General features: G+C 68.8%; 100 protein-coding genes (1 of these 100 running past the window's edge). 53 read left to right on the top strand and 47 right to left on the bottom strand.

The annotated features are described in order from the left end of the window. From CY652_RS01015 to glcC, 7 genes are all read right to left on the bottom strand, one after another. Positions 1 to 245 carry the 5' portion of a phosphopantetheine-binding protein gene (locus CY652_RS01015; RefSeq protein ID WP_102129009.1) on the bottom strand. It extends 55 nt beyond the left edge of the window, so 245 of the gene's 300 nt are visible here — the first part of the coding sequence; its start codon is at positions 243 to 245; the stop codon falls past the left edge of the window. After that, positions 220 to 1011: a lysophospholipid acyltransferase family protein gene (locus CY652_RS01010; protein WP_102128811.1), complete on the bottom strand. Its 792-nt coding sequence runs from the start codon at positions 1009 to 1011 to the stop codon at positions 220 to 222. Before CY652_RS01010 ends, CY652_RS01015 begins: the two co-directional genes overlap by 26 nt. Further along, on the bottom strand, positions 998 to 1726 hold the full coding sequence (locus CY652_RS01005; RefSeq protein WP_102128810.1) for a beta-ketoacyl synthase chain length factor: 729 nt from the start codon (positions 1724 to 1726) through the stop codon (positions 998 to 1000). Before CY652_RS01005 ends, CY652_RS01010 begins: the two co-directional genes overlap by 14 nt. Before the next feature lie 619 nt (positions 1727 to 2345). Next, positions 2346 to 3317: an alpha-E domain-containing protein gene (locus tag CY652_RS01000; protein WP_102128809.1), complete on the bottom strand. Its 972-nt coding sequence runs from the start codon at positions 3315 to 3317 to the stop codon at positions 2346 to 2348. 264 nt (positions 3318 to 3581) lie between these two features. After that, on the bottom strand, positions 3582 to 5030 hold the full coding sequence (locus CY652_RS00995; protein ID WP_102128808.1) for a glycosyltransferase family 2 protein: 1449 nt from the start codon (positions 5028 to 5030) through the stop codon (positions 3582 to 3584). Between the two features lie 60 nt (positions 5031 to 5090). Further along, on the bottom strand, positions 5091 to 5672 hold the full coding sequence (locus CY652_RS00990) for a cytochrome b (protein ID WP_102128807.1): 582 nt from the start codon (positions 5670 to 5672) through the stop codon (positions 5091 to 5093). 223 nt (positions 5673 to 5895) lie between these two features. Further along, positions 5896 to 6660: a transcriptional regulator GlcC gene (gene glcC, locus CY652_RS00985; RefSeq protein WP_102128806.1), complete on the bottom strand. Its 765-nt coding sequence runs from the start codon at positions 6658 to 6660 to the stop codon at positions 5896 to 5898. A gap of 62 nt (positions 6661 to 6722) precedes the next feature. On the opposite strand from glcC, the gene CY652_RS23720 reads away from it, so the two are divergent. From CY652_RS23720 to CY652_RS00960, 6 genes are all read left to right on the top strand, one after another. Then, positions 6723 to 6953, top strand: coding sequence for a hypothetical protein (locus CY652_RS23720; RefSeq protein ID WP_146009995.1), 231 nt, complete (start codon positions 6723 to 6725; stop codon positions 6951 to 6953). Continuing rightward, complete coding sequence (glcD, locus tag CY652_RS00980; protein WP_102128805.1) at positions 6950 to 8449, top strand: glycolate oxidase subunit GlcD; 1500 nt, start codon at positions 6950 to 6952, stop codon at positions 8447 to 8449. The genes CY652_RS23720 and glcD overlap by 4 nt, the downstream gene beginning before the upstream one ends. Next, entirely contained in the window at positions 8449 to 9540 is a 1092-nt protein-coding gene (gene glcE / locus CY652_RS00975) for a glycolate oxidase subunit GlcE (protein WP_102128804.1), read from the top strand. The genes glcD and glcE overlap by 1 nt, the downstream gene beginning before the upstream one ends. 15 nt (positions 9541 to 9555) lie before the next feature. Continuing rightward, positions 9556 to 10785 carry a glycolate oxidase subunit GlcF gene (gene glcF / locus CY652_RS00970; RefSeq protein WP_102128803.1) on the top strand — a complete coding sequence of 410 codons (1230 nt, stop codon included), beginning with the start codon at positions 9556 to 9558 and terminating at the stop codon, positions 10783 to 10785. Positions 10786 to 10818: 33 nt separating this feature from the next. Further along, the gene (locus CY652_RS00965) at positions 10819 to 11220 is read left to right on the top strand and encodes a heme-binding protein (protein WP_102129008.1); all 402 of its coding nucleotides are present in this window, start codon (positions 10819 to 10821) and stop codon (positions 11218 to 11220) included. A 296-nt stretch (positions 11221 to 11516) separates the two neighbouring features. Further along, positions 11517 to 12632, top strand: coding sequence for an alpha/beta fold hydrolase (locus CY652_RS00960; protein ID WP_258002132.1), 1116 nt, complete (start codon positions 11517 to 11519; stop codon positions 12630 to 12632). Between the two features lie 70 nt (positions 12633 to 12702). Here CY652_RS00960 and CY652_RS00955 read toward each other — a convergent pair whose 3' ends face one another. Beyond that, on the bottom strand, positions 12703 to 13353 hold the full coding sequence (locus CY652_RS00955) for a TetR/AcrR family transcriptional regulator (protein WP_102128801.1): 651 nt from the start codon (positions 13351 to 13353) through the stop codon (positions 12703 to 12705). A gap of 258 nt (positions 13354 to 13611) precedes the next feature. Between CY652_RS00955 and CY652_RS00950 the strand changes: the two genes are divergently transcribed. Together CY652_RS00950 and CY652_RS00945 are read left to right on the top strand one after the other, a co-directional pair. Next, positions 13612 to 14760: an AbrB family transcriptional regulator gene (locus CY652_RS00950; RefSeq protein ID WP_102128800.1), complete on the top strand. Its 1149-nt coding sequence runs from the start codon at positions 13612 to 13614 to the stop codon at positions 14758 to 14760. 3 nt (positions 14761 to 14763) lie between these two features. Then, the gene (locus tag CY652_RS00945) at positions 14764 to 15069 is read left to right on the top strand and encodes a hypothetical protein (RefSeq protein WP_102128799.1); all 306 of its coding nucleotides are present in this window, start codon (positions 14764 to 14766) and stop codon (positions 15067 to 15069) included. Positions 15070 to 15180: 111 nt separating this feature from the next. Here the strand turns inward: CY652_RS00945 and CY652_RS00940 are convergent, their stop codons facing one another. Then, entirely contained in the window at positions 15181 to 16491 is a 1311-nt protein-coding gene (locus CY652_RS00940; protein WP_102128798.1) for an MFS transporter, read from the bottom strand. A 497-nt stretch (positions 16492 to 16988) separates the two neighbouring features. On the opposite strand from CY652_RS00940, the gene CY652_RS00935 reads away from it, so the two are divergent. Further along, positions 16989 to 17582 carry a nucleoside 2-deoxyribosyltransferase gene (locus tag CY652_RS00935; RefSeq protein WP_102128797.1) on the top strand — a complete coding sequence of 198 codons (594 nt, stop codon included), beginning with the start codon at positions 16989 to 16991 and terminating at the stop codon, positions 17580 to 17582. Positions 17583 to 17643: 61 nt separating this feature from the next. Here the strand turns inward: CY652_RS00935 and CY652_RS00930 are convergent, their stop codons facing one another. The 4 genes from CY652_RS00930 to CY652_RS24325 form a co-directional block, all read right to left on the bottom strand. After that, on the bottom strand, positions 17644 to 19296 hold the full coding sequence (locus CY652_RS00930) for a S10 family peptidase (RefSeq protein ID WP_258002131.1): 1653 nt from the start codon (positions 19294 to 19296) through the stop codon (positions 17644 to 17646). 157 nt (positions 19297 to 19453) lie between these two features. Then, a complete protein-coding gene (locus CY652_RS00925) occupies positions 19454 to 21103 on the bottom strand; it encodes a S53 family peptidase (protein WP_102128796.1) in 1650 nt (549 codons plus the stop codon). Positions 21104 to 21290: 187 nt separating this feature from the next. Next, on the bottom strand, positions 21291 to 22184 hold the full coding sequence (gene galU / locus CY652_RS00920; protein ID WP_102128795.1) for a UTP--glucose-1-phosphate uridylyltransferase GalU: 894 nt from the start codon (positions 22182 to 22184) through the stop codon (positions 21291 to 21293). Positions 22185 to 22434: 250 nt separating this feature from the next. Next, positions 22435 to 22578 (bottom strand): hypothetical protein, encoded by a 144-nt coding sequence (locus CY652_RS24325; RefSeq protein WP_180970361.1) that lies wholly within the window; start codon positions 22576 to 22578, stop codon positions 22435 to 22437. Between the two features lie 266 nt (positions 22579 to 22844). On the opposite strand from CY652_RS24325, the gene CY652_RS00915 reads away from it, so the two are divergent. Further along, the gene (locus CY652_RS00915) at positions 22845 to 24008 is read left to right on the top strand and encodes an acyltransferase family protein (protein WP_102128794.1); all 1164 of its coding nucleotides are present in this window, start codon (positions 22845 to 22847) and stop codon (positions 24006 to 24008) included. Between the two features lie 249 nt (positions 24009 to 24257). Here the strand turns inward: CY652_RS00915 and CY652_RS00910 are convergent, their stop codons facing one another. Genes CY652_RS00910 through CY652_RS00900 form a run of 3 tightly spaced genes read right to left on the bottom strand, consistent with a single transcriptional unit; the run spans position 24258 to position 30631 of the window. Next, a complete protein-coding gene (locus CY652_RS00910) occupies positions 24258 to 26864 on the bottom strand; it encodes a glycosyltransferase family 4 protein (RefSeq protein ID WP_102128793.1) in 2607 nt (868 codons plus the stop codon). Beyond that, positions 26861 to 28327 carry a flippase gene (locus CY652_RS00905; protein WP_102128792.1) on the bottom strand — a complete coding sequence of 489 codons (1467 nt, stop codon included), beginning with the start codon at positions 28325 to 28327 and terminating at the stop codon, positions 26861 to 26863. Before CY652_RS00905 ends, CY652_RS00910 begins: the two co-directional genes overlap by 4 nt. Before the next feature lie 57 nt (positions 28328 to 28384). Then, positions 28385 to 30631: a hypothetical protein gene (locus tag CY652_RS00900; protein WP_374703619.1), complete on the bottom strand. Its 2247-nt coding sequence runs from the start codon at positions 30629 to 30631 to the stop codon at positions 28385 to 28387. Between the two features lie 455 nt (positions 30632 to 31086). On the opposite strand from CY652_RS00900, the gene CY652_RS00895 reads away from it, so the two are divergent. From CY652_RS00895 to CY652_RS00885, 3 genes are all read left to right on the top strand, one after another. Continuing rightward, on the top strand, positions 31087 to 32178 hold the full coding sequence (locus CY652_RS00895) for an acyltransferase family protein (RefSeq protein WP_102128791.1): 1092 nt from the start codon (positions 31087 to 31089) through the stop codon (positions 32176 to 32178). A gap of 148 nt (positions 32179 to 32326) precedes the next feature. Further along, positions 32327 to 33370: a GDP-mannose 4,6-dehydratase gene (gene gmd, locus CY652_RS00890; RefSeq protein WP_102128790.1), complete on the top strand. Its 1044-nt coding sequence runs from the start codon at positions 32327 to 32329 to the stop codon at positions 33368 to 33370. Beyond that, complete coding sequence (locus CY652_RS00885; RefSeq protein WP_102128789.1) at positions 33357 to 34322, top strand: NAD-dependent epimerase/dehydratase family protein; 966 nt, start codon at positions 33357 to 33359, stop codon at positions 34320 to 34322. Before gmd ends, CY652_RS00885 begins: the two co-directional genes overlap by 14 nt. Before the next feature lie 81 nt (positions 34323 to 34403). On the opposite strand, the gene CY652_RS00880 is transcribed toward CY652_RS00885, so the two are convergent. Further along, positions 34404 to 35525 (bottom strand): NADH:flavin oxidoreductase, encoded by a 1122-nt coding sequence (locus CY652_RS00880; RefSeq protein WP_102128788.1) that lies wholly within the window; start codon positions 35523 to 35525, stop codon positions 34404 to 34406. Between the two features lie 99 nt (positions 35526 to 35624). Here CY652_RS00880 and CY652_RS00875 point away from each other — a divergent pair, with 99 nt between their 5' ends. Beyond that, positions 35625 to 36005 (top strand): winged helix-turn-helix transcriptional regulator, encoded by a 381-nt coding sequence (locus CY652_RS00875; protein WP_258002130.1) that lies wholly within the window; start codon positions 35625 to 35627, stop codon positions 36003 to 36005. A gap of 253 nt (positions 36006 to 36258) precedes the next feature. Here the strand turns inward: CY652_RS00875 and CY652_RS00870 are convergent, their stop codons facing one another. The 10 genes from CY652_RS00870 to CY652_RS00825 all read right to left on the bottom strand — a co-directional run bounded on the left by CY652_RS00870 (position 36259) and on the right by CY652_RS00825 (position 49297). Further along, complete coding sequence (locus CY652_RS00870) at positions 36259 to 37434, bottom strand: glycosyltransferase family 4 protein (protein WP_102128786.1); 1176 nt, start codon at positions 37432 to 37434, stop codon at positions 36259 to 36261. 86 nt (positions 37435 to 37520) lie between these two features. After that, positions 37521 to 38741 (bottom strand): glycosyltransferase family 4 protein, encoded by a 1221-nt coding sequence (locus CY652_RS00865; protein WP_102128785.1) that lies wholly within the window; start codon positions 38739 to 38741, stop codon positions 37521 to 37523. Beyond that, entirely contained in the window at positions 38738 to 40216 is a 1479-nt protein-coding gene (locus CY652_RS00860; protein ID WP_374703618.1) for a glucose-6-phosphate isomerase, read from the bottom strand. Before CY652_RS00860 ends, CY652_RS00865 begins: the two co-directional genes overlap by 4 nt. A gap of 24 nt (positions 40217 to 40240) precedes the next feature. Next, complete coding sequence (locus CY652_RS00855) at positions 40241 to 41383, bottom strand: glycosyltransferase (protein WP_102128784.1); 1143 nt, start codon at positions 41381 to 41383, stop codon at positions 40241 to 40243. Further along, a complete protein-coding gene (locus CY652_RS00850; RefSeq protein ID WP_102128783.1) occupies positions 41380 to 42348 on the bottom strand; it encodes a glycosyltransferase family 2 protein in 969 nt (322 codons plus the stop codon). Before CY652_RS00850 ends, CY652_RS00855 begins: the two co-directional genes overlap by 4 nt. A gap of 78 nt (positions 42349 to 42426) precedes the next feature. Continuing rightward, complete coding sequence (locus CY652_RS00845) at positions 42427 to 44658, bottom strand: polysaccharide biosynthesis tyrosine autokinase (protein ID WP_374703617.1); 2232 nt, start codon at positions 44656 to 44658, stop codon at positions 42427 to 42429. A 71-nt stretch (positions 44659 to 44729) separates the two neighbouring features. Beyond that, on the bottom strand, positions 44730 to 45899 hold the full coding sequence (locus CY652_RS00840) for a polysaccharide biosynthesis/export family protein (protein ID WP_102128782.1): 1170 nt from the start codon (positions 45897 to 45899) through the stop codon (positions 44730 to 44732). Beyond that, a complete protein-coding gene (locus tag CY652_RS00835) occupies positions 45893 to 46339 on the bottom strand; it encodes an arsenate reductase/protein-tyrosine-phosphatase family protein (protein ID WP_102128781.1) in 447 nt (148 codons plus the stop codon). The genes CY652_RS00840 and CY652_RS00835 overlap by 7 nt, the downstream gene beginning before the upstream one ends. Before the next feature lie 87 nt (positions 46340 to 46426). Beyond that, positions 46427 to 47848, bottom strand: coding sequence for a UDP-glucose dehydrogenase family protein (locus CY652_RS00830; RefSeq protein WP_102129003.1), 1422 nt, complete (start codon positions 47846 to 47848; stop codon positions 46427 to 46429). Positions 47849 to 47908: 60 nt separating this feature from the next. Then, complete coding sequence (locus CY652_RS00825; protein WP_102128780.1) at positions 47909 to 49297, bottom strand: undecaprenyl-phosphate glucose phosphotransferase; 1389 nt, start codon at positions 49295 to 49297, stop codon at positions 47909 to 47911. Between the two features lie 517 nt (positions 49298 to 49814). On the opposite strand from CY652_RS00825, the gene CY652_RS00820 reads away from it, so the two are divergent. Then, on the top strand, positions 49815 to 51341 hold the full coding sequence (locus CY652_RS00820; protein WP_102128779.1) for a mannose-1-phosphate guanylyltransferase/mannose-6-phosphate isomerase: 1527 nt from the start codon (positions 49815 to 49817) through the stop codon (positions 51339 to 51341). Between the two features lie 169 nt (positions 51342 to 51510). Here CY652_RS00820 and CY652_RS00815 read toward each other — a convergent pair whose 3' ends face one another. Next, positions 51511 to 52614 carry a transposase gene (locus CY652_RS00815; RefSeq protein ID WP_146009994.1) on the bottom strand — a complete coding sequence of 368 codons (1104 nt, stop codon included), beginning with the start codon at positions 52612 to 52614 and terminating at the stop codon, positions 51511 to 51513. A 686-nt stretch (positions 52615 to 53300) separates the two neighbouring features. On the opposite strand from CY652_RS00815, the gene CY652_RS00810 reads away from it, so the two are divergent. Next, positions 53301 to 53801, top strand: a complete 501-nt coding sequence (locus CY652_RS00810; protein ID WP_102128777.1) for a DUF2501 domain-containing protein — start codon at positions 53301 to 53303, stop codon at positions 53799 to 53801. 323 nt (positions 53802 to 54124) lie between these two features. After that, positions 54125 to 54574 (top strand): hypothetical protein, encoded by a 450-nt coding sequence (locus CY652_RS00805; RefSeq protein ID WP_102128776.1) that lies wholly within the window; start codon positions 54125 to 54127, stop codon positions 54572 to 54574. 53 nt (positions 54575 to 54627) lie between these two features. Here the strand turns inward: CY652_RS00805 and CY652_RS00800 are convergent, their stop codons facing one another. Beyond that, positions 54628 to 55050 carry a PaaI family thioesterase gene (locus CY652_RS00800; protein ID WP_102128775.1) on the bottom strand — a complete coding sequence of 141 codons (423 nt, stop codon included), beginning with the start codon at positions 55048 to 55050 and terminating at the stop codon, positions 54628 to 54630. 162 nt (positions 55051 to 55212) lie between these two features. Here CY652_RS00800 and CY652_RS00795 point away from each other — a divergent pair, with 162 nt between their 5' ends. From CY652_RS00795 to CY652_RS00765, 7 genes are all read left to right on the top strand, one after another. Next, positions 55213 to 55920, top strand: a complete 708-nt coding sequence (locus tag CY652_RS00795) for an HAD family hydrolase (RefSeq protein WP_102128774.1) — start codon at positions 55213 to 55215, stop codon at positions 55918 to 55920. Positions 55921 to 55997: 77 nt separating this feature from the next. After that, the gene (locus CY652_RS00790) at positions 55998 to 56462 is read left to right on the top strand and encodes a MarR family winged helix-turn-helix transcriptional regulator (RefSeq protein WP_102128773.1); all 465 of its coding nucleotides are present in this window, start codon (positions 55998 to 56000) and stop codon (positions 56460 to 56462) included. Between the two features lie 7 nt (positions 56463 to 56469). Continuing rightward, positions 56470 to 58548, top strand: coding sequence for an FUSC family protein (locus tag CY652_RS00785; RefSeq protein ID WP_102128772.1), 2079 nt, complete (start codon positions 56470 to 56472; stop codon positions 58546 to 58548). 52 nt (positions 58549 to 58600) lie between these two features. Beyond that, positions 58601 to 58810: a DUF1656 domain-containing protein gene (locus tag CY652_RS00780; protein WP_102128771.1), complete on the top strand. Its 210-nt coding sequence runs from the start codon at positions 58601 to 58603 to the stop codon at positions 58808 to 58810. Then, on the top strand, positions 58807 to 59844 hold the full coding sequence (locus CY652_RS00775) for an efflux RND transporter periplasmic adaptor subunit (protein ID WP_102128770.1): 1038 nt from the start codon (positions 58807 to 58809) through the stop codon (positions 59842 to 59844). Before CY652_RS00780 ends, CY652_RS00775 begins: the two co-directional genes overlap by 4 nt. After that, positions 59841 to 61385, top strand: coding sequence for an efflux transporter outer membrane subunit (locus tag CY652_RS00770; RefSeq protein ID WP_102128769.1), 1545 nt, complete (start codon positions 59841 to 59843; stop codon positions 61383 to 61385). Before CY652_RS00775 ends, CY652_RS00770 begins: the two co-directional genes overlap by 4 nt. 529 nt (positions 61386 to 61914) lie before the next feature. Beyond that, positions 61915 to 62235 (top strand): hypothetical protein, encoded by a 321-nt coding sequence (locus CY652_RS00765; protein WP_180970357.1) that lies wholly within the window; start codon positions 61915 to 61917, stop codon positions 62233 to 62235. Between the two features lie 12 nt (positions 62236 to 62247). On the opposite strand, the gene CY652_RS00760 is transcribed toward CY652_RS00765, so the two are convergent. The 7 genes from CY652_RS00760 to CY652_RS00730 form a co-directional block, all read right to left on the bottom strand. Further along, positions 62248 to 63324 carry a DMT family transporter gene (locus CY652_RS00760; RefSeq protein WP_102128768.1) on the bottom strand — a complete coding sequence of 359 codons (1077 nt, stop codon included), beginning with the start codon at positions 63322 to 63324 and terminating at the stop codon, positions 62248 to 62250. Positions 63325 to 63421: 97 nt separating this feature from the next. After that, positions 63422 to 64480, bottom strand: a complete 1059-nt coding sequence (locus tag CY652_RS00755) for a HoxN/HupN/NixA family nickel/cobalt transporter (RefSeq protein ID WP_102128767.1) — start codon at positions 64478 to 64480, stop codon at positions 63422 to 63424. A 145-nt stretch (positions 64481 to 64625) separates the two neighbouring features. Next, positions 64626 to 64958 (bottom strand): DUF2322 family protein, encoded by a 333-nt coding sequence (locus CY652_RS00750; protein WP_102128766.1) that lies wholly within the window; start codon positions 64956 to 64958, stop codon positions 64626 to 64628. Positions 64959 to 65088: 130 nt separating this feature from the next. Beyond that, a complete protein-coding gene (locus tag CY652_RS00745; RefSeq protein ID WP_102128765.1) occupies positions 65089 to 65907 on the bottom strand; it encodes a hypothetical protein in 819 nt (272 codons plus the stop codon). A 284-nt stretch (positions 65908 to 66191) separates the two neighbouring features. Further along, on the bottom strand, positions 66192 to 66515 hold the full coding sequence (locus tag CY652_RS00740; RefSeq protein WP_102129002.1) for a DUF4148 domain-containing protein: 324 nt from the start codon (positions 66513 to 66515) through the stop codon (positions 66192 to 66194). Positions 66516 to 66812: 297 nt separating this feature from the next. Beyond that, positions 66813 to 67658: an oxidoreductase gene (locus CY652_RS00735; RefSeq protein WP_102128764.1), complete on the bottom strand. Its 846-nt coding sequence runs from the start codon at positions 67656 to 67658 to the stop codon at positions 66813 to 66815. Positions 67659 to 67822: 164 nt separating this feature from the next. After that, positions 67823 to 68689, bottom strand: a complete 867-nt coding sequence (locus tag CY652_RS00730; RefSeq protein WP_102129001.1) for a LysR substrate-binding domain-containing protein — start codon at positions 68687 to 68689, stop codon at positions 67823 to 67825. A gap of 127 nt (positions 68690 to 68816) precedes the next feature. On the opposite strand from CY652_RS00730, the gene CY652_RS00725 reads away from it, so the two are divergent. From CY652_RS00725 to CY652_RS00695, 7 genes are all read left to right on the top strand, one after another. After that, entirely contained in the window at positions 68817 to 69848 is a 1032-nt protein-coding gene (locus CY652_RS00725) for an ABC transporter ATP-binding protein (protein ID WP_102128763.1), read from the top strand. Beyond that, a complete protein-coding gene (locus CY652_RS00720; protein ID WP_102128762.1) occupies positions 69845 to 71032 on the top strand; it encodes an ABC transporter ATP-binding protein in 1188 nt (395 codons plus the stop codon). Before CY652_RS00725 ends, CY652_RS00720 begins: the two co-directional genes overlap by 4 nt. 51 nt (positions 71033 to 71083) lie before the next feature. Next, positions 71084 to 72589 carry an ABC transporter substrate-binding protein gene (locus CY652_RS00715; protein WP_102128761.1) on the top strand — a complete coding sequence of 502 codons (1506 nt, stop codon included), beginning with the start codon at positions 71084 to 71086 and terminating at the stop codon, positions 72587 to 72589. 10 nt (positions 72590 to 72599) lie between these two features. After that, positions 72600 to 73544 (top strand): ABC transporter permease, encoded by a 945-nt coding sequence (locus CY652_RS00710; protein WP_102128760.1) that lies wholly within the window; start codon positions 72600 to 72602, stop codon positions 73542 to 73544. Then, entirely contained in the window at positions 73544 to 74437 is an 894-nt protein-coding gene (locus CY652_RS00705) for an ABC transporter permease (protein WP_102128759.1), read from the top strand. Before CY652_RS00710 ends, CY652_RS00705 begins: the two co-directional genes overlap by 1 nt. Before the next feature lie 54 nt (positions 74438 to 74491). Beyond that, positions 74492 to 76129 (top strand): gamma-glutamyltransferase family protein, encoded by a 1638-nt coding sequence (locus tag CY652_RS00700; protein WP_102128758.1) that lies wholly within the window; start codon positions 74492 to 74494, stop codon positions 76127 to 76129. Between the two features lie 412 nt (positions 76130 to 76541). Further along, complete coding sequence (locus CY652_RS00695; RefSeq protein WP_180970356.1) at positions 76542 to 78404, top strand: gamma-glutamyl-gamma-aminobutyrate hydrolase family protein; 1863 nt, start codon at positions 76542 to 76544, stop codon at positions 78402 to 78404. A 76-nt stretch (positions 78405 to 78480) separates the two neighbouring features. Here the strand turns inward: CY652_RS00695 and CY652_RS00690 are convergent, their stop codons facing one another. Further along, positions 78481 to 80025 (bottom strand): methyl-accepting chemotaxis protein, encoded by a 1545-nt coding sequence (locus CY652_RS00690; RefSeq protein WP_102128756.1) that lies wholly within the window; start codon positions 80023 to 80025, stop codon positions 78481 to 78483. Positions 80026 to 80554: 529 nt separating this feature from the next. On the opposite strand from CY652_RS00690, the gene CY652_RS00685 reads away from it, so the two are divergent. From CY652_RS00685 to CY652_RS00675, 4 genes are all read left to right on the top strand, one after another. Beyond that, positions 80555 to 81910: a chloride channel protein gene (locus CY652_RS00685; protein ID WP_102128755.1), complete on the top strand. Its 1356-nt coding sequence runs from the start codon at positions 80555 to 80557 to the stop codon at positions 81908 to 81910. A 571-nt stretch (positions 81911 to 82481) separates the two neighbouring features. Continuing rightward, entirely contained in the window at positions 82482 to 83090 is a 609-nt protein-coding gene (locus CY652_RS00680; RefSeq protein WP_102128754.1) for an IMPACT family protein, read from the top strand. 163 nt (positions 83091 to 83253) lie between these two features. After that, complete coding sequence (locus CY652_RS23715) at positions 83254 to 83466, top strand: hypothetical protein (RefSeq protein WP_146009993.1); 213 nt, start codon at positions 83254 to 83256, stop codon at positions 83464 to 83466. 337 nt (positions 83467 to 83803) lie between these two features. Next, positions 83804 to 84208, top strand: a complete 405-nt coding sequence (locus tag CY652_RS00675) for a helix-turn-helix domain-containing protein (protein ID WP_102128753.1) — start codon at positions 83804 to 83806, stop codon at positions 84206 to 84208. An 80-nt stretch (positions 84209 to 84288) separates the two neighbouring features. On the opposite strand, the gene CY652_RS00670 is transcribed toward CY652_RS00675, so the two are convergent. Further along, positions 84289 to 85884, bottom strand: coding sequence for a GGDEF domain-containing protein (locus tag CY652_RS00670; protein WP_102128752.1), 1596 nt, complete (start codon positions 85882 to 85884; stop codon positions 84289 to 84291). Positions 85885 to 86206: 322 nt separating this feature from the next. On the opposite strand from CY652_RS00670, the gene CY652_RS00665 reads away from it, so the two are divergent. Beyond that, positions 86207 to 87796, top strand: a complete 1590-nt coding sequence (locus tag CY652_RS00665; protein ID WP_102128751.1) for an inorganic phosphate transporter — start codon at positions 86207 to 86209, stop codon at positions 87794 to 87796. A 67-nt stretch (positions 87797 to 87863) separates the two neighbouring features. Here the strand turns inward: CY652_RS00665 and ppk2 are convergent, their stop codons facing one another. Beyond that, complete coding sequence (gene ppk2, locus CY652_RS00660; protein WP_102128750.1) at positions 87864 to 88784, bottom strand: polyphosphate kinase 2; 921 nt, start codon at positions 88782 to 88784, stop codon at positions 87864 to 87866. A 128-nt stretch (positions 88785 to 88912) separates the two neighbouring features. Continuing rightward, entirely contained in the window at positions 88913 to 89317 is a 405-nt protein-coding gene (locus CY652_RS00655) for a VOC family protein (RefSeq protein ID WP_102128749.1), read from the bottom strand. 339 nt (positions 89318 to 89656) lie between these two features. Here CY652_RS00655 and CY652_RS00645 point away from each other — a divergent pair, with 339 nt between their 5' ends. From CY652_RS00645 to CY652_RS00620, 6 genes are all read left to right on the top strand, one after another. Next, positions 89657 to 90865 carry a CaiB/BaiF CoA transferase family protein gene (locus tag CY652_RS00645; RefSeq protein WP_102128747.1) on the top strand — a complete coding sequence of 403 codons (1209 nt, stop codon included), beginning with the start codon at positions 89657 to 89659 and terminating at the stop codon, positions 90863 to 90865. Positions 90866 to 91034: 169 nt separating this feature from the next. Then, positions 91035 to 93050, top strand: coding sequence for a VTT domain-containing protein (locus CY652_RS00640; protein ID WP_102128746.1), 2016 nt, complete (start codon positions 91035 to 91037; stop codon positions 93048 to 93050). A 157-nt stretch (positions 93051 to 93207) separates the two neighbouring features. After that, the gene (locus CY652_RS00635) at positions 93208 to 94278 is read left to right on the top strand and encodes a Dyp-type peroxidase (protein WP_102128745.1); all 1071 of its coding nucleotides are present in this window, start codon (positions 93208 to 93210) and stop codon (positions 94276 to 94278) included. Continuing rightward, positions 94271 to 95071: a family 1 encapsulin nanocompartment shell protein gene (locus CY652_RS00630; protein ID WP_102128744.1), complete on the top strand. Its 801-nt coding sequence runs from the start codon at positions 94271 to 94273 to the stop codon at positions 95069 to 95071. Before CY652_RS00635 ends, CY652_RS00630 begins: the two co-directional genes overlap by 8 nt. 203 nt (positions 95072 to 95274) lie before the next feature. After that, positions 95275 to 96576 carry an NCS2 family permease gene (locus tag CY652_RS00625; protein WP_102128743.1) on the top strand — a complete coding sequence of 434 codons (1302 nt, stop codon included), beginning with the start codon at positions 95275 to 95277 and terminating at the stop codon, positions 96574 to 96576. A 156-nt stretch (positions 96577 to 96732) separates the two neighbouring features. Next, entirely contained in the window at positions 96733 to 97293 is a 561-nt protein-coding gene (locus CY652_RS00620; protein WP_258002128.1) for a cytochrome b, read from the top strand. Between the two features lie 89 nt (positions 97294 to 97382). On the opposite strand, the gene CY652_RS00615 is transcribed toward CY652_RS00620, so the two are convergent. Together CY652_RS00615 and CY652_RS00610 are read right to left on the bottom strand one after the other, a co-directional pair. After that, on the bottom strand, positions 97383 to 97703 hold the full coding sequence (locus CY652_RS00615) for a DUF1488 domain-containing protein (RefSeq protein WP_102128741.1): 321 nt from the start codon (positions 97701 to 97703) through the stop codon (positions 97383 to 97385). Positions 97704 to 97951: 248 nt separating this feature from the next. Next, entirely contained in the window at positions 97952 to 98155 is a 204-nt protein-coding gene (locus CY652_RS00610) for a DUF2964 family protein (RefSeq protein WP_180970354.1), read from the bottom strand. A gap of 245 nt (positions 98156 to 98400) precedes the next feature. Here CY652_RS00610 and CY652_RS00605 point away from each other — a divergent pair, with 245 nt between their 5' ends. The 7 genes from CY652_RS00605 (at position 98401) to CY652_RS00580 (ending at position 102888) form a co-directional block, all read left to right on the top strand. Further along, a complete protein-coding gene (locus CY652_RS00605; protein ID WP_102128739.1) occupies positions 98401 to 98712 on the top strand; it encodes a 2Fe-2S iron-sulfur cluster-binding protein in 312 nt (103 codons plus the stop codon). Positions 98713 to 98878: 166 nt separating this feature from the next. Beyond that, on the top strand, positions 98879 to 99148 hold the full coding sequence (locus CY652_RS00600) for a DUF4148 domain-containing protein (RefSeq protein WP_102128738.1): 270 nt from the start codon (positions 98879 to 98881) through the stop codon (positions 99146 to 99148). Between the two features lie 125 nt (positions 99149 to 99273). Beyond that, positions 99274 to 99486, top strand: coding sequence for a hypothetical protein (locus CY652_RS00595; RefSeq protein WP_102128737.1), 213 nt, complete (start codon positions 99274 to 99276; stop codon positions 99484 to 99486). A gap of 355 nt (positions 99487 to 99841) precedes the next feature. Next, positions 99842 to 100207 (top strand): hypothetical protein, encoded by a 366-nt coding sequence (locus tag CY652_RS23710; protein WP_146009992.1) that lies wholly within the window; start codon positions 99842 to 99844, stop codon positions 100205 to 100207. 406 nt (positions 100208 to 100613) lie between these two features. Further along, positions 100614 to 101270 (top strand): NADPH-dependent FMN reductase, encoded by a 657-nt coding sequence (locus CY652_RS00590; protein ID WP_102128736.1) that lies wholly within the window; start codon positions 100614 to 100616, stop codon positions 101268 to 101270. 276 nt (positions 101271 to 101546) lie between these two features. Then, positions 101547 to 101780: a transcriptional regulator gene (locus tag CY652_RS00585; protein ID WP_102128735.1), complete on the top strand. Its 234-nt coding sequence runs from the start codon at positions 101547 to 101549 to the stop codon at positions 101778 to 101780. 325 nt (positions 101781 to 102105) lie between these two features. Beyond that, positions 102106 to 102888: a CDP-diacylglycerol diphosphatase gene (locus CY652_RS00580; protein ID WP_102128734.1), complete on the top strand. Its 783-nt coding sequence runs from the start codon at positions 102106 to 102108 to the stop codon at positions 102886 to 102888. Positions 102889 to 103016: 128 nt separating this feature from the next. On the opposite strand, the gene CY652_RS00575 is transcribed toward CY652_RS00580, so the two are convergent. The 4 genes from CY652_RS00575 to CY652_RS00560 form a co-directional block, all read right to left on the bottom strand. Further along, a complete protein-coding gene (locus CY652_RS00575) occupies positions 103017 to 105026 on the bottom strand; it encodes an acetyl/propionyl/methylcrotonyl-CoA carboxylase subunit alpha (protein ID WP_102128733.1) in 2010 nt (669 codons plus the stop codon). 70 nt (positions 105027 to 105096) lie between these two features. Continuing rightward, positions 105097 to 105900 carry an enoyl-CoA hydratase/isomerase family protein gene (locus tag CY652_RS00570; protein ID WP_102129000.1) on the bottom strand — a complete coding sequence of 268 codons (804 nt, stop codon included), beginning with the start codon at positions 105898 to 105900 and terminating at the stop codon, positions 105097 to 105099. Between the two features lie 52 nt (positions 105901 to 105952). Beyond that, positions 105953 to 107560 (bottom strand): carboxyl transferase domain-containing protein, encoded by a 1608-nt coding sequence (locus CY652_RS00565; RefSeq protein ID WP_102128732.1) that lies wholly within the window; start codon positions 107558 to 107560, stop codon positions 105953 to 105955. 41 nt (positions 107561 to 107601) lie between these two features. After that, on the bottom strand, positions 107602 to 108792 hold the full coding sequence (locus CY652_RS00560; protein ID WP_102128999.1) for an isovaleryl-CoA dehydrogenase: 1191 nt from the start codon (positions 108790 to 108792) through the stop codon (positions 107602 to 107604). Positions 108793 to 108985: 193 nt separating this feature from the next. Here CY652_RS00560 and CY652_RS00555 point away from each other — a divergent pair, with 193 nt between their 5' ends. From CY652_RS00555 to CY652_RS00540, 4 genes are all read left to right on the top strand, one after another. After that, on the top strand, positions 108986 to 109729 hold the full coding sequence (locus CY652_RS00555) for a TetR/AcrR family transcriptional regulator (RefSeq protein WP_102128731.1): 744 nt from the start codon (positions 108986 to 108988) through the stop codon (positions 109727 to 109729). 45 nt (positions 109730 to 109774) lie between these two features. Continuing rightward, complete coding sequence (locus tag CY652_RS00550; RefSeq protein WP_102128730.1) at positions 109775 to 110812, top strand: DUF2891 domain-containing protein; 1038 nt, start codon at positions 109775 to 109777, stop codon at positions 110810 to 110812. Between the two features lie 315 nt (positions 110813 to 111127). Beyond that, positions 111128 to 111481, top strand: a complete 354-nt coding sequence (locus CY652_RS00545) for a hypothetical protein (RefSeq protein ID WP_102128729.1) — start codon at positions 111128 to 111130, stop codon at positions 111479 to 111481. A gap of 23 nt (positions 111482 to 111504) precedes the next feature. Then, positions 111505 to 112020 (top strand): YMGG-like glycine zipper-containing protein, encoded by a 516-nt coding sequence (locus tag CY652_RS00540; protein WP_102128998.1) that lies wholly within the window; start codon positions 111505 to 111507, stop codon positions 112018 to 112020. A gap of 115 nt (positions 112021 to 112135) precedes the next feature. Here the strand turns inward: CY652_RS00540 and CY652_RS00530 are convergent, their stop codons facing one another. Then, positions 112136 to 115327 (bottom strand): transglycosylase domain-containing protein, encoded by a 3192-nt coding sequence (locus CY652_RS00530; protein WP_146009991.1) that lies wholly within the window; start codon positions 115325 to 115327, stop codon positions 112136 to 112138. Positions 115328 to 115343: the final 16 nt, after the last annotated feature.

Raw genomic sequence — 115343 nt, 5'->3', positions numbered from 1 at the left:
GCGACGAAGGCCGCGAGCGTGGCGACGCTGCGGAAATGCTCGCGCGTGTTCTCGTCGTTCGCCGCGATGACGAGCCCGTAGCGCCGGCGCAGCACGATGCCGATTTCGAGCGCGTCGATCGAGTCGAGGCCGATGCCGTCGGTGCCGAACAGCGGCGCGTCGTCGTCGATGTCCTCGGGCGCGAGGTCCTCCAGATCGAGCGACTCGATCAGGCAACGCTTAATTTCCAGTTTTAAAGAATCCATGGTCGAACAGGTGGCGGATCATGTGGGCTTCGATGGCGTTCGTCACGGTGCGGGCGGCCAGCGCGGGCGCGGCCTCGCGCGCGGCGAGCCGCGCGACGCCGATCGGCTCCAGCACCTTGACCCGCATGCGGAATGCCCGCGGCGGCACGTGGTACCAGCGCCGCTGCCGCGTGAAGACGGGCGGGTCGCAATCCATCAGGACCGGCAGGATCGTCGCGTCGGCCTTCAGCGCCATGTGCGCGAAGCCGCGCGAGAACGCGTGCAGCCGGTTCGGCTCCGGGCTGCGCGTGCCTTCCGGAAAGACGATGACGGTATAGCCGCTTTCGAGCCGCCGCGAACCGGCTTCGACGAGTTCGAGCGGATCGGCGTTGCTCACGTACCGGGCCGCGCGCACGATGCCCCAGAAGCACGGGTTGCGCCAGTGCGTGCTTTTCACGACGCAGCACGCCGACGGCGTCAGCGCGAGCAGCACCATGACGTCGAGATAGGTGGGATGGTTCGCGACGACGATGGCCGGCCGCCGCTCGCGCAGCGCGGCCACGCCGCTCGTCTCGAGCGTCATGACGCCGATGGTCTGAAGAATCGCCACGAGCACCCGGAAGAATCCGTGGATGAGCGCCGTGACGGCGCGGCAGCGCGAGGCCTCGTGCGGCCAGCACAGCGCGAACGGAAACACGAACACCGAAAACAGCACGCCGCAAAGGCCGAACGCGGCAAAGCTCAGGCCCGTGGCCACGAAGCGCCAGCCGTAATCAAGCCGCGTCATGCCAGCTCCATTGCCAGACGCCGAGCGCCGAGCGCCAGGCGGACGGCGCGCGCGTGGCGAGGCAGTTCAGCACGGCGGCGCGCTGCGAGGCGAACGTCGCGAACCCGGCCGGCGTCTGCACGCCGCCGGCCGCGCCGACTCCATCGGCTGCATCAACCGCCCCGGTCACGGCGCATTCGAGCGTTCCCGCGGCGCCGCGGGCGCCGATCAGCAGCGCGAGCGCGCCGGGCGCCGCGTCGTCGTCGACCGCGCCGTGCGTCGCCCCGGCGGGTTCGTCCGCATAGACGAGCAATACCGGCGAAGCGCCGTCTTCCTCGTGCTGGGCAAAGGCTTCGAGCAATCCGTAACCGAGTGTTTCGCTACCGGCTGAAAGCGCCTGGGCGCCCGATCTGTCCGCGCGTGCAATACTGAAGATGCCCGACATTGCATTAAGTACCGAAAGACTGAACGCAGTCGGCGAAACAGGTTCGCCTTTATCCATTGCACGGAGAATATCGGTCGTGCGCTTCAATTCGCCGTGACGCGATGCGAATACGAGACGCGTCTCCTGGTGCTTATCGGCGCAGTCGTGCGCAACCTTTAGCGCGATTTTCGATAACGCGCTTAATCGGCGGCGAACCATCGGTTCGATAAAGCCGAGATCCGGCGCAATAGTCGTGCCGTCCGGCCAGGACGACCACCGCGCGACCGGAACGGTCCAGTGCAGGTCGGGCATACGATATCGGCCAGAACGCGGCGATCATGCCGACGCGGCCGCCCTCCCCCTGTTCCGGACAGCCTCCGTCATAATTTTCGCCCGCCTCAAATGATCTATCTCTATTAATAAAAACCGGCGAAATAAGACTCAATCCGCTTCCGGCGATTCTGGGATTCCGGCATTGGGACGCCCGCATTGCCCGACGCACGAGCTTCCTCCCTTCGATAAGCTGGTAATCATACAGAACCTCCGGGCCAAAATCACCCCGAAATTTCCGGTTTTCCCGCGATTCAAAAATACGATTTTCGATTACGCCGCCCGGGCAAACGTTTCCGTAAAACCGCACGGGTTCGAGGCCGCCGATATGGGCGGATCGACGCGAATTACATCGCCTCGGCGACGTCGGTATTTCCGGAAACGCACGACGAAGGCTGGCGAATGAACGCAACGCCCGCATTCAATGAAATCGGCAGTAATGACTGTAATCTCCGCTGAAACCCGGGCCCCGGCGATCTCTCCTACACTGGGCTCGCCTCTGTAGTCCACGAGGACTTCATGTTGTATATCCCCTACTCGGCCCACCCGTACGCGTGGGCCATTTTTTTGCCCGACCTGTCTTGCCGGACCTGGGGCGGGCCTACTGCCCGGCCGTCTGCCCCGTCGGCAGCATCAGATAGGTATGGGCGACCTGGTTGCCGAGCTCGTAGACGCGCGCGAGGAATTGCGTGAGGAACGTGTGCATGCCGATGCCGAAAATCTGCCGGAGATCGGAGTAGAGCAGCTCGGCGCGCAGCTTGCCCGCCGTGCGCTCCACCTCGCGCGAGGCCGGCGTGCGCAGCATCGCGAGATTGGTGCAGACGCCGTCTATGGACGCGAGCAGCGAACGCGGCATCTGCTGGTTCAGGATCAGCAGTTCGACCACGCGCGCCGGCGTCACGACGTCCCGGTAGACCCGACGGTAGATTTCGAGCGCCGAGACCGAACTCAGGATCGACGTCCAGTAGTAGAAGTCTTCCAGTTGCCGCGCGGCCGAGCGCGAATCGGCCCGCGCCTCGACCTCGACGAAACGCACGTCGAGAATCCGCGCGGTGTTGTCGGCGCGTTCGAGAAACGTGCCGAGCTGCGTGAAGAAGAGCGCGTCGTCCTGGAGCGCCGTGCCGAGCGTCACGCCGCGCGACAGATGCGAGCGGAACTTGACCCATTCGAACAGCGTGTCGGGATGCGTCTGCAGCTCGTCGCCGCGCAGCCGCTCGATGAACTGGAGCCACGTGTCGTTGATCGTCTCCCACCACTCGGTCGTAAGCGTGCCGCGCACCGCGCGCGCGTTCTCGCGGGCCGCGTGCAGACACGAGTAGATGCTCGACAGATTGGCCGGGTCCGCGACGAGGAAATGCAGGACGTTCCGGCGCGACATCTCTTCGTGGCGCGCGTCGAACGCGGGCTCGAGCTCGGAGATGCGCAGTATCGCGCGGTGCGCGCGCGTCTCGCTGTCGGCACTGCCCGGCAGCAGCAGCGCCTTCAGATTGATGTCGAGCATGCGGGCGGTGTTCTCCGCGCGCTCCATGTAACGGGCCATCCAGAACAGATGGTCGGCAGTGCGACTCAGCATGGTCGATCCTCTTGTCCCGTCGCTGCCCGGACGGCGATCCGACGCTCAAGGCTCCCGGCAACGAGAAAAAGCAACGGCCATGCCATCATACAACGGAGAAATTAGCCTGGGACGGCGCGGCGCGCGCCTCGACAGAGTGCGGCGAACGGGGCGGCGCGGCTCAAGCGGCGGCCCAGTCAGCTCTGGCGGCCCAATCAACCCAATCAAACCAGGCAGCCTAAAATCGGCCCGGGCGGCGAGCCCAATCCGTTCGAAGCGCGGCGGCTAGATTGGCCCCGTCGCGCCGAGCCCCGTGCGCTGCTGCGTGCCCCATTTGCGCCGGCCCAGCAGAAAATGCAGCCAGCCCAGCGCAGCGCCGCCGTGGCGCATCAACTGGAACGAGAAGGGCTCGAAGACGGCCGCGAGCAGCGCCATGCCGAAGCTCGAGCTCGTGCGGTCGCCGCTCCAGCGCCGGTACAGATGGACCGACCACAGGTGGAACGCCAGATCGACGACGATCTTGCCGACGATCACGCCGAGCACCGGCACGACGATCGTGAACCGGCCGCCGAACAGGAAACCGAGCAGCAGCCCGAACGCGGTGAGCCCGTAGATGGGCTGCACCGTGTCGAACGCCTTGACGGGCAGCATCAGCAGGCCGAGTGTGCCGTAGCGGCGGTTGCCCGTCATGTCGCGATACCAGTATTGCGTCTGCAAAAAACCCGCGAACCAGCGCCGCCGCTGCCGCAGAAAGCTTTTCAGCGTGCCGGGCGCGTCGGTTCGCGCGCGCGCCGCGCCGATCACGCGCACGTCCCATCCGAGCCGCTCGAGCGCCGAATGGCGGCGCAGCCGGTGGATCAGCTCGTAGTCCTCGACGAGGCAATCCGGATCGAAGCCGCCGACCGCCAGCACGGCGTCGCGCCGAAAGCAGGCGAACGCGCCCGAGACGAGCAGCAGGCTGTCCGCGCGCATCCACGCGAAACGCGAGATGAAGTTGCGGATGTACTCGTAGGTCTGGAACCACTCGAAGAAGCGGCCGCTCAGGCTGCGGCCGCAGACCGGCGTCAGCAGACCGGCCGCCGCGACGAGCGCGGGTTCGCGGCCGAACGAGTCGATCATCGCGGCGCAGGCGTCCGGCTCCAGCAGCGTGTCGGCGTCGACGGTCATCACCGCGTCGGTCCGCACGGCCAGCAACGCCGCGTTCAGCGCGCGCGCCTTGCCGCCGTGCGGCAGGCGCAGCCAGCGCAGGTTCGGATGGCGCGGCGAGGGCGCGCTCAACTGGCCCTCGCCGGGGTCCGCGAGGCCGAAGCGGCGGGTCAGCAGTTCGGCCGTGCCGTCGGTCGAGCCGTCGTCGGCGATCACGATCTGCCGCGGCACGCGCGTCTGCGCAAAAAGCGCGTCGAGCGTCGCGGGCAGCACCCCGGCCTCGTCGTAGGCGGCGACGATCACGCCGAGCGTCGGCGTCCCGCTGCCGGAAGCGACCGGTGCACCGGACGGCGGCCGCATCAGCACGCGTGCGTTCCAGGCGACGAACAGCAACAGCAGCGTGTCGTAGACCACGTAGGCGATGCCCGTCGACCAGGCCACGACGCCCTGCAGGAAAAACGCGCGGGCGAACAGGACGAACCAGAGGACGATCACGCCCAGGTGGATCGCGATGCTCGCCACGGGCGTGGGCGGCGGAACGATGCGCGGCGACGTCTTCGCGCGCGCCTGTTCGAGAGAGTTGTCCAAAACGTTCCCGGGAGAGAGCGGGGTAAGCGGCAGGATGAGCGGCGGATCGGACGGCACGGGTCAGGGCATCATCCGCCGCAGCACGGAATGGCGGTCGATCCACTGATGCTTGAGCGCTCCCGCCACGTGCAGCGCGAGCACGCCGTAAAGCGCGTAGCCGCAGGCCGTGTGCAGCGCGCCGAATTGCGTGTGCAACTGGTCCTTGAGCGCGGGATCGAGGTTCATGACGAAGCCGATGCGCGGCCACGGCACGAGCCCGTAGAGATACATCGGGTGGCTCGCCGCGGCGTTCCAGGCGGAATCGTGCAGCCAGCCCGTCAGCGGCAGCGCGAAGATCAGCACGTAGAGCACGACGTGCGCCGCGTGCGCTGCCGCCCGCTCCCAGGCGGCGAACGCGGCCGGCAGCGGCGGCGGCCGGTGGGTGAGCCGCCACAGCACGCGCACGATCGCGAGGCCAAGCACGGTGATGCCGATCGACTTGTGTGTATCGACGACGAGGCGGATCTGCGTGTCCGAAAAGAAGTTGTCGGGCAGCAGCGCGGCGCTCAGGCCGAGCGCCACGTTCACGATGATCAGCAGCGCGATGGCCCAATGCAGCGCGACCGCGACGCGCGTGTACCTGTCGCCGGCGGTGACGGGCACATCGACGGCGGCGGCGGGGCTCGCGGAATCGACGGGAACGGAAGGTTTCACGGGTGCATGCTCCGGGTTCAACGGCGTAAACGCTCACGACGCCCATTCATTCCCGGCTCGTACGTCAAATGCATCGGGCGCATCGAGCCGGCTCGTTCGCAGCTCCCGGCTCGCGCCGGCCTGCGCCGGCTTTCGCCGGGATTCCTTTCTTTCTGCTTTCCGGCTGCCGGGTTCATCGCCAGTTCTCCAGCCGGAGCGTCGCGCGCACGAGCTGCCGCTCGTCCTGCTCGATGTCGCGCAGCTCGTCGGCCACGCTGCGGATGTGCTCGCCCGCGAGCTTGCGCGCCTCGACGGGCTGCCGGCCCGTCACCGCCTGGAAGAGCCGCGCGTGCTGGCGGTCGATCGCGCGCTTTTGCGCTTCGCGGTGGTAAAGATTGTTGACCGAAGCGAACACCGAACTGAGCAGCAGGTCGGTCAGCGAGCGCAGCGTGTGGACGAGCACCGCATTGTGCGACGCCTCGCAGATCGCGAGATGAAACGCGTGATCGAGCCGCGCGTGCGTCGTCGCGCTCGCACCGTCGTGGTGCGCGGCCGTCATTTCGCGGTAGCGGTGCGCGATCAGCGCGAAATCGGCCGGCGTGCCGCGTTCCGCCGCGAGTCCCGCCGATTCGGCCTCGAGCATCTCGCGCACTTCGAACAGATCGTAAAGCGTGCGCGGCTGCGAGCCGAGCAGATGCATGAGCGGCGTGAGCGCCTGGTGCGAATTCAGGCCGGCGACGAACGAGCCCTTGCCGTGCGCGGTCTCGATCACGCCCCGCGCGCGCAGCAGCTTGAGCCCCTCGCGCAGCGCCGTGCGCGAAACGCCGAGCCGCTCGGTCAAGCGCCGCTCCGAAGGCAGCGCCTGACCCGCCTTCAGCACGCCGTCCACGACGAGACGCTCGATGCGCTCCGCCACGCCGTCCGCCACCTGGTGCGCGCCAGCCTGTCCGCCGGCCATATCCCGTCTCCCCGCCTGTGCCTGCTCGTGCCGCGTCGTGTTCGTTCGTACTCGCCACTGGTATGACCACGATCAATGTAGCACGGCTGACGACGGCTTCCACCCCCGTAAAAGCCCTGATCCGCGCGAAAACGGTCCCGCCGCCGCGCGCCGCCGATTCCGCAAACTGGTATGACCAGAGAACATTCCAGTCGACAGTCGCGCGGCCCGGCGCAACAATTCGGCCCTGGACGGTCCGCACGCCGAAAAAGGCGCAGCGCGGGCACGGCATGCGAGGAGGAGACATCCCGTGAGCTATCACTACGACGAAAAAATCGACGGCGAGCTCGTCGCGCACGACAAGGCGGCCATCGTCGCCCAGTTGCGCGCGCGGCTGCCGGACCTCGACCTGCTTCACGAGCAGGAAGACCTCAAACCGTTCGAATGCGACGGACTCGCGGCCTACCGCTGCACGCCGATGCTCGTCGCGCTGCCTTCGACGGTCGAACAGGTCGAGGGGCTGCTGAAGTTCGCGCACGCGCACCGCATTCCCGTCGTGGCGCGCGGCGCGGGCACGGGGCTCTCGGGCGGCGCGCTGCCGCTCGAAAAGGGCATCCTGCTCGTGATGGCGCGCTTCAACCGCATTCTCGAACTCGACCCCGAGGCCGGCATCGCGCGCGTGCAGCCCGGCGTGCGCAATCTCGCCATCTCGCAGGCCGCCGCGCCCCACGGCCTTTATTACGCGCCCGATCCGTCCTCGCAGATCGCCTGCTCGATCGGCGGCAACGTGGCCGAGAACGCGGGCGGCGTGCACTGCCTGAAATACGGGCTGACGGTCCACAACATCCTGAAGCTCGAGATCCTGACCATCGAGGGCGAGCGCCTGACGCTCGGCGCCGACGCGCTCGACGCGCCGGGCTTCGACCTGCTCGCGCTGATGACGGGCTCCGAGGGCCTGCTCGGCGTCGTCGTCGAGGTGACGGTAAAGCTGCTGACGAAGCCGCAGACGGCGAAGGTGCTGCTCGCGAGCTTCGACGACGTCGAGAAGGCGGGCCGCGCGGTCGCGCAGATCATCGGCGCGGGCGTGATTCCGGGCGGCCTCGAAATGATGGACAACCTCGCCATTCGCGCGGCCGAGGACTTCATTCACGCGGGCTATCCGGTGGACGCCGAGGCGATCCTGCTCTGCGAGCTCGACGGCGTGGAGAGCGACGTGCGCGAGGACTGCGAGCGCGTCGACGCGCTGCTGCGCGAAGCCGGCGCGACGGACGTGCGCATCGCCGCCGACGAGGCCGAGCGCCAGCGCTTCTGGGCCGGGCGCAAGAACGCGTTCCCGGCCGTGGGCCGCATCTCGCCCGACTACTACTGCATGGACGGCACGATTCCGCGCCGCGAGCTGCCGCGCGTGCTCAACGGCATCGCCGCGCTCTCGGCCGAATACGGCCTGAAGGTCGCCAACGTGTTCCATGCCGGCGACGGCAACATGCACCCGCTGATCCTGTTCGACGCCAACGAGCCCGGCGAGACCGAACGCGCCGAGGCCGTCGGCGCGCGCATCCTGGCGCTCTGCGTGGAGGTGGGCGGCAGCATCACCGGCGAGCACGGCGTGGGCCGCGAGAAGATCAACCAGATGTGCGTGCAGTTCAATAGCGACGAGCTCACGCTGTTCCATGCGCTGAAGGACGCCTTCGATCCGCGGCGGCTGCTCAACCCCGGCAAGAACGTCCCCACGCTGCACCGCTGCGCCGAGTTCGGCGCCATGCACGTGCACCACGGCGCGTTGCCGTTTCCCGAACTGGAGCGCTTCTGATGCAGGCCGATCCGTTCTCGCGCGACGACAGCGCGCGCCTCGTCGCCGAGGTCGAACGCGCACTGCGCGAGCGCCGGCCGCTGCGCATCCGCGGCGGCGACACCAAGGCGTTTCTCGGCCGCCCGGTGGCCGGCGACGAAATCGACACGCGCACGCATCGCGGCGTGGTGTCCTACGACCCGACCGAACTCGTCGTCACCGCGCGCGCCGGCACGCCGCTCGCGGAACTGACCGCGGTGCTCGAGGCGTCCGGGCAGATGCTGCCCTGCGAGCCGCCCGCGTTCGGCGAGGCGGCCACGGTCGGCGGCATGGTGGCGTCGGGGCTCTCCGGGCCGCGCCGCCCCTGGGCCGGCGCCGTGCGCGACTACGTGCTCGGCTGCCGCGTCGTCACGGGGCACGGCAAGCATCTGCGCTTCGGCGGCGAAGTGATGAAGAACGTCGCCGGCTACGACGTGTCGCGACTGCTCGCCGGCAGCCAGGGCTGCCTCGGGCTCATCACCGAAGTCTCGCTGAAGGTGCTGCCGCAGCCGCGCGCGCGGGAGAGCGTCGTGCTCGAACTCGACGCGGCCGAAGCGCTGCGGCGGCTGTCCGCCTGGCGGCGCGCGGCGCTGCCCGTGAGCGGCGCCTGTCACGTCGACGGCCGGCTGCACGTCCGGCTCGAAGGCGGCGCCGGGTCCGTGACGGCGGCGCTCGCCGGGATCGGCGGCGCGCCGCTCGACGCCGCGTTCTGGGACGATCTGCGCGAACACCGCCTTGCCTTCTTCGCCGATCCGCGCCCCCTGTGGCGGCTCTCGGTGCCGGCCACGGCGCCGCTCGCGCCGCTGCCCGGCGACGCGCTCATCGACTGGGCCGGCGCGCAGCGCTGGCTCAAGAGCGAGGCCGATGCCGGCACGATCCGCGCCCTGGCGACGGCCGCGGGCGGCCACGCCACGCGCTTTCGCGCGGCCGCGCAGGCGAGCGGGTCCAACATCACGGATACCGAAATTTTCACGCCGCTCGCCGCGCCCTTGCTCCGGCTGCACCAGCGCGTGAAGCAGCAGCTCGACCCGCAGCACCTTTTCAACCCCGGGCGACTCTACGCCGAACTCTAAAGAGCGAACGACACGATGCAAACGAGGCTCTGCGAATCCGCCCAGGCGCTGCCGCGCGCCGACGAAGCCGAACAGATTCTGCGTGCCTGCGTGCACTGCGGCTTCTGCAACGCCACCTGCCCGACCTACCAGATACTCGGCAACGAGCTCGACGGGCCGCGCGGCCGCATCTACCTCATCAAGCAGATGCTCGAGGGCGCGCCCGTCACGCGCAAGACCCAGGAGCATCTCGACCGCTGCCTGAGCTGCCGCAACTGCGAAACGACCTGCCCGTCGGGCGTCAACTACCACCGGCTGCTCGACATCGGCCGCGCCGAAGTGGAACGGCGCATCGCGCGGCCCGCGTCGGAGCGCCTGCTGCACGCGGGGTTGCGCCACACGATTCCGCATCCGGCCGTGTTCGACGCGCTGCTGCGCGCGGGCCGCCTGCTGCGCCCGATGCTGCCGCGCGCCCTGAAGCACAAGATTCCCGCGCGCCGCGCCCGCGCGGCCGGGGCGCGGCCGATGCCGCGCCATGCGCGGCTCGTGCTGATGCTCGAAGGCTGCGTGCAACCGACCCTGTCGCCGAACACGAACGCCGCCGCCGCACGCGTGCTCGACCGGCTCGGCATCAGCGTCGTGCACGTCGACGGCGCGGGCTGCTGCGGCGCCAACGACTACCACATGAACGCCCAGCCGGCGGGGCTCGACCGCGCGCGCCGCAACATCGACGCGTGGTGGCCCGCCGTCGAGGCCGGCGCCGAGGCCATCGTCATCACGGCGAGCGGCTGCGGCGCGTTCGTCAAGGAGTACGGCCACCTGCTGGGCGACGACCCGGCCTACGCGGAAAAGGCCCGGCGCGTGAGCGAAATCGCGCGCGACCTCGCCGAGGTACTGGCCGGCGAGCCGCTCGAACCGCTCGCGGCGGCGCCGGACACGACGCCGCGCCGCGTCGCCTTTCATTGCCCCTGCACGCTGCAGCACGCGCAGAAGCTCGGCGGCGCAGTCGAGCAGATCCTCCGGCGCGTCGGCTTCGAGCTCACGGCCGTGCCCGATTCGCACCTGTGCTGCGGCTCCGCGGGCACTTATTCCATCACGCAGCCGGAACTCGCGCGCAAACTGCGCGACAATAAGCTCGACGCGCTCGAAAGCGACCGGCCAGAATTGATCGTCACCGCCAACATCGGCTGCCAGACGCATCTGGATTCGGCCGGCCGCACCGAGGTGCGCCACTGGATCGAACTGGTCGAGGCATCCCTGCCCTGACCCGACGCATCGACAACGAACGAGGACATGACCTTGCAGACCAAACCCGTACTGACCGTAGCCGAAACCACCCGCATCATCGAGGCGGCCCGCGCCCACGCCGAGGCCAACCAGTGGGCCGTGACGATCGCCGTGACCGACGACGGCGGCCACCTGCTCAACCTGCTGCGCCTCGACGGCAACGCGCCGATCGGCGTGCAGATCGCCATCGAGAAAGCCCGTACCGCCGCGCTCGGCCGCCGCGAATCGAGGCTGTACGAGGAAATGATCAACGGCGGACGCAACGCGTTCCTCAGCGCGCCGGTGGCGGGCGCGCTCGAAGGCGGCGTGCCGGTCATCGTCGACGGCCAGGTGGTGGGCGCCGTCGGCGTCTCGGGCGTGCGCGCCGATCAGGACGCGGCCACCGCGAAGGCCGGCGCCGAAGCGCTCAAGTAAGTCGTCAGTCGCGAACGCGAGCCCGCTCGGGCTCGCCCCGCCCGTCCTGCGGACGGCCGCGGATCGACGAATCGACATTCGTCGTTCGTCGTTCGTCGTCGCCGCCGGCGGTCCGCGCGGGCCATCTCGCGCAATTCGCAGCGTCCTCCCCTCCCTTCTCCTTTCACCTGCTTTCGAACGGCAAACGTTCGCACGTCCCTCTGTACGCCGTTCAGCGGTCTCGGGCACAATGCCCGGCGACCATGCGCGCCGATATCGAAGCGCGTCCCGCCGCCACCTTACCGGAGACCCCTATCGTGACGAGTCGTCTGCTGTCCCTGCTGCTGGCCGCCTGCTGCGCGGCCCTGCCCGCCTTCGCCCACGCCGGCGAAGCCGACCCGGCCGCCGTTCCGGGCGATGCCGAACTGCACGTGCAAACGGCGGACTTCATCGCCCACGACTTCCACTTCTCGGACGGCACGACGCTGCCGCAAGTGCGCATCCACTACGCGACGCTCGGCACGCTGCATCGCGACGCACAGGGGCGACCCACCAACGCCGTGCTGCTGCTGCACGGCACGACCGGCACCGGCGCCGCGTTCCTCGCGCCGGACATGCGCCGCGAACTGTTCGCGCCGGGCGCGCCGCTCGATGCGCGGCGCTACTTCGTCGTCATGCCCGACGGCCTCGGCCGCGGCGGCTCGACCAAGCCGAGCGACGGGCTGCGTATGCACTTCCCCCATTACGGCTACACGGACGTCGTCGAGGCGAACCACGAACTGCTCGTGGACGGCCTCAAGATCGACCACCTGCGGCTCGTGCTCGGCACCTCGATGGGCGGCATGCAGACGTGGATGTGGGGCGAACGCTATCCGGACATGGCCGACGCGCTGATGCCGATCGCGAGCCAGCCGATTCCGCTCGCGGGCCGCAACTGGCTGTGGCGGCAGATGGTGGTCGGGGCGATCCGCAACGACCCGGGCTGGCAGAACGGCGACTACGCGACCGAGCCGACCCAGTGGACGCGCGTCTGGCCGATCTTCACGATCATCACCAACAATCCGGCGCGCCTGCAAACCGCGGCGCCCGACCGCGCGTCGGCCACGACGCTCTACGACACGCTCGTCGCGGCCGGCGGCAAGGACGACGCCAACGACGTGCTGTACTGGTTCGAATCGTCGTGGGACTACGATCCGGGGCCGCAGCTCGGCCGGATTCGCGCGCCGCTCTTCGCGGTCAACTTCCAGGACGACCTGATCAACGCGGCCGACCTCGGCGTCATGCAGCGCCTCGTCCCGCGGGTGCCGCACGGCCGCTTCGTCGAAGTGCCCGAAGGTCCGCATTCGTACGGCCATCAGACGCTCGCGCATCCCGAGGTCTGGAAAAAGTACCTCGTCCAGTTGCTCGACGGCACGGCGCCGCACGCCGACTGACCGCACCGCGATTCCCGTCTGCCCGTCTGGACCGTCTGATCTCCGCTCCGGCGGGCAGCCCCGGCGCGCCTCACGCGCCGGGCGCCCTGTCGCCTGACGCCATCCGGACGGACGCGAGGTAGAGCCGCACCAGCTCGCGCACCTCCCCGAGCAGCAGCGCCTGCGCCGCGGGCGCCTCGCCCTCGGTCAGCATCACCCCCTTGAGCAGATGCAGCAGCACGACGGCCGTCGTCTGCGCCTTCGCGGGCGCGAGGCCGCCGTTCATCGCGAGCAGGACGCGCGCGAGGCCGCCGCGCACCGACTCGCGAAAACGCCTGCGCCGCGCGTCGCTGCCGCCGCGCGCATCGACGAGCGACACGGCGAAGCTGCGCTGCGCCTTCAACGCCAGGATGAAATCGACGAGCGCGCCAGCCAGCGCGTCGGCCGACATGCCGGGCACCTGCGTCTCGAGTTCCGCCAGCCCACCCGCCACCTGCTGCGCGTAGCGCACGAGCAGCGCGTCGGCCAGCGCCTCCTTCGACGGAAAGAAGCGGTACATCGAGCCGATCGCCGTGCCCGAGCGCGCGGCGATCTCGGTCATCGTGGCGGCGTCGTAGCCCTTTTCCGTGAACACGTCGACGGCGGTCTGCATGATGGCCGCCACGCGCACGCGACCGCGTTCGCGTTTCGGCGCGGGTAGGGCCGCTTCGAGCAGCAAGGAAACGAAAGCGTTGTCGGTCATCCCGGGAGACTCGCTACGAGAGGATTATTGAATCTATCCTCTCATATTAACACGTGCCGTTCCGGCGCTCTTCCATCATTTGATGGCATTAAAATGGATATGAAATGCCACCTCTTCCGGAGATTGACTTTCCAATCCAATAAATGAGAGGATATCCTCTCATTTTCACAATCCCCTGTCCGGCATGGCTTGTCCCTTTCTCTTGCGCCCCCGCTCCCTGCCCTCGCCGGCCCGAACCGCCGCCCGGCGCACCGTGCCATGACGTCGCCCGCCTCATCTCCACCGCCCGGCTGGCTCGGCGCACGAACGACGCCTACGCAATGGTTCGCGCTCCTCGTGCTCTCCGCCGCGCTCACGGCGCTGCTCACCCTCGCCGGCCTGCCGGCCGCGCTGCTGCTCGGTCCGCTGCTGGCCGGCGTCGCGGTCAGCGCGAGCGGCGCCCGGCTCGGCCTGCCGCGCTGGACGTCCCTCCCCGTGCAGGGCGTCATCGGCTGCCTGATCGCGAAGATGCTGCCCGTCGGCATCGCCGGCCAGATCGGCAGCCACGCGGTGCTGTTCGCCGTGGGCGTGGTGTCGGTCATCGCCCTGAGCAGCCTGCTCGGCTGGCTGCTCACGCGGCTGCGCGTCCTGCCCGGCACGACCGCGCTCTGGGGCATGAGCCCGGGCGCCGCCACCATCATGACGCTGCTGGCCGAGTCGTACGGGGCGGACGCGCGCATGGTCGCCGTCATGCAGTATCTGCGCGTGCTGATGGTCGCGGCCATCGCGTCGGTCGTCGCGCGTTTCGTCGGCGCGGACGGACACCACGCGCTCCAGCAGGCACCCTGGTTCGCGGCCGTGCCGGCGCTGCCGTTCGCGCTCACGCTCGTGCTCGCATTCGGCGGCGCGTTCGTCGGCCGGCTGCTGCGCGTGAGCGTCGGCCCGCTCTTCGTGCCGCTCGTCGCCGGCCTCGTGCTCGAGCATCACGGCTGGCTTACGCTCGAGTTGCCGCGCTGGCTGCTCGCCGTCGCCTACGCGCTGATCGGCTGGCGCATCGGCCTGAGCTTCACGCGCGCGCTGCTGCTCCATGCGGCCCGCGCCCTGCCGCGCATCGTCGCCTGCACGACCGGGCTGATCCTCGCGTGCTGCGCGCTCGCCGCGCTGCTCGTCGTGGCGGCTGGCGTCGACCCGCTCACGGCCTATCTCGCCACGAGCCCCGGCGGCGCGGATTCGGTCGCGATCATCGCGGCGTCCACGCACGTCGACGTGCCGTTCGTCATGGCCATGCAGATGGTGCGGCTCATCGCCGTGCTGCTGATCGGGCCGGCCGTCTCGCGCTTTCTGGCCCGCCACGCCATGCGCCGCGAAAAGTCGGGCGCCGCGGCCCGCGCGGACTCGCCCCACGCTTCCTCCACTCCAGGTGACTGACTCATGCACTACATCGGATTGATCTTCTCGGGCATGTTGCTGTGCAACTGCCTTCCGCACCTCGCCAGCGGGCTGCAGGGCCAGCCGTTCCCCACGCCGTTCGCGAAGCCGCGCGGCGTCGGCGATTCGTCGCCGCTCGTCAACTTCGTGTGGGGCTTCGGCAATCTCGTCGTGGGGCTCGCGCTGCTCGCGCACCATCCGGTGACGATCGGACTCAACGCGGACTGGATCGCCGTGCTCGCGGGCGCCGCAGCGATCGGCCTGCATCTCGCGCTGCATTTCGGCAAGGTGCGCCGCGAGCGGGACTGATTCCGAGAGACGGGAAAAGCGGGCCTTCACGGCAGGCCCCGAAACGAAAGAGCCGGCCGCCCCTCGCGGGGCGGCCGGCTCTTTTTCATGCTCGCTCGCTTCGCGCGCCGCTTAACCGTTCACGAGACGCTTCGGCTGCAGCAGGGCCAGCACGGCACCGATCGCCATCGCCGCGGCCACGAAATACATGCCCGCGTTGGTGCTCTGGGTCACGTCCTTCATCCAGCCGATGATCGACGGGCTCACGAAGCCCGCGAGATTGCCGACGGAATTGATGAGGCCGATCGCGGCGGCGGCCGAGCCGCCCGCGAGGATCGCGCTCGGGTAAGTCCAGAACACCGGCATGGTGGCCAGCATGCCGGCCGTGCCGACCGAGAGCGCCACCATCGCGAGCGGCACGTTCGCGCCGAACACGGTGCTGAAGTAGAGGCCCAGCGCCGCCGCGCCCGAGGCAATGGCGAAGTGCCAGCGGCGCTCGCCGGTGCGGTCCGCGCTGCGCGCGACGGCCAGCATGCTCACGACGGCGCACGCGTACGGCACCGCGGTGAGCAGCCCGACGTTCAGCGCGCTCTGGACCCCGCTCGCCTTGATGAGCGTCGGCAGATAGAAGCTGATGCCGTAGAGGCCCATCATGCAGCAGAAGTAGATCACGCACATGAGCCAGACGCGGCCGTTCGAGAAGACCGAGGCGATCGACGCATGCGTCTTGCCCGCGCCGTCCTGCTCGATGTTGCGCTCGAGCGCGTCCTTTTCGGCCTCGGTGAGCCAGTTCGCGCCGCGAATGCTGTTGGGCAGGTAGAACAGCGTGATCACGCCCAGCACGGCCGACGGAATCGCCTCGATGACGAAGAGCCACTGCCAGCTCGCCCAGCCGGCGAGGCCGTTGAACGAGGCGATGATCCAGCCCGAGAGCGGTCCGCCCAGCACGCCCGCGATCGGAATGCCGATCATGAAGAGCGCGTTCATGCGGCTGCGCCGCGCGGCCGGGAACCAGTAGTTCAGGTAGAGCACGATGCCGGGGAAGAAGCCCGCCTCGGCGACGCCGAGCAGAAAGCGCGCGACGTAGAACATGGTCGGCGTTCTGACGAAGAGCGACGCGGCCGATACGACGGCCCACGTCAGCATGATCCGCGTGATCCAGATGCGCGCACCGACGCGGTGCATCAGGATGTTGCTCGGCACCTCGAAGAAAAAGTAGCCGATGAAGAAGATGCCCGCGCCGAGGCCGTAGACCGTCTCGCTGAAATGCAGGTCACCCAGCATCTGCAGCTTCGCGAAACCGACGTTCACGCGGTCGAGATAGGCCGCGACGTAGCAGAGGAAAAGGAAGGGCAGGAGGCGACGGGTCGCCTTCGAATAGGCCTTCGTTTCAATTGACTGGAGGTCGGCCCGGGTAGCCTGGCTATTGGCGATCGTATTCATGGTCTCCACATGTTTCGTTCTGCGGTTGCTCCGGCAACCGGATGTCGATGATCAATCCCGTCCTTCACGCGCATGGACGGCGCGGCACGAAGCGGTGCGCCGCGTGCGTTCGATTCGGGAGCAGACCGGGACGACGTTGCGCAACCAGGCTGCGGACTTTCGACCCGGACGCGCGACGGAGGAAATCTCGCCGCCGGCCCTTTCGTACGTTTTGTGCGTTTTGTCGTGCGTTCCGTGCGGCCGGCAAACGGAGCCGGGCCTGGGAACGCGACGCGTGGATGACGACGGCCCGGATTCGGGGCCTGCCCGCCGTCGAGCGGCCTGGCCCCCTGACTATACCGGACCTGCCGGGTATCAATGCAAGGATAAAACGGGCGCATACTACTTTGCTGCGGCGATCGTTGTCAATCGACGTAACCGGTCCGTCAGCACGGTGCGGAAGCGGGAAATAGAACGGAAATGGAACGGAAAGGAAGGCGAAAAGGAAAGCGGGAACCATGACGGCAAAACACGGCGAAAATGGACGACGCGGCGAACGGCCCAGCGGAAGACCCGGCGGCCCGCGCCCGCGCATCTATCTGGCCGGCTTCGACGTGTTCCGGCCCGATGCGATCGCACGCGGACGCCAGTTGCAGGCATGGTGCGAGGCGGCCGGATTCGAAGGCGTCTATCCGCTCGACGCGGCCGTGCCCGATGCGCTCGACGGTCCGGGCAAGGCCGCCTGGATCTATCGCGCGAACGTGGAGGCGCTGCGCGCGTCCGACATCGTCATGGCGAACGTCGACGACTTTCGCGGACCCGGCGAGCCCGACTCGGGCACCGCGTTCGAAATCGGCTACGCGGCCGCGCTCGGCAAGGCGCTCTGGGCCTACACGACCGATGCGGGCACGCTGCTCGAACGCGTCCCGTCCGCGCCGCACGCCGGCGGCCGAATCTGCGCGCGCGGTTTTCTCGTCGAGGATTTCGGGTTGTCGAAGAATCTCATGATCGCGTGCTCGGCCCGCATCGTCCGCGGCGATGCCCAAGCCTGCCTCGCGGCGATCGCCGCGGACTGGCGCGACGGAGCATCGCCGGCCCGGGCCGGGCAATGACGGCAACGACGGGCGGTAGCTAAACACGTCGCGTCGCTCCGGTCCGTCTCCCGCTTTCCGGTCAATGCCGCGGCGCAGGCGCCGCCCGCGTCTGCTGCAGCGCGCGGATGCGCGCGAGCGCGTGCCCATCCGCCACCGCCTTGTCGTATAGCGCGGCGAGATCGTGCTTGAGCGCCGTGCGCGAGGCGGCGTCGAGATAGACCATGTGTCCCGACGGATAGAAGCGCGCGCTCAGGTTGTTGCGCACCTTCTGGTCCGCGAGCGGCATTTTCTGCAAGTCGACGATGGTCTGGTAGAACGGCGTCACGAAGTCGTAATAGCCGTTGGCCGAGAGCACGCGCAGGTCGGGATTGAGCGCCATCGCGGCGGCGAGGTCGCCCGCCGTGTAAAGCACCACGTTGCCCTGCGCATCGACGCCCTTCTGCGCGCCGGTCGGATCGATATGGCCGAAATCCCAGTTCTGGAACGCCTGATCGTTCAGGTCGGTGAACGACGACGTCGAGCGAAACTTCAGCCCCTCGTTCAGGTAGCTGTTCCACATCACCGTGTAGGCGCCGCTCACGGCCGTCATCGTCGGGTCGTTGCCGCCGGCGTTCGGATCGATCTGCCCCGCGATGCCCGTGTCAATGGCCGTTACGCGCCCGTCGTAGGCGCCGAGCGCCACGCCCTTGTCCTTCAGCAGCGTCGTGAGGAACAGCGAGTTGCCGCGGCTGTCGTAGGCGGCGACGTCGAGCTTCCAGGCAGTGAGCGTCTGCGCGTCGATGCCCGTGTATTGCGCGAGCGGCGCGAGCGCGGCCGTCACGGTCGGGCTTTGCGCATCGGGAAATTGCGCGAGTGCGGCCGCGTACTGCGTGCGCGAGAACTGCGCGACCGTCTCGACGAACGCGTGCAGGCCGGCGGGCCGCGGCGTCACGCCGACGCGGCCATGATACCAGGCGTCCGCCGCCGCGCTCGGCAGCGCGCCCACGGGGTTGCCGCTTTGCGTGTAGTCCAGAATCGACGATTGCAGCGTGAGGCCGTTCAGGTCCACGCCGTCCTCGTGCAACCGGTACGCAAGCACGCAGCTACGCGCGGTGCCGTACGACTCGCCGTAGAGAAATTTCGGCGAATTCCAGCGGTCGTTCGCGCTCAGGTAGCGCTTGACGAACTGCTTGAGCGAATCCGCGTCCTGATCGACGCCCCAGAAGTCGCGATTGCGATGCGGCGCGATCGCCGCCGAATAGCCCGTGCCGACCGGGTTGACGAACACGAGGTCGCTCCGGTCGAGCAGGCTGTCGGGATTGTCCTCGAGCGTATAGGGCGCGGGCGGGGTGAAACCCGGCATCGCGGTGCGGATGCGCTTCGGCGCGAACGAGCCGAGCAGCACGAACACCGACGAGGAGCCCGGCCCGCCGTTGTAGAAGAACGTGACCGGCCGCAGCGACGCGCGCGCGCCGTCCTTCGTGAACGCGACGTAGAACATCTTCGCGTTCGGCTGCGAGCTCTCCGAATCGACGGTGACGAGATGCCCGGCCGTCGCCGTGTAGTCGATCGTCTCGCCGCCGATGCGCAGGGCGTGATGCGTGATCGCCGCGTTCTCGGACGTGTCGCTGACCGAATCGTCGGGACCGTTGCCGTAGGCGAGCGGATCGGAAAACGGCTGGTCGGCTTCGGCGCCGCGAGGCCCGTGACCGCCATCGGCCCGGCCGTTTGCGGACTGGACATCCTCGTTCATCTGGCCTCCCTGCATCGTGCCGGTGTCGTGTCGACGTCGCGCCGACATGGCGCGCATTCGCTGTCCGATTGCTGCCCGCTTGCCAGCGCCTTCAACCCGACGCCGGGCGTGCGCGCCCACTGCGCCGCGCACGCCCGGCGTCCGGCAACGGGCGAGGCTACCCGCCGCCCAGCGCCGCCGCCACGCGCGCGCCGTCGGGCGAGCCGAGCCCCGTGCAGGCGTCCCAGCCCGGCGCGGCGTCGAAGTCGCCGTTGCTGCCGCTCGTGATGTCGTTGAACGCGCCCTGCTGCTGATACAGCACCGCGTTGACGAAGCCGACCGGCTTGCCGCGCGCCGCGTTGATCCGCGCGATCAGCGCGGCCCAGAGCGGCGCGACCGCGCTCGTGCCGCCGACCACGGTGTCGGTGCCGTCGATGCGCACGGCGTAGCCGCTCGCCGGATCGGCATCGCCGGCCACGTCGGGCACGCCGCGTTTGGTCAGCGGTTGCGTGCCGCCGCCGCTACGCGCGACCGCGAGCCCGTTCTGCCAGGCGGGCAACGCGAACACCGTGCTGACGCCGCCGCCGCTCGCGCCGTCGTCGCCCTCGGCCGCTTCGCCCCAGACGGTCTCGCTCGCGATCCGCCCGCCCGAGGCGCTGAGGTGCGTGCCGCCGCAGCCGAGCGCATAAGGGCTCGACGCCGGGAAATCCACGTGATCGGCGCCGTCGCCGACGCCGTCCGACGAGCCGCTGTCGCCCGACGCCACGCAAACCGTGACGCCGAGCGCGACGGCGGTTTGCAGCGTGTCGTTGAGCGCGTTCAGCGTCTGCTCCGACCACGTCGATTCGGGCGCGCCCCAACTGATCGAGACGACCGAGGGCCGACGCGTCGTATCGTGCAGCGCCGCGCTCAGCGCGTCGACGAACCCGGCCTCGGTGTTGGGCGTGAAATAGACGGCGATCAGCGCGGCCGGCGCGAGCGCGCCGACGATCTCGACGTCGAGCGTCACCTCGCCGTCCGGTCCGCCCGGGTCGCCGCTGGGCGTGTTGGAAGCGCCGTCGACGGAGACGGCCTCGACCCGGGGCTGGGGCACGCCGAGCGACTCGAAATACGCCGCCAGATCCGCGGCCTCGTAGCCGCCGCCGAGTTCGATCAGCCCGATGCACTGGCCCGCGCCGTCGCCGGCCGGAAAGTCGTAGAACGTCGCGACCTGCAGCGGCGTGAACGACGACTCCGCGATGAGGCGCGCGGCGCGAATCGGCGGCCGGATCGCGGCATCGGCGGAAGACGAAGAAGACGCGGGAGCGGAGCGGCTGCCCGGCGACGCGCCGAGGCGAAAGTGCGGCCGCGCTTTCGCGCGGTTGTCGAGCCCGAGCACGGCGACGACGACTTCGTGAACGTCGTCGGGCAGATGGACCGGCCCCGCGGGCTGACGAAAGCGGGACTTGATCGTGCCGGCCTGATGCTCGAAATGCTGCAGATCGACGCCGAACGCCTCGTTGTAGTGCCGGACCGTACCCGACAGCACGACGCGGCGCGCGACCGGATCGGCATGCGAGACGCTCAGGCCGTGCGCCTCGGCGAAGCGGGTCACGCGTTGCACGTCGGCGGCCGAAGCGCCGAAACGCTGCCCGTAGGCTTCGCGCGTCACGGGCGCGACCGCGGCGTCGCCGGCCGCCAGCCTGTCGACCAGATCGCGGAAGTCGGGCTGCGCCTGACGGCGCAGCAACAGCACGACCTCGAAGCGCTCGGACGGATCGCAGGCGCCGACGTGGCGCGCGCCTGCGGGCGCTGAAACTTCACTGCCTCTTACCGGATGTCTCGTCATGACCGGGGCTCCTCGCTGAAACAACGCTGTCCGACGTCCGTCGGACCGATGCGCGTTCGCCGGGTTCCGCCAGCCATGCGATGGATGCGCGAAGCATCTCAAGGCCTGAGCGACCGGTCCACGCGGGAATCGAACCCGCCGCAAAAAACGGGCCTCGCAGGTTGCTCCGGTCGCGCTCAGGTCACATTCAGGCTGCCGCCGCCGTGCTCATCATCGGCAGGTATTCGTGCAGATATTCTTCGAACTCGTCCTTCACTTCCGGATGGCGCAGCGCGAATTCGACGGTCGCCTTCAGGTAGCCGAGCTTGCTGCCGCAGTCGAAACGCGTGCCCATGTAGCGGTACGCGAGCACCTGCTCCTCGCCGAGCATCGACTGCACCGCGTCGGTCAACTGCAACTCGCCGCCCGAGCCCGGCTTGAGCGAGCGCAGGTGGTCGAAGATGGTCGGCATCAGCACGTAGCGGCCGACCACGCCGAGGTTCGACGGCGCGCTCTCGGGCGCGGGCTTCTCGACGATGCCCGAGAGCTTGAACACGTCCTCCTCCCACTCGCGGCCGTCCACGACGCCATACGAGGCGGTATTCTCGCGCCGGATCGTCTCCACGCCGATCACCGAGCTGTGATAGTGGTTGAAGACGTTCACGAGCTGCTTCATCACCGGCGTCGGACTGTAGAGCAGGTCGTCGGCGAGAATCACGGCGAACGGGCTGTCGCCGACCAGCTTCTCGGCGCAGAGCACCGCGTGGCCGAGGCCCAGCGCCTCGGCCTGGCGCACGTAGAAACAGTCGACGTGGCTCGGCTTGATGCCGCGCACGAGCTCGAGCAGCTTGTCCTTGTGGCGCGCCTCCAGCTCGGCCTCGATCTCGTAGGACTTGTCGAAATGGTCTTCGATCGCGCGCTTGCTGCGCCCGGTCACGAAGATCATCTCGGTGATGCCCGCCGCGATCGCCTCTTCCACCGCGTACTGGATCAGCGGCTTGTCGACGATCGGCAGCATCTCCTTCGGGCTCGCCTTGGTGGCGGGAAGGAAGCGCGTGCCGAGCCCGGCTACGGGAAACACGGCCTTGGTTACTTTCAGCATGATTTCAGTCCCAGATCATTGAATTTTCGGCGTCGCGACAAGGCAAGCCGGCGTCCCCAAGACTTCCGGTCCAGTCATTTTTATCTTGAATCGTCCGATATTTCCGGTTTCCCTTAATATCCGCCGGGAAACGAAAATAAATTCGACACGTCCTGCGCGCCATTACTGGAAATTATTGCGTGACCGATACGGCACGCGGAATAAATTTCCGACGGCGAGCACAGGAGTACGGAATATATTGAATCGAAGTCTACTCGAACTCGTCGAGCGGCGGCAACTCGCCGGAGCGCGTGCGGAAACGGTGGATCGGCTCGTTGCGCAGCGCCTCCCGATAAGCCGACACAGCAGCGAGAATTAACAACACGGCAACGCCGGCAAGCAAATGCAGGTTCATCGAATTCCCCCAACAATCGTAAGCGGGCAGCAATCAAACTAGCACAAACAATTAGGCAAATAAATGCGATTCCGGTGCCGGAAATTATTTATCGGCATAAAGTAAAGTACCTTTCATCCAGCAATCAACCTCTGAATATTTTTGTAAAACTTTCGCTTATTTTTCCCCTTTACCGCCCCTATGATCGTTTCATGTGTCGTGGCGTGCATGCACCGCCGACCGCCCCACTCCAACTCTGATCTTCCTGCCCGACTGCCTTTTTCCGCATGAGCGACCCCGTCATCAACGCCGGCCTTCCGGCCGCCCGCCCCGCCGCGCTTGCCCGGCCCCTGGCCGAGGTCACGAGCGATCGACTCGTCGACGCGATGCGCGGCTTCGCGGCGTTGCTCGTCGCCTATTTTCACTGCCGCCAGGTCACCTGGGTCGGCATGGAGGCCTTCCACCGGAGCGTCGGCCTGGCGCTCAACCCGGGCTCGATCGTCGCGTACCTGACCCTACCCATTGCGTGGGGCTCCGCGGGCGTGCCGATCTTTTTCGTCCTGAGCGGCTACTGCATCCACCGCAGCGGCGCGGCACGGCTCATCGCGAATCCCGATTACCGGCTCAATGCGGGCCAGTTCTGGCTGCGCCGCTTCGTGCGGATTTATCCGGTGCTGATCGTCGCGCTGTTCGTCACGCTCGCGCTCGATTCGATCAGTCTCTCGCTGCATCCCGCCAGCCACAAGATTCTCGACATCGGCCCGCAGGCATTCCTCGTCAACCTGTTTTCCCTGCAGGGCGTGGCCGGCAGCCCCTACGGATCGAACGGCGCGCTCTGGACGCTCTCGCTCGAAGTGCAGTTCTACGTGGTCTATCCGCTGCTCTTCGCGCTGCGTCGTCGCTTCGGCCTGTCCGCCGTGCTGGCGGCCGTCGCGCTCGTCAACGTCGTCTCGGCCTTGACGCTGCAACTGCACGAAGTGCTGTTCTTCACCTCGTACTGGTTCTCGTGGATGCTCGGCGCCTGGATCGCCGAAATCCGGCTGCGCGATACGCCGCGCTGGCGCCAGCGCCACGGCTATCTCGCGGCCGCGCTCTTCACGGCGGCCGGCTGCGCGGCCTACCGGTTCGGCCAGTACGGCGCGTTCCAGTTGTGGGCGAGCGGCTTCGCGTGCTACCTCGTCGTGGCGCTGCAGCGGCGCCATACCGTCAACGGGCCGCTCATCCAGCTATTCTCGAAGATCGGCCAGTTCAGCTACTCGCTGTACCTCATCCACCTGCCGATCTTCGTGCTGCTCGCCTCGCTGCTGTTCCGCTCGACGCTGCAGACCTCGATCTGGCCGTCGTTCGGCTTCATGCTGTTCGTGCTGCCCTGGGCGTGGCTGCTCTACCGCTTCGTCGAGCAACCGTCCCAGAATTTCTCCGCACGGCTCAAGCGGCGGCTGGCGTCGTAACGACGGCGCACGGCCCGTGCCCGCGCCGGATGCGGGCAATCTCCGACAGTCGTCAGGCAGTCGGGCGGCCCGCGCCGGAAAACCCCACGGAAAACCGCTGGGAAACCGCCGGAAAGCGATAGAGACGCGGAACGACCGCCGGAAAGAGAACGGACGATTCGGCAAGCCGGTCGAGATACGCCCGGGAAGGTAGACGGCAACGAAGGGTACGCAATGACTTACATCGCGAAGCCCTTCGCTCCCCGCCGTTCACGCCGCCGGCTTGCGCCCCGCCACTTCGCGCAACACCCGCTCGACGCCGTCGACATAGCGTTGCGTGCCGAAGCGCTGCCGCGCCGTTTCGAGGCCGTCGGCGCCGAGCCGCTCGCGCAGCGCGGGGTCGCCGCGCAGCGACGCGAGCGTCGCCGCGAGTTCCGCGGCGTTACCCGGTGCGCAGAGCAGGCCGTTCACGCCGTGCGAGACGATCTCCATGACGCCGCCGTCGCGCGAGGCCACGACAGGCCGCTGCGCGAGCATGCCTTCGACCACGACGCGCCCGAACGGCTCCGGCGTGATCGACGTATGCGCGACCACGTCCACGGCACGCATGCAAGCCGCGATGTCGCGGCGAAAACCGAGAAAATGCACGCGCTCCGCGAGCCCGTTTCCAGCCACGAACGCGCGCAGCCGCGCCTCGTAGGCATCCTCGCCGAACAGCGCCGCGCCGACGAAAACGGCATGCGCCCGCGGCTCGAGCAGCAGCGCCTCCAGCAGCACGTGCTGGCCCTTCCAGTGCGCGAGACGACTGAACGCGCCGACGAGGAACGCGTCGGCGGGCAGACCGATCCGCGCGCGCAATTCGCCCTGCGAGACGTCGCGCAGCGCCGCGAACGGCGCGTCGTCCACGCCGTTGAGCACGACGTCGATGCGCCGCGTGTCGAAGCGGGTCAGTTGCAGGAACGCGTCGGCCGAGGCCTGCGAGTTCGCGATGACGTGCGCGAGACCGAGCTTCGCGCACCACTTGATGATGGCGCGCTGCGCGCGGCCGAAATGCTCGGGGCTCACGATGTCGCGCAGATGCCAGACCACGGGCTTGCCCGCGAGCCTGCCGGCCAGCACGCCGATCACCATGGCGCGCTGCGTATTCGCGTAGACGACGTCCGCGTCAAGCGCGCGCGCGCGCGTGCGGCGCACGAGGCCGGCGGCGGCCGCCAGCGCGCCGGCGGCGAACGCGCCGCTGTCGCGGCGCACGTTGCGCAACGCCTGCGACGTCAGCACGTCCACCTGCACGCCGGCCTCGTCGAGCGCCGCGCGAAACGGCCCGTCGTCGAACAGCACGACCTCGACATGGGCATGCAGCCGCTTGACCACTTCGAGCAGCGAAAGCTCGGCGCCGCCGAGCACGCCGCTCTGGTCCATCGCCAGCACGCGCAGCGTGCCGGCGGCGGGCGACGCGCCCGTCTTTCGCGCCATGCCGGCAGCGCCCGGCAAGGCTCCTGCGCCGGGCGCCGTCGCCGCAAAATCCCCATCGGCCGGCGGCCCGATCACCCAGCCGGCCGGCACGGCCTGCCTGACCTGCGCGAGAAAGCGCTCGCGAAAGCTCGCTACCGAAAAGCGCTCCGCGTTGGCGCGGCAATCCTCGGGGCGAAACCGGCCCGGGTCGCGCTCGAACGCGTCGATGGCCGCGAGCATCGACTCGACGCTCTGCTCGCGGAAGAACAAGCCCGTGGGCCGCGCCTGCGTCTCGTCGCGCACGGTTTCGAGCGCGCCGCCCTTGCCGTAGGCGATAACGGGCGTGCCGCACGCCTGGGCCTCGACCACCGAGATGCCGAAGTCCTCCTCGGCCGCGAACACGAAGGCCTTCGCGCGGCGCATCCGGTCGCGCAGCACGGAGAACGCCTGGTAGCCCATGATCTCGACGTTGGGCGCCGCCTTCGCGCGAACCTTCTCCATGTCGGGCCCGTCGCCGATCACGACGAGCCGGCGCGACGGCGTGCGCGCGAACGCCTCGACGATCAGGTCGATCTTCTTGTACGGCACGAGCCGCGAGGCGGTCAGATAGAAGTCCTCCTTCTGCGTCTGCAGCGCGAACCCGTCGATGTCCACGGGCGGAAACACGATCGCCGCGTCGCGCTGGTAGACCTTGCGGATGCGCCGCGCGATGAAGGCCGAATTGGCGATGAACTGGTCGACCGAATTCGCGGTCCGCACGTCCCAGTTGCGGATGTAATGGAGAATCAGCCGCGCGAGCATGGACTTCGGCCCGTGCGTGAGCTTCGACTCCCTAAGGTACTGGTGCTGGAGGTCCCACGCATAGCGGATCGGCGAATGCACGTAGCTCAGGTGGACCTGGTCCGGGCCCGTCAGCACGCCCTTCGCCACGGCGTGGCTGCTCGAAATCACGATGTCGTAGCCGGACAGGTCGAGCTGCTCGATGGCGAGCGGCATCAGCGGCAGGTAGGCGCGGTAGCGGCGGCGCGCGGCGGGCAGCCGCTGGATGAACGACGTGGTCGCCCGCTTGCCGCGCAGGAACGCGCGGTCCTCGACGAAATCGACGAGCGCGAAAAGGTCCGCGTCGGGAAAGCACGCGATGATCTGCTCGAGCACGCGCTCGGCGCCCGCATAGGTGACGAGCCAGTCGTGCACGACGGCCACGCGCGGCACGCGCAATGCGTGTCCGGCCGGCGCGGCCGGCCCGGCTTGCGCACGCCTGGCCGCCTCGACGTCGTGATCGTCCCGAAGATCGTCCCGAACGTCCTCGGCCGCCGGCTCGCGCGGCGCGCGTTCGCGCCAGGCTTCGGCCAGGTCGGCTGACGCGCCCGGCAAGGCGGTGCGTTCGGCCGGCGCCGCGGCTTCGGGCAGGAGTTCGTGGCTCATGCGTTCTTCCTCGCGTTCAGTCTGAAGAGGAGCGAGCGCGCGAAGCCGCGCAGCGCCGGCGTGGACGCGATCGACCAGGCGGCGTTGGCCGCGGCCAGCACGACGCCCGCGCCGATGGCGTAGAACGGCCCCGCCAGCAGCCACGCGATCGCGAGCGCCGCGCCGAGAAAGGCGAGGTGCGCAAGCATGTCGAGCAGAATCAGCCGGTAATGGATGCGCGAGAGGTAAAGCAGCACGACGTAGTCGAAGAAAGCGCGCAGCAGCACGGCGCTCGCCGCGCCCATCAGGCCGAAATGCCCGATGCCGAACCAGAGCAGCCCCGCGAAAATGGGCAGCTCGATGAGCCCGACGCGCGCCGTCGCGGCCGGGTTGTTCTGCGCCTGGATCAGGATGCGCGTCACGCTCGCCTGGCCGACGAGCCAGACCGAGACGATCAGCAGCCGCCCCACGCCCGCGCCGCGATCGGCGATCTCGGGGCCGACCCACGCGTGCAGGAACGGCCCGAGCACGACGATCGCGCCGATCGCGACGGGCGTGAACGCGCTGTTCAGGAACTGCAGCGACTGCACCGTGATCTCGTCGGCATGCTCGCGCCGCGACGCCGACAGGCGCGGAAACAGCGTGCGCACGAGCGCGTTGGGCACCATGTTCAGGCGCGTCACGAGGTTCTGCGGCACGGTGTAGTAGGTCACGAAACGCGCGCCGAGCCCGGCGCCGAGCATCATGCGGTCGAGCGAATCGGCCACCATGCCGGTGATGCTCGTAATCAGCACCCAGCCGCCGTAACCGAACAGCGCCTTCGTCGTGTCGAGGCGCGGCGCGCGCAGGCCCTCGATGTCGAGCACGCGCAGCGCGGAGCGCGCGAGCAGCACGGCAGCGATGAAGCGCGCCAGCACGGCGGCCGCGAGCACCGTCTGCAAATTCGGCGCGATGGCCCAGGCGGCGCCGAGCGGCAGCAACTGGAACAGGAACGTGCCGATGGTCTGGTTGGTGTTGTAGGCGGCGAAGCGCTCCGCGCCGTTGATCGCGCCCGCGAACACCCACGAGACGTTGGCGATCGGAATGGCGAGCGCGAGCCAGGGCAGCGCACGATACACCTCGAGCCTCAGCTCCGGCGAGACGTGCGTGAAGTACGCCGTGTAATAGGCGCCGCCGAGCCAGATCAGCAGACCGCCCACGGCGCCCGTCGTCAGGTTCAGCCAGAACGCGCTCCAGAACACGCGCGCGCAGGCCTCGCGGTCCTGCGACGCGTGCGCCTTCGAGATGTGGTTCTGCGCGGCCATGCTCATGCCGAGGTCGAGCACGCTGAAATAGCCGATCAGCGTCCACACGAGCGCGATCACGCCGTAGCGTTCGACGCCGAGCAGGCGAATGTACGACGGCACGGTGACGAGCGACACGAAAGTCGGCAGCACGAGGCCGCACAGATTGATCGCGACGTTTCTGATGATGCCCTTGTCCATCGGTCGGTCATCCCGGTTGACGGAACGCGGCGCGGCGCGCGGCGTTCCGGTTGCGGCTCACGCCGGTTTCCAGCGGTACATCAGCACCTTGCCGCGCGCGTCTTCCTCGACGAAGACGAGGTACTCGCCGTCGGCCATCCGGTGCGCGCTGATGCCGAAGGGCACGTCCACCCAGCCCGAGGTGCGTCCCACCTCGGGGCCGGGACCGAACGTGCCGATTTCCTTCCCGCTGTTCTTGTCGTAGACGACCACGGTGCCCGTGGGCTCGACGACGAACAGGTACTGCCCTTCGACCGTCAGCCCCGCGGGCGTGGCGGGCGGCCTGCCGTGCGGGTCCCACGGCAGGCGCACCAGATAGCGCTGCTGCGGCTTGCCCCCCGACCAGTGGTCGTAGCGCACCAGCACGCGGCCCGCCTCCTTCGTGAAGCCGGGGTCGTGCGGCGCGTCGGCCGTGTAGCCCGTCACGTAGAGCGTGTCGGTGTCGGGCTCGTAGATCGCGCGGTGCACCTCGATGAACGGCGCGGGCGCCGGGTACGTCTCGATGGCCGAGTAGTCGTAGATCGGGTTGCCCTTCGCGTCGATCCCGCCGAAGTGGAAGCGCACGATCTCGTCGTTGTGCGCGCGCCAGATGTCGCCGCGCGTGTCGACCCACCAGCCCCAGCCGCCGGCGAGTTTTTCCGGGCCGGGATTCATCGTGAACTCGTCGGCGTCGAGGCGGCCGTTGCCGTTCCCGTCGCGCCAGATCCAGTCGCCGCCCGGCGGCGCGTTCGGCACGTGCGCGACCGGCTCGTCGCGGCCCGCGATGAAGCCCGACGGAATCGCGGTCTCGCCATCATGCTGCGGATCGAAGCGGTAAATCTTCAGATGGTCCGCGTACATGTCGGTCAGGTACAGGAACGTGTGCCCCTGCAATTCGCGCGCGGTCGGCAGGCCCGGCCACTGGTCGGTGTGGAACACCGGGTCGTCCGGATAGCGGAAGCGGTTCGAGAGGAAGCCGGCGTAGGTCCAGTCTTGCCCCGGCGGCTTCGAGAGGTCGATCGTGAAGCGCTTGTTGCCCGTGTAGACGCTGTTGGGCCGCGCCGGGTCCATCCATGCGCCATCGACGAACAGCAGGCCCTGCACCTGCCAGAGCCGCGCACCCGAGGGCGCGTAGCTCTCGAGCGTCGCGCCGAGGCCCGCGCCGATGGTCGCGTGCTTCGGGCCGATGCCGTTGGTCGCCACATAGACGTTGCCGCGCGCATCGCATCCGATGGCGGTCAGGCCGTTGAAGCGGCCGGGACCGGGCCGGCCCTGCTCGTCGGGCGGCCCCGCGAAAATGCCGCCGCGCACGCCGATCGTCCCGCCCGGCGCATAGCGGCCGCCGTGCTTCGCGTAGACGAGAATCTGCTGGCGCGGACCGTTGTCGGCGACGAGCAGGCGGCCCGACGGATCGAGGGCGATGTCGACGGCCACCGTGCCGGCCGGCAGCGCGGGCGCGTCGTCGAGCGGATGGCCGTCGGCCGCGTAGTGCGCGAGCGTCGGCACGGCGCCCGGCGTGCCGTCGGGCGCCGGGTTGCCGTCGTGCGGGCTCAGCGTGTCGCGCAGCGCCCAGAGCGTGCCGTCGGACGCGAGCGCGAGCTTGCCCGGCTCGTGGACGCTCCACTGCGCCTTGCGCTGCATCGACGTCGCGTCATACACCTCGATCCGGTTCATCGTCGTGTTGCTCACGTAGAGCGTCGTATCCGAGGCCGCCAGGCCCTCCACGTCGGCCACCGTGCCGACCGGCACCTCGTTGATCCGCAGGAACGCGCCCGCCAGTTGCGCGTGCGGGTTCAGCGGATCGGGCGGCGGCCGGAACGGCGCGCCGTGCTTCAGGTCGTTGATCGGCCGGCGCGTCACGCCGTACCACTCTTTCCCGCTCGCCGGCCAGATGCCGGGCCCGATCAGATGCCCCTTCTCGTTGCCGACCGCGACGGCCGCATACAGATAGCGCCGATTGACCGCGACCGCGTTGCCGCCGGCCTGGCCCCAGCCGTGCGTGCCGCCCGCGAAGCCGAACACCTTGCCGTTCTGGTAGAGGCTGATCTCGGCGCCGCTTTCGTCCCAGGGCGCATCCGTGAACACCTTGCCGTCCGGCGTGACCGCGACGGCCGTGATGTTGATCTGCGTCCACGTCCCCTGGCCGTTGCCGTAGGTGTTGCCGATCCAGGAGGTCGTCACGTTCAACTGCGGCGCCGCGATGCCCTGCACCGACGACGTGCAGATGACGGCGCACAGCAGCGAAAGGGCCAGCGGGCGGCGCAGGCGATGATCGAAGCTCGGCAGCAGCAAAGGCACCCCCTCCGGAATAGCTCGTTCGATCCCTTGATCATGCCGCACATCGCGGCAAGAAATTCCGCCCCAAAAAACGAAAATAATTCAAAAAAATTCGCTGCTGGACCGATGAAAATGCGACTGAACCGGACGCGGCGATTAATGCCGATTTCGCATACTTTCGCTTACGCTCCGTACCTCATATCGTCATGAAAAACCGGGATAAACGTGCGGTTACGCACGGCACCGGAGCCGACCCGGCACGCGATCCGGGAGAAATAACCGGAACCTTCATTCCGCTTTCCAATTCGCCGGTTTTATATTCCGATTCATTCCGGGCATCGCATTATCTTTCCGTTTTTGTTCATTAAATCTTTTCTAGAATGAGTCGTTCATGGCGGCGTCACGCGCGCCGTCCGTCCGGCAATCTGCAGCGCGCACAGCGTGCCCGAACTTACGGATCACTCATGAACGCGACTGGCTCCACGATCGGCCCCGTCAGAACGCCCGACCACGCCCACCGCATCGCCCAGCTCGACGGCCTGCGCGCGGTCGCCGTGCTCTCGGTATTCGCGCAGCACGCGCTGCGCGCGCCGCTGTGGATGGGCGTCGACCTGTTCTTCGTGCTGAGCGGGTTCCTCATCACCGGCATCCTCATGGAGCGCAAGGCGCGCGGGCAGTCCTACTTCAGCTACTTCTACGCGCGCCGCGTGCGCCGCATCCTGCCGCCGTACCTGCTGCTGCTCGCCGTCTCCTCGCTACTGTTCGGGCTCGGCTGGGCGCACTACTGGCCCTGGTACGCGTTCTTCGCGACCAACATCGGCGACGCGCTCAACCAGAGCGGCCACGACAGCCTCAAGGTGCTGTGGTCGCTCGCGGTGGAAGAGCAGTTCTACATTTTCTGGCCGTTCGTCGTGCTCCTCGTCCCGACGCGCACGCTCGCCTGGGTGGCGGCCGCGCTCGTCCTCGTCACGCCCGTGCTGCGCGCCGTCGCGACGCCGTGGTTCGATTCGTTCTGGCCGATCTACTACCTCACGCCGTTCCGCATGGACCTGCTCGCGGCCGGCGCGCTGCTCGCGGTCGCCCTGCGCCGCGACCGCAACGCGCTCGACCCGTACAAGGGGCTCGCGGCCGTGCTCTTCCTCGCGGCGCTCGTCGTGCTCGCCTGGCTCCATCTGCACAATCCGCGCTTTCGCGCCGAGAACACGCCGCTCTCGAACGCCCTGCTCTACAGCATCTCGCTCGTACTCTGCACCTCGGCCGTCGTCTACGCGCTGCTGTCAAAAGGCATCGTGCGCCGCGTGCTCAGCCATCCGGTGCTCGTCTACCTCGGCACGATCAGCTACACGATCTACCTCATTCACCTGACCGTGCTCTACGCGGTGTGGCCGCTCCACCAGAACCGCTACGTGAGCGCCGCGCTCGCGCTCGCCATCACGATCGCATACGCCAGCGCGAGCTGGTGGCTGTTCGAGAAGCGCCTCACGCGCGGCCCGGGCGTGCGCCGCGCGCAACCGCAAGCCGGCGTCGCCCCCGCATCGTCGGGCACGCGCTCGTGAGACGAGGGGCGGCGGGCTCGCACGCCGCCCGCTCGAGGGGGCCGCGCTCAAGGCCATGCTCGAAGGCCATGCACCCGGCCCTCCGGTCCGGCCGCGCCCGGAGACGCGGCCTGAGCCTCATTCATCCAAAACCCAAAAGGCACATTCCATGAACGAGCAACGCAAGGCAATCATCACGGGCGTATCGGGCCAGGACGGCGCGTACCTGAGCAAACTCCTGCTCGACAAGGGCTACCGCGTGACCGGCACCTACCGGCGCACCAGCTCCGTCAACTTCTGGCGCATGAGCGAGCTCGGCATCCTCCAGCATCCGGCGCTCGACCTCGTCGAGCACGACCTGACCGACGCCGGCTCGACGATACGTCTCGTCGAGCGCGCCGGAGCGCTGGAAATCTACAACCTCGCGGCGCAGAGCTTCGTCGGCGTCTCGTTCGACCAGCCCGTCACGACGGCCGAGGTAACCGGCATCGGCGTGCTGAACCTGCTCGAGGCGATTCGCGTCGTCAATCCGCGCATCCGCTTCTACCAAGCCTCCACCTCCGAGATGTTCGGCAAGGTGCAGGCCGTGCCGCAAGACGAGGAAACGCCGTTCTACCCGCGCAGCCCCTACGGCATCGCCAAGCTGTTCGCGCACTGGAGCACCATCAACTACCGCGAGTCCTACGACATGTTCGCGACGAGCGGCATCCTGTTCAACCACGAGTCGCCGCTGCGCGGCCGCGAATTCGTCACGCGCAAGATCACCGACTCCGCGGCGAAGATCCGCCTCGGCAAGCTGCCCGCGCTCGAGCTCGGCAACCTCGACGCGAAACGCGACTGGGGCTTCGCGCCCGAGTACGTCGAGGGCATGTGGCGCATGCTGCAGGCCGACGAGCCCGACACCTACGTGCTCGCCACGGGCCGCACCGAGACCGTGCGCGACTTCGTGCGCATGGCGTTCACGGCGGCCGGCTATCAGCTCGAATGGTCGGGCCGCGCCGAGCGCGAGACGGGCGTCGACGTCGCGACCGGCAAGGTGCTCGTGCGCGTGAACCCGCGCTACTACCGCCCGGCCGAGGTGGACCTGTTGATCGGCAGCGCGCACAAGGCCCGCACGAAGCTCGGCTGGCAGCCGCAGACCACGCTCGAGCAGCTCTGCCAGATGATGGTCAACGCCGACCTCACGCGCAACGAGCGCCATGACACGTTCTGACGACGACGCGACGACGGCGCCGCGCGCGCTCGTCACCGGCCTGAACGGCTTCACGGGCCGCTACATGGCGGAGCGGCTGCGTGCGCGCGGCTACCGCGTCTGGGGCACGGTGCAGCCGCGCGCCGACGGCGCGGCGGCGCTGCCCGGGGACATCGCCGGCGCGCGCGTCGTCGAGGCCGACCTGCTCGACGCGCGCGCGCTCGCCGAAGCCGCCGCGGCCATCCGGCCCGACGTCGTCGTGCATCTCGCCGGCATCGCCCAGGTGACGAACGGCGACGTCGCGCAGACCTACCTCGTCAACGTTGTCGGTACGCGCCATCTGCTTGCCGCGCTGGCGGCGCTCGACGCGCCGCCGCGCGCGGTGCTGCTCGCGAGCAGCGCGAACGTCTACGGCAACGCGACCGAAGGCGTGATCGACGAGCACGTCGCGCCGCAGCCCGCCAACGACTACGCGGCGAGCAAGCTCGCGATGGAAGCGGCCGCGCGCCTCTGGGCGCGGCGCCTGCCCCTCGTCGTCGCCCGGCCGTTCAACTACACGGGCGTCGGGCAGAGCGCCGACTTCCTGCTGCCGAAGATCGTCGGCCATTACGCGCGCCGCGAAAAAACCATTTCGCTCGGCAACACCGACGTCAGCCGCGACTTCTCCGACGTGCGCGACGTGGTCGACGCCTACGCGCGCCTCGTCGAGGCGGCGCCCGCCGTCGGCGCGACCGTCAATGTCTGCTCGGGCCGCGGCTGGACGCTGCATGGCGTGCTCGACGCGCTCGCGCGCATCGCGGGCTATGCCATCGACGTGCGGACCGACCCGCGCTTCGTGCGGGCGAACGAGGTGCGCCGGCTCGTCGGCTCGGACGCGAAGCTGCGCGGCATCGTCGGCGAACGCCAGCCGATTCCGCTCGAAGACACGCTGCGCTGGATGTACGAGGACGCCTGCCGGCAGGCCGGGCGCTGAGCGCCCGGCCCCTCCTCTCGTCAGGCTCCGCCAACATCGCGTCCATGAGGCTGGAGCCGACGACGGCGGCTCGCTACCCGCTCAGACAAGCGTGCCGAGCGCGGCTGGATCGAAATCCTGCAGACTCTGGTGATCGCCTTCCCGGATCTTCGCGACCCATTGCGGATCGCTGAGAATGGCCCGGCCGACCGCGATCAGATCGAACTCGTCGCGCTCCATCCGTTCGATCAGATTGGCCAGTCCGGCAGGCGTCGAACGCTCGCCGCCGAAGGTGCCGAGAAAGTCTCCCGACAGTCCGACCGAACCCACGCTGATGGTGGCGGCCCCCGTCAACTTCTTCGCCCAACCCGCGAAGTTGAGCCCCCCGTCGCCATCGATCTGCGGAAACTCCGCCTCCCAGAAGCGCCGCTGCGAGCAATGCAGAACGTCGGCGCCCGCCTCGACGAGCGGGACGAGCCACTGCGCCATCTCGTCGGGGGTCTGCGCGAGCCGCGCGGCATAGTCCTGTTGCTTCCACTGGCTCAGGCGCAGGATCACGGGCAGGTCGGGGCCCACGGCGGCGCGCACGGCCTTGACGACCTCCACCGCGAAACGCGAGCGTTCCCGGATCGTGGCGCCGCCGTATCCGTCCTGGCGCAGGTTGGTGGCGGCCCAGAAGAACTGGTCGATCAGATAGCCGTGAGCGCCGTGAATCTCCACCGTATCGAACCCCAGCCGTCGGGCGTCCGCCGCGGCCTTTCCATAGGCTGCGATCGTGTCCGCGATGTCCGCGTCGCTCATCGCGTTGCCCCGCGGTTGACCGGGGGCCGCGAGACCCGAAGGGCTCTCGACGGACGCCGCGGGCGTCCATTCGGTGAAGGGACTGGCAACCGAGCCGACGTGCCAGATCTGCGGCGCCATTTTTCCGCCCGCCTCGTGCACGCTATCGACGACCTTCTTCCAGCCGGCGAGGGCTGCGTCGCCATGGAAGAACGGAATGCCCGGATCATTGCGCGAAGCGGGCCGATCGACGACGGTGCCTTCCGAGACGATCAACCCGACGCCGGCTTCGGCGCGGCGCCGGTAGTACTCGGCGACGTTTTCGCCGGGGATCCCTTCCGGCGAGAAAGAACGCGTCATCGGCGCCATCACGATCCGGTTCTTCAGTTGCAGGTTCTTCAGTTGGAACGGCCTGAACAGGACTTCGACTTGAGCGCGCGTCATTGGCTTGACCTCGTGGTTCGGGGCTTGTCATGGTATATAACGTATACCAGGTGTCAATGAGGCACCGCGATGAAACCAGGTAGCATCGAGGAAACCGCCGTGTCCGAATGCCGGAAAGAAAAGGTGTTGTCCGCAGCCGATTGCCCGAGCCGGTTGCTGCTCGATCAGATAGCGGACAAATGGTCCGTGCTGATCCTCGCGTCGCTGTGCGACGGGCCGCTGCGCTTCAACGCGATCAAGCGCCGCATCGAAGGCGTTACGCAGAAAGCGCTGACGCAAACCCTGCGTCGACTGGAGCGGAACGGGATTCTGGAAAGGCGGGTCATCGCCGAGTCGCCCATTTCGGTCGAGTACGAAATCACGCCGCTTGGGCGAACGCTCAATCGTCCCTGCCAGGCGCTCCACGCGTGGACACAGGCGCACCTTGCCGAAGTCGAGCGGGCACAGGCCCAGTTCGACAAGCGCGCGAAGAGTCGCTGACGCAATCCGGACATCGCGCCGTGGCCGCCCCCGTTCGGGCGACATCGCAAGACGCACCATCGGCGATGACCGGTGCGGGGGCGGCGCGTGGGCGACGCCCATGCGATTTACGCGGCGACCCGGCATTCGCCCTGCCCCTTCCGGGCTCGCCGCCGCCGTCCTCCGCGCCCGTTTCATTGACGGCCGGCGTTATGGCAGCACCAGACCCGATGCAACAGCACGCGGCCGGCGCCTGTCTTTGCGCCGTTCCAGTTCAATGCACGGCGTTCGCCGTCTCGATCGCTTCGCCGTACACCGCCGCGACGCGCCGCGCGATCACTGAATTGTCGAAATGGCTGCGCGCGTAGTCGCGGCACGCGGCGGCGTCGGGCAACCTGAGCCGGCCCGAAAGCGCCGAGCCGATGCCGTCGGCAATGGCCGCCGCGCCCGTCGAGGGCAGCACGAGGTCCGGCGAGAGCCCGGCCACGGCCTCGGGCAATCCGCCCACCGGCGTGACGAGCACCGGCGTGCCGGCCGCGAGCGATTCGGCCGTGATGAGCCCGAAGCCTTCGAGCGCGACGGTCGGCACGACGCTGAGCGTCGCGGCGCGGTACAGCGAGGCCAGTTGCGCGTCGGGCACGAAGCCGAGCAGCTTCACGTTGTCCTCGAGCCCCGCGTCGGCGATGCGCTGCTGCAGTTCGCCTTCGAGCCGCCCGCGCCCCGCGATCAGCAGCAGCACGTCGCCATGCTTCGGCTTGAGCAGCTTCACGGCGTCGATGAGATCCTCGAGCCCCATGCGCCGCACGAGCCGGCGCACCGCCAGCACGATCGGCCGGCCCTGCGGCAGTTGCAGCTTCAGGCGCGCGTCGGCGCGCGTGCCGGGCACGTCGAACTGCGCGACGTCCACGCAGCCGGGCACCACGCGCACGCGCTCGGGGTCGATGCCGTAGCGCCGCGTCAGGATCTGCCCGAACGCCGCCGAGAGCACGATGAGCCGCGAGGAGCGCTCGTACACGGTCTGTTCGAGGTAGTGCTTGAGGCGCTGGCTCAGCGTCGCCGCGCCCTCGACGAGGCTTTCGTCGGCCCACGGCCCCTGGAAATGCGAGACCTGCGGAATGCCGCGCGTCACGTCGAGCCCCGGAAACGTGTAGAGCGCGAAGTGCGACGAGATCACGTCGGGCCGCTGGCGCTCGATCTCGCGCCGCAGCGCATGGCGCGCGGCGATGAGCCGCCACGGCAGCGCACGCGAGGCCGGGCCGAAACCATGGATCGCGCCGCCGCTGTCGCGCGCGACCTGCGGCGAACCGGCCACGACGCCGCGCACCTGCACGCCGGCGCCGGGCAGCGCGCCCACGAGCGAGTAATACATGCGGTCGAGCCCGCCCGCGCGTTCGGGAAACCAGTGCATGCCGATTTGTAGCGACCGGATGGATTGGGTTCGTGTGGTCATCGCGTGTCCTTGGTTTTACGGAAAGCCGGTATGCGTCCCGCGTTGAGAAACGGCCGGCGCGGCGCGCACGGCCGATGCGTGTTCCTTCAGCGCGAATATTCGTCGCCCTCGAGCGCCGCGCCGCCGAACGGCTGCGAAACGGAAGCGGCGTCGCGTTGCGACGCGGCCCGGGGCGCGTCGCGGATCAGTTGCCGGTACAGCGCGAGGTACTGCGCGGCCATGCGCGCCCAGCCGAAACCGGCCGCGACGCGCGACGCCGCCTCGCCCATCGCGCGGCAGCGCTCGCGCGCGCGCGCGAGCTGCGCGATCGCGGCGGCCAGCGCAGCGGCGTCGTCGGGATCGTCGAGCACGATGCCGCACTCGGACGTGATGATCTCCGCGCCGCCCGCCGTGCGCGCGGTCACGACGGGCAGGCCCGACGCGAGCGCCTCGAGCAGCGACAGGCTCATCGCCTCGTAGCGCGACGGAAACACGTAGGCGTCGACCGAGCGCATCAGCACCGGCATCTCGCTCACGAGGCCGAGAAAATGCACGCGCGACTCGATGCCGAGCGCTTTCGCGCGCTCGGGATAGGGGCTGCCGGGCAGATAACCGGCCACGGCGAGGTGCACGCTCGCGGGCAGGCGGCAGAGCGTCTCGAGCACGGTGCCGAGGTTCTTGCGCGGCGTGCGCAGGTCGCCGACGAACAGCAGCATGAACGGCGCCGCGGGCAGATCGAACTTCGCGCGGTCGCCCTGCGCATTCGCGAAGCTTTGCGTATCGACGCCGTTGTAGATCACCTCGAGCCGGCTCGACGCGGGCAGCCCGCCCATGCGGATCTCGTCGGCCACCTTGCCCGAGACGGCCGCGATCACGCGCGAGCGCCGGTAGGCCCAGCCCTCGAGCACCGCGTTGATGCGCGTGTACAGGTACTGGTAGGTCGACCAGAGGCCCTGGCGCAGCCCGAACGGGTAGTACGGGCTCCTCGCCCAGCCGCCGTGCACGAAATGCGCCGTGTTGACGTCGGCACGCGCCCAGGTGATGAAGCCGTTCACGTGCAGCAGGTCGTATTCGCGCCGGTGCAGGCGCAGCCAGAGCGCGCTGCGCAGCGCGAACACCTGCTGGCGCACGAGGTTGGTCGGCCACCAGCGGCCCGGCTTCACGCGCACCCACTTCGCGAGCGGATGCGCGAGCAGGTCCGGCGAAACGAACGACGCCACGAGCGTGACCTCGATGCCCTCGGCGAGCGCCGCGCGCGCGATCTCGTAGTTGACGCGGCCCTGGCCGTCGTTATGGCGCACCACATGGGTGACGATGGCGACTCTCAATCGATGACCTCCGCGGCTTGCACGACCTTATGGCGCATCAGCTTGCGCCAGTGGCTCGCGCTCAGGATGGAAAACAGGCTCGAAAAAAGCAGCAGGCCGCCCGTGCCGACGAGCGAGTTGGTGAAGACGAGCATCGCGAAGATCGAGACCGCGATGCTGACGCAGGCCGAGACGTAGCGGTCGTCGGCCAGCCGGAACGACGCGCGCAGCGCGCGCGCGAACAGCCACAGCGTGCCGCTCAGGTAGAGCAGCGTGCCGGGCCAGCCGAGCACGAACGGAATGTTCATGACGCCGCTGTCGAAGCTGCCGTATTGGCCGAGCTGACCGTTGTTGCTGCTCGAGAGCTTCGTCGAGGCGCCCGTCGCGCCGAGCCCTTCGCCCTGCACGTCGGTGAAGGCCTTCTTCGCGAACTCCGCGTAGAACTGGTGGCGGGCCTCGTAACTCTGGTCGTCGGAGAGGTTGGTAAGCGAATCGAGCCGCGCCTGCATGCGCTCGGCCACGGGGCCGATGGCGAGCAGCGGCACGCACAGGCCGGCCAGCACCAGCGCGCTGACGATGATGCGGATGCGCACGCGGTTGCTCGACTTGAGTAGCTGGAGCAGCATGGCGATGACCCAGCCGCCCCAGGTCGAGCGCACGAGCGAAAGCGCGAACGAGAAGAAGCCGAACGCGGCCGCGACCCAGCGCACGCGGTGCTTCGCCGCCATCACGAACACCATCGCGGCCATCATCGCGAACGCGAACGGTCCCGACGAGTTCATCGTGCTGAACACGCGCACGCCGAACGGCACCGGGTCGCCCTGCGAGTCCATGTCCGAGCCCACCATCCACATCGCGTCCCAGGGCGGCATGATGAAAAACTGCACGAGCCCGTAGGCGCCCATCACGAGCATCCCGTAGATGAACGTGTTGACGGTCGTCTCGCGGTACTGCGGGTAGTCGCGCGTGTGGGCCATGATGTGAAAGCCGATCAGGATCGGATAGGCCCAGTTCGCGAGATCGTAGATGGCCGGCAGCGGCCCGCTCGACATCACGCCGATCGCGAACCCGTAGGCGAGGCCCGAGAGCGCGAGCAGCACCGGCAGGCCGCGCCGCTGCGCGAGCAGCGGCGCGTAGCGCACGAGCGAGAACCCGCTGACCATCGTCACCGCGAGCGGCGCGATTTCGATCAGGCTCGTCGGCGTGAACGCGCCCTTGCCGTAGTCGGCGAGGCGCCGCACCTCGGGCGCGAGGAACCAGAGCCACCAGACGAAGCCGACGTAGCGCGCCGGGTTGACGAAGTAGAGCCACACGCCCGTCGCGAGCGAGAGCACCGGAAACGCGAGCGTGAGCACCGAGCCCTGATGGGCGGCCACGAGCAGCGCCGTGAGGAACCACAGCGCGAGCGGCGGCAGCGTATCGCGCGAGAGCGTGCTGCGCAGGCGGTCGCGCGTGCGGGGGGCCGGCGACGGCGCCGGGGCGGGAGACGCGGGCAACATCGGAGAGGGCGCGCGCATCGCTCAGGCCTCGCCGGGTACGCGTCGGGACGGCTGGTTCGGGTCGAAACCCGCCGTCTCGGCGCCGCGCCGCTGCAGCATCTCGCGCGTGAGTTGCACATGCTGGTAGGCGAAATGCTGCGTGGTGAGCTCGCGCGCGCGCAACTGGTCGAGCGCGGCGGCGGCCTGGCGCTGCGCGCGCGAAGGCGCGGCCGCGAGCGTATTGGCGGCCTCGCGCAATTGCTGCGGATCGAACGGTGGCACGTAGAAGGCCGCCTCGTCGTCGAAGTAGTCTTCGAGCGCGCCCACGCGCGTGACGATCATCGGCTTGCCGAGCGCCGCCGCCTCCAGCATCACGGTGATGCCGGACGCGTGCGTATTCGGCCGCAGCGGCACGACGACGAGATCGGCCCAGTCGTAGAGCGCGCGCTGCGCGGCGAGGCCCGAGACGCGCACGACCTCAACGTTCGGCGCGCGCGCGGCGGCCGGCACGCGGCGGCGCGTCGCGATGCGTACCGCGTAGCGCGAATCGTGGCCGAGCGCGGCGACGAGCGTGGTCCAGTCGCGGTCGCGGTCGTTGCCGATCGCGGCGACGCGCAGCGGCGCGTGCGGCGCCCATGGTTCGGGCGGCTGCAACGGAAAGTCGTCGGTGTTCAAGCCGTAATAGACGTGGCGCGCCTCGCGGCCGAAGTAGCGGCGGCACAGCGTGGCGTTCTCGCTCGCAAGCGTCGTGAGCAGGTCCGCGCGCGCGAGCAGCCGGCCGTACAGCGCGCGGCGCAGCGCCCCGTAGCCGGGCCAGCGGTCGAGCAGCCAGACGCTCTGCGCAAGCAGCAGCGGCGCGTGGCCGCCGCGCCGCGCCGCGAGCAACAGCAGCAGCGCGACGGCCAGATGCTCCTGCTCCGTGTGAGTCCACACCACGTCGGCGGCCAGGATGGCGCGACGGTTGCGCCAGGCGTGGATGAAGTCGAAGCCGAGCGCGGCCTTCAGCGCGCGGCGCACGAGGCGCACCGGCTGGCTCTCGCGCGCGTCCTCGGCGTAGTCGAGCGCGAACTCGTCCGATTCCGCGTGGTGATAGCCGTACAGGCAGCCGATCTGCTCGCCCTTGCGGTAGTGGCGCGGATCGGCGCCGTAAAACAGATGGACGTGGACTCGCGTGGCGTTGTTCATTCGGCCCGCTCCGTCAGTTTGGCCGCCACGGGGCGGCGCGAGGCGCTGCGCCGCGCCTCGACGGCGCCGCTGCGCACCGCGCGCCAGCGCGCGAGCGTGTCGCCCGCGGTGCGCGGGTTGCTCAGCATGGCGAACCCCACGTGGGCGAGGCCCGGATAGAGGCGCGTGCCGATCAGCGTGTACCACCACCAGACCGTCGTGCGACGCAGCAGCGGCAGATGCTCGCTGAGAATCAGGTGCAGGTTGTAGGCGGCGTTGCTGATGGAGGCCAGCGTCAGCGCATCGCGCGGCTCTTCGCCGAAGCGCGGCGCGGGATAGTGATCGACGGCGATGGCGGGGTCGTAGACGACCTTCCAGCCCGCGTGCTTCACGCCCATGCTGAACCCCATGTCGTTGTGCACCTGCGCGCCCGTGCCGCGCAACCGGCGGTCGAAGTTCAGATGGCGAACCGCCTCGCACCGGTAGCTCATGTTCACGCCCTTGAGCAGATCGACCTCGCGCGCCTCGCCCACGCCGAGATGATGATTGCCGACGATCCGGCCCGAGAGCAGCACCTTGCCGACGAGCTCGCGCTCGCCGTCGAGCACCTGGCCGCGCTCGTGCACCCAGTCGCGTCCGCCGAGCGCGCCGAGCCGCGGGTCGGACGAGAACGCCGCCTCGATCCGCTCGACCCAGTCGGCATGCGGCGCCGCGTCGTCGTCGGTAATCGCGACGATGTCGCCCGTCACGACTTCGATGCCGCGATTCAGCGCGGCGACGAGCCCGCGCTCGTCGACGACGACGACCTCGACCGGCAGCGCGCGCCTCGCCGGATGGCTGTCGAGGCAGGCGTGGGTGGGAACGTCGTCCGCGCGGGTCACGACCACCACCTGATCGGGCAGGCGCCACTGGCGCATCAGCGCCGACAGGCAGCGTGACAGGTCGTCCGGCCGGCGATAGGTCGGCACGAGTACGGATACTTTCATCGCGGGTCCTCGGGTACGGGTCGGGTGGATCGGTGACGGAAAGCGGGCGGCCTCGCGCCCGCCCGGCGCCCCGGATGCTCAGGTGCTCAGGTATTCCTGCACGGCGGTGTAGCCGTAGCCGTAACTGCCGCGCGCGCGCTGCGGCACGCCGTTGAAGATGCCGCCCTGCACGTTCACGCCGGCGCTCCGCAGGCGCTTGAGCGCGTCGCTGATCTCGCCTTCCGAGTGCATGCCCGAGCGCATCACGAGGAAAGTCGAGCCCGCGTGCGCGCCGATGATCGCGGCGTCGGTCACGGCCAGCACCGGCGGCGTGTCGATGAGCAGCACGTCGTAGCGCTTCGAGAGTCCGTCGAGATACTGCTCGAGACGCGGCGACATCAGGAGCTCGGACGGATTGGGCGGACGGCGGCCGCACGAGATGAACTGGAGGTTGTCGACGCCGGTCGGGCGGATGGCCTCGTCGAGCGCGATCTGGCCGGACAGCAGCTCCGAAAGGCCGTTTTCCTGCGTGCCGCCGAGGTAGCGTTCGAGCACGCCGCGCCGCATGTCGCCGTCGACGAGCAGGACGCGCTTGCCCGAATGCGCGAGCAGCACGGCGAGATTCGCGCTCATGAAGCTCTTGCCGACGCCCGGCACCGAGCCCGTCATGACGACGACGTGGTTGCGCGCGTCCATCACGCTGAACTGCAGCGACGTGCGCAGGCTGCGCAGGCTCTCGACGGTCAGGTCGTGCGGGCGCGTATTGGCGAGCACCTCGCGCAGGCGCATGCCGTCGCGCGACGGGATGCGCTTCTCGAGCTGCGCCTGCTCGCTCGAGAGCGGGATGAGCCCGTACACCGGCAGGTGGAACACGCGCTCGATCTGGTCGGCGTCCACGATGCCCTTGAAGAGGTTGCGCCGCAGCAGCACGAAGCCGGTGCCGAGAATGAGGCCGAGAATCACGGCGGCCGAGACGATCAGCACGGACTTCGGCTTGGTCGGCTGCCCCGGACGCATGGCCTCGTCGACGAGGTGGACGTTGCCGCCCGAGCCGGCGCGCTGCACCGCGAGCTCCTGGATGCGGTTGAGCAGCAGCTCGTAGGTGTCCTCGCTCACCTTCGCGTCGCGCTGGAGCTGCACGGCCTTCACTTCGGTGGCCGGCAGGTTGCGGAAGCGCGTGTCGAACTTGTCGCGCTCGGCCTGCAGCTCCGCGAGCTGCTGCCGCGCCGAGATGAGCGCGGGGTGATCCGCGCCGAAACGCTGTTCGAGCGAGGAGATCTGCAGTTCCTGCGACGAAATCTGCTGCTCGTAGTCGATGCTGCCCTGGAGGTAGATCTTCGACTCGTCGTCCGCGTCGATCGAGCCCGACTTGCTCTGGTAGATGGCCAGGGCCTCCTCGGATCGCTCGAGGTTGTTCTTCAGCTTCGGCTCCTCGCTGTTCAGGAAGTTGAGCATCTTGGTCGCGTCTTCCTGCTTGCTCGCCACGTGCTCGCCCAGGTACGACTGCACCACGGCGTTGGCGATGTCGGCCGCGCGCTGCGGGTTCGTGTCCTGGAGCGAGACCTGGATCACGCCGGTCTGCTTGCCCTGCTCCTCGACGTCGATGGCCGACTGGAACGACGTGATCGCGTCGAGGTCGTTCATGCGCACGACGCGAAAGCGCGTGCCGGGCCGCGCCACGAGCCTGTTCACGAGCATCGTGACGCCGGCGCCCTGGGCCTCCTCGCCCACCGTGCCGCGCAGCAGCGGCTCGCCGTGCGGACCCGTCAGCGCGTACTGGTTGCCCGGCAGCGCGGTCATCGTGAGCTTCTTGCCCTCGAGATCGGGCGAGACCTGGATCGAATCGACGTCGGCGACTTCGCCGCCCCAGGCGAACGAGCTCAGGCCGAGCCACGGCTTCGCGGGCTGGCCGGGCGTCGCCAGCCGGCTCGCGAGATTGCCGAGCACCGGCATCGTGACCGGCGAGACGGAGAAGTTCAGCCTGAACTGCTGGACGACCGGCTCGAGCACCGCGCGGCTCTTGATGATCGCGATCTCGGCGTCGGTCGGCAGCGCGGTCGACGAGCCGTCGCTGATCTGCGCGCCCGTCTGCGTCTCGGTCAGCGCCTGCGAGGTGTTGTCGGACTGCTCGACGCGCACCTGGGCATCGGCCGAATAGACCGGCTTCGCGACGTAGCAGTAGAAGACCGCGATGGCCACGACCGCAGCCGCGATGGCAAGGAGCCAGCCGATGTCGTCGATGATGACGCGCAGTAGCTGACCGAGGACCACGTCCTCTTCTTCGGTGGGGGCCGCGGGGGCCGCCTGTCGGATAACTTGCGTATTCACGATTCGGTTCCGTTGTCCTGGTGAAGGTTGCTCGAGCCTGACCGTTTCCAGACGATCGACGCCGATCCCGCGTGCTACTGCGTGATCTGCTTGGTGTAGAAAATGGTCTCGATGGTCGGCAACACCTCCTGCAGCATGCGGTTGAAAGTCGTCGAAGAGGCCGTGCCCACGTACACCACGTCCATCGGTCTGAGCTGGAACTGGGACGAGAGCATGATCGCGTCGGGCTGGGTCATGTCGAGCCGGTAGATTTCGGGCTTCGACGGGTCGTTCTGCACGTCGCGCATCACGAAGATCTGCCGCGGGTTCGCGTCGGTGTCGAGAATCCCGCCGGCCTGCGTGAGCGCGTCGGCGATGGTCAGACGGCCGCGGATCATGTTTTCCTCGATCGGCGTCTTCACTTCGCCGATCACGAACACGCGGCTGTCGGAACGGTCCGGGATGTTGATGATGTCGCCGTTCTGCAGCAGCACGTCCTGGCTCATGTCGCCGTGGTCGAGCAGGCGGTCCGCGTTGAGCACGTAGAGCTTGTTGTCGCGCGTGAGCCGCACGCGCTCGTAGTCGGCGTTCGCCGTGGTGCCGCCCGAGCGCGTGATGGCGTCGACGAGCGTGAGCGGCACGTCGCTGATGGCGAGCGGCCCCGGCGTCGTCACGTCGCCCGTCACCTGCACGCGCTGGCCGCGGAAGGCGAGCACGCGCACGTTGACCTGCGGATCGTGGATGTAGTTGACGAGCCCGGCCGCGATCTCGGCGCGCAGTTGCTCCGGCGTCTTGCCCGCGGCCAGGATGCGGCCGATGAACGGGAAATAGATCGTGCCGTCGGTCGAGACCGTGAGGCCGAACGGATCGGACTGGCCCGGCAGCGCGGTGGCGTAGGGCTGCGTGAGGGCCTGCCCGACCGTCTGCGTGGTGTTGCCGCCCGCCGAGAACGTCGTGCCCGCCGGCGTGGAAATTTCGGGGTGGTCGTACACGGTCACGCCGATGATGTCGGCCGGCGCGATCCGATAGCTGTAGTTCGCGAGGTCGCCGATGGGCGGCAGCGCCTGGGTTTGCGCGACGGCCTCGGCTTCCTGTGCCTGCTTCATCACGAGTTGCGCATCGATCAGATGCACGGGATAGGTGACGTCGGGCGTCGGCGTATTGTCCTCGAGCCGCGACGTGGAAAGATAATTGCCCGGCGCCGTGGAGCAGGCGGACACGAACGCGCTCAGCGCGAGTATCACGGTCAGCTTTTTTGTCAGCATATTCGGCTCAACCATTCCTTTACCAGACGTTCCATCAATTCGAGGCTCTCGAGATAGGCCGCTTCATCCAGCCCGTGCGGATCGGCCACGTCGGAGCTCTCCCACTTGCCGAGCGTGTAGACCTTGCCGCGCGCGGTCGGCTCGACCTTCTCGACCCCGGAAACCTGGCGCTGCTCGGTGACGAGCACGAGGTCCGCCGCGCGCACGAGGTCGCGCGTGAGACGCCGCGACCGGTGCTCGCCCACCTCCACGCCGCGCTCGGCGAGCAGGCGCTGCATGACGGGGTCCATGTCGGCCCCGTCGATCGCGCACAGCCCCGCCGAGTGAAACGACGGCGCGTGTGTCGCCGCGCTTTCGCGCTGTCTCGCGCGAAACAGTTGCTCCGCCGCCGGCGAACGACAGACGTTCGCGTGGCAGACGATCAGGACGTCGTTGAACATGGCGGCATACTCCTTCGTCTCCAGTCATTCCAGTCATTCATGCCGGCATCCTCCCGGTGGTGACCCGTGTTCTCGCGACGGCGCGGCTCAGGCGCGCGCCGCGGCCTCGGCGCGCTGGCGCCCGGCGCTCACCGCGCTCGCGCTGGCGCGGCCGACGGCGTGATACTCGATGCCGAGCTCGCGCAGCGCGAGCGGGTCGTACAGATTGCGTCCGTCGAACACGACGGCGCTTTTGAGCGCGTCCTTGAGCGCGCCGAAGTCCGGCATCTTGAACGCGCGCCATTCGGTCAGGACGACGAGCGCGTCCGCGCCGTCGGCCGCGGCCATCTCGTCGACGGCGAAATCGAGCCGCGCGCGCTCCTCGGGCATGGCGGCCAGATCGAGCGCGAGCACGCGCTTCGCCTCCTTGATCGCCACCGGGTCGTAGGCGCGCACCGAGGCGCCGCGCGCGAGCAGCTCGGCGATCAGCGCGCGGCTCGGCGCCTCGCGCATGTCGTCGGTGTTGGGCTTGAACGCCAGTCCCCAGACGCCGAAGCGCCGGCCCGTGAGATCGGCGCCGAAGCGCGTGACGATCTTCTGCGCGAGCACCTTCTTCTGCGCTTCGTTGACAGCTTCCACGGCGCTCAGGATCTGCAGGCTCTCGCCGTACTCCTCGGCCGTGCGCACGAGCGCCTTCACGTCCTTCGGGAAGCACGAACCGCCGTAGCCGCAGCCCGCGTAGAGAAAGTCGTAGCCGATGCGCGGGTCCGAACCGATGCCGCGCCGCACCGATTCGATGTCCGCGCCGACGCGGTCGGCCAGGTTCGCAAGCTCGTTCATGAACGAGATGCGCGTGGCGAGCATCGCGTTGGCCGCGTACTTCGTGAACTCGGCGGACGGCACGTCCATGTAGAGCGTGCGCTCGTGATTGCGGTTGAACGGCGCGTAAAGGCGCTTCATCAGCTCGCGCGCGCGCTCGCCGGGCACGTCGTCGTCGCAGCCGAGCACGATGCGGTCGGGCCGCGCGAAGTCCTCGACGGCCGCGCCCTCCTTGAGGAACTCGGGGTTCGAGACGACCGAGAACATCGGCTGCATCGGCTGGATTTCGCGCCGGCGCAATTCGGTCGCGATGGCGTCGCGCACGAACGCCGCCGTGCCGACGGGCACCGTGGACTTGTCGACGACCACCTTGAAACCGTCCATGTGCCGGCCGATGCTGCGCGCCGCCCCGAGCACGTACTGCAGGTCGGCCGAGCCGTCCTCGTCGGGCGGCGTACCGACCGCGATGAACAGGATCTCGCCGTGCGCCACGGCGGCGGCCACGTCGGTCGAGAACGACAGGCGCCGCGCGCGGCGGTTGCGCTCGATGATCTCCGGGAGACCCGGTTCGTGAATCGGCACGACGCCCTCGTTGAGCAGGTCGATCTTGCGCGCGTCGACGTCGAGACAGATCACGTCGTTGCCGATGTCGGCGAGGCAGGCGCCGGTGACGAGCCCCACATAGCCGCTGCCAATGATCGTCAGATTCATGCACACCTCGAAAGTGAACGATGTTTTCCCGGGCATCGCGACGATGCGCCGGCCGCGGATTCAGTACGCGTTGTGGCCGACGAAGCCTTTCCACAACGTGAGCACCACGATCTTCAGGTCGAGCCCGAAACTCCAGTTCTGCATGTAGTGCAGATCGAAGCGCACGCGGTCGCGCATCTTCTCGATGCGGTCGGTTTCGCCGCGAAAGCCGTTGATCTGCGCCCAGCCCGTGATGCCGGGCTTGATGCGGTAGCGGTGCATGTAGCCGCGCACGAGATCCTTGTAGATGTCGTCGTGTTCGAGCGCGTGCGGGCGCGGCCCGACGACCGACATCTCGCCCTTGAGCACGTTGATGAACTGCGGCAGCTCGTCGAGGCTCGTGCGGCGCAGGAACGCCCCGACGCGCGTGATGCGCGGGTCGCCGCGCCGCGCCTGCGTGACGGTGCCGGGCGCGTCGGCATGCTGCTTCATCGAGCGGAACTTGTAGATCTCGAACTCGTTGCCGTCGAGCCCCTTGCGGCGCTGGCGGAAAAACACCGGGCCCGGCGACGAGAGCTTCACGGCGACGGCGATCACGGCGAAGACCGGCGCGAGCGCGATCAGCACGCCCAGCGCGAAAAGCCGGTCGAACACGCGCTTGGGCCAGACGCGCAGGTCCGTGATCGGCGAGGCCGCGAGGTTGATCGCCGGCACGCCGAGCAGATCGACGACGGGCTGGCTGAAGAGCGAGAGGCTGCGCACGTCGGGAATGAAGCGGATGTTGACGAAGTCGTTGCGCAGCTCCGTCACGATCCGGTGAATCGTACGCTCCTTCGACATCGGCAGCGCCAGCCAAAGCTCGCGCACCGCGCGGCGGCGCACGAACTCGATCATCGACTGCACGTCGCGCTCCACCGGCACGCCGTCGACGAGCGCGTCGCCGCGCGCGTCGTCCGCCCGGGCGTCCTCGTCGAACAGCAGCACGGGCATGAATCCCGCCTCGGGACGGCTGTGCATCTGGCCGATCAGAAAGTGCCCGAACGGCGCGCCGCCCGCCACCGCGACGGCCTTCAGGTTGTAGCCCTCGCGCCGGATGCCCTTGAGCACCGTGTAGACGAGCGCCTTGGCCGCGACGAGCAGCACGACGGCCGAGGCGGCCCAGTAGGCGAGCCAGAGCCGCGAGAGCGAATCGGCACGGTGCACGCTGAAGCTGAGCAGGATGCCGGTGCCCTCCACGGCGAGCCACGCCACGGCGACGCGCGCGAACAGGTCGTAGAGCGGCTTGCCGCGCCACGACTGGTAAATGCCGAACGCCGGGAACATCCAGACGGCCAGCACGCAACTGAACGCTAGCGCCAGCGTTTCCATGTCGCTCAGCGGCACGAGCCCTCCCCGGTGCAGGGCGGCCGCGACGAGCGCGGCGGCCGCAACCGCTGCGATGTCGATGATTCTGGCAAGCACGCTCAACATGTGACCGCCCCCTCGGGTTAGCCGTCGAAATAGCCGTCAGGCGACGAGCGCAGGTCCGTCGTTGCGGGTCCGGCATATTTCGACGAATCGGAAAAGACGCGTCGTTCCGGCCGACTGCGGGCCGATAAACGCATCCGAACAAACCCTAATAAAGCGTTATAAAAATACATTCGCAAGCGCCAAAAGTATCTCCAAATGTATCGGTAAGAACGGCATATTTTTTATTCTGTTTTTTGTGAAAAATTTACCGAATTCCGGTCTCTATTACAGATCATTTCGACGAATTGCACGCCCTTTTCCCACGGTCTTTCCGCATTGCGATAAATCGGACAAACGAGAATCCCGGAACAAATCTATTTTTATCGAATATTTTTCCGTTTTTTATCGTCCACGCCGGACATAAAAACATCATCCTTTCAATCTCCATTTATTTTCAAGTTTCTTCTTTGAATTGATTTAATTGTCGATTTTAAGCGTGCTACAAATCGCTCAAACGAACCCGAATCAGGAGAGCGAAATGACGGATACGGTTTCCGCCGCAGTCACCGCGGGCGACGCGCCCGCCCATGTCCCGCAGCCGGTCGCGCTGCACGTTCATCCCGTGGTGCTCGCCGGCGGCGCGGGCTCGCGGCTATGGCCGCTCTCGCGCGAGCAGCATCCCAAGCAGATGATCAGCCTCGTCGGCGACCAGACCCTGCTCGGCGACACGGCCGGCCGGCTCGACGGGCTCGACGCCGGCTATCCGGTCGCCGAACGGCTCGTCGTCGTCTGCAACGAGGAGCACCGCTTCACGACGGCCGAACAGTTGCGCGTGCGCGGCAAGGAGGCCCAGCTACTGCTCGAGCCCGTCGCGCGCGACACCGCGCCCGCGCTGACCATCGCCGCGCTGTCGGTCGCCGGCGCGCAGCAGGACGGCATCCTCGTCGTGATGCCGGCCGACCACGCACTCACCGATCTCGAGGCGTTCCACGCGGCCGTCGCCAACGGCGTGCGCCACGCCGCCGCCGGCCACATCGTGACGATGGGCATCGTGCCGACGCGCGCCGAGGTCGGCTACGGCTACATCCACGTCGGCGAGCCGCTCGGCGGCCCCGAGGCGGACGGCGCGCGCCAGTTGAGCGGCTTCGTCGAGAAGCCCTATTTCGAGCTCGCGCAGCAGTACGTGGCCTCGGGCCGCTACTGGTGGAACAGCGGCATCTTCATCGTGCGCGCCTCCACCTGGCTCGCCGCGATCCGCCGCTTCGAGCCCGCCATCTACGAGGCCTGCGAAGCCGCCTGCGCGCGCGGCCAGGCCGACGGCGACTTTTTCCGCGTGGAGAAGGAGGCGTTCGGCCGTTCGCCCGCCAACTCGATCGACTACGCGGTCATGGAGCCGCTGCCCGGCGACCCGTCGGTGGCGCGCGGCGTGGTCGTGCCGCTCGTGGCGGGCTGGACCGACCTCGGCTCGTGGGACACCGTCTGGCAGGTGCTGCCGAAGGACGATGCCGGCAACGTGGCGCGCGGGCGCGTGATGTTCGAGGGCGCCCAGGGCACGCTCGCGCACTCGGACGGGCGGCTCATCGCGTGCATCGGCACGCAGGATCTCGTCGTCGTCGAAACGGCCGACGCCGTGCTCGTGGCGGACCGCGCCCACGCGCAGGAGGTCAAGAAGGTCGTGAAGCGCATCCGCGACGCGAGCGGCAGCGAGGCCATCGTCCACCGCAAGGTGCACCGCCCGTGGGGCCATTACGACTGCGTCGACGGCGGCGAGCGCTTCCAGGTGAAACGGATCGTGGTCGAACCCGGCGCGCGGCTGTCGCTGCAGATGCACCACCACCGGGCCGAGCACTGGGTCGTCGTGCGCGGCACCGCGCTCGTCACGCGCGGCGAGGAACGCTTCATCGTCTCGGAGAACGAGTCCGCTTACATTCCGCTCGGCGTCGCGCACCGGCTCGAAAACCCCGGCAAGATGCCGCTCGAGATCATCGAGGTGCAGTCGGGCTCGTACCTCGGCGAGGACGACATCGTGCGCCTCGACGATCAGTACGGGCGGCAGTGTCAGTGAGGCGGAAGCGAGGACGGGAAAACAGGCCGGGTCGCCCGCATTGCGGTGGCCCGGCCTGGCGCCGGAGGAAAGAAGGCGTGAGCGAGACGTGAAGCGGAGAGCCTGGGAGGCGACGACGGACGGATGGCGTTACCGACTACCGGCGGGGGCTTCCGGCGGACTACCGGCGCTACCCGCCGACGTGACTGCCCACGACGGGATGGCGCGGTTCGGCGGTGCTGCTTTCCCGGCCGTCCGCCGCCAGCGGCGGCAAGGAGCCCGGCGTATAGCGATGCACCGGCGCAATCCAGCGCCCGTCGCCCGGCGGCATCGAGCGGGTGACGACGCCGCCCGTCGCGGCCGCTCTCGCCGCCGTCGACGCGTCGGAAATCATGGCCGGCACCTCGCCGCGGCATTCGTGCTCGACCCATTTGCGCGCCCAGTCGAACGCGAACTGCTTGGCCGACTCCCGATCCGCGAACGGCGGACCGACGAGGCCCGAGCGCTCGAGGCGCTGGCCGTCGCGAAGAATCTCGACGGCCGAGCGGAACATGCGGTTGCGCACGGGCTGCACCACGAGCTTCATCAGGTAGCCGCGCCACTCGGCCACCTGCACGGACTGCGCGGCGGCGCCCGACCAGAGCGGACGAGCGGCCGTCACGACGTCGACGGCCGGCGACGGCACCGCAACGGGCGACGGCAACGCGACGGCCCCCGCGCGCGCGGCCGGGTTCAACACGTCCCGCGCCGCCGGATCGGCGGACGGGTTCGCGGCGGGCCGCCCGTCGTCCGGGTCCTGCAGGTTCGACAACTGGCGCGTCATGCTGACGATCGCGTCCGCGACCGGCCAGTCGCGCTCGCCCGTTTCCTGCTCCTCGGGCGCGTCGGCCGTCGGAGCCTGCCAGGCTTGCGGGCTCTTCCAGAAAACGGTCGGCAAGCCGTCGTCGTCGGCTGTCGCGCCGGCGCTGGCCTCGGCGGAATGCGTTTCGGGCGGCGGCGCCTCCGGAACGTAGACGAACGCGCGGCCGCGCGTCGAGAGCAGTTGGACCAGTTCGGCGAGCGTACCGTTGAGGTGCCACTCGTCGAAGCGACGGCGGCAGGTGGGTCCGGACGGATAGCGGGCGGGCAGACGCGACCACGACTCGCCGGTCGTCAGGATCCAGAGCACTGCGTTGGTAACGACGCGCGGTTCCGCGCGCGGACGACCGCGACGATTGAGACGAATGGGAGGCTCGTCGGACACGAGCGAAGCCACCTGCATCCACTCTTCATCGCTCAGTTCTTCGAAATTCATGCTGTTCTCCACGCAGCCGGACCGGGGCTGCAGTGTCGGAGTACTGGCAGAGCGGCGCAGAAAGACGCCATGCCGGCACTCTCGGTTGCACCATATGCTTATACGTTGGGGTCGTTCGCCGCGACGGTCGCACTCAACTTGTGCGGGCGTTCACGGGTTTGACGCAGGGAACGTGGTCTCACTCGTGCAAAGGAGAATTTGTGCACGAAGCATACCATCTGATAAACCGCCCGATAGGGGCGGAAATAAGTGTTACGGTTAGAAACAAACTCGTCCGTACGATTGGAAACGAACCCCGTCCATCGCGCGAACCGGCACCTGCCGAAAACCCGCCTGAATCCGGGGGAATCCAGTCCGGGCTCCCGGTCCCGAAGCGATTCCGGCCGGCGTCGTATGCCGCGACGCACGAACCGTTGCAGTTGCAACGCCGCGCGCCCCCGCTGGCCGGCCGTGCCCTCTAGCCGCTATACCTACGCGCGTGCAATGACATCCATATTACGGCGTCGCAGCAAATCCGTCGCGAAAAATCGCATTCCGCGAACGGCGTCCTGCGTCATACGAATCGCGCCCGCGCCGCCGGCCTCGCCCGATGGGCCCGGGGGGCGCCGGCCACATTGCGAAGGTCTCCGGACGAATCTGTTTATAGTACGCGTGCCCTACAACCAGACGACAACGGAGAATCACAGATGCACACATCCCTGACGCGCGTCGCGGCCGGCGCGCTCCTCGCCGCGCTGTGGCTGTCGCCCGGGCTCGCGAACGCGCAGCTCGGCAACCTGCTGAACCAGGGCGGCTCGTCCGGCGGCGCCTCTCGCGGCCTCAGCGGAATCGGCAGCAGCCTGGGCGGCGGTGGCGGCAGCGGCGGTCTGCCGGGCCAGTCGATGGGTTCCATGAGTTCGATGGGATCGATGAGCTCGGGCAGCACGGGCAACGTCGCGGGCCTGCTGCAGTTCTGCATCAAGAACAACTACCTGAGCCCGGCCAGCGCGGGCGGCATCCAGAACTCGCTGCTCGGCAAGCTGCCGGGCGGCGCGCACACCACCGATAGCGGCTACGCGAGCGGCAGCAACGGCATTCTCACGGGCAGCAACGGTTCCCAGCTCGACCTGAACGGCGGCGGGCTGAAGGCCGACGCCACGAAGCAGGTCTGCAATCAGGTGCTCTCGCAAGGCAAGTCGATGCTGTGACGACACGCGGGCGGCGCCCGACGGCACGGCCGCCAGGACCCGGGCCGTCGTCGCGTCACCCCGGCCGACGCGCCCGGCGCGCCCTGCCGTCGGACCCGCCGACTCGCACTTGAACCCGCCGCCTGAACCTGCGCCCGAACCTGCGCCCGAACCTGCGCCCGAACCTGCGCTTCGAACCGCGCCGGCATCCGGCCGCGGCGCTATCGCCCCCCTGCCCCGGTCCGCCACATTTCCGCCACGAAGCCGTGCCAGCATCCGTCACTTGAACGTTGCGCCGCGTTGCCGGTCGAACGTTTCCTGTCGGGTGCCCGGTTGCCACTGCCATGACGAAGCGCCGTACTCATGCCGTTACCCTGCTCGCCGGTCTCGCGGCCGCGCTCGGCGCATGCGGCGCCCATGCGGACGGCCATGACGAGCAGTTCGACTGCACGTCGAACCCCCATGCGTTCATCACGTCGCTGATCGACGAAAAGTCGATCGATCCGCAACCCACGCGCGTCGAGCCCGATTCGGTCAACGCGTTCCGGCCCGTGCAGGGCGCCCGGCTGAAGGCGTTCGGCTTTCCCATCTACACCGTGATCGGCTACGAGCAGAACGACGCCCTGTTCCGGGCCGGCACCGGCAAGACCGTCGACGGCCCGGTGTACGGCGTGGTGGTGTCGGCGCCGGCCGAACGGGTGCAGGCGCGCTTGCGCGCCGCCAACAACAACGCGATCGTGCAGTCCGTCATCCCGCTGCTCCTGACCGCCATCGTCTGCGACGAGAACGGGTGAGCGAAACGCGCCCGCGCAGCGCGCAGCAGCCGGGCGAATGCGAAAAGACGCAATCAGCCGGCCACGGCCGGCCTCGCCGGCCCGGAATACTTGAAAGTGCCCTGCGCGCTCGCGATCAGAAGGCGGCCGTCCACCCAGGCTTCGGCGCGCGAGAAAAAGATCGACCGTCCCTGCCGCTCCAGAAACCCCTTCGCGCTCACGCGCTCGCCGAGCCCCTTGTCGAGATAATTCGTCGTGAGCGAGAGCGTGAACGCGTGCAGCGGCGGCTCGCCCGGCGCCGAGAAGAGCCCGGCGTAGCCGGCCGCGGCGTCGAGCATCGTCGCGATCGCCCCGCCCTGCAGCACGCCCTGCCGGTTCAGCTTCGACGCGTCGATCGGCATGACGAGCTCGGCATAGCCCGCGCGCCACGCCACGAGCCGCACGCCGAGCGTCTCCAGAAACGGGTTGTCGAGGGCGTATTCGGGCTGGGCGGACATGGGCGGGGCTCCGGGAGGCTGACGGAAAGCGGCGGCGCAAGGCGCGCCGGCGCGGGAAAGATCGCGGGCCATTATAGGATCGGGCGCCCCCGGGCGCAGCGCCGCCCCGAGCCCGGCGCCGCCGGGTATCATCGGCGGCTTTCAACCTCGCCCCGCGCGCCGATGGCCTCCTTTCCCTTCGATGCCGTGCTGTTCGACTGCGACGGCGTCCTCGTCGATTCGGAACGCATCACCCACACGGTGCTCGTCGACATGCTCGGCGCACTCGGCTGGACGCTCACGCTCGACGAAGCCATGCGCATTTTCGTCGGCAAGGCGGTCCGGGACGAAGCCGCGCTGATCGAGGCGCGCACGGGGTTCGCGCTGACCGACGCGTGGATCGCCGCGTTCCGCGCGCGGCGCAACGCGGCGCTCGAGCGCGACCTCGCCGGCATCCCCGGCGCGCCGGCGGCCGTGGCGGCGCTGCACCGGCGGCTCGGCGGGCGCATCGCCGTCGCCTCGGGCTCCGACCGGCTCAAGCTCGAACTGCAACTGGCGAAGGTCGGCCTGCTCGCTGCCTTCGAGGGCCGTCTTTTCAGCGGCCACGAGACGGCGCGCAGCAAGCCCTGGCCCGACGTCTACCTGGCCGCCGCCGCAGCGCTTCGCGTCGCGCCCGGGCGCTGCGCCGTGATCGAGGACACCGTCACCGGCGTGACGGCCGGCGTGGCCGCCGGCGCGACGGTGTTCGGCTACCGCCCCGACGCGCCCGGCCACGGCCACAGCCGCGCCGACGCGCTGCGCGAGGCCGGCGCCGTGTGCGTGTTCCGGGACATGGCGGCGCTGCCCGAACTGCTCGCCGGCTGGGAGAATCCAGCGCGTCCCCCGGCCTGAACGCCGAACTTTCGACGCCCGGCGAGGCCCGGCAAAAAAGATAGTTTGCTATCGAATTCCAGGCTATCATCGCGCCGATGCCGAATCTCCACTCGTTACGTCTGTCCGTGAGCAGCACGCTCGTCCTGGCCGCCCGCCGGTGGCGGCGCACGAGCAACGCCGCCCTGACCGCCTACAACGTCTCGGAAGCCTGCGCCACGCCGCTCCTCATCGCGGGCCGGCTCGGCGAGGCCGTGCGCCAGGTGGCGCTGGCCGAGCAGGTCGGCATCGAGGGGCCGTCGCTCGTGCGCCTGCTCGACCAGCTCTGCGCGGCCGGACTCGTGCGCCGCAACGAAGACCCCGACGACCGGCGCGCCAAGACGATCTCGCTCACCGACGCGGGCCGCGCCGTCACGGCGAAGATGGAGGACGACCTGCGCCTCTTGCGCGGCCGCATCCTCAAGGGCGTGAGCCGCGCCGACCTGGAGGCGACGCTGCGCGTGCTGAACGCCTTCAACGCCCTGGAAACGGCCGGCGCCGCCGGACGCCACGCCGACGACTAGACGCGCCATGGTCTACCCCTCCGTCCGCGACTGGCTCTTCTCGGTCAAGACCTTCGCCGCATCGATCCTCGCGCTCTACCTCGGCCTCATCTTCCAGTTGCCGCGCCCGTACTGGGCCATGGCGACCGTCTACATCGTCTCGAACCCGTTCGTCGGCGCGACGCGCTCCAAGGCGCTCTACCGCGCGCTCGGCACCGCGCTCGGCGCGGTCGGGGCGATCGCCCTCGTGCCGCCGTTCGTCGAGACGCCCTGGCTCTTCAGCCTCGTCGTCGCGCTCTGGACCGGCGTGCTGCTCTACCTCGCCATCTCGGACCGCACCGCGCGCAGCTACGTGTTCATGCTCGCGGGCTACACCATGCCGCTCATCGCGCTGCCGGCCGTGACCGATCCGGGCGCCGTGTTCGACCTCGCGATCGCCCGCACCGAGGAGATCACGCTCGGCATCGTCTGCGCGAGCGTCGTCGGCAGCGCCGTGCTGCCGAGCCGCCTCGCGCCGACGCTGATCGAGCGCACCGACGCCTGGTTCCGCGACGCCGCGTTCTACGGCCGCGAAACGCTTTCGGGGCGCATCGCCGGCACGCAGATCTCGGCCTGCCGGCAGCGGCTCGCCACCACGGCCAACGGCCTCGAGTTCCTGCTGAGCCAGCTCAGCTACGACAACGCGCATCCGCAGGCCATCACGCGCGCGCAGACGTTGCGCGGCCGCATGCAGATCTTCATGCCCATCATCTCCGCGCTCGGCGACCCGCTCGCCGCGCTGCTCGCCGACATGCGCACGCTGCCCGAGGGACTCGAGGCGCTGCTCGCCGACGCGGCGCGCTGGTTCGACGCGCCGCTCGCCAACGCCGCGCGCGACGACGGCGCGGACCCGGCCGCCGACGCGCTGCGCCGGCAGATCGCGGCGCTGCAGCCCTCCGCCGGCGCGCTCGCGGGCTGGGACGGCGCGCTGCTCTCCAACGCGCTGTGGCGGCTGCGCCAGCTCGTCGACGTCTGGCAGGACTGCCGCTCGCTGCGCGCGGCGATCGCGCACGAGCGCAGCGTGTGGCGCCCGCGCTTTCGCCACTGGCGGCTCGGCGGCACCGAGCGCTATTACGACCGCGGCATGATGCTGTTCTCGACGGCCTCGGCCGTCGGCGCCATCGTGGTCGCCTGCGGCCTGTGGATCAGCTCCGGCTGGAACGACGGCGCGAGCGGCGTAACGCTCGCGGCCGTGGCCTGCTGCTTCTTCGCCGCGCTCGACGAGCCGGCCCCGCAGGTGTTCCGCTTCTTCTTCGCGACCTGCATCGCCGTGGTGCTCGCGGGCCTCTATCTCTTCGTCGTGCTGCCGCACGTGCACGACTTTCCGATGCTCGCGCTCATGTTCGCCGGGCCGTTCATCCTCGTCGGCACGCTGATTCCGCGCCCCCAGTTCAACCTCGTGACGATGCTCGTCGCCGTCAACACGGCCACCTTCATCAGCATCCAGAGCGCCTACGACACGGACGTCCTCGTGTTCCTGAACAGCAACCTCTCGGGCGTCGCGGGGCTGCTCTACGCGTTCGTCTGGACCCGCGCGACGCGCCCGTTCGGCGCCGAGCTGGCCGCGCGGCGCCTGCTCGTCTCGAGCTGGAGCGACGTCGCGCTGACCGCCTCGACCGAGCCGATCGACGACCAGCGCAACCTCTACTCGCGCATGCTCGACCGCCTGATGCAACTGATCCCGCGCCTCGCCGCGTCCGACGACCACCGCCATCCGTCCATCGAGAGCTTTCGCGACCTGCGCGTCGCGCTCAACGCGCTCGACCTGCGCCGTACGCGCCGGCGGCTGACGGGCGACGTGCTCGCCTGCGTCGACGGCGTGATGGCCGACGTGAACGCCTATTTCGCCGAATGCGCGAAGCGGCGCGCGCGCCAGCCGGTGCCGCCCGCGCTGCTCGGCGCGATCGACGCGGCGCTCGACCGCGTCGCCGCGCACGGCGCCGACGACGTCTCGCAAATGCTCCGGCACCGCCTGCGCGACACGCTGCACGCGCTCGTAGGCCTGCGCCTGTCGCTCTTCCCGGCGGCGACCGCGGCGGGCCCCATCGCCGGCGAGGGGGCCGCATGACGCGCGCGCTTTCCGTTTCCCGCCGCATCGGCATCGGGCAGGGCCCCAGACCATGATCGGCGAAATCGACATCATCGGCGTATTCGTGCCGTCCGTGCTCGTCCTGATGCTGGTCGCGTACCTGTTCAATCTCGTCATTCGCAACGTTCTCACGCGAATCGGCTTTTATCGTTTCGTCTGGCACCAGTCCATTTTCGACCTCGGCATCTACGTGCTGGTGCTCGGCGCCATCGTCGTCGTCTCCCGTCATCTGGTAACGTGAAAAGAACCTGGCTCTCCGCAGGTCAGATCCTGCTGACCCTCATCGTCGTCGTCGTGGCCGCGCTCGTGCTCTGGCGCCTCGTGCAGTACTACATGTTCTCGCCGTGGACGCGCGACGGCCACGTGCACGCCGACGTCATCCAGGTGGCGCCCGACGTGTCCGGGCTCGTCACGGGCGTCGACGTGATCGACAACCAGCAGGTCCGGCGCGGCCAGGTGCTGTTCGTGATCGACCAGGCGCGCTACACGCTCGCCGAGCGCGAGGCCGAGGCCACGCTGGCGCAGCGGCGCGCGGCGCTCGACGAGGCGAAGCGCGAATACGCGCGCAACGTCACGCTCGGCAACCTCGTCGCGGCCGAGGTGCTCGAGGAAAGCCACGCGCGCATGGACCAGGACGACGCGGCCTACGCCGAGGCACAGGTCGCGCTCGACACCGCGCGCCTGAACCTGCAGCGCACCACCATCGTGAGCCCCGTCGACGGCTACCTGAACGACCGCGCGCCGCGCGTGGGCGAATACGTCTTCGCGGGACGCGCGGTCGTCTCGGTCGTCGACATGCACTCGTTCCGCGTGGACGGCTACTTCGAGGAAACCCGGCTGCACGGCATCCGCATCGGCCAGCCCGTGGACATCAAGATCATGGGCGAGCCGGACGTGCTGCACGGACACGTGCAGAGCATCGTCGCCGCCATCGAGGACCGCGACAGCACGCAGAGCCCGAACCTGCTGCCCAACGTGAACCCGGCGTTCAGTTGGGTGCGGCTCGCGCAGCGTATTCCGGTACGCGTCGCGCTCAACGAGGTGCCGACCGATTTCCGCCTGATCGCCGGCCGCACCGCGACCGTCTCGGTCCACACCGAGACGCCGAAGCAGCGGCACGAGGAACTGGCCGCCAACCGGGCCGCGGCGGCCGGCATGTCGCCGGCGAGCGCCGCGAACGGGGCGAGCGCGGGTGTCGGCGCAAACAGCGCAAGCGGCACAGGCGACGCAAGCGGCGCGCACACGCAACCCGCGGCGTCGGGAGCCGCGCCATGACACGGCGTCTTTCGCGCCGGCCGGTGCGCGGCGCGCTCGCGCTCGCCGCCGCGCTCGCGCTCGCCGCCTGCACCGTCGGCCCCAACTATGCGCTGCCGGGGCGCGCGCTCGTCAACGCGCCGCTCGCGCACGGACCGATCGCGGGCGCGAACGACGCCCCCGTCGCGCAGACGAGCGTGCCGCCGATGTGGTGGCGGCTCTACGACGACCCGGTGCTCGACGAACTCGTCGAAGACGCGCTCAAGTCCAACACCGACCTGCGCGTGGCGGCCGCCAATCTTTCGCGCGCACGGGCCGTGCTCGACGTCGCCCGTGCGCAGGGCGGCTTCTCGGGCGGCGCGTCGGCCGCGTTCAAGCACGCCCAGGAGGCCGGCGAGCAATACCTCATCTTCAGCAAGGTGCCCGTCGCGGACGAGGGCGACATCGGCCTGAACGTCTCCTACGAGTTCGACCTGTTCGGCAAGCTGCGGCGCGGCGTCGAGGCGGCTCGGGCCGACACCGAGGCCACGGCCGCGGCCAGCGACCTCGCGCGGGTCACGGTCGCGGCCGCCGTCGTGCGCGCCTACGTTCAATCGTGCTCGGCAGCCGAGGAGCTGGCCGTCGCGCAACAGTCGCTCGCCCTGCAGAAACAGCGCGTGGAACTTACGCGCCGGCTGCGCGACGCGGGACGCGGCAACGAGCCCGACGTGACGAGCGGACAGACGCAGACCGAGACGCTCGCGGCCCAGATTCCGGGCCTCGTCGGCCAGCGCCGCGTCGCGCAATACCAGTTGGCGATGCTGCTCGCGCGCGCGCCCGACGACCTGCCGCCGGCCGCGCTCGCCTGCGACCGGTTGCCGACGCTGAGCCAGCCGCTGCCCGTCGGCGACGGCGCCGCGCTGCTGCGGCGGCGCCCCGACGTGCGCGAGGCCGAGCGGCAACTGGCCGCCGCCACCGCGCGCATCGGCGTGGCGGTCGGCGCGCTCTATCCGACCATCAGCTTCGGCGCCTCGACGGGCCTGACCGGCGTGCTCGGCGACCTCGGCAACCAGGCCACGACGCGCTGGGCCTTCGGTCCGACGATCAACTGGGAATTCCCGGCCAACGGCCAGCGCGCGCGCGTGCGCGAAGCCGAGGCCGAAACGGGCGGCGCGCTGGCCCGCTTCGACGGCGTCGTGCTGAACGCGCTGCGCGAGGTGCAGAGCAACCTCGCCACCTATGCGGCCGACTACCAGCGCGCCGACGCGCTGCGCGCCGCGCTGCAGTCTGCCCAGGTCTCGGCGGACCAGACGCACCAGCTCTACGTCGCCGGGCGCGAATCGTTCCTCGCCGACCTCGACGCGACGCGCGCGCTGACCTCGGCGCGCGGCGCGCTCGCGGCCGCCGAAGGTCAGGTCGCGGCGGACCAGGTACAGCTCTTCCTCTCGCTCGGCGGCGGGTGGGAAACGGCGGACGACGGCCAGGGCGCTGCCGATCAGCCTCCGCCGGCCGCAACCGACGAAACGGCGACGACCGATGCCGGCTCGAAGGCGGTCGTCACCACGCCGGTCCCGCCACCTTGACGCTCCCCTGACGCCGTCTCGCGCCGCGCGGCCGACGCCGCTTCCGTAACGAACCGCGCCAGCGGACGCGCAGGCTCGGCACGGCCGCGCCGCCGCGCGCCGATCCGATGTCGAGCGTCGCGCCGGGATGCCTCGCGCGCTGCACAGCCCGGCCCAACCGCCATCGCCGTCTCCGTCAATACGGTTGCCGTCCGCGGCGGGATCGAAGCCCATGCCGTCGTCCAGAACCACGAGCACCCGGCCGCCGGCATCCTGCCGCAACCAGACGTCGACCTTCGCTCGCGCGGCCGTGCCCGGGTTCGCCGCGGCGAAAGGCCGGGTCGGCCAGGCCCCGGGCTTCGCATAACTGGGCACCGCCCGCCCCGCGATTACCAGATTCCAGGGATTGCGCGCGCGGCCGGGGCCGGGATCAAATGGCGCTACGCATCCGGGCCGCGCCGCAACCGCCCGTGCGCAAGACGAGAAACGCCACACGACGACGGAGAGACGGCCGGCCCGGGCCACCGCGACCGTCAAGCGGAACGAGACCATGAACAACGTCCGGAAACTGCGCTGCACGGCTTCCGTGCGCGCCTCGTGCGAGCGCGCATACAGCCTCGAGCTGGCGCGCGGCAGCTCGCACATCGCCAGCACGCTCACGCCGCTGAGCCTGGCCGATGCCGTCGACGAAGTACGCAACGCCTTCGTGGCGGCCTATGGCGAGGACGATCTCGCCGCTTTCCTCGAGCTGCTGGCCGAGCGGCTCGACAAGCGCACCGCCCGCGAGGCCGCGACGGCCGTCCGGCGGGCCGCCGCGCCCGAACGCCGGCGCGCGCCGCGCCTGCCGCTGACGCTGCGGGATTCGCCGTAACGAAAACTCGCTTTACGACGGCCCCTGGTGCGAATGACGGTGGTGAATGTCCGGGTAATGCGCGTGCGAATGCGTCATCGGCAGATGAACGTGGGGATGCGCGTGCGGCTCGTCCCCGTCGTAGGGGAAATCGTGCGCATGCTGATGATGCGCGTCGTGGCGATGCCGGTGCGTGTGTTCGAGCCGTTCATGCGTGTGCGCGTGCTCGTGTCGTTCGCGCACGTGCAGCCACACGCCGAGCGCCATCAGCGCAGCCGCGATCCAGAAGCTCGCGCCCGGCAGCGCGGGCCAGACGAGCAGCGAAAGCGCCACGCCGAATAGCGGCGCGACGGAAAAATACGCGCCGGTCCGGGCCGTGCCGAGATGGCGAAGCGCGACGACGAACAGGACGAGGCTCACCCCGTAGCCGGCCAGCCCCGTCGCCATCGCGGCCGCGACGGCCGGGGCGCCCGGCAGCGACGCGCCTGTCGCGAAGGCGACGACGAGATTCGTCGGGCCGGCGACGAGCCCTTTCAGGCAGGCGATCACGGCCGCGTCGTTCGCGGAGACCTTGCGCGTCAGGTTGTTGTCGATGGCCCAACACAGGCAGGCGCCGACGATCAGCAGCGCGCCGGAGGAAACCCCGCCCGCCCCGTGCCACGAAAGCATGACGCCCGCAGCGACGATGGCCGCCATGCCGAACAACACCTGCCAGTCCACGTTCTCGCGGAAGACGCTCCACGCGATGACGGCCGTCAGCACGCCTTCGAGATTGAGCAGCAGCGAGCTGGTCGCGGCCGGCGTGCTCGCGAGGCCGAGCATGAGCAGCGCCGGGCCGGCCACGCCGCCGGCCGCGATGGCGCCGATCAGCCAGGGCAGTTCGCCCGCGCGGATGCGCGAGCCCTGGTCGTCGGGCCGCTTTTCCGCGTGCGGGCGAAGCCGGCGAACGACGATCCAGAGGCCGAGCCCGATGCCGCTGCCGAGATAGAACAGGCCCGCCACCATGAACGCCGACATCGTGCCGAGCAGGACTTTCGCGAGCGGCGTGGCGGCGCCGAACAGCGCGGCGGCGGCGAGTGCGGTGAAAACGGCGTTGAATCTCGAGTGCATGGTCGGGGAACAGGACGCGGGGGGCGTGGGGCCGTGACCGCGGCGAGCCCGCCGGCCGCCTCGCGCGAGGACGACCCCGACCCGATGCGGGAAAGCGCTATTTTCCGGCCGGGCTCGCCGGCAGATCGTCGTAACCCTTGATCCGGTAGATGACGAACGAAGCCGCCCAGGCGAAGACGAACACGCCGATGATGATGAAGCCGAGATCGCTGAAGTTGTCGTTGAGCATGTCGATGAACGCCCAGAACCCGCCCTTCAGCCCGAGCGGGTCGGCAACGAGGCCCAGCGCCTCGATGCCGCCGACCAGCACGGCCACGATCACCGACACCAGCGTGATCGTCAGGTTGTAGTAGAGCTTGCGGATCGGGCGCACGAACGCCCAGTCGTAGGCGCCCAGCATCAGGATGCCGTCGGTCGTGTCGACGAGCGACATGCCCGCCGCGAACAGCACGGGGAACACGAGCACGACGCCCATCGACACCCCGTTCGCGGCCTGGCTCGCCGAGATGCCGAGCAGGCTCACTTCCGTCGCCGTATCGAAGCCGAGACCGAACAGGAAGCCGAGCGGCAGCATCCAGATCGACTTCGAGACGAACCGGAACAGCGGCCGGAACAGCCGCGCGAGCAGGCCGCGGTTGTTGAGCAGCAGATCGAGGTCGTCGCTGTCGTACGTCTCGCCGCGCCGCACCCGGTTGAACGAGCGCCAGACGCCGCGCAGGATGATGACGTTCATTGCCGCGATCACGAACAGGAACAGCGCCGAGATGCCGGTAGAAAGGATGCCGAACGGGCCTCGCAAAGCCTCGACGCGGCTCTCGAGCGCCGCCGCCGTCGCGGCGACCGCGGCCGCCACGATCAGCACGACGGCGGAGTGGCCGAGCGCGAAGAAGAAGCCGACGGTGACGGGACGCTGGCCGTCCTGCATCAGCTTGCGCGTGACGTTGTCGATGGCGGCGATGTGGTCGGCGTCGACCGCGTGGCGCAGGCCGAAACCGTAGGCGAGCAGACCGGCGCCGAGCAGCAGCGGATGCGCATGGAAGGCAACGAACGCCCAGACCCAGGCGCCGACGTTGAAGAGGGCGAGCACGAAATAGATGCCGGCGACGCGGCGGGGCAGGCTCCCCTGCGGCAAGGCCGAGGGCGAAACGATAGACATGGGATGGATCCTGGGGTCGGGCTGTCCTTGCTGCATGCGGTCGCCGGAGCGCGCGGCCGACCCGTCGGGACACCCCGCCCGGCGTCGCTACGCGGACCTCGGCCGATGCCAGGTCTCCTCGCGCGCGGATAAAGTCGCGGCGCGCTCAGGTCGCGGCAACGACCTCGATGCGCAGCGCCGGCGCGCCGGCCGCGATCTCGAACAGACGATCGACGTTCGGGTGGGCGCCCGGACGATTGCGCGCGTCGGCCGTGTGCTCGGCGAACACGGCGAGGCCGTGTTCGGCCGCCTTCGCGTCCAGCGTGCCGAACGTCTGCCGCAAGTATCGATACACCGCGAGCGAGCCCTGCTTGCCGGGCTGGTTCTCGATGCGTGCCACGACGGTCCCGTTGCCGTCGAGCAGATCGATGCGCTCGATGCCGTCGATGGCCGGCAGGCGCGCGAGATTGTCCTTGAATACGTTGCCCGGCTGAATCACCTGAATCGCTCCGCAGTGCTGGAAAGAGCCGCATCTTATCCGATTCGGGGGCAGGGCATGGCGGCACGCGTGGCGCAACGGACGGTCGAATCGATCGAGCCCGCCCGACTCCGCAAAAAACGCGCTCGCCTCACACCGACTTGTCGTCCACCGCCTTGTCGAGCCGGGTCGGCGTCTTTTGCCCGTCCTTCTCGAATTCGCCGTAATTCCACTCGAGCTTCGCCGTCGAGGTCGCAAACGAACGGCTGAGCGCAATGCCGTACTCGGTCAGGTACGTATGAAGGCCCTTGTTCTGGACGATGCCGTCCCGGGTCTCTTCGCAGTCGAGATCGATAGCCTTACCGGTCAGCGCCGGATTGATCTGCGACGCCAGATAGTAGTGGCCGGCATGGCAGGTTTCCACCATCGAGGAAAAATTGGCGATCTGGACGGTCGTCCCGATCCTGAAGCGGGTCGTGTAGGTTTCGTCTTCCTTCGGCACGTCGAATGCGAACTGATCGTTGTCGACGCCATGCACCATAAATGGAATGAAGGCGATCGACTGCGCATACGCCGCCGTTTCTGCTTTCAGCTCGTATATGTTGAGATAGGAAATGTTGAACGACACATTGCTCGGTATTCCGTTTGCCGAGACTTCGAGCACCTCCTGCACGAGGCCCGTATCCCCGGCATTGATGAACGTCGCCTTGAAATCGCTGTCGATCCGGGCCGTATTGGTGTGGCCCGTCAACGTGCCCGACGCGATCAATTGCCGGAACGGCAGCGGATGGGCGCCGGCTGCCGGCAGCCTGCTCCGGACCGAGGCCGGCAGCGCATCAACGCCGAAATTCGCGGCAAGATAACCGGGCTCGTCTTTCGCGATATCCTTGACCGATACGAATTGAATACACCCCGACAACAACGTAAGCATCGCCAGCATTGCCCCTGTCAGCGCGCGGTTTTTTTTCATCTACAGGCTCTCCGTCTTCTACTGAATTTCTATTGAATTATTATCGCTGCCCGATGGGCCCGACCCGGGTTCGCAGCAAAAAATCGCCCCGCGTATTAAACACCACCTTTTTATTTATTTCCTTATCGGCAAGAGCCGTCGATTCCTGAACGGACGGACGCAAAAACAACCCCCCCGGGGCTGGCGCATGACACGCCAACCCCGGGGGGGTTTTGTTTCTATATGCCAGTAGATAACGGCAAGGCGGTAGCGGGCCTCAAGCCGACCACCGCCCGCGCATCCCCTCAATGCCCGAAATAAACGGGAATCGGCGGGGTATAGACGGCGCTCCCGCCGCCGGACGCCGACGAGCCGTTCGTGGACGGCCCATAACCGCTGCCGGCGCCGGCCGTGCCGTTCTGGGCCGCGACCCGTGCTTCGGCCGACTGGATGTCCGCCGGATAGTGGGCATCGTTGGCGCCGGGGTCATACCCGGCCTGCTCGAGTTGCGCCAGCTCGCCCGTCACCTGGGCGCGCGTCAGCGGGCCGTTGGACTGGGACTGCGCGAACGAAACCGCGGGAACCGCAATGACTGCAGCAACGACAAGTGACTTCAGGATCGTTTTCATCTTCACACCTCCGACTTTTGCAGGGCGGCAGACCGATCTGTCCTCAGCCCTTAATACACAGTCTAGGAAGTGCGCGCGCGAGAACAAATGCGCGGATCGGAAATCACTATTGACGCCGGCGGCGGCAGGCGGCACGGCCGTTGCGTCGCGCCGCCGGTACTGCGTCGCAACGGCGCCCGGACCGGGCAGCGCGCGACGCCGCGCCGGAAAACGCGAACGGACGTTGTGCGTCACGGCAAACGCAAACCCGACGCGAACCCGGCGCAAACTCGCGTGCCCGTTTTCGATGCCCTTTCCTTACGCCGGGAAATCGGTCGCGATGCCCACGTCGCGCCAGGCCTCGATGTCCGCGAGCGCCGCGCGCAGCCGCTGCGCGACCGCGTCCACGCCGAACGCGCCGAGCACCAGGTGGCGCGGCGGCGCGTCGAGTTCGGTGATGCGGATCATCGCCTGCGCCGCGCGGGCCGGATCGCCGACCTGCTTGCCGCTCAGTTGCGCGGTGCGCTGCATCCGCGCGGCCGCGGTCTCCACGTAGTCCGCGATGCGGCTCGGCGTCTGCCTGAGCGAGCGACCCGCCCAGTCGGTCCGGAACGGCCCCGGCTCGACGCAGGTCACCTTGATGCCGAGCGGACCGGCCTCGGCCAGCAGCGAATCGGAAAAGCCTTCGACGGCGTGCTTGCTCGCCGAGTAATAGCCCGAGCCGGGAAAGCCCACGAGGCCGGCCACCGACGTCACGTTCAGCACGTGGCCGCGCCGCTGCACGCGCATGACCGGCAGCACGGCGCGCGTCATCGCGAACAGGCCGAAGACGTTCGCGTCGAACTGCGCGCGAATCTCCTCCTCCACGCCCTCTTCGAGCGAACTCTGGTAGCCGTAGCCCGCGTTGTTGACGAGGACGTCGATCGTGCCGAAGTGCGCTTGCGCCGCCTCGACCGCCATCGCGATCTGGCGGTTGTCGGTCACGTCGAGCGCCACGCGCAGCAGGCGGTCGCCCGCCGACGGCGCGAGATCGTCGAGCGAGGCCTTCTCGCGGGCGCTCGCCACGCAGCGCCAGCCGCGCGCGATCACGGCTTCCGCCAGTTCGCGGCCGAAGCCGGTGGAGCAGCCGGTGATGAACCAGACAGGCGTCGTAGTCGAACTCATGAAAGCTCCTTGAGAGAAAGGAAAGCGGGAAGAAAGGGCACGAGCCGCATGCCGCCGCGGACCCGCGAAGCGGGACGCGGAGCGCGGCCGGGAACCGCGTGGGTCGTTCGATGATAGCGAGCACAGCCCGGGCCTGCAGCCGGCCCGGCACCGCCGCGAACCGCTCAGGCCTCGTGCAGCGTGTCGATGATGGCCCGCGTGATGCCGGGCCGGTCGTAGGAGACGCGCTGGATCATCCCCACCGTGCGCACCACGGGCGGGTCCGCGATCGGCAGCACGCGCAGCGTGGGGTCGTTGCGCCAGTTGCCGCCGTGCAGCAGCGGCAGCACCGCGACGCCCACGTTTTCGCGCACCAGCGCGACGATCGTTTCGATCGAATTGAGTTCGAGGTATTCGTTGACGGCGAGGCCGGCCGCGTCGAGCGCCTGCTGCACGACGAGGCCCGTGCGCACGCGCCGGTCGAAGCGCAGGAAGCCGTGGTTGCGCAGGATGCGCCGCGCGTCCGGCTCGACGAGCTCGCGGTTCGCGACGAGCACCATCGGCTCGGCGTAGAGCATGCTCCAGCGCAGCGTGTCGGGCAGCATGGCGTCGGGCTGCGCGACCACGGCCGCGATGTCCACCTCGCCTGCCTCGACCATGCCGGCCAGCTCGTCCGAGCGCGCCGCGAGCAGCCGCACGTCCAGTTGCGGATGCACCGTCTTCAGGCGCGCGACGACGAGCGACAGCGCGCCGATCACCGAGACCACGGCGCCGATCGTCACCGGCCCCGTCATCGAGTCGGGCCGCGCCGAGCCGAGCGCGTCGAGCAATTCGAGAATCTGCTCGACCTTCGGCTGGATTTCGCGTCCCGCGCGGCTCAGCACGACCTGGCGCGCGTCGCGGTTGAAAAGCTGCCGGCCGAGCGCCTGTTCGAGCCCGCGCATCTGCAGGCTGACGGCCGCCTGGGTCAGCGCCACCTTCTCTGCCGCCGTCGCGAACGACCCCGTTCGCGCCACGGCCTGGAAGGTCTTCAGCATCCGCAGGGTCGGCACCGTCATGTTCAAGAAAAATTTAAGCGTGAAAAAGAAATATTAATATTTCCTCGTCGTTCGCGCACCACATAATGGCTCCGACGCCCCGACCGAAAAGGATGCCGAGTCCGATGTGGAGCCTGTGCGAATGACCGATGCCGTGCGCCGTCCCGTTCTCGCCGTCGAGGGTTTTTCGTTGAAGTTTTCGCGCGCCGCCGACATGCCGAATCTCGTCGACGACGTGTCGTTCTCGGTCGAGGCCGGCAAGACGCTGTGCATCGTCGGCGAGTCGGGCTGCGGCAAGAGCGTCACCTCGCTTGCGCTGATGGGCCTGCTGCCGAGCCCGCCGGCCGTGCGCGTGGCCGGCACCGCCCGCTTCGAGGGCCGCGACCTCTTCACGCTCGCCGAACGCGAGCTCGCCGACCTGCGCGGCAACCGGCTCTCGATGATCTTCCAGGAGCCGATGACCTCGCTGAATCCGGCGTTCACGATCGGCGAGCAGATTGCCGAAAGCATCCGCCGCCATCGCGGCGCCTCGCGCCAGGCGGCGCGCGAAGCCGCGCTCGAAATGCTCGAGCGCGTGCGCATTCCCGCGCCGCGCGCGCGGCTCGACGCGTGGCCGCACGAGCTCTCGGGCGGCATGCGCCAGCGCGTGATGATCGCGATGGCGCTCGCCAACGCGCCGCGTCTCCTGATCGCCGACGAACCCACCACGGCGCTCGACGTGACGATCCAGGCCCAGGTGCTCGCGCTCGTGCGCAACCTGCAGGCCGAAACGGGCACGGCGATGATCCTCATCACGCACGACCTCGGCGTCGTGGCCGAGGTGGCCGACCACGTGGCCGTCATGTACGCGGGGCGCATCGTCGAATACGGCACGGCGCGCGAGTTGTTCGACGACCCCCAGCATCCCTACACGATCGGGCTGATGGGCGCGATTCCCTCGACCGGCAGGCGCGAGGGCGCGCTCGCGACGATCGACGGCTCGGTGCCCTCGCCCGAGCGGATGCCGCCCGGCTGCCGCTTCGCGCCGCGCTGTCCGTTCGCGGCGGAGCGCTGCGTCGAGGCCGCGCCGCCGCGGCGAGCCGTGAGCGCCGCGCCCGGCGACCACGAGGTTGCGTGCTGGTTCGCGCCCGTCGAGCAGTTCGCGGCACCGCCCCTGCAACAGGCCCACGCATGAGCACGCTTCCCAAGGGCCCGCCCGAGCGGCAACGGCCGCCCGCGCCCGCGCATCCGGCGCCCCCCGTCATCGAGGCACGCGCGCTGACGAAGCAGTTCGGCGGCACGCGCCATCTCTTCACGCGCGCGCCGACGGTGCATGCCGTGCACGACGTCTCGCTCGCGGTCCGCGAGGGCGAGACCTTCGCGATCGTCGGCGAATCGGGCTGCGGCAAGTCCACGCTCGGCCGGCTGCTGCTGCGCCTCATCGATTCGACCGAGGGCCGCGTGCTCTACCGGGGCAAGGACATCACGCATCTCTCGGGCGCGCCGCTGCGCCGGCTGCGCCGCCACATGCAGCTCATCTTCCAGGACCCGTTCGCCTCGCTGAACCCCGGCATGACCGTCGAGCAGATCGTCGGCGAGCCGATCGCGCTGCACGGCCTCGCGCGCGGCGCGGCGCAGCGCGAGCGCGTCGCGCAACTGCTGCAGACGGTCGGCCTGCAACCGGCGTGGGGCGAGCGCTATCCGCACGAATTCTCCGGCGGCCAGCGTCAGCGCATCGGCATCGCGCGCGCGCTCGCCGGCGAGCCGGGGCTCATCGTCGGCGACGAGCCCGTGTCCGCGCTCGACGTCTCGGTGCAGGCGCAGGTCATCAATCTGCTCGAGCAGCTCAAGGCGCAGTTCGGCCTCACGCTCGTGATGATCTCGCACGACCTCGCCGTCATCCGCCACATGAGCGACCGCGTCGCCGTGATGTATCTCGGCGAGATCGTCGAGCAGGCGCGCGTCGACGATCTGTTCGACGCGCCGCTGCATCCGTACACGCAGGCGCTGCTCGGCGCGATTCCGGCCCGCCGGCCCGGCGAGGCGCGCGCCCGGCCGCTCGCCTCGGGCGACCTGCCGAGCCCGACCGCGCCGCCGCCGGGCTGCCGTTTCCATCCGCGCTGCCCGCACGCGAAGCCGCTCTGTGCCGAAGCGAAACCGCCGGCGCAGACGCTGCCCGGCGGACGCCAGATCGCCTGTCATTTCTGGCAGGAGATCCAGCAGGCGGGCGCCGGCGCGCCGCTCGTCGCGAGCGCGAGCCCGAAGCTCGCGGAGCGGCTCGCGCTCTACCGCGACCGCCAGCGCCGCCGCGACGACGCCGGAACCGATCCGGCATCCCATCCCGCATCTAATCCGACACGCAACCCCGCGCCGGCCTGACGGCCCTCCGGCCTGGCCGACCTGAAAAAAACGGAAAGAGGAACCCCACGCATGCGAAAACTCCTGATTGCCGCCGCCCTGGCCGTGAGCGCCACGAGCGCGCTGGCCCAGCAGACCGGCCCGACCCTGCGCATCGGCATGCAGGACGACGTCGGCTCGCTCGACCCCGCGCGCAGCGTGCAGGTGGCCGACCGCATCGTGTTCAGCTCGCTGTGCAACTCGCTCGTCGACATCGGCCCGAACCTGAAGATCGTGCCGATGCTCGCGACCTCGTGGACCACGAGCGCCGACGGCAAGACGCTCACGTTCAAGCTGCGCCAGGGCGTCAAGTTCCAGGACGGCGAGCCGTTCAACGCGGCGGCCGTGAAGGCGAACCTCGACCGCTATCGCACGCTGCCGACGAGCAACCGCAAGAGCGAGCTCGCGTCGGTCGATCACGTCGTCGTCGTCGATCCGTACACGGTCTCTATCGTGCTCAAGGCCCCGGACGCCGCGCTGCTCGCCACGCTCACCGACCGCGCCGGCATGATGCTCGCGCCCGACACGCTCGCGAACGCCGACGGCGTCGCCACGCATCCGGTCTGCTCGGGTCCGTACAAGTTCGTGCAGCGCGTGCAGAACGACCGCATCGTGCTCGAGAAATTCGACGGCTACTGGGACGCGAGCCACTACCCAATCCAGCGCGTGATCTTCCTGCCGATTCCCGACGCCACCGTGCGGCTCGCGAACCTGCGCTCGGGCTCGCTCGACATGGTCGAGCGTCTCGCGCCGTCCGACGTCGCCACCGTGAAGAGCGACCCGAACCTGCAGTTCGTGCCCGTGAGCGGCCTCGGCTTCTACAACGTCACGTTCAACATCGCCAACGGTCCGCGCAGCAACACGCCGCTGCGCGACAAGCGCGTGCGCGAGGCGTTCGAACTCGCCATCGACCGCGACGCCCTCAACAAGGTGATCGGCGCGGGTCTCTTCGCGCCCGCCAACCAGGGGCTGCCGCCCTCGAGCCCGTACTTCGACGCGGCGCTGCCGATGACGCACCGCGACGTCGCGAAGGCGAAGGCGCTCCTGCAGGCCGCCGGCCACCCGCACCTCGACGTCGAACTCACGTTCGGCAACAACACGGTGGCGAGCCAGGTCGCGCAGATGCTCCAGGCGATGCTCGCCGAGGCCGGCATCAACCTCAGGCTGCGGCCGACCGACTACGCCGCCGCGCTCAACGCCGCGCACAACGGCGACTTCGAGGCGCTCTACACGGGCTGGTCGGGCCGCGTCGATCCGGACGGCAATCTGCACCAGTTCAACACCTGCAGCGGCAACCTGAACTACGGGCACTACTGCAACCCGGCGGTCGACAACCTGCTCGACGCCGCGCGCACGAAGACCGACCCGGCGCAGCGCAAGGCGCTCTACGACCAGGCCGCGAAGATCCTCGCCGACGAGGACCCGATCGTCTACCTCTACGTGCAGCCCTGGCCGTTCGCGCTCTCGAAGAAGGTGCAGGGCTTCGTGCCCTACCCGGACGGGCTGATCCGGCTGCGCGGCGTCAGCCTCAAGGGGTAGGGAGCTCGCCATGCTGCGCGTCGTCGCCAACCGCCTGATCGTCGCCGTGCCGACGCTGATCCTCGTGTCGATGCTGATTTTCGGCCTGCAGAAGCTGCTGCCCGGCGACCCGGTCATGGCGATGGCGGGCGAGGACCAGGACCCGCAGTTGATCGCCACGCTGCGCGTGAAGTACCACCTCGACCGGCCCGTGCCCGTGCAGTATGCGTACTGGGTCCGCGACATCGCGCACGGCAACCTCGGCACGTCGCTGCGCACCGACGAGCCGGTCACGACGCTGATCGCGCAGAAGCTGCCCGTCACGCTGCAGCTCGCGGCCATGGCGATGGTCTTCGCGATCGGCATCGGCATTCCGGCCGGCGTCCTCTCGGCCGCGAACCGCGGCAGCCCGCTCGACTACGGCGCGAACGTCCTCGCGCTCTCGGGCATGTCGATCCCGAACTTCTGGCTCGGCATCATGCTGATCTTCCTCGTCTCGGTGCGCTGGCACCTGCTGCCCTCGTCGGGCTACGTGCCGCCCACCGAGGATTTCTGGCTCAGCATCAAGACCATGCTGATGCCCGCGTTCGTGCTCGGCGCGGCGCTCGGCGCGCAACTAATGCGCCACACGCGCAGCGCGATGCTCACGGTGCTGCGCACCGACTACATCCGCACGGCCCGCGCCAAGGGCCTGCTGCGCGGCACCGTGGTCGTGCGGCACGCGCTGCGCAACGCGCTCGTGCCCGTCGTCACGGTGCTCGCGCTGCTGTTCGGCGAACTGCTCGCGGGCGCGGTGCTGACCGAGCAGGTGTTCACGATCCCCGGCTTCGGCAAGCTCGTCGTGGACGCCGTGTTCAACCGCGACTATGCCGTCGTGCAGGGCGTGGTGCTCGTCACCGCGCTCGGCTTCATCGTCGTGAACCTCTGCGCCGACGTGCTCTACATCCTGCTCACCCCGCGACTCAGGCATAGCTGATGGCCACGACGCCCGCCTCTCCCCTCGACCCGGACGCGCGCGCGGCCGCCGTGGCGCCGCGCCGGCGCTGGCGCCGCCTCGCGCGCTTCGTGCGCAACCGCGCGGCCGTGGCCGGCGCGCTCATCGTGCTCGTGACGATCGCGGTCGCGCTCCTCGCACCGTGGATCTCGCCCGCCGATCCGCTGCAGACGAGCTTCATGGACGTGCGCGAGGCGCCGTCGGCCGCGCACTGGTTCGGCACCGACGAGCTGGGCCGCGACGTGCTGAGCCGGCTGATCTGGGGCGCGCGCGCCTCGCTGCTCGCGGGCGTGGTGTCGGTCGGCATCGCGGTGATCGTGGGCGTGCCGCTCGGGCTCATGGCCGGCTACTTCGGCCGGCTCGTCGACGGCGTGATCTCGCGGCTCGCGGACGCGCTGCTGTCGATCCCGTTCCTGATCCTCGCCATCGCGCTCGCCGCGTTCCTCGGCCCGAGCCTCGCGAACGCGATGGCCGCCATCGGCATTTCGGCGATGCCGCGCTTCGTGCGGCTCGCGCGCGGCCAGGCCATCGCCGTGAAGGCCGAGGATTACGTGGAGGGCGCGCGCGCCATCGGCCTGGGACATTTCCCGATCATCGTGCGCTACATCTTGCCGAACGTGCTCCCACCGATTATCGTGCAGGCAAGCCTGACCGTCGCCATGGCGATCATCGCCGAGGCCAGCCTGTCGTTTCTCGGCCTCGGCCAGTTGCCGCCGGCGCCCTCGTGGGGCTCGATGCTCAACACCGCCAAGGACTTCGTCAGCCAGGCGCCGTGGATGTCGATTTTCCCGGGCATCGCGATCTTCCTCGCGGTGCTCGGCTTCAATCTGCTCGGCGACGGGCTGCGCGACGCGCTCGATCCGCGCGAAACCTGACGGCGGCCCCGGGCGCGACGGTCTCGCCCCTCACCCTTTTCACGCGAGCTTTTCATGACCCGCTTCGACTGGCAAAACCCGTATCCGACCACGCGCCTGCCCGTGTTCGCGCGCAACATCGTCTCGACTTCGCAGCCGCTCGCCGCGCAGGCCGGCCTGCGCATGCTCTGGAAAGGCGGCAACGCCATCGACGCCGCGATTGCCGCCGCCGCCGCGCTCACCGTCGTCGAGCCGGTGTCGTGCGGCCTCGGCGGCGACGCGTTCGCGCTCGTCTGGGACGGCACGAAGCTGCACGGGCTCAACGCCTCGGGCGTCGCGCCCGCTGCCTGGAACGTCGACTACTTCCGCCGCCGCTACGGCGAGGCGAACGGCCTCGCGAAGAAGCCGACGCGCGGCTGGGATGCGGCCACCGTGCCCGGCGTGATCGCCGGCTGGGAAGCGCTGCACGGCAAGTTCGGCTCGCTGCCGTTCGCCGACCTGCTCGAACCGGCCATCGAGCTCGCCGAGCGCGGCCACGCGGTGGCATCCGTCGTCGCCCACAAATGGGCCGCCGCGGTTCCCGACCTGCGCAACCAGCCCGGCTTCGCCGCGGCCTTCATGCCGAACGGCCGCGCGCCCGACGTGAGCGAACTCGTGCGCCTGCCGGGCCACGCGAAGACACTGCGCCTGCTCGCCGAACAGGGCCCGCGCGCGTTCTACGAAGGCGAGATCGCCGAGCGCATCGCCGCGTTCGCGCGCGAAGGCGACGGCGCGATGACCGTCGCGGACCTGCGCAACTACCGCGCGGACTGGGTCGAGCCGATTGCGAAGGATTATCGCGGCTACACCGTCCACGAGATTCCGCCCAACGGTCAGGGCATCGCCGCGCTGATCGCGCTCGGCATCCTCGAACAGTTCGATCTCGGCGCGCTGCCGCTCGACGGCATCGAATCGCAGCATCTGCAGATCGAGGCGATGAAGCTCGCCTTCGCCGACGTGTACCGCTACGTCGCCGACCCGCGCGCGATGGAAGTCACGCCGCGGGAAATGCTCGACCCGGCCTATCTTGCGCAACGCGCGAAGCTGATCGACCCGCGCCGCGCGACGCAGTTCACGTTCGGCATGCCGAAGGCCGGCGGCACGATCTACCTGTCGGCGGCCGACGAGCGCGGCATGATGGTGAGCTTCATCCAGTCGAACTACATGGGCTTCGGCTCGGGCGTCGTCGTGCCCGACCTGGGCATCTCGCTGCAGAACCGCGGTTACGGCTTCTCGACGGACCCGCGCTCGCCGAACGTCGTGGAAGGCGGCAAGCGTCCGTTCCACACGATCATCCCCGCGTTCCTGACGCAGCGCGTCGACGGCCGCGACGAGGCCGTCATGAGCTTCGGCGTGATGGGCGGCGACATGCAGCCGCAAGGCCATCTGCAGTCGGTCGTGCGGATGCTCGACTACGGCCAGCAGCCGCAGGCCGCCTGCGACGCGCCGCGCTGGAAGGTGAACCGCGACTTCACGATCGACATCGAATCGACGCTCGACGCCGGCTGCGCGCGCGCGCTCGCCGAGCGCGGCCACGTCATCAAGTCGATCGACGATCCGTACATGGACTTCGGCTCGGGCCAGTACATCTGGCGCCTCGACCGCAACGAACCCGAGCGCGGCTACGTGGCCGCGAGCGACAGCCGCCGCGACGGGCTGGCCGCGGGGTTCTGACGCCGCAAGTCGGGCCGGACGCACGATCGCGTCCGGCCCGTTCCTGTTCCCGCACCCATCCGCGCCGCCCGGCAACCCCTACCCGATCAAAACCTCACGCCGGCATGGCACCCGCCGAGAAAGGCGCCATTCGCCGCCGCGGCCCCGCAGCCAAACAATCCGCAACCGGACAGCATCGTCGCGGCCACGATGAGCAGTACGACAAGAAAACATCGTTTCGTATGCAATGACGGCATGACTTCTCCTGTTCGTCCGCGTTATCTCTTTCTCCCGTTTGATTCGGAAAAAAAATTCGTAGACGGAACCGTGCCGAATTTTTAGCATGCTTCGTCGTGGCAGGCCCTGTGCTTCCTCAGCGGCGCTGCACGACGAACGCATCGACTACTCGCTACCCAACCGGTCAGGCCGCGCGATGAAGATTGACCTGAAGGCCGCAGCCCCGAAGACCGAAAATCCGCCCGATCGTCCCGATACTCTAGCCGGCACGCCACCGTCCACGCGCACCGCGACGACACGCTCGACGGTGCCCGGACTTTTCGCATTGCCGCCCCGCACGGTCCCCGCGAAGCGGCGACATTCGACCGGACCGGAAGACGGAGCACGCCCCGCCCCGCCGGAACGCGAGGGAAAACCCGACGAAATTTCCCCTCGCGAACTCAAACGCCTGCTCGACGGCGAAACCGGGGGCCCGCGCACGGCAGACGGCCGGCTCGATCTCGCCGCGGCGCTGGAACAGGCCGGCTACGAGAAACGGCTTACGGGCGGTGCGTTCGACGGCAACGGCGGGCTCTCGCTCTCGAAAGCCAGCGTGAAGGACGTCGAGTTCGAGCGCTGCACGTTCAATTGGGACGCGCTCGCCGACGCCGACTTTTCGGATTGCCGATGGAAACATTGCAAGTTCGACCATGCCTCGTTCGGCGAGGCCCGGCTGGACAGGTGCACGTTCGAGAACAGCAGCCTGCGCAACACGATGTTCGTCGGAGCGAAACTGGCCGACGTCGACTTTCGCGAATGTCGGGAAATCGTCGACGGCAGCTTCGAAGACGCGACCATCGCCGACTCGACGTTCGACGGCTGCACGCTGCGCGGCACACACTTCCTGAACAGTTCGATCTCGAATTCGCGGATCGTCCGCAGCAACGTAAAGAACGCGTTTCTCGACGGCGCCGCCGGCCGCTTCGACCTCGACGGCGAGACGGCGAACACCGCCGGCACGACGAAGCCGGCCGTCGCAACGCTCGTCTCTCCGGGCAGCCGCGGCGTCAGCGTGCCGAGAGTCGGCGCCAAGCTACAGGACGTCGCTGACGTCCTGACGCTGCGCGTCGCCATGCAATCGCCGGCGCAGTCGAAGGACGCGCTGAACGCCGAAGTCGAGCGGTTGCTCGGCCAGGTGCGCCGCGACGACGCGTCCGGCAAGTCGATCGCCCAGCAGTTGCTGACGCTCGCAGACGAGGCCGCCGAGCGCAACGGCGACGAGAATCCGGCCATCAACGCGATCGTCGCCAAGGCCCGGACGCTCGTCGGGCAAAGCGACGCCGTCGTGCTGCCCGGCGGCGAGGACGTGCCGCCGGAGCTATACGGTGAACCGGAAGGCGAGCACACGAACTGGGGCGGCGACTACCGGCGCTCGATCATGGAGCTGGCGCTCATCCGCGAATCGCTCAAGAAGGGTGTGCCGTTGATGGCGATTTGCCGGGGCTTCCAGATGACGAGCGTCTACTTCGGCGCGACGCTGCTTCAGCACATCGGCGACGACCAGAAAGGCGTGAGACGTCTGCCGGCGACAGGCCGGCGCGACGGCATCGAGGGGCTCTACCGCGGCGCGCTGAAGAACCTGCAAACCGCCGTCTATCACCACCAGGCCGTTCCCGAACACCAGGAACGCCTTCGGTACATCGAGCCGGCCATCATCCGCAACGACTGGATCATGGCCGTCGAGCCCATCTACTCGGGCGCGGCACCCATCATCGGCGTGCAGTTCCATCCCGAGTTCCTCGACAGCGCGAACGCGACCGGCACCGAGTTGAGCGACGCGAAGCTGGCGCAGCTTTCGCAGTCAGCCCGCACGCCGGGAGACCACGACCCCGGCTTGAGAAATCCTGCGGACATCGTCGAAAGCGGCATCATCCGCTACATGTCGCCGAACAACGACGAGCTCTGGAAAATCCTTTCGACGGCGGCCGACACCTACCGCAAGAAGAAGGCCGTGATCGGGGCGCTAAGCCGGCGCCATCATCCGGCACCGGCCGAAACGGCATCCACGCACGAGGCCTGACGTGCGCCCCGTACGCTCCTGACGCGGCGACGAAGCCGGCCGCGCCACGGAAGTGCAGAAGGGAGTCGCGCGCCGCCTACAACCGGAACGCGGCCACGACCGTCTTGAGGTCGCCCGCCTGAGAATCGAGCGAATGCGCCGCGGCGGTCGCCTGCTCGACGAGCGCGGAGTTCTGCTGGGTCACGGCATCCATGTGGCCGATCGCCTGGTGCACCTGCTCGACGCCGAGGCTCTGCTCCCGCGAGGCCGCCGAGATTTCGGTCATCAGCGCGCTGACGCGATGCACGGCGCGCGTCACCTCCTCCATGGTCGTGCCGGCCTCCTGAACGAACCCGGAACCCTGCTCGACGCGCGACGCCGCCTCCTCGATCAGCGCCTTGATCTCGCGCGCCGCCGTCGCCGAGCGCTGCGCGAGGCTGCGGACCTCGGAAGCCACGACGGCGAAGCCGCGTCCCTGCTCGCCGGCCCGCGCCGCCTCGACGGCCGCGTTCAGCGCGAGGATGTTGGTCTGGAACGCGATGCCGTCGATCATGTCGACGATCCCGGCGATGCGGTCGGAGCTGGCCCTGATGCCCTCCATGGTCTGCACCACGCGCCCCACCACCTCGCCGCCCTGCTCGGCCACCTTTAACGTTTGCGCGGCAACGTCAGTCGCCTGCTGGGCATTTTCCGTATTGCGCCCCACGGCCGTGCTGAGCTCTTCCATGCTGGCCGCCGTCTGTTCCAGCGAGGCGGCCTGCTCCTCGGTGCGATGCGCGAGATCCTGGTTGCCGGCCGCGATCTGGCTGCTGGCCGTGGCGATCGACTCGGCGGACGTCTTGATCGTGCCGATCGCGGAGACGAGCTGGGCCCGCATGCGTTTCATCGCGCTCAACAGGCTGCTGTCGTCGCCGGGGCGGACGTCCACGTCGAGCGACAGATTGTTGTCGGCGATCTGATTGACGATCTCGGCCGCGTATTCGGGCTCGCCGCCGAGCGCGCGGCGCAGGCCGCGATTCACGTAGGCCGCCGTCGCCGCGAGCAGGACGCCCGCGACGACCAGCACGGCCAGCAGTTGATAGAGCGAATGCCAGAAGGCGGTCTGGATGTCGTCGATGTAGAGGCCCGTCAGCAGAATCCAGCCCCAGGGCTTGTATTCGGCCACGTAGCCGAGCTTGGGCGCGAGCGTCGTCGAACCGGGTTTCGGCCAGATGTAGGTGAGAAAGCCGCTGCCGTGATCCTCGGCGATCTTCACGAGGTCCGCCCACATGTAGACGCCGTTGGGATCGTGCAGATTCCTCGCGTTGGTGCCCTCGAGCTTCGGCAGGAACGCGTGCATCAGGATATTCACGTTGGTGTCGGCCACGGCGAAATAGCCCGTGTCGCCGAAACGCATGACGCGGACCCTGGCGAGCGCGTCCTTCTGCGCGTCCGCGAGGCTCATCGTGCCGGCCGAGACTCTCGCCGCATCGGCCTCGACGATGCCGATCGCGCTTTGCGTGACTTCCTCGAGCGCGGCCTTGCGCTCGTCGAGGCGCACCTCGCGCAGCTCGTAGGCGTAGATGACCGAAACGACCGCCAGACACAGGAGGCTGACGATCACCGGAATCCAGAGGCGTTTCGAGAAGGGGATTTTAAGCATGCCGTTTCTTTCTGTTTGAATGCGACCGATCGACGGACGGGATTAATCAGCTAACGGCGCTCGAATAAAAATCTTTAATTTCCGCGGCAAACCGGATGCCGCGATTCGCCGGATGGCATGGACGGCACGGTCGGTACGATCCGGCATTGAGGGAGAAAATCGGCCGGACGCCCGCCGCTGGCCAAAGCCGCCGGATGTCAAACCAGCGGCGCCATTACGCGCCCCGCTCCCTTGAAATCGTCTCCGGTATTTCCGCTTTCAGCGGTTGCCATGCAAGCGCCCCGCACATCGCCATTCGGCGATAATCGATTTCAATGCCGGGATCTGTCTTGCTAATTCCCCGGCGAATGACTCGCGAATATCATCGAGCTCGCAGGGGAACCCCGCAGCGCGTAGCCCCTTGCATGGAACCCCGTCATGAGTATAGATCATTGATATAAACCAATAATTCATCTATATCATATTGCAATAAAGGTAAGATGCGTGTAAGTCATCAACCCCGATCCATTACTCATTGCCCTGGCATGCCATGAACGCCGCCCCGACGCCTTCCGCTCCGACGCCCGAACCGCGCAGCTCGCTCGTCGTCCTGTCCGTCGTCACGTTGCTGACCGGCCTCGGCGCCGGCCTCGGCGGCATGCTGCTCGCGCTGCTGCTGCACGCCATCCAGCACCTCTCCTACGGCTACAGCCTCGACCACGTCATCAGCGACGAGAGTTTCCTGAGCGGCGTGAGCGCGGCCGCGCCGCTGCGCCGCGTCGCCGTCTTCGTGCTGTGCGGGCTTATCGCCGGCTTCGGCTGGTGGGCGGTCTACCGCTTCGGCCGCCCGCTCGTGAGCATCAAGAAGGCGGTCGGTTCGAAAGATCCGCGCATGCCGATCGTCAGCACGACTGCCCACGCCCTACTGCAGATCATCACGGTCGCGATGGGCTCGCCGCTCGGCCGCGAGGTCGCCCCGCGCGAGATCGGCGCGGTCTGGGCCGGCTGGCTCGCGCACCGCGCCGGGCTCAGCAGCGCCGACTGCCGCATCATGGTCGCCTGCGGCGCCGGCGCCGGTCTGGCCGCGGTCTACAACGTTCCGCTCGGCGGCGCGCTGTTCGTGCTCGAAGTCCTGCTCGGCACGTTCGAATGGTCGGCGCTCGTGCCCGCCGTCGTCACCTCCGCGCTGGCCGCCATCGTGGCCTGGATCGGACTCGGCAACGATCATCAATATGCCGTGCCGGCGCTCGCGCTGAGCGAACCGCTCGTCGTCTGGTCCGCGCTGTTCGGCCCAGTGTTTGGCCTCGCCGCGTGGTACTTCGTGCGCATCACGACGAGCGCCCGCGCGAACGCGCCGAAGGACGCGCGCCTGATCCTCCTCTCGGTGCTCAACTTCGCGGTAATCGGCCTGCTCGCCATCTACTTCCCGCAACTGGCCGGCAACGGCAAGGGGCCGGCCGGCCTCTCGTTCGACGGCGACCTCGCCATCGGCCTCGCCGCCGTCCTGCTGCTTCTCAAGGTCGCCATCGAAGCCGGCAGCCTGCGCGCGGGCGCCGAGGGCGGCCTGCTCACGCCGGGCCTGACCAACGGCGCGCTGCTCGCCATCGTGCTGGGCGGAGCGTGGAGCCTCGCGTGGCCCGGCGCGACGACGGGCGCGTTCGCGATCGTGGGCGCCGCGGCATTCCTCGGGGCATCCATGCAGATGCCGCTGACCGCCATCGTGCTGATGTTCGAATTCACGCGTGTCGGCCACGACTTCCTGATTCCGATGGCGTTCTGTACGGCCGGATCGGTCTCGACCTTCAAGCTGCTGCAAACCCGCGCCGCCCGTCCGCGTCCGGCCGCCGTGCCGCGGATGGCGGCATCGGACCCGCAACCGGCCGGCACGACGAACCGCTCGCGATAAACGCCGTCCGCCTTCCCCGCCTGCCTTGCGCTTTCTTTCGCGCGCGCCGAATAACGGTTGCGCGGCGCAGGGTAGGCTGCCCTTAATCCTCAGTCATCCGAATCATAAGCGGCGCAAGACAAGGAAGCTACACGAACCGGTGCCGCCGCCACATCGCTGTCCGATGTTGCGAAACACGAGGCAACCGTTCATTCCGTTCACGTTGCGTTGAAAGCGTCGCGTAACCGCGCGCGAAAACGCCTTGCCGTCGCAAGCTTCGTAAACCAGGGAGAAAAGAAAAACAGCGGAAGAAGAGGGGAAGAGCATGACGGATCACCGGATTGAGGAGATCCGGCGTCGCCCCAGCCGGAGGCTAGACCCGTCACGCTTCGCATTATCCCGTTTCGTCCCCGCGCCGTCACGCTCATGGTGCGCAACGGTCCATTACCGAAATTGACAATATTAATCGCGACGATTGATTGCGACGAAGCCTGCCCCCGCCGGTCAGTATGCCAACAGCGTTAACATACGGGGCTCATGCGCCCCGCTCGCGGACGCGTCCGCCTGAATCCGAACGACCCACGCTGCCGCCTTGCCGACCTACACGCTTGCCGCCCCCGTCACCGCGGAGATCGAGATCCGCAAAAGCCGCTTTATTGCCGAGGCCCTGCCGGTCGCCGATCGCGACGCAGCCATGGCCGAGCTGGGACGGCTGCGCGAACAGCATCCGGGTGCCACGCACGTCTGCTGGGCCCTGCTCGCGGGCGGGCAATCGGGCATGTCCGACGACGGCGAACCGTCCGGCACCGCGGGCCGCCCGATTCTCGAAGTGCTGAGGCATCACGACCTCGACGGCGTGCTCGCCGCCGTCGTGCGTTATTACGGTGGCATCAAGCTCGGTGCGGGCGGGCTCGTACGCGCCTATACGGACGCCATCGCCACGGCCTTGCAGCAGGCCTCGCGCGTCGAGCGCATCGCGCAGACGGTGCTGACGGTCGAACTCGACTACCCCGACGAAGCGCGCGTACGCCACTGGATCGAACTCGGGCAGTACGCGCTCGCCGGCGCCCGCTACGATCTGCGCGTGCAACTGTCGATCCGCCTGCCGGCCGTGGCCGAGGATGCCGTTCGCGTCGCGCTGCGCGACCTGACCCAGGGACGCGCGCGCTTTCCCGAAACGATGCCGACGACGGACGATTGAGCGGCGCGCGACGGCGCCGGAAAAACCCGGGCAAAAAAATGCCGCCAGCAAGCCGGCGGCAAACAGGGGACGTGATGCTGAGGGGAACCTTGATGATGAAACTGAAGCCGGAACGTTATCCGGCTGAACTCATCCTGACCGACGAAAATTAAACGGACCTTAAATGGCCCAAAGAAACGTCCGGTCCCTCAAGAACCGCAGCGCGTCCATCGCTCCCCTCATCGCACCGGCCGACCCCGCGCGTCCGCGTTCGCAACAGGCGGCCGTCGCATTCCGTCTCACGCCCGAATCATCCGGCACGGATTTGTCACATTCTGTTCAGACAAAATCGTTTTTATCGACCGGCATCCGCGCGCATTTCAACGAGGCGGAATAAGGACAAACCCGGTGTCGCGCAATTCGATAACCCATATCCCAAGGCGGCCGGCCGCACCGGTCCATTCGTCCGAATGACGCAATAGCCGGCCGTATTGCCCGCCCATACGAAAAACCGATTCCGCCATTAGTCCACGATAATCGACAAGTCAAGGAAACTATTTTTCGCCGGGTTATACACAATCCCGACAAAACCATTTATTAATATCCGTTGAGTACTGAAAGGAAGCAGTAGTCCGATGCCTGTCCCGGCATCGGGCGGGACACCGGAAAAGGCTTATTGGCGCGGTGCGCATGCGCACCGCATGGATCGGAATCTTTCGTCGACGAGTCATCCCATGCTTACCCGAACGGAAAACCTGCCCAGCGTGGCGCGAAGAATCGCCGCCGGCCAGATGCTCATCGAAGGCGCCTCGGTCAACACGGTCGCGGATTCGCTGCATCTGTCCGCCCAGACGGTGCGGCGCTACAAGTCGATCGTCGAAGGCGGCGGCATCGACGCGCTCAAGCAGATGAGCGTCGGCGGCCGGCCTTCCGTGCTGAACCAGGCCGCGCTCTCGTGGATCGCGAGCGCGCTCCTCGGCTCCGCGCGCGAGCACGGCTTTCCGAGCGACACGTGGACCAACGGCCGGGTACGCGAACTCATCAGCCGGCAGTTCGGCGTCCACTATTCGCGCGTCTACACCTGGCAGATCGTTTCCAACCTCGGGCTCGGACACCGGCTGTCGAAGTCCGCGCGCTAGGGCTGCTTCACGCCGATAACCGGCTTGCGCCGGCCGCCCCGGCAAGAAGACCGTGCAGGCGGCAGCGTGCGCCGCGCGCGTCACCCCACTTCCCGCTGCCCGGCGAGCGGCGGCGCCTCCGGCTCGTCGGCGCCCATGATCTCCGTCGCCCTGACCTGATTGCGGCCCGCCTCCTTGGCGACGTAGAGCTGAGCGTCGGCCGCGGCCACGAGTTTCGCCGGGCTGCCGCCCTCGGGCGGATGGCAGGTCGCGCATCCCACGCTGATCGTCACGCGGCCGTACGCGGTCTCCCGGTTCGCGAGATTGGCGGCCTCGACCCGCCTGCGCAGCTTCTCGGCCACGCGCCACGCGCTGGCGGCCGGCGCGCCCGGCAACACCACCGCGAATTCCTCGCCGCCGTAGCGCGCCACCATGTCGGGCAGACGTCGCACCCCCGAGACGATGCGCTGGGCCACCACGGTCAGCACCTCGTCGCCGGCCGCGTGGCCGTAGGTGTCGTTGAAGCGCTTGAAGTGGTCGATATCGACGAACAGCACCGAAAGCGGCACGCAATCTCGCACCGCGCGCTGCCACTCCTCGGCCAGCCGCACATCGAGCGCGCGGCGGTTCGCGAGGCCCGTCAGCGGATCGGTCACGGCCAGCCGCAGCAGCCTGGCCTCGGCGACGAGCTTGTCGCGCAGCGCGAACGCCAGCAGCCAGGACACGGCCACGTAGGCCCCGCCGATCACCGTCGTCATCACGATGGCCAACAGGCTGCGCCGGCGCCAGCCGGCCAGCACGTCGTCGACGGCCGGCGCCACGCAGACGATCAACCGCGTGTCGCCGACGCGTGCATAGGTGAACATCCGCTCGACACCGTCGATCGACGAGCGCGCCGTGAAGGTGCCCGACGCGTGGCTCGCCATGATCGCGAAGTTGCGCGAGCCCGAATAGTCAGCGCCGACGCGGCCGGGGATGGCCGGCTTGTCCGCGAGCATGACGCCGTCGTCGAGCATGATGAAGACGCGGCCGTGCGCGCCGGCGTTCACCTGGTCGAGCAGCCGCTGGAAATATTCGATGCGGATGCCGAGCAGCGCCACGCCGTCGAACGTGCCGTCCGGCGCGTTGATGCGCCGCGTCAGCCCCACCGTCTGCACGCCGTTGCGCAGCCGCGAGCGATAGGGATGCGAAATGTAGAGCCCCACCGACGGATCGCGCTGCTGGGCAATGAAATAGTCCCGGTCGGCCAGCGAGACGGCGGCATCGACGCGCCCGGTCTGCGAGGCCTTGACGCGCCCCTGCGCGTCCACCACGTAGGCGCCGCCGAGATACGACGCGACCGTCGCGCGGTCGAACAGCACCCGCTGCCGCAGCGGCGCGGGCAGCGTCCACGTCCCGGCGTTTTCGGCGCCCGAGACCACGGCCTGGAGCGACAGGTCGTAGAGCTCGAAATTGCGTTCGAGATCGTCGTCGACGATCGTGACGATATTGCTCGAATTCCCGGCCGCATACCGGAACTCGTCGGCGCGCGCGGCATAGATCGCGTGGAAAGTGAGCGCCGCCATCACCGTGGCGACGGCCGTGCCCGAGAGGCCGCCGAAGACGGGGCGGTTGCCGATGAACTGCGCGGCGAACGCGCCGCGCGCCGCCACCCATCTGCGCAGGCGCTGACGTTGCGACAAAACCCGTATCGACACGTGCCCCGCTCCTTGTCGTGACCGGTCCGTCCATCGTCCCGCGATGCCAGGCGGACGGCTCGTCACCCTGAATGTGTCCCCGGCGTGCCGGGGTCGACGCCCGGCACGCCGCGCCCGGCCGGCGCCGCTTTTCTCCGCTTTCCCCAAGCCCCGCCCGCTATTGCTTCTTACTGCAAAACGCCTGCGAATCGTCGCCTTGCCGCCCCCGATTCAGGGCCACATGCTACACAAATGCGTCATCAGACCGACACGGGAGAACGTCAGGATCGTGCAAGGCGTCATTCATATTCGAGAGTCGAGAATCGAGAGGAGCGAGCGGACCATGCCGGATCTTTCCTATTCCTCACCACCGGATGCCGCGGCGATACGCAGCCGCAACGCCGGTCTGTTCATCTTCGTCGCAATTCTGGCGGCCGGCGCCGTCTACATCGGCACGCACGTCGCCAGCGATCTGTCGCCGGTGCGGGAAACCTCGGCGATGCCGTGGCTGCTGCTCGGCATCGCGCTGCTGATCGCACTCGGCTTCGAATTCGTCAACGGCTTCCACGATACCGCGAATGCGGTCGCGACGGTCATCTACACGCACTCGCTCTCGCCCAACCTGGCCGTCGTCTGGTCGGGCGCCTGGAATTTCGCCGGCGTGTTGACCTCGACCGGCGCGGTCGCGTTCGGCATCCTGCAGTTGCTGCCCGTCGAACTGATCCTGCAGGTCGGCAGCAGCGCGGGCTTCGCGATGGTGTTCGCGCTCCTGATCGCCGCGATCATCTGGAATCTCGGCACCTGGTATTTCGGACTGCCGTCGTCGAGCTCGCACACGCTGGTCGGCTCGATCCTCGGCGTGGGTCTCATGAACCAGTTGCTGCACGGGCCGTCCGGCACGAGCGGCGTGGACTGGGGCCAGGCCGTCGGCGTCGGCAAGGCGCTGCTGTTCTCGCCCATCGTCGGCTTCCTCCTCGCGGGGCTGCTGCTGCTCGTGCTGAGGGCGCTCGTGCACGTGCCGGCGCTCTATGCCCAGCCGAAGGGCAACGAGCCGCCGCCGTTCTGGATCCGCTCGCTGCTCGTGCTGACCTGCACCGGCGTCTCGTTCGCGCACGGCTCCAACGACGGCCAGAAGGGCATGGGCCTCATCATGCTGATCCTGATCGGCACCGTGCCCACGGCCTACGCGCTCAACAAGGCCGTCACGCCGGCCGAGACGCAGACCTTCATCGCCGTCTCGCAGCGTGCGGCGCAGACGCTCGGCAAATACACCGGCGGCGTCGCGCCGCCCGCGAACGCGCGCGCCGAGATCGAGCGCTACATCGACACGCGCACGCTTACGCCGGCCACGCTGCCCGCGCTGCAACAGCTTTCCCTGCAGTTGGGCGACCAGGTGAGCCGCGTGCACACGATCGCCGACGTGCCGATGTCGAACGTCGACAACGTGCGCAACAACATGTACGTGACGTCCGAGGCCATCCAACTGCTCGAGAAGTCGACGCAACCGGCGCTCGCCCCGGCCGATCGCGGCGCGATCGAGAACTTCCGCCAGCAGATCGACCACGCAACGAAGTTCATCCCCACCTGGGTCAAGGTCGCCGTCGCGCTCGCGCTCGGACTCGGCACGATGGTCGGCTGGAAGCGCATCGTCGTCACGGTCGGCGAGAAGATCGGCAAGCAGCACCTGAGCTACGGCCAGGGCGCCTGCGCCGAGCTCGTGACGATGGCGACGATCGGCGCGGCCGACGTGTACGGCCTGCCGGTATCGACGACCCACGTGCTCTCCTCGGGCGTGGCCGGCGCGATGGCCGCGAGCGGCTCGGGCCTGCAATGGAGCACCGTGCGCAGCCTCGTGCTCGCGTGGGTGCTGACGCTGCCCGCCTCCATCGCGCTCGCGGGCGGGCTCTACTGGCTGTTCCGCCAGGTGTTCTGACGCGGGAAAGCGCGGGGACGCCAGCCGGCGTCTCCGCGCGCCCCACGTGACGGCACGGCCTGCCTCGTCAATAGATTTCCGGCACGATCATGTTCGCCGGCACCGGCTGGCGGATGTAGTCCGGGTTATGCACGCGCGCCGGCAGCTCGACGACCGGATGCTCGACCTCGTGGTAGGGCACCTGGCTCAGCAGATGGTGGATGCAGTTCAGGCGCGCGCGCTTCTTGTCGACGCCCTGCACGACCCACCACGGCGCCTCGGGAATGTGCGAGCGCTGCAGCATCACTTCCTTCGCGTGCGTGTAGCCCTCCCAGCGGCGCCGGCTCTCGAGGTCCATCGGGCTCAGCTTCCACTGCTTGAGCGGGTCCTCGATGCGGCTCTGAAAGCGGATTTCCTGCTCGTCGTCCGTGATCGAGAACCAGTACTTGACGATCTGGATGCCGCTTCTCACGAGCATCTTTTCGAACTCGGGCACCGACCGGAAGAACTCTTCGTATTCGTCGTCGGTGCAGAAATTCATCACGCGCTCGACGCCCGCGCGGTTGTACCAGCTCCGGTCGAACAGCACCATCTCGCCGCCGGCCGGCAGATGCGCCGCGTAGCGCTGGAAGTACCACTGCGTGCGCTCGCGGTTGTTCGGCGCGGGCAGTGCCGCGACCCGGCACATGCGCGGATTCAGGCGCTGTGTGATGCGCTTGATGACGCCGCCCTTGCCCGCCGCGTCGCGTCCCTCGAAGATCACGACGAGCCGGTGGCCGGTGCTGACGATCCAGTCCTGCAGCTTTACCAGCTCGCCCTGCAAACGGATGAGCTCGCGAAAATACAGGCGGCGCAGCTCGCGCGACTCTTCGCTGAGCGTGGCGATGCCGCCGTCCTGGAAGCGGTCGTCCACTTCCATTTCGAGTTCTTCGTCATAGGCGTCGATCAGCTCTTCGTCGAGACGCCGCTGCCTTTCGGCGGCAGCCAGATTCCGGTCCGACTCGTTCATTGCAGCTCTCCTGTGTTTCGGCTCGTTTTCTGCCTTGCGTTGGGTCTGGTGCCGCCTTGTATTCGCTCCGGGTTCCGCCCGGCGCGGAAGTCACTATCGGCGCGGCCGGTGTCAGCCGTATTAACGTATTAATCCTCCGCCAGCGGCCTCGCGAAGCTCAGCTCGTGGCCGTCCGGGTCGAGCAGGTGAAAGTAACGCTCGCCCCAGGGCGCGTCGGCCGGCGCGAACGACGGCGCGAAGCCGGCCCCGAGCGCCTGCCGGTAGAACGCATCCACGTCCGACACGTGGAAAATCACGCGGCCCCAACCGCCGGCCGGGCCGCCCGGGGCCGCCGGCGGCCCCGCCATCAGGTTCAGGAACGACGGTTTCGCGTCGTTCTCCCCGCCCAGCGCGAACGATGCGAAACCGTCGCTCGCGCCGCCGGATTTGCGCTCGAAACCGAGCGCCTCGTAAAAACGTACCGAACGCGCCAATTCGCTGACGGTCAGCGTGATGGCACTCAACGACTCGATCCGCGCGCGGCCCTGTTCCATGATGCCCGTCTCCTCCGTTCTCGTGTCGCCGACTTTAGCAGCGGCGCGCGCCGCTGTCGCCGGGCGCCGCCGCAAAAAGCCGCCACGGAAAGACCTCGAAAGGGCAGTGGAATCGCTAAAAGATCGCTAAAAGATCGCTACGAAATCGCTACGAAATCGCCATGAAACGGCGACGAAAAGCCCGCGAGCCCGCCGCCGGCGCCCGGCTCCGTCCCGTCGCGCCGCGTCCGGCCGTGCCGAAAGCGCGTAAACTGCGCGCTTTCGGCCGCGCGGCGGCCACGGCGCCGGCCTGAAACGAACGCCGCCGCGCCCGTCCCAACGATCGACGGAGTACTCCCGATGCCAACCCCCACCAGCGGATTGCCGCTTGCCGGCGTGCGCGTGCTCGACCTTTCGCGCGTGCTCGCCGGCCCCATGAGCGCGATGGTGCTCGGCGACCTCGGCGCGGACGTCATCAAGGTCGAGCACCCCGGGCGCGGCGACGACACGCGCGACTGGGGCCTGCGCGTCGGCCGGACCGAAACCGCGTATTTCAACAGCGTGAACCGCAACAAACGCTCGGTGACGCTCGACCTGCAATCGCCCGACGGCCAGCAGATCGCGCGCGAACTCGCCCGCGGCTGCGACGTCGTCATCCAGAACTTCAAGTTCGGCGGCGCCGAAAAGCTCGGGCTCGGCTACGGGCAGTTGAGCAAAGCGCGGCCGGACCTCGTCTACTGTTCGATTTCGGGCTACGACCGCACCGGCGCCGAGGCCGTGCGGCCCGGCTACGATCTCGTCGTGCAGGGCGAGGCGGGGCTCATGGCGCTGAACGGCGAGGCCGGCCAGCCACCACTGAAGTTCGGCGTCGCCGCCGTCGATCTCTTCACCGGCATGTACGCGGCCCAGGCGATCCTCGCCGCCCTCTTCGAGCGGCAACGCACGGGGCGCGGCCGCCACGTCGAGATGGCGCTGTTCGACTGCGGCCTGATGATCACCGCCTATTGCGGGCTCGAGGCGCTGATCCGCGGCGGCGACCCGCCGCGCTACGGCAACGGCCATCCGTCCATCGTGCCGTACGGCGTGTTCGACGCCGAGGACGGCCCGCTCGTCATCACGGTCGGCAACAACAACCAGTTCGAGCGCTTCTGCCGCGAGGTGATCGGGCGCCCCGACCTCGCCGCCGACCCACGCTTCGCGACCAACCCCGGACGCTCGGCCCATCGCGCCGAGCTGCTGCCGATCCTCGACGCCGAATTGCGCCGCAGCAAGCGCCGCGATCTGCTCGAGCGGCTCGCGCGGGCCGGCATTCCGTGCGGCGAGGTGGCCGGCCTGCACGAGGCGCTGACCTCGAAGCGCGCCGTGGACGGCGGCCTCGTCACGATGCAGCCGCACCCGCAGGCGGGCAGCACGCCCGTGCTCGCGCCGCCGTGGCGCATCGACGGCGCGCGCATGCCGGTGCGCCGCGCGCCGCCGTCGCTCGGCGAGGACACGAACGACGTGCTGCACGCGATGCTCGGCCTGAGCGACGAGCGGCTCGCGCAACTGAAGGCGCAGGGCGTCATCTGAAGGCCGCGCCGCCCCGGCCGCCGGAGCCGCGCCCGGCCGGCAGCACGGAACCGGGCACGCAATCCCCGTCGCCCGGGCCAGCGCGGTTATAGTGCGCAAGGCATGCGCGAGCGCCGGCGCGCGCAGCCAAACCGTTCATCCCCGCCGCCCGGCAAAGCAGCCCCGGTCCATGGAGCACGCTTACACCCAGCTCTTGCATCTGCTCTCCGCCCATCGCGACTGGGCGCTCGCGTTCGTCTTCGCGGCCTCGTTTCTCGAATCGCTCGCGATCATCGGGACGTTCGTGCCCGGCAGCGTGGCCATGTTCGTCGCCGGCGCGCTGGCCGGCACCGGCACGCTAAACCTCGGCTGGCTCTTCGTCTGGGCCATCGCGGGCGCCGTGGCCGGCGACGGCCTCAGCTACGGGCTCGGCCGCCGCTACCGCGAGGCGCTCGTCGGGCTCTGGCCGTTTAGCCGCCACCCCGGCATTCTCACCGCGGCCCATCGCTATTTCGAGCGGCACGGCGCGCGCAGCGTCGTGTTCGCCCGCTTCGTCGCGCCGCTGCGCGCGCTGGTGCCCGTCGTCGCCGGCATGGCGGGCATGACGCCGCTGCGCTTCTTTGCCGTCAACGTGCTCTCGGCCCTCGTCTGGGCGCCCGCCCACATCCTGCCCGGCGCCGCATTCGGCGCTTCGCTGGAGCTGGCCGGCGCGGTGTCGTTCCGGCTCGTCGCGATCATCGCGATCCTCGCGGCGGCCGGCTGGCTCGTCTTTCACCTGACCCGCGTCGTGCTGCTGCACGCCTCGGCCTGGGCCGACGCCTCGCGCGACCGCGTGGCGCGCTGGGCGGCCACGCACAGGGGACCACTCGCGCGCGCGTTCGCCCGCCTCATCGACCCGGGCCAGCCCGGCGGCGCCCTCGCCGCCTTCGCGTCCGGGTTCGTGCCGCTTTGCGCGACGCTCTTCACCTACGTGCTCGACAACGTACTGCGCGCCCGCTCGCTCGTGCAGCTCGACCGCTCCGTCCTGCTGTTCCTGCGCTCGATCCGTACGCCTTGGGCCGACGACGCGCTCGCGCGGATCGCGACGCTCGGCAGCCTGCCGACGCTCGCCGCCGTCGTCGCGACCGTCGCCGTCTGGATGGCCTGGGAGCGCCGCTGGCGCACGGTCGTCTACTGGCTCGTCGCGGCGGCCGGCTCGCAGTTGCTGATCCTCGCGCTGCGCCTGCAGATCCGCCACGCGCCGCCCGACGACGTGAACCTCGACGCGTGGCTCTTCCCGAGCGACACCGTCGCGGCCATGGTCACGGTCTACGGCTTCGCGATGTTCCTGCTGGTGCGCCGGGTCGGCATGGTGCAGGCGGTCGTGGTCGGCACGGCCGGCAACGCGATCGTCGTGGCCGTCGCGTTCGCGGGGCTGTACTTCGGGCACTTCCTGTTCTCCGATGCGCTCGGCGGCGCGGCGTTCGCCTCGATCTGGGTCGCGCTCGTCGCGCTGACCGCGATGTGGCGCTACCCCGGGGAACCGAAGCGGCACCGGTTCATGCCGGCCGTGATGCTGGCCGTGCTGTGCGCCGCCGTCGTGCTGCAGGCGGACCGCGTGCCGGCCTGGACGCAGCGCGCGACGCGCGTGGCCGCGCCCGTCGTCGCGACGCGCGAGCAATGGACGACCGCGCTATGGACGGGCCTGCCCTGCTACCGCGCCGACATGCGGGGCGCGAGCCGCGAGGCCTTCGCACTGCAATGGGCCGGCCGCGCCGACCCGATCCGGGCGGCGCTGCTCGCCGCAGGCTGGACCGAGGGCGCGCCGCTCTCGATGCACAGCGCGCTGTCGCTCGTCTCGCCCAACGCGAACGCGATGATGCTGCCGGTACTGCCCACGCTGAACAACGGCGTGCCCTCGGCGATGCGCTTCGCGCGCAGCCGCGACGGCGGCGAGGGACGCGACGTGCTGCGCTTCTGGCCGACCCGCTACGTGCTGACACCCGGCGACGACGGAGCGGCCGTGCCGATCTGGCTCGGCTCGTTCTCGCACGAGCGGCTGCGCCGGCCCTCCTGGCCGTTCAACGTGCTCGCGCCCGGCACCGACGACGACGAGACGCGCCGCTTCGCGGCCGACCCGCCCGCCGGCTGGCATGCGCTCGCACGCTCGGACCCGCTGCGCTGCGACGGCCGGCCCATCACGCTGCTCGAACCCGATGCGCCCTGATCGCCGGCCGGCGCCGGCCGCGCGACGGAGCCCGACGTTCGTGCCCGAGCCGATCCGATGCCAACCCCGGTTGTCCGACCCCATGCGGGCCACATTGGTTAATATATCGATCGCATTGGCCCGCGGGCCTCATCCACGCCGAGCAAGGCACGACACCATGACATCGCCCCCCGCCGCTCCCGAGTCCCAATCCGTCTCGACCGCCGTCACGCGCAGCGCCATCTTCCTCGTCGCCACGATCGGAGACGACGCGCCGAGCCGCGCCGTCGTGCGGGCCTGGTGCGCCGACGTCGCGGCGCTCGTGCGCTCGGTCGGCACGCGGGTGCCGGGCGGCAACCTTTCGTGCGTGTGCGGCTTCGGCGCCGACGCCTGGGACGTCCTCTTCGGCGCCCCGTGCCCCGCGCAACTGCATCCGTTCCGCGAATTCGGCTCGGGCGAGCGCGTCGCCGTCGCGACGCCGGGCGACCTGCTGCTGCACATCCGCGCCGACCAGATGGACCTGTGCTTCGAGCTCGCGACCCAACTGATGGGCCGGCTCGGCGACGCGGTCGCGACCGTCGACGAGGTGCACGGTTTCCGCTTCTTCGACATGCGCAGCATCGTCGGCTTCGTCGACGGCACCGAGAACCCGCGCGGCAACGAAGCGGTGTCCTTCACCGTGATCGGCGACGAGGACGCGGATTTCGCGGGCGGCAGCTATGTGCTCGTGCAGAAGTACCTGCACGACATGGCCGCCTGGAACACGCTGTCCGTCGAGGCGCAGGAGCGCATCATCGGTCGCACCAAACTCTCGGACATCGAGCTCGACGAATCGGTCAAGCCGACCTGGTCGCACAGCGCGCTCACGACGCTCGAGGAAAACGGCGAGGAAGTGAAGATCCTGCGCGACAACATGCCGTTCGGCCGGCCCGGCTCGGCCGAGTTCGGCACCTACTTCATCGGCTACGCGCGCTCGCCGCGGCCGATCGAGCAGATGCTCGAGAACATGTTCGTCGGCCGCCCGCCGGGCAACTACGACCGGCTGCTCGACTACAGCCGCGCCGTGACGGGCGGCCTCTTCTTCGTGCCGTCGCAGCCGCTGCTCGAGGCGCTGGCCGAACGCGCGCCGGCCGCGGACGAACCCGCGCCGGCGGCACCGCCCGACATCCCGTCCGCCGAGCCGGCGCTTGCCGGCGACGACGGCTCGCTGAACATCGGTTCCCTCAAAGGAGCACCCCGGTATGAATAACCTGCATCGCGAACTGGCGCCCCTCTCCAGCGCGGCCTGGTCGCAGATCGAAGAAGAAGTTTCGCGCACGTTCAGGCGCCTCGTCGCGGGCCGCCGCGTGGTCGACCTGAAGGGGCCGGCCGGCGCCGATCTCGCCGGCGTCGGCACGGGGCACCAGACCGGCATCGCCGCGCCGCACGAAGGCATCCGCGCGCGCCAGCGCGAGGTCCGGCCGCTCGTCGAGCTGCGCGTGCCGTTCGAGCTCTCGCGCGAGGCCATCGACGACGTCGAGCACGGCGCGAACGACTCCGACTGGCAGCCCGCCAAGGACGCCGCGAAGCAGCTCGCCTACGCCGAAGACCGCGCCATCTTCGACGGCTACGCGGCCGCGAAGATCGTCGGCCTCCGTGAAGGCTCGTCGAACCCGGCGCTCGCGCTGCCGGCCAATATCCGCGAGTACCCGACCGTCATCGCGAAGGCGCTCACGCAACTGCGCCTCGAAGGCGTGGACGGCCCCTACGCGGTGCTGCTCGGCGCCGACGCCTATACGGCCGTGAGCGAGGCGAGCGACCAGGGCTACCCGATCCTCGAGCACATCCGCCGGCTCGTGAACGGCGAGATCATCTGGGCGCCGGCCATCGAAGGCGGCTGCATCCTGTCCACGCGCGGCGGCGACTTCGACCTGCACCTCGGCCAGGACCTCTCGATCGGCTACCTCGGCCACACCGACACGACCGTGCGCCTGTACCTGCAGGAAACCTTCACGTTCCTGCTCCTCACGACCGAAGCCTCGGTGACCGTGAAGCCGGAGTGACGAAACGCGGCGCGGGCGGGTCGATCGGGCACACGCCCGGCGGACCCGCCCGCGCCCGCGTGCCGGCCGGTGTCGCCGGCTGCCGGCGCCCACCGCCGATTGCCCACCGCCGATTGCCCCTGCGCGCGTAGCCGGCGCAAGCGTCACGCGCCGCCGCCCGTTCAGGCCGCAATCGCCGTCTCTCTGTCAGGAACCCCGCTCTCATGGACGCCATCCAGCGATATTTCGGTTTCGAGGAAGCCGGAACGAACCTGCGCACCGAGCTGCTTGCCGGTCTGACGACGTTCCTGACGATGGCCTACATCGTCTTCGTGAACCCGGCCATTCTCGGCGACGCGGGCATGCCGAAGGACGCGGTGTTCGTCGCGACCTGCCTCGTCGCGGCGCTCGCCTCCGGCGTGATGGGCCTCTACGCGAACTATCCGATCGCGCTCGCGCCGGGCATGGGCCTGAACGCCTATTTCGCCTACACGGTCGTCAAGGGCATGGGCTTCACCTGGCAGGCCGCGCTCGGCGCCGTGTTCGTCTCCGGCTGTCTCTTTCTCGCCGTCACGCTGCTGCGCGTGCGCGAAGCGATCGTCGCCGGCATCCCGTCTTCGATCCGCGCGGCCATCACGGCCGGCATCGGGCTCTTTCTCGCGATCATCTCGCTCAGCACCGCCGGCATCATCGCCGGCAGTCCGGCCACGCTCGTCACGCTCGGCAATCTGCACGATCCGCACGCGATCCTCGCGATCGCCGGCTTCTTCGCCATCGTCGCGCTCGATGCGCTGCGCGTGCGCGGCGCGATCCTGATCGGCATCGTCGGCGTCACGGTGCTGAGCTTTTTCTTCGGCGGCAACGCGTTTCACGGCGTCTTCGCCGCGCCGCCCCCGCTCGCGCCGACGTTCCTGAAGCTCGACGTCCGCGCGGCGCTCTCGGGCGGCGTGCTCAACGTGATTCTCGTGTTCTTCCTCGTCGAACTCTTCGACGCGACCGGCACGCTGATGGGCGTCGCCGGCCGCGCCGGGCTGCTCGCGCACGGCCGGATGCACCGGCTGAACCGCGCCCTGCTGGCCGACAGCACGGCCATCGTGGCCGGCGCGCTGCTCGGCACGTCGTCGACCACGGCCTACATCGAAAGCGCGGCGGGCGTGCAGACGGGCGGCCGCACGGGGCTGACCGCGCTCACCGTGGCGGCGCTCTTTCTCGCCTGCCTCTTCATCGCGCCGCTCGCCGGCGTCGTGCCGGGCTACGCCACGGCGCCCGCGCTGCTCTACGTGTCGTGCCTGATGCTGCGCGACCTCGTCGAGCTGCCGTGGGACGACGCGACCGAAACCGTGCCGGCCGTCCTCACGGCGCTCGCGATGCCGTTCACCTATTCGATCGCCAACGGCGTCGCGTTCGGCTTCATTTCCTATGCCGTCCTGAAGCTGCTTACCGGGCGCGGGCGCGAGGTCAAGCCGGTGGTGTGGATCATCGCGGCGGTCTTCCTGTTCCGCTTCTGCTATCTCGGCTCGGGATAGGAATAGGCTACGACCGCGCCGACGGCCCGGTTCAGGTCGGGAAAATGCCTGGGAGGCCTTGCGGCCGCGGGTTCCCTTCGGCGGGCACATCCTTTATGCTGCGCGGCAGGAATCTCCCTCATCCGCTTCATCCGCTCATCGCCGGAGTCCGCCGCCGTGCCTTCCCCTACCGGGCAATACTCGAAACCTGCCGTTTTCTTTCACTGGGCGATGTTCCTGCTGGTCGCGCTGGCCTGGCTTGCCATCGAAGTCCGCGGCCCCGCCGGCGCGCCCGGCCGCCTGTTCTGGACCAACGTGCATTTCTGGGCAGGCTCGCTCGTGTTCACGCTCGCGGTGCCGAGGCTGCTGTGGCGGCTCTGGCACGGCGCGCCGACGGAAATCGACGCGCCGCGGCTGCTCGCGTTCCTCTCGCGCCTCGTCCACCTCGCGCTCTATCTCTTCATCTTCGTGCAGCCGCTGCTCGGCATCCTGATGGTCAATACGGGCGGCCATCCCGTCGTGCTGGCCGGGCTCGGCCTGCATATCCAGCTCATCGCCCCCGACCCGATCGCGCGGCGCGTACTGAAAAGCGCGCACGTCCTGATCGGCAACGCCTTCTACTGGATAGTCGGTCTGCACGCGCTGGCCGCCATCGGGCATCACCTCGTGCTGCGCGACAATACGCTGCGCCGCATGAGCTGGGCGGCGCGAGGGGGCCGCCATTCGTCCCGCGGCTGACGCGCCGGGCGGGTCGGTCCGTCAGAACGCCGGTGCGCCGCGCTCGCGTGGAACCCGGAGCGCGGCAATCGGGCGGAACCAGGCAGAAATCAGGCGGAACCGGAGACGAAACCCGACACGGTCCCGGTAGCGTGCAGGTGAACGAACCGCACGTAGCCGCTGCGCAGCACGAGGCACTGCGCCCGCGTTTCCGACAGCAGCCGGCGCGCGACGGCCTCGATCCGGTCGCGATGCGCGTCGAACGCGCCGAGCATGTCTTCGGCCCGCGGCGAGGCCGCGCCGAAGTGGTCTTCCAGCGCTGCGGCGGTAATCGTGCACTCCACCCGTTCGCCGTCGATCATGACCGGAAATGCCAGCGTCAACTCCGGCCCCGAATAGGCGGGGGCTTCTTTCGGAAAAATGATCTGCATGGGCATCGCCTTCGGTTGACGAATGAAACGACCCGCGCCGGTCGCCGCGGACCGGACACGGACTGTGTCGTGCAGGGGAAGAATCGGCCGGCGCCTGACGATACGTTTGCGACGGCTGATGGGATTCACTTTAGACGACTGGCGGCGCACCGCAAGGTCGACATGAGCGCAAACCGAAAAGGACAGGCGTCCTCTTCCGGCGGCGGTCGCGAAACGCGCCGCGCGAGCAGCGCCTACGCCGCGCGTTGTCAGGGACCGTGGCGCCGCGTCTCGTCCGGGAACCGATTCAGCATGACGACGAACAGGGCGATGCCGAGCCCCGTCGACGCCGCCCCGGTCAGCGCGACCCGATGGTCGTCGTACACCATCCCGTGGATCGAAACCGCCATGCCCATGAGCGCGGCGAATATCGCCAGCGCCGCCAGCACGACCTGCCATTCGCTTCGCACCATGACGACCTCCCGACGAGACGGAGCCGGCGGCGGCATGCCGCCGCCGGCCGGACGCGGCACGAAGAGCGCGTCCCTCTCTTTTCATCCTGGCACTTGCGCGCGCGAACGCAAGCCAGGGAGAGCACCGGTTAAGCTTGACGCAGATACGCTGTCGTAGATAAGGCTGCGGCGCGCGCCACGGCGCGTTCCCGGCTCGCCATTCGCCATTCACCTCCGCCCATTCATTCCGTCATCACGTCCGCCGCATGAGCCCCGAAGATCGTTCCGCCCCGACCGCCCCTCTGGTACGCGTCGAACCGCTCGGCCAGACGTTCGAGGCGCCCGCCGGACTCACGCTGCTCGAAGCCGCCGGACTCGCGAGAATCCGCCTGCCGCGCTCGTGCCGCAACGGAACCTGCCGGACCTGCCTCGCCCGCCTCGTCAGCGGCACGATCCGCTATACGGTCGAATGGCCGGGGCTCATGCCGGAGGAAAAAGCGGAAGGGCTGATCCTGCCGTGCGTGGCGGTCGCCGAAACCGATCTCGTGATAGAAGCGCCCGGCGCCGTCTCGACGTGACGCCGGGTTCCGTGCCGGCGGCGGCTCGCACGGCTCGCACTATTGCCGTCCGGCAAATAATGAATTCGCCGGACCGGGCGTTCACCCCGGGTCTCCGACCGCCTACAGTGGAGCCATCGGCCGGCCTGCCGCCCGGCAGTGCCGCGCCGTGTCGGAGAAATCAATCATGAAGTCGCTTCTCAAGGCCCTGACGCTGACCGCCGCGGCCGCCGTAGTCGCCGCCGGACCCGCCGTTTCGTTCGCCCAGTCCCAGCCGCCGCTCACGCGCGCCGAGGTCGAAGCGGATCTCGCTCAACTCGAAAAGGCCGGCTACAACCCGCACGACTGGATTCACTACCCAGACAACATTCAGGCCGCCGAAGCGCGCGTGGCCGCCGAAAAAGCCGCGGCCAGCGCCGCGGCAGGCCCGGGCGGTTCGGCGCAATCGGGCCAGTAAACACACGGCTTCGGACCGGGACGGACAGCCTTGCCGGCAGCCGCTCCGAACCCCCTCTTCTCTTTGTCTGGCCGGGCGTTTTTTGTCGTGCGATAAAAGACGCTTCGCCTTGTCGGAGCAACTCGATGGCCACGCTAGAAGCACTCCGTGCCGTCCTCGACGACCAGCGTACGCCGGAAATCATCCGCAACTACGTCGTCGATTCCCTGCAATACGCGCTGCGCAATCACGGCCAGATATTCGCGTCGAAAGAAGTGGAATGGCTGGCGACCTGGGACGACGCGCGCATCCCGATCGCCGCGACCCAGGAACTCCGCAAGCGCAACGCGCCGCGCTGATTCCGATCGACGTCCGCCCGCCGCCCACGCCCACGCGGCCCGCCATGCTGTTCTCCTTTTCCGGCAGCAATCCCTCCGCTCTCACCGCATACGGCCGATCCCGTCAAACACGCATGGCGCGCCCTTCCGGCCGGCATGGTGGAATCCCGGCGCCCGGACAGCCGCGTCCGGCGTTTGCACGATGAGCTGTATGAATGTACAGTGTGCGAAGACCGGACACGCGGCAAACGACATTCGATGACGCTGCGCGTTGGAACGACTTCGCCGCGACAGCGAACGCCGCAGCGCGAACGCGAAAGCGGGCGTATATTTCCGACACTTCCGGCCGGCCGGTTCATCAATACGGAGAATTGACGTGCGATTCATCATGGCGGGGGCCTTGCTGTGCGCCCTCGCATCCACCGCGTTTGCCGAGGAACACTACGCCGAAGTCTGGAATCCGCCCGAGGTACGCCAACCGGTCCATCGGGCCCACGTCGGCAGCCGGAGAAGCCTTGCCCGGCACGCAAGGCGCAAGCTGGCCCCGAATGCTGGCGGACATTCCGCGCCGCATCGGGTAACCGGGTCCGCCATGCAGGCGTCGGCGCCCTGGCGTCACGCCGCGGCCCCGCGCCGCCATCCCGGCCTCACGCCGCAAATCGGTCCGAACGGTCATCCGCTGCAAGTCGGCTACCACGTGGCCGCCGGCGGCCGGCCGGTCCGCACGCCCCTGGCCCTGTAGGGCGAACGGGCGGAGTCGCCCGGCATGCATCGCCCCATGCGGGAACCCGTCGACGATAAAAAAAAGACCCCGCTACCGGTGACGGTACGGGGCCCAATCCCATGTCAAGGAGATGTCATGGAGGAGACGGGTCCATCATAAGCAGCCCCGCCGCCGCGACCAACCAATGCTTTCGCATATGGATATGGCCGCCGACCGGCGATCAAACCGCGAAGGAACGACGGTGCCGGCCCAGCCGTCGCGCGATACGCAGCAGTAACCCGACCCGCTCATATCGTTAGAACGAAAAGTCGCTTCGTCCGGCGCGAACCGCTCACTAAGATGGCGGTTCGGGCTTCGTTCGTCAGGTGACAAGCGTTCGATCGCAGCGTCCATCCCCTGCCGCCCGTCACCGGAGGAGCATTCGTTGAGTACATCCCATTCCCCCCGCCTGCCGCTCGTCGTCGGCATCGGCGGGACGACGCGCGCTGCATCGTCGACCGAGCGCGCGCTCGGCTTCGCGCTGCGCGGCGCCGAACACGCGGGCGCACGCACGCAACTGTTCGGCGGCACCTTTCTGCACAGCCTCCCGCACTACGCGCCCGAAAGCGCGCAGCGCACCGACGCCCAGCTCGAACTGATCGAGGCGGTCCGCGCGGCCGATGCCGTCATCATCGCGACGCCCGGGTATCACGGCGGCGTATCGGGCCTCGTAAAGAACGCGCTCGACACGCTCGAGGAACTGCGCAACGACAGCCGCCCCTATCTGGACGGACGCGCGGTCGGCTGCATCGTCACGGCCTACGGCTGGCAGGCCGCCGGCTCGGTGCTCACTTCGCTGCGCTCGATCGTCCATGCGCTGCGCGGCTGGCCGACGCCGTTCGGCGCCGGCATCAACACGCTCGAAACGCGCTTCGAGAGCGCCCATCAGTGCTCGGACCCGAAGGTCGTGGACCAGCTCTCGACCGTCGGCACCCAGGCCGCGCAGTTCGCGCTGGCATTCAATACGCATCGCGCCGCGTCACAAACGGGTGCAGCGTCCGAAGAAACGTCCCCGGCAAGTCTGCTGAGCCTCGCCGTCTGAAGCATCCGGTTCGCCGCCGATACGAACGGCGGGACGGTGCGGAGCGCCCGGCACGCATCGCCGCGCGGGGGCGGTTCCGCATCGTCCGCCATGCCGCCCCGGTCGCCGTGGCGCACCGTTATTCCCGCCGCGCGAGCGCTTCCCGTCGTCACGGCGAAAACCGTTGCAGGCCGCCCGTCATTTGCTTGCGAATAAAGATTGGTTTCCGTCGCGCGCCGCGTGCCCTATCGTGTGTCCTACTCGCAACGCAACGTCACTCAAGCGGATAGCCACGCCATGAATCAATCCATTCGCTACAAAGGCTACGAAGTCGCCCTGACGGCACAGCCGCTGCCCAACGGCCTGTTCGCCGCCGGCCTCACCATCGAAACGTCGTCGGTCCACATGGGCAGGGCCTGGTCGTTCGACGCGCTCGACTATTTCTTCGACGAAGAGCATGCGCTTGCCTATGCCTCGCGCTGGGCCCGCATGTGGATCGACGATCACCGCGGCGTGCGCGCCTGCGCGTAACGCCGCCCTACCGCGGCAAGGCCCCCCGCCTGCCGCCGAAAACCCTCCATTTCGATCTCGCCGGCGGCTCGCACCCAACCGCGCCCCGCCGTGACGGCCCGACCGGCCGCCGCTCCTCCTTTTCCATCGTCCGGCCCGCGCCGGCCGCGCATCATCCTGGTCGTCGTCATCTTCCTGTGCCCCGTCCCGTGGCAACATGCGGGCTGCTGCATCGCTCCGCGCGCGAGCCGCCCCATCCGCAGAAGTCCCGCCGGCCAGCCCGGCAAACGGCGCCAGGCCGGCCGCGCGTTTTTCCATCCCGTTGCCTACGCCGAGCCTCGCCGACATGACCAAGCGTATCGTCCACCTCCTCCAGACCGTCCGTTTCGCCGCCCTCGCAACCGGACTCGCCGCCCTGCTCGCCGCCACCGGCGGCTGCACCCATCTCGCCTCGGCCGATTCGGACGCCCTATGGAAGATCGTGGGCGGCCAGTGCGTGCCCGAGGCGAGCAACGGCGAGCATCCCGGCCCCTGCACCGAGGTCGATCTGCAACACCGCTATGCAGTCCTCAAGGACATCAACGGCCATACGCAATATCTGCTGATCCCGACCGATCGCGTGCCGGGTATCGAGAGCCCCGAGATCCTCTACGCCGGCTCGCCGGAATACTGGGCCGCTGCCTGGAAGGCCGGCCACTACGTTCAGGAGCGGGCCGGCGTGCCGCTCGCGGCCGACCAGCTCGGCCTCGAAATCAACGCATCGACGCGCCGCTCGCAGAACCAGTTGCACATCCACGTCGATTGCATGCGCACCGACATCACCGCCGCGCTCGCCGCCCATCGCAACGACCCGCCCGACGCCTGGCAGTGGGATACGCTCGACGGCAAGCGCTATCGCATCATGCGCGTCGCGAGCCTCGTCGATCGCGACAACCCGTTCCGCGTGGTCAACCGCGACCTCGACGCGCAACAGGGCATGGCCTCGCAGACGATACTCGTCACCGGCGCAGGACAGGACGCGAGCCACGACGGCTGGCTGATCGTGAACAGCAGTTCCCGACTGAAGGGCGGCACGGGCACGGCCGAAGGCCTGCTCGATCACACCTGCCGCCTGGCCCACGGTTCGTGAGCCGATAGCGGACGAATCGCGCGCGCCGGGCCCTAGTCTCCCGGCGCAGCCATCCCGCTCAATCCCGCCGATCCGCCGAATCCGGCCGCGCACGAGGAGGTGCCGGCCGGCCTTTCCGGCCATCTCCGTTACGGCGCTTCGAGAATCAGCAACTGCGCACCGTCGGCCACCTGGTCGCCAACCGCATAGAGCACGTCCTTTACCCTGCCCGCCGTCGGCGCGCCAATGGTGTGCTCCATTTTCATCGCCTCCATCACGAGCAGCGGCGCGCCTTTCTCGACCACCGCGCCCGCCTCGACCAGGACGGCGATCACCTTGCCCGGCATCGGCGCGGTCAGACGCCCCTCGTCCTCCCCAGCATCGGTCGAATGAGCCAGCGGATTCCGCCACCCGAACGCCATCGACGTACCGCGGCAAAACACGTGAAAAACCTCGCCGTCGACGAATACGCGGCCGCTCGCGCGCGCATCGCCGAGCGACACCTCGTACTCGTGCTGCCGCTCGCCCTGCCGCCATGCCCAGGCATCGGACCGGCCCTCGAAGCCGAGTGTCCGCGTTCGGCCGTCGTCGGCAAGGACAACTTCCCGCGTCGTCTGCGAACCGGTATCGGTGTCGAGTTCGCGCCATACGAGCGAACGCATGTAGCCGCCGTTCAACCGCCAGCACGAAAGGCGTGCCCACGGCGAGACATCGCCGGCCGGCCCGCGCTCGCGGGCGAGCAGTGCGGCACAGGCCAGCGCCAATGCTTCGCGTCGTGGCCCCGATCGCGCTGCGAACAGCGTGTCGCGATGACGCTCGATCAGCCCCGTATCGAGATCGGCGGTCGCAAACGGCTCGCTCGCCACGAGGCGCCGCAAAAACTCGACGTTCGTGTGCGGGCCGACCACCTCGCATCGTTCGAGCGCGCGCCGCATGCGGGCGAGCGCCTCGTCGCGCGTGGCGCCGTGCACGATGAGCTTGGCGATCATCGGATCGTAGAACGGCGTGATCTCGTCGCCTTCGCGCACGCCGCTGTCGATGCGCACGCTGTTGTCACGCACCTCGAACTCGACGGCCTCCGGCATCCGCAGATACCTGAGCGTCCCCGTGGACGGCAGGAAACCGCGCGCCGGATGCTCCGCGTAGAGTCTCGCCTCCAGCGCGTGCCCGCGGCACGCGAGCTGCGATTGCGCGAGCGGCAGCGGCTCGCCGGCCGCCACGCGCAGTTGCCATTCCACAAGGTCGAGTCCCGTCACCATCTCGGTCACGGGATGCTCGACCTGCAACCGCGTGTTCATCTCCATGAAGTAGAAGTCGGCGCCCGTCATGATGAACTCGACGGTGCCAGCGCCGACGTAACCGACCGCGCGCGCGGCGGCAACGGCCGCTTCGCCCATCGCGCGCCGCACATGTGCGTCGAGCCCCGGCGCGGGCGCCTCCTCCAGCACCTTCTGGTGACGGCGCTGCACCGAGCAGTCCCGGTCGAACAGATACACCGCGCCGCCGTGGCGGTCGGCAAACACCTGCACCTCGACATGCCGGGGTCGCGTCAGGTACTTCTCGATCAGCACGCGGTCGTCGCCGAAACTGCTCGCGGCCTCGCGGCGGCACGACGCGAGCGCCGCCGCGAAATCCGCGCCGCGCTCTACCACGCGCATGCCCTTGCCGCCGCCGCCCGCGCTGGCCTTGAGCAGCACCGGGTAGCCGATCCGGTCCGCCTCGCGCCGCAACCGTTCCGGGTTCCGATCCTCGCCGTGATAGCCGGGCACGAGCGGCACCGGGGCCATCTCCATCAGCGCCTTGGCCGCCGCCTTCGAACCCATCGCGGCAATCGCGCCGACGGGCGGCCCGACGAACACGAGGCCGGCGGCCTCGCAGGCGCGCGCGAACGCTTCGTTCTCGGAAAGAAAGCCGTAGCCGGGATGAACGGCCTGCGCGCCGCTCGCGCGCGCGGCCTCGATCAGCCGCTCGATGCGCAGATAGCTCTGCGGCGCGCTCGCCTCGCCGATGCGCACGGCTTCGTCGCAGACGGCGACGTGTCTTGCCCGCGCATCGGCATCCGAATAGACGGCCACGCTCGCGATGCCGAGCCGGCGACACGTGGCCGCGACGCGGCAGGCGATTTCGCCGCGGTTGGCGATCAGGATCCTGTCGAACATGAGTGGTCTCGCAATACGCCGGCGGCTTTCGCCGCGACGCGTTTTCGCCAATCGGCGGCAAAGGCCCGCGTTAGCGTGAGTTCGCCTCTTCGCCACGCCAGCGCGGCGCGCGCTTTTCGAGGAACGCGGCGATGCCCTCGCGCCCTTCGTCGCTCGCGCGGATGCGGGCGATGCGCAGCGCCGTGTCCTCGATCAGCGCCTCGTCGATGGTCCGGCCCGCCACGTCCCGCACGAGCGCCCGGCATTCGCGCACCGCGTCCGGACCGTTGGCGCGCAACGCGCCGACGATCCGCGCCACGGCCGCGTCTAGCCGGTCCGCCGCGACCGCCTCGCCGACGAGACCCAGCCGCAGCGCCGTCGCGCAGTCGAACGTCTCGGCGGTCGCGAAGTAGCGGCGCGACGCCTGCTCGCCGAGCGCGCGGATCACGTACGGCGCGATGGTAGCCGGCATCAGGCCGAGCCGCGCTTCGGACAGGCAAAAGCGCGCCGTGTCCACCGCCACGACGACGTCGGCCGCGCAGACGAGCCCGAGCCCGCCCGCGTAGGCGTCGCCGTTGACGCGCGCCACGACCGGCTTCGCGCAGCGATAGACGGCGTCGAGCATCCGCGCGAGCCGCCGCGCGTCGGCGCGGTTTTCCGCGTCGGAATAGCCCGCCATCCTCTTCATCCAGTTCAGGTCGGCCCCGGCGCAGAACGCCTTGCCGTTCGCCGCAAGCACAATCGCGCGCACGTCGTCGCGCGCGCCGAGCGCCTCGAACGCGCGCGTCAGCTCGGCGATCATCGTTTCGTCGAACGCGTTGCGCACCTCGGGCCGATTCAGCACGACCGTCCCGACCTCGTTCGCTACCCCGACCGTCAGCGTTCCGTATTGCATCGTTGCGTCTCCTTTCGCCGCGCCGGGCATCCGGTGCCCTGGGGCCGTTGCGTCACATCCGGAACACGCCGAAGCGCGTCGGCTCGATGGGCGCGTTCATCGCCGCGGCCAGCCCAAGGCCCAGCACGTCGCGCGTCCGGGCCGGGTCGATCACGCCGTCGTCCCAGAGCCGCGCGCTCGCGTAGTACGGGTGCCCCTCGCGCTCGTACTGGTCGAGAACCGGCTGTTTGAACGCGGCTTCCTCGTCGGCGGACCATGTGCCGCCCTTCGCCTCGATGCCGTCGCGGCGCACCGTCGCGAGCACCGAGGCGGCCTGCTCGCCGCCCATCACGGAGATGCGCGCGTTCGGCCACATCCAGAGGAAGCGCGGCGAGTACGCGCGTCCGCCCATGCCGTAGTTGCCGGCGCCGAACGAGCCGCCGATGATGACCGTGAACTTCGGCACCTTCGCGGTGGCGACGGCCATCACCATCTTCGCGCCGTGGCGCGCGATGCCCTCGTTCTCGTATTTTCGGCCGACCATGAACCCGGTGATGTTCTGCAGGAACACGAGCGGAATGCCGCGCTGGCAGCACAGCTCGATGAAGTGGGCACCCTTCACCGCCGACTCGGAGAACAGGATGCCATTGTTCGCGACGATGCCGACCGGATATCCCCAGAGATGGGCGAAGCCCGTGACGAGCGTGGCGCCGTAGCGCGCCTTGAATTCGTCGAATGCCGAATCGTCGACGAGGCGCGCGATCACCTCGCGCACGTCGAAGGGCTTTTTCGTATCGACGGGAATCACGCCGTAGAGGCTCTTCGCGTCGTAGCGCGGCGGCAGCGGCTCGCGCAGCGCGACGCGCGCCTCGCGCGTGCGGTTCAGCCGGCCGACGATGCCGCGCGCGATCGCGAGCGCATGCGCATCGTCGTGCGCGAGATGATCGGCCACGCCCGAAAGCCGCGTGTGCACGTCGCCGCCGCCGAGGTCCTCGGCACTCACCTCTTCGCCGGTCGCCGCCTTCACGAGCGGCGGCCCGCCGAGAAAAATCGTCCCCTGGTTTCCGACGATGACCGACTCGTCGCTCATCGCCGGCACGTAGGCTCCGCCCGCCGTGCACGAGCCCATCACGACCGCGATCTGCGCGATGCCGTCGGCCGACAGATTCGCCTGGTTGTAGAAGATTCGGCCGAAGTGGTCGCGATCCGGAAACACCTCGTCCTGGTTCGGCAGGTTCGCGCCGCCCGAATCGACGAGATACACGCAGGGCAGGCGGTTCTGCGCGGCGATCTCCTGCGCGCGCAGGTGCTTCTTCACCGTCATCGGGTAATAGGTGCCACCCTTCACGGTCGCGTCGTTGCAGACGATCACGCATTCCTGTCCGGCGATGCGGCCGATGCCGGTGATGAGCCCCGCGCCCGGCGCGGCGCCGTCGTACATGCCGTAGGCGGCGAACTGGGACAGTTCGAGAAACGGTGTGCCTGGGTCGAGCAGTTGCTCGACCCGCTCGCGGGGCAGCAGCTTGCCGCGCGCGACGTGCTTCGCACGCGCGGCCTCGCCGCCGCCCCGCGCGATCTGCGCGACCTTCTCGCGCAAATCTGCGACCAGCGCCTCGAGCGCGGCGGCATTGGCCCGGAACGCGTCCGAACGCGGGTCGAGCTTCGTTTCGATGATCGGCATGGCGCGCTTCCCTGCGTAGCGAAACCGGACGGGCGCGGCCGTCAGGCCGTCTCGGCGAAAAGCTCGCGGCCGATCAGCATGCGGCGAATCTCGCTCGTGCCCGCGCCGATCTCGTAGAGCTTCGCGTCGCGCCACAGGCGACCGACCGGATAGTCGTTGACGTAGCCGTTGCCGCCCAGAATCTGGATCGCCTCACCGGCCATCCAGGTCGCCTTCTCGGCCGTGTAGAGAATCACGCCGGCGCAGTCCTTGCGAAGCGGGCGCACGTGCTCGCTGCCGGGCGTGTCGAGGGCATCGAGTTGCTGGCCGACGGCGTACAGATACGCGCGGCACGCCTGGAACGTCGTGTAGAGGTCGGCCACCTTGCCCTGGATGAGCTGGAATTCGCCGATCGCCTGACCGAACTGCTTGCGCTCGTGAATGTACGGCACGACCGCGTCCATCACGGCGGCCATGATGCCGGCCGGACCGCCCGCGAGCACGGCGCGTTCGTAGTCGAGGCCGCTCATCAACACCTTCACGCCGCCGTTCAACTGGCCGAGGACGTTCTCCTCCGGCACCTCGACGTCCCGAAACACGAGCTCGCCCGTGTGCGAGCCGCGCATGCCGAGCTTGTCGAGCTTCTGCGCCACCGAGAAGCCCTTCATCCCCTTCTCGACGATGAACGCCGTGATGCCGCGCGGCCCGGCCGCGAGATCGGTTTTCGCGTAGACGACCAGCGTGTCGCAATCGGGGCCGTTGGTGATCCACATCTTCGTGCCGTTCAGCACGTAGCGGCTGCCTTTCCGGTCCGCGCGCAGCTTCATGCCGACGACGTCCGAGCCGGCGTCGGGCTCGCTCATCGCCAGCGCGCCCACGTGCTCGCCGGAGACGAGCTTCGGCAGATAGCGGCGCTTCTGCGCCTCGGTGCCGTTGCGATGGATCTGGTTCACGCAGAGGTTCGAATGCGCGCCGTAGGAAAGCCCGACCGAGGCCGACGCGCGCGAAATCTCCTCCATCGCGACCATGTGCGCGGTGTAGCCCATGTTCGCGCCGCCGTACTCCCCGGCCACGGTCATGCCGAGCACGCCCAGCTCGCCGAACTTGCGCCAAAGGTCCATCGGGAACTGGTCGGTGCGGTCGATCGCGCCGGCGCGCGGCGCGATCTCCCTCGCGGCAAAACCCGCCACGCTGTCGCGCAGCATCGCGATTTCCTCGCCGAGCGGGAACGCCAATCCGGGCACGGTGCTCATCGTCGTCTCCTCCATACCGGCGCGGACATTCGATGGATGCCCGCATGCCGGTGCCCATTTCACTCCGCGTCGGTGCGGGCGTCAATAGGTATTTTGAGCAACACTCACAATTTATATGCGAACCTTTCTCTTGTTTATCCGGATTTTAAATCCGATAATCCGCGACATCCGCCATTAATTGACTTCCACTCAAATGTCTGTCGCGTCGAAAACCCCGGAATCCGCGTCGCGCCGCCAGCCGGCGGGCCGCAAGTCGCAGCAACGCGTGCAGGACATCCTCCGGGCCGGACGCGAGGTGTTCTCGGAGAAGGGGTACGAGCGCGCGACGACGGCCGGGATCGCGCAGCGCCTCGGCGTCTCGGAAGCCACGGTGTTCAGCTACTTTCGCGGCAAGCGCGAGCTCTGCGTGCGGGTCATCGGCGACTGGTACGACGAAATCATCGGCGCCATCGAGGCGGGCCTGCCCGTCGACGGCACCGTGCGCCAGCAGTTCGCGTTCATCGTCCGCGCGCATCTGCGGCTGATGCTCGAGAACGGCTCGGGCCTGTGCGCCCTCGTCCTCTCGGAAGGGCGCACGCGCCACCACGACCTCGGCGAAGCGCTGACCGAAATGCAGCGCCGCTACACGGCGCCGCTCATGCGCGTGCTCGCGCGCGGCCAGGAAGACGGGCAGATTCGCCGCGACATGCCGCTGCGGCTGCTGCGTTCGCTGGTGTTCGGTCCGATGGAACACGTGCTCTGGGACGCGACGCTCGCGAACCGCCGCGTCGACATCGAGGCGACCGCCCAGCGGCTCGTCGACGTGCTCTGGTCCGCGCTCCAGCCGCCGGACCTCGACGCGGCCGCGCTCGCGCGATTCGGCGAGGAAGTCGGCGAGGCGATGCGGCGGCTCGAGAAGCACCGCGGCCGCACGCGCTCACGGAACCCGGCGAGCTGATTCTGCGGTACGCTGGCGAGCCCGCTCCGCGCTTCCCTGACCACCATGACGACGACCGGGCTCACCGCCTCGACCGCCTCCCGTTTCGCGGCGATAGCCCTTGCCCATCTGACGCGCGAATATCCGAACAAGCTCACGCATTCGCTCGCCGGCCCGCAGGACGTGCTCGGGCCGCGCGCGCTGCATCCGGTGTTCTACGGCAGCTACGACTGGCACTCGTGCGTGCACGGCTACTGGCTGGTCGCGCATCTGCTGCAACGCTATCCGGACCTGCCCGAGGCCGGCGCGATCGTCGCGACGATCGACGCGCATTTCACCGCCGCGAAGATGGCCGGCGAGCGCGCCTATCTCGACCTGCCGCACAACCGCGGGTTCGAGCGGCCCTACGGCTGGGCGTGGCTGCTCGCGCTCGCCGCGCAGTTGCACGGCATGGCGGGCGCCGCAGCGGGCGATGCGGCGGACAACCCGGCGGCGCGCTGGTCGCATGCGCTCGAACCGCTGACCGACGCCTTCGTCGAGCGCTTCGAGTCGTTCCTGCCGAAGGCGACCTATCCGCTGCGCGTCGGCACGCACTTCAACACCGCGTTCGCGCTGACGCTCGCGCTCGACTTCGCGCGGCAAACCGGGCGCGAGGCGCTCGCGGCCCTGATCGACGAGACGGCGCGGCGCTGGTATCTGCGCGATGCGGGCTGTCAGGCGTGGGAGCCTTCGGGCGACGAATTCCTCTCGCCCGCGCTGATGGAAGCCGTGCTGATGAGCCGCGTATTGCCGGGTCCGGAATTCGACGCATGGTTCACGGCCTTTCTGCCCGGGCTCGCCGCGCGCGAACCCGCCACGCTGTTCGTCCCCGCCGCCGTAACGGACCGCAGCGACGGCAAGATCGCCCATCTCGACGGGCTCAACCTGAGCCGCGCATGGTGTCAGCGCACGCTCGCCCGGGCGCTGCCGGCCGGCGATGCGCGGGCCGCCCTGCTGCGCGCGGCGGCCGGGACGCACCTCGAAAACGCGCTGCCCCACGTGGCCGGCGACTACATGGGCGAGCACTGGCTCGCCACGTTCGCGACGCTGGCGCTCGAGGCATGAGGCGAGGCCGTCTGGCACCCCGCATCGATGGATTTGCGCCTTTCCAGTGTCCCGAATATTACTTACAGGTACATTTCGTCGTCGTCGCCGCCCCGGGTACGAATCGATTCCGGACTGCCCGGCCCCATATTCCGGGCAGTCCGGGCCAATCTGCCCGAATGCGGCGTCGCACAGCGGGTCGAACCGACATCCTGCTGTAACAACTGGAAAAAACGCTGCCAGAATGCGTAATTGCAATGCTTTATGCAATGCCGTAGCTTTCAGGAAGTCACTCGCGGGTCAAGTGAGTCCGGTAATCCCAATCTGGAGATCGTTGTGAGAAGGTCAACTCTATTCGTGTGCGCCGCGGCCGTCGCCGTCGTGTGTGCGAGCGGCGCGGCCGAGGCGGCGCGGGTCGGCGTGTTCATCGGCGGGCCCTACTACCCCGTCGCGCCGGTGCCGTATTATTACGGGCCTCCGCCCGTCGTGGCCGTCCCGGTTCCGGTCCCGACGCAGCCGCCGACCTACGTCGAGCAGGGCCAGGTTGACGGCCAGCAGGCCGACCCCGACCAGGGCGACGACTCGTCGAGCTGGTACTACTGCGACGCGTCGAAGACCTACTACCCGTACGTGAAGCAATGCGCGTCGGGCTGGCGTCCCGTTCCGGCGCAGCCCGCCCCGGCCAACTAAATTTTTTGATGGAATCGATGCACATGAAATATACGCATCTCGCACTGCTCGCCTCTCTCGGCGTTCTGGGCGCCTGCGCGGTCGTTCCCACCGGACCGAGCGTGATGGCCCTGCCGGGCTCCGGCAAAACCTTCGACCAGTTCCGGGTCGACGACGCCACGTGCCGCCAGTTCGCATTCCAGCAGGTAGGCGGCGTGTCGACGAACCAGGCCGCCACCAACAGCGCGGTGGGCAGCGCCGTGGTCGGCACGGCGCTCGGCGCCGCGGCCGGTGCGGCGTTCGGCGGCGGCAACGGTGCGGCGGTCGGCGCCGGCGCCGGCCTGCTCGCCGGCAGCCTGTTCGGCGCCAACTCGGCGCAGGGTTCCGCCTACGACGTGCAACGTCGCTACGACTATGCCTACATGCAGTGTATGTATGCGAAGGGCAACCGCATCCCGGTCGCCGGCGGCATGAGTTCCGCGCCGCCGCCGCAACAGCGCTACATGCCGCCTCCGCCCCCGGGCTCGATGCCGCCGCCCCCGCCGCCGGGCGCTTATTGAACCGCGTTCCCGTACCCGGCCCGCGCGCGCAGAACGCGTAGCCTGTGCGCGCATTGCTCCGCGGTTCCGGTCTCGATGCCTGGCTGGGGCGCCCTGCGCCCCAGCCAGGCATTCGTCATTTCAGCGCGCCGTAGTCCGGAACCGCTCCGCCGCCGGAGCCGGGTTGCCAGCCCGTCCGCCGCAGGCTGCCGACAACCGCACCATCGTCCCCCGCGCGCCGGCCGTCCGCCCGAACGCCCGCCTCATTGCCCGCCGCCGGCCCCGCATCGTCCGAAGGACGCTCGTCCAGCAGCGGCTGCAACTCGGGCGCAAGCGACTTGAGCAACTGCACCGTCATCGCGCTCGTGAACACGTAGCGCGCCGCATACGGCTCGTGCGCCCAGGCGGTCAGCGTCCCGTAGAAGCGATTGCCGATCACGAAGACGAACGTCGCGCTGCGATTCACCTTGCGCGACTCGATCAGACGCGCGCCGGGCGCATAGACGTTGAAGCGCTGGTCGCCGGTGCCGGTCTTGCCGTAGACCTGCAACGTGCGGCCATCGGGGAACGTCATGCCGCCGGCGAGACGGCCCGCGGTCCCGCCCTGCACGACGTCGGTCATCAATTCGCGCGCCACGGCCGCGATGTCGGGCGACACCAACTGCCGCGGCACCACGTCGCCGTGGACGAAACACGTCTCGTAAGGCGTGCCGCGCGCGAATTCGAGCGACTCGATGCTGTGGGTCGGCACTTGCTCGCCGTCGTTCGCCACGAGGCCGATCAGTTGCGCGAGCGCGGCAGGCCGATCGCCCGAGGCGCCGATCGCCGCGCCGTACGACGGCGTGAGCGACGCGAACGGATAGCCGAGAGCGCGCCACGACTTGCCGATCGCCGCGTAGGCGCGCAACTCGATCATGTGACGGATACGCCGGTTCTGCGTGACGCGATAGCGCGTCTTGAAGAGCCACGAGTACGTGTAGAGCCGCACGTCGCGGCTCGCCTGCTGCACCTCGTCGAGCGTCGCGGTGGGATGCGCGCGCAGATAGTTGACGAGCCACAGTTCGAGTGGATGGACGCGCGCGATGTAGCCGCGATCGTTCAGGTTGAAGCGCTCGACGCTGTATTTCGCATAGAGGTCCGCGAGCGTCGCGTCGTCGATCCACTGGAACTGCGTCCCCTTGAGCGCCGCGCGCATCTGCGCGTCAAACCACGCCGGCGAGCCGTCGGGCGCGACGCTGCGCAGCACCGTCGCGATTCTCGGCGGCGTGCGGTACACGTGTTGCAGCAGCAGCGCGAGGGCCTCGTCGGGGCTCCTGCCCCGATAGCGGAGATAGAAGCGCTTCATGTACACGCGGCTTTCGCCGTCGGCGAAGCGCACGAGATAGCGGCGACGCGCGGCCGGGTCGTCGAGCCATTCCGGGGGCGGCCCCGAGGTCTGGATCATCTCGTAGTGGACGATGTCGCGCATCAGCCGCACGAACACGAGATTCACCGAGTGCTGGAACGCCGTGCTCACGGTCATGATCTGCGCGTTGTCGCTCGACTCGAAGTTGGTAAAAGTCTGCGCGCCGCCGCCCGTGTAGAAGACCTCGCCGGGATTGGCCGAATACTTGCGCTCGACCGCGGCTTCGAGCATCGGGCGCAACGAGCGGTCCGGCGCGTGCGCGAGGTAGTCGAGCGCCCAGATCGTCAGCGCGTCGGACGGGTCCGGCTCGACGGCCGCCCGCTGCGCGGCGTCGAGCGGCGCATAGCGGTCGTGCAGGTCGCTCACGATCTGCAGATAGGTGATCAGCGTGCGCAGCTTCGCGGTCGAACCGAGATTGAGGCGCGCGCCCTGATTGATGTCGAACGGCTCGTTCACGCTGTCGGTCTGCACGCGCACGAGGTTTTCGCCGCCGCGCCGCTCGAACAGCGTGAAGCTGTAGGCGATCTTCGACGGATCGTCCTGCGGGCGCAGCATCTCCTGCCCGACGAGCCCCGCCGCGCGCGCGCCGTCCTTCGTCATCGCCTCGGCCAGCCGGTCACTCACGGCCTGCTGCACGCCGTTGTCGAGCGTCGAGCTGGCCGTCAGGTCGAGCCGGTCGAGATCGTAGAGCGTCGGCACGCCGAGCGCGCCCATCAGTTGCGTGCGCACCGAAGTGACGGCCTTGCGGCTGACGTAGGAAGCCGGTTCGTCGGCCGGAGCCGCGGCGACGGGCTGCAAATGCGTGGCCAGCGCGGCGTCGCGCAACTCGGGCGAAATGACGCCGCCGCTCGCGAGCAGACGCAGATAGCTGTCGGTCAGCTTCGCCAGATCGCCCTCGTCGCGCTGAAGGAACCACGACGGCGCGCGCTGCGCGACGAGCAGCGAAAGCACCTGGCGAAACGCGAGCGCCTGCTCGTCGAGCGTCGCGGCCGACACCGGCTCGCGCAGGATGCGGTTCACGTCGTCGAAATCTCGTCCGTACCACGCGGCAAGGCCGTCGCCGATGCCGCTCACCTCGCCGATGCCGGGCCGCGCCGCGAGCGGCACCGAGTTCAGGTAATGCACGAGGATCTGCTGACGCGCGGGCAGCGTCTGCGGGCCGTTCAGGTAGGCGCGCACCGACGCGGACGCGATCTGCCGGAGCTTCTCCGGCGGCGTCGCCGTGCGGCCGCCCGGCGAGTGGCGGAACTTCTCGATCTGCGTCGCGAGCGTGCTGCCGCCCGGCGCGGACTGATGCCGGTCGACGAGCCGCACGCCCTGGTCGGCGAGCGCGCGGCCGAAGCGCCCCCAGTCGATCGCCGGGTTGCGGTCGGGTTGATCGGCATCAAGAAGATAGCGGTCTTCGATGAAGAGCAGCGAATCGCGCACGAGCGGCGGCACGGCGTCGAAGCGCTCGTAGACGCGCCGCGGGTATCGCGCGTCGAACAGTACCGTGCCGCCCGCGTCGCGCAGCATGAGGCCGGCCTGGTCCTTCTCGGCGTAGGGCAAAAAGAGGCCGTCGTCGGCAAGCGCCAGCAGGCGCGCCGAATCGCGCGCCTGGCCGGCGACGACGAAACCGTGCGCGCGCAGCCGCGCCTCGAACGAAGGCAGCCCGGCATAACCGAGGCGAACGTCGTAGGGACCGCGACTGGAAGGAAAACGAATGCGGTCGCTCGGACCCGGCGCGACGGCGAAGCCGACATCGCGCGTCAATGCGGAGAGGTAATGCGCCTGCAGGCGCGACGTTTCGATTTCGACCTGGACGATGCGCGCCGCGAGCACGGCGGCCAGCAAAAAGGCCACGACGAATCCCCACCCGACCCACCGCCAGGGTGAGCTGGGACCGGCGACGCGAAGCGGAAAGCGGACCGACGGGCGATTCATGGGGAATTCTCCCGAC

The organism is Burkholderia sp. WAC0059 (assembly GCF_002870125.1).
Lineage (GTDB): Bacteria > Pseudomonadota > Gammaproteobacteria > Burkholderiales > Burkholderiaceae > Paraburkholderia.
The sequence above is the reverse complement of the archived record's forward strand: the minus strand, read 5'-3'. Positions and strand labels throughout refer to the sequence as shown.

Bases quoted from the DNA above. Each gene is read 5' to 3' on its own strand.
- CY652_RS01010 (WP_102128811.1), bottom strand. From the start codon at position 1,011: ATGACGCGGCTTGATTACGGCTGGCGCTTCGTGGCCACGGGCCTGAGC.
- CY652_RS01005 (WP_102128810.1), bottom strand. From the start codon at position 1,726: ATGCCCGACCTGCACTGGACCGTTCCGGTCGCGCGGTGGTCGTCCTGG.
- CY652_RS01000 (WP_102128809.1), bottom strand. From the start codon at position 3,317: ATGCTGAGTCGCACTGCCGACCATCTGTTCTGGATGGCCCGTTACATG.
- glcC (WP_102128806.1), bottom strand. From the start codon at position 6,660: ATGGCCGGCGGACAGGCTGGCGCGCACCAGGTGGCGGACGGCGTGGCG.
- CY652_RS23720 (WP_146009995.1), top strand. From the start codon at position 6,723: ATGACCACGATCAATGTAGCACGGCTGACGACGGCTTCCACCCCCGTA.
- glcE (WP_102128804.1), top strand. From the start codon at position 8,449: ATGCAGGCCGATCCGTTCTCGCGCGACGACAGCGCGCGCCTCGTCGCC.
- glcF (WP_102128803.1), top strand. From the start codon at position 9,556: ATGCAAACGAGGCTCTGCGAATCCGCCCAGGCGCTGCCGCGCGCCGAC.
- CY652_RS00955 (WP_102128801.1), bottom strand. From the start codon at position 13,353: ATGACCGACAACGCTTTCGTTTCCTTGCTGCTCGAAGCGGCCCTACCC.
- CY652_RS00950 (WP_102128800.1), top strand. From the start codon at position 13,612: ATGACGTCGCCCGCCTCATCTCCACCGCCCGGCTGGCTCGGCGCACGA.
- CY652_RS00945 (WP_102128799.1), top strand. From the start codon at position 14,764: ATGCACTACATCGGATTGATCTTCTCGGGCATGTTGCTGTGCAACTGC.
- CY652_RS00940 (WP_102128798.1), bottom strand. From the start codon at position 16,491: ATGAATACGATCGCCAATAGCCAGGCTACCCGGGCCGACCTCCAGTCA.
- CY652_RS00935 (WP_102128797.1), top strand. From the start codon at position 16,989: ATGACGGCAAAACACGGCGAAAATGGACGACGCGGCGAACGGCCCAGC.
- CY652_RS00930 (WP_258002131.1), bottom strand. From the start codon at position 19,296: ATGAACGAGGATGTCCAGTCCGCAAACGGCCGGGCCGATGGCGGTCAC.
- CY652_RS00925 (WP_102128796.1), bottom strand. From the start codon at position 21,103: ATGACGAGACATCCGGTAAGAGGCAGTGAAGTTTCAGCGCCCGCAGGC.
- galU (WP_102128795.1), bottom strand. From the start codon at position 22,184: ATGCTGAAAGTAACCAAGGCCGTGTTTCCCGTAGCCGGGCTCGGCACG.
- CY652_RS24325 (WP_180970361.1), bottom strand. From the start codon at position 22,578: ATGAACCTGCATTTGCTTGCCGGCGTTGCCGTGTTGTTAATTCTCGCT.
- CY652_RS00915 (WP_102128794.1), top strand. From the start codon at position 22,845: ATGAGCGACCCCGTCATCAACGCCGGCCTTCCGGCCGCCCGCCCCGCC.
- CY652_RS00910 (WP_102128793.1), bottom strand. From the start codon at position 26,864: ATGAGCCACGAACTCCTGCCCGAAGCCGCGGCGCCGGCCGAACGCACC.
- CY652_RS00905 (WP_102128792.1), bottom strand. From the start codon at position 28,327: ATGGACAAGGGCATCATCAGAAACGTCGCGATCAATCTGTGCGGCCTC.
- CY652_RS00895 (WP_102128791.1), top strand. From the start codon at position 31,087: ATGAACGCGACTGGCTCCACGATCGGCCCCGTCAGAACGCCCGACCAC.
- gmd (WP_102128790.1), top strand. From the start codon at position 32,327: ATGAACGAGCAACGCAAGGCAATCATCACGGGCGTATCGGGCCAGGAC.
- CY652_RS00885 (WP_102128789.1), top strand. From the start codon at position 33,357: ATGACACGTTCTGACGACGACGCGACGACGGCGCCGCGCGCGCTCGTC.
- CY652_RS00880 (WP_102128788.1), bottom strand. From the start codon at position 35,525: ATGACGCGCGCTCAAGTCGAAGTCCTGTTCAGGCCGTTCCAACTGAAG.
- CY652_RS00870 (WP_102128786.1), bottom strand. From the start codon at position 37,434: ATGACCACACGAACCCAATCCATCCGGTCGCTACAAATCGGCATGCAC.
- CY652_RS00855 (WP_102128784.1), bottom strand. From the start codon at position 41,383: ATGAACAACGCCACGCGAGTCCACGTCCATCTGTTTTACGGCGCCGAT.
- CY652_RS00850 (WP_102128783.1), bottom strand. From the start codon at position 42,348: ATGAAAGTATCCGTACTCGTGCCGACCTATCGCCGGCCGGACGACCTG.
- CY652_RS00840 (WP_102128782.1), bottom strand. From the start codon at position 45,899: ATGCTGACAAAAAAGCTGACCGTGATACTCGCGCTGAGCGCGTTCGTG.
- CY652_RS00835 (WP_102128781.1), bottom strand. From the start codon at position 46,339: ATGTTCAACGACGTCCTGATCGTCTGCCACGCGAACGTCTGTCGTTCG.
- CY652_RS00830 (WP_102129003.1), bottom strand. From the start codon at position 47,848: ATGAATCTGACGATCATTGGCAGCGGCTATGTGGGGCTCGTCACCGGC.
- CY652_RS00825 (WP_102128780.1), bottom strand. From the start codon at position 49,297: ATGTTGAGCGTGCTTGCCAGAATCATCGACATCGCAGCGGTTGCGGCC.
- CY652_RS00820 (WP_102128779.1), top strand. From the start codon at position 49,815: ATGACGGATACGGTTTCCGCCGCAGTCACCGCGGGCGACGCGCCCGCC.
- CY652_RS00815 (WP_146009994.1), bottom strand. From the start codon at position 52,614: ATGAATTTCGAAGAACTGAGCGATGAAGAGTGGATGCAGGTGGCTTCG.
- CY652_RS00810 (WP_102128777.1), top strand. From the start codon at position 53,301: ATGCACACATCCCTGACGCGCGTCGCGGCCGGCGCGCTCCTCGCCGCG.
- CY652_RS00805 (WP_102128776.1), top strand. From the start codon at position 54,125: ATGACGAAGCGCCGTACTCATGCCGTTACCCTGCTCGCCGGTCTCGCG.
- CY652_RS00800 (WP_102128775.1), bottom strand. From the start codon at position 55,050: ATGTCCGCCCAGCCCGAATACGCCCTCGACAACCCGTTTCTGGAGACG.
- CY652_RS00795 (WP_102128774.1), top strand. From the start codon at position 55,213: ATGGCCTCCTTTCCCTTCGATGCCGTGCTGTTCGACTGCGACGGCGTC.
- CY652_RS00790 (WP_102128773.1), top strand. From the start codon at position 55,998: ATGCCGAATCTCCACTCGTTACGTCTGTCCGTGAGCAGCACGCTCGTC.
- CY652_RS00785 (WP_102128772.1), top strand. From the start codon at position 56,470: ATGGTCTACCCCTCCGTCCGCGACTGGCTCTTCTCGGTCAAGACCTTC.
- CY652_RS00780 (WP_102128771.1), top strand. From the start codon at position 58,601: ATGATCGGCGAAATCGACATCATCGGCGTATTCGTGCCGTCCGTGCTC.
- CY652_RS00770 (WP_102128769.1), top strand. From the start codon at position 59,841: ATGACACGGCGTCTTTCGCGCCGGCCGGTGCGCGGCGCGCTCGCGCTC.
- CY652_RS00765 (WP_180970357.1), top strand. From the start codon at position 61,915: ATGAACAACGTCCGGAAACTGCGCTGCACGGCTTCCGTGCGCGCCTCG.
- CY652_RS00760 (WP_102128768.1), bottom strand. From the start codon at position 63,324: ATGCACTCGAGATTCAACGCCGTTTTCACCGCACTCGCCGCCGCCGCG.
- CY652_RS00755 (WP_102128767.1), bottom strand. From the start codon at position 64,480: ATGTCTATCGTTTCGCCCTCGGCCTTGCCGCAGGGGAGCCTGCCCCGC.
- CY652_RS00745 (WP_102128765.1), bottom strand. From the start codon at position 65,907: ATGAAAAAAAACCGCGCGCTGACAGGGGCAATGCTGGCGATGCTTACG.
- CY652_RS00740 (WP_102129002.1), bottom strand. From the start codon at position 66,515: ATGAAAACGATCCTGAAGTCACTTGTCGTTGCTGCAGTCATTGCGGTT.
- CY652_RS00735 (WP_102128764.1), bottom strand. From the start codon at position 67,658: ATGAGTTCGACTACGACGCCTGTCTGGTTCATCACCGGCTGCTCCACC.
- CY652_RS00725 (WP_102128763.1), top strand. From the start codon at position 68,817: ATGACCGATGCCGTGCGCCGTCCCGTTCTCGCCGTCGAGGGTTTTTCG.
- CY652_RS00720 (WP_102128762.1), top strand. From the start codon at position 69,845: ATGAGCACGCTTCCCAAGGGCCCGCCCGAGCGGCAACGGCCGCCCGCG.
- CY652_RS00715 (WP_102128761.1), top strand. From the start codon at position 71,084: ATGCGAAAACTCCTGATTGCCGCCGCCCTGGCCGTGAGCGCCACGAGC.
- CY652_RS00710 (WP_102128760.1), top strand. From the start codon at position 72,600: ATGCTGCGCGTCGTCGCCAACCGCCTGATCGTCGCCGTGCCGACGCTG.
- CY652_RS00705 (WP_102128759.1), top strand. From the start codon at position 73,544: ATGGCCACGACGCCCGCCTCTCCCCTCGACCCGGACGCGCGCGCGGCC.
- CY652_RS00700 (WP_102128758.1), top strand. From the start codon at position 74,492: ATGACCCGCTTCGACTGGCAAAACCCGTATCCGACCACGCGCCTGCCC.
- CY652_RS00695 (WP_180970356.1), top strand. From the start codon at position 76,542: ATGAAGATTGACCTGAAGGCCGCAGCCCCGAAGACCGAAAATCCGCCC.
- CY652_RS00690 (WP_102128756.1), bottom strand. From the start codon at position 80,025: ATGCTTAAAATCCCCTTCTCGAAACGCCTCTGGATTCCGGTGATCGTC.
- CY652_RS00685 (WP_102128755.1), top strand. From the start codon at position 80,555: ATGAACGCCGCCCCGACGCCTTCCGCTCCGACGCCCGAACCGCGCAGC.
- CY652_RS23715 (WP_146009993.1), top strand. From the start codon at position 83,254: ATGGCCCAAAGAAACGTCCGGTCCCTCAAGAACCGCAGCGCGTCCATC.
- CY652_RS00675 (WP_102128753.1), top strand. From the start codon at position 83,804: ATGCTTACCCGAACGGAAAACCTGCCCAGCGTGGCGCGAAGAATCGCC.
- CY652_RS00665 (WP_102128751.1), top strand. From the start codon at position 86,207: ATGCCGGATCTTTCCTATTCCTCACCACCGGATGCCGCGGCGATACGC.
- ppk2 (WP_102128750.1), bottom strand. From the start codon at position 88,784: ATGAACGAGTCGGACCGGAATCTGGCTGCCGCCGAAAGGCAGCGGCGT.
- CY652_RS00655 (WP_102128749.1), bottom strand. From the start codon at position 89,317: ATGGAACAGGGCCGCGCGCGGATCGAGTCGTTGAGTGCCATCACGCTG.
- CY652_RS00645 (WP_102128747.1), top strand. From the start codon at position 89,657: ATGCCAACCCCCACCAGCGGATTGCCGCTTGCCGGCGTGCGCGTGCTC.
- CY652_RS00640 (WP_102128746.1), top strand. From the start codon at position 91,035: ATGGAGCACGCTTACACCCAGCTCTTGCATCTGCTCTCCGCCCATCGC.
- CY652_RS00635 (WP_102128745.1), top strand. From the start codon at position 93,208: ATGACATCGCCCCCCGCCGCTCCCGAGTCCCAATCCGTCTCGACCGCC.
- CY652_RS00630 (WP_102128744.1), top strand. From the start codon at position 94,271: ATGAATAACCTGCATCGCGAACTGGCGCCCCTCTCCAGCGCGGCCTGG.
- CY652_RS00625 (WP_102128743.1), top strand. From the start codon at position 95,275: ATGGACGCCATCCAGCGATATTTCGGTTTCGAGGAAGCCGGAACGAAC.
- CY652_RS00615 (WP_102128741.1), bottom strand. From the start codon at position 97,703: ATGCAGATCATTTTTCCGAAAGAAGCCCCCGCCTATTCGGGGCCGGAG.
- CY652_RS00610 (WP_180970354.1), bottom strand. From the start codon at position 98,155: ATGGTGCGAAGCGAATGGCAGGTCGTGCTGGCGGCGCTGGCGATATTC.
- CY652_RS00605 (WP_102128739.1), top strand. From the start codon at position 98,401: ATGAGCCCCGAAGATCGTTCCGCCCCGACCGCCCCTCTGGTACGCGTC.
- CY652_RS00600 (WP_102128738.1), top strand. From the start codon at position 98,879: ATGAAGTCGCTTCTCAAGGCCCTGACGCTGACCGCCGCGGCCGCCGTA.
- CY652_RS00595 (WP_102128737.1), top strand. From the start codon at position 99,274: ATGGCCACGCTAGAAGCACTCCGTGCCGTCCTCGACGACCAGCGTACG.
- CY652_RS00585 (WP_102128735.1), top strand. From the start codon at position 101,547: ATGAATCAATCCATTCGCTACAAAGGCTACGAAGTCGCCCTGACGGCA.
- CY652_RS00580 (WP_102128734.1), top strand. From the start codon at position 102,106: ATGACCAAGCGTATCGTCCACCTCCTCCAGACCGTCCGTTTCGCCGCC.
- CY652_RS00575 (WP_102128733.1), bottom strand. From the start codon at position 105,026: ATGTTCGACAGGATCCTGATCGCCAACCGCGGCGAAATCGCCTGCCGC.
- CY652_RS00570 (WP_102129000.1), bottom strand. From the start codon at position 105,900: ATGCAATACGGAACGCTGACGGTCGGGGTAGCGAACGAGGTCGGGACG.
- CY652_RS00565 (WP_102128732.1), bottom strand. From the start codon at position 107,560: ATGCCGATCATCGAAACGAAGCTCGACCCGCGTTCGGACGCGTTCCGG.
- CY652_RS00560 (WP_102128999.1), bottom strand. From the start codon at position 108,792: ATGAGCACCGTGCCCGGATTGGCGTTCCCGCTCGGCGAGGAAATCGCG.
- CY652_RS00555 (WP_102128731.1), top strand. From the start codon at position 108,986: ATGTCTGTCGCGTCGAAAACCCCGGAATCCGCGTCGCGCCGCCAGCCG.
- CY652_RS00550 (WP_102128730.1), top strand. From the start codon at position 109,775: ATGACGACGACCGGGCTCACCGCCTCGACCGCCTCCCGTTTCGCGGCG.
- CY652_RS00540 (WP_102128998.1), top strand. From the start codon at position 111,505: ATGAAATATACGCATCTCGCACTGCTCGCCTCTCTCGGCGTTCTGGGC.
- CY652_RS00530 (WP_146009991.1), bottom strand. From the start codon at position 115,327: ATGAATCGCCCGTCGGTCCGCTTTCCGCTTCGCGTCGCCGGTCCCAGC.